Annotated in this window: 108 protein-coding genes and 3 pseudogenes (2 of these 111 running past the window's edge); 88 read left to right on the forward strand and 23 right to left on the reverse strand. The window is 33.6% G+C overall.

Going from position 1 to position 115,343, the window contains the following annotated elements; translation table 11 throughout:
* The 3 genes in view from queA to yajC are tightly spaced (at most 24 nt apart) and all read left to right on the forward strand, a layout consistent with a single transcriptional unit that may run on beyond the window.
* A protein-coding gene (gene queA, locus Q5Y73_RS01445; RefSeq protein ID WP_305990069.1) for a tRNA preQ1(34) S-adenosylmethionine ribosyltransferase-isomerase QueA crosses the window boundary here: on the forward strand, positions 1–765 show its 3' portion. The gene continues 276 nt to the left of window position 1, outside the view; 765 of the gene's 1,041 nt are visible here — the last part of the coding sequence; the start codon falls outside the window, past its left edge; its stop codon occupies positions 763–765.
* A 24-nt stretch (positions 766–789) separates the two neighbouring features.
* Positions 790–1,923 (forward strand): tRNA guanosine(34) transglycosylase Tgt, encoded by a 1,134-nt coding sequence (tgt, locus tag Q5Y73_RS01450; protein ID WP_371320155.1) that lies wholly within the window; start codon positions 790–792, stop codon positions 1,921–1,923.
* 14 nt (positions 1,924–1,937) lie between these two features.
* Positions 1,938–2,234 carry a preprotein translocase subunit YajC gene (gene yajC, locus Q5Y73_RS01455; RefSeq protein ID WP_305990071.1) on the forward strand — a complete coding sequence of 99 codons (297 nt, stop codon included), beginning with the start codon at positions 1,938–1,940 and terminating at the stop codon, positions 2,232–2,234.
* 161 nt (positions 2,235–2,395) lie between these two features.
* On the opposite strand, the gene Q5Y73_RS01460 is transcribed toward yajC, so the two are convergent.
* Together Q5Y73_RS01460 and Q5Y73_RS01465 are read right to left on the reverse strand one after the other, a co-directional pair.
* Complete coding sequence (locus Q5Y73_RS01460; protein WP_305990072.1) at positions 2,396–3,253, reverse strand: phosphatase PAP2 family protein; 858 nt, start codon at positions 3,251–3,253, stop codon at positions 2,396–2,398.
* An 81-nt stretch (positions 3,254–3,334) separates the two neighbouring features.
* Positions 3,335–3,718 carry a TIGR04086 family membrane protein gene (locus Q5Y73_RS01465; protein WP_305990073.1) on the reverse strand — a complete coding sequence of 128 codons (384 nt, stop codon included), beginning with the start codon at positions 3,716–3,718 and terminating at the stop codon, positions 3,335–3,337.
* Positions 3,719–3,989: 271 nt separating this feature from the next.
* Between Q5Y73_RS01465 and Q5Y73_RS01470 the strand changes: the two genes are divergently transcribed.
* Positions 3,990–4,673 carry a DUF421 domain-containing protein gene (locus Q5Y73_RS01470; RefSeq protein ID WP_305990074.1) on the forward strand — a complete coding sequence of 228 codons (684 nt, stop codon included), beginning with the start codon at positions 3,990–3,992 and terminating at the stop codon, positions 4,671–4,673.
* A 42-nt stretch (positions 4,674–4,715) separates the two neighbouring features.
* Here the strand turns inward: Q5Y73_RS01470 and spoVB are convergent, their stop codons facing one another.
* Positions 4,716–6,284, reverse strand: a complete 1,569-nt coding sequence (spoVB, locus tag Q5Y73_RS01475) for a stage V sporulation protein B (RefSeq protein ID WP_305990075.1) — start codon at positions 6,282–6,284, stop codon at positions 4,716–4,718.
* 199 nt (positions 6,285–6,483) lie between these two features.
* Between spoVB and Q5Y73_RS24755 the strand changes: the two genes are divergently transcribed.
* The 6 genes from Q5Y73_RS24755 to Q5Y73_RS01505 all read left to right on the forward strand — a co-directional run bounded on the left by Q5Y73_RS24755 (position 6,484) and on the right by Q5Y73_RS01505 (position 13,237).
* Complete coding sequence (locus tag Q5Y73_RS24755) at positions 6,484–6,888, forward strand: post-transcriptional regulator (RefSeq protein ID WP_371320122.1); 405 nt, start codon at positions 6,484–6,486, stop codon at positions 6,886–6,888.
* A 142-nt stretch (positions 6,889–7,030) separates the two neighbouring features.
* Positions 7,031–8,254 carry a protein translocase subunit SecD gene (gene secD / locus Q5Y73_RS01485; RefSeq protein ID WP_305990841.1) on the forward strand — a complete coding sequence of 408 codons (1,224 nt, stop codon included), beginning with the start codon at positions 7,031–7,033 and terminating at the stop codon, positions 8,252–8,254.
* Positions 8,244–9,158: a protein translocase subunit SecF gene (gene secF / locus Q5Y73_RS01490; RefSeq protein WP_305990076.1), complete on the forward strand. Its 915-nt coding sequence runs from the start codon at positions 8,244–8,246 to the stop codon at positions 9,156–9,158. The genes secD and secF overlap by 11 nt, the downstream gene beginning before the upstream one ends.
* A gap of 139 nt (positions 9,159–9,297) precedes the next feature.
* Positions 9,298–10,254, forward strand: a complete 957-nt coding sequence (locus tag Q5Y73_RS01495) for a cation diffusion facilitator family transporter (protein ID WP_305990077.1) — start codon at positions 9,298–9,300, stop codon at positions 10,252–10,254.
* A gap of 37 nt (positions 10,255–10,291) precedes the next feature.
* The gene (gene recJ / locus Q5Y73_RS01500) at positions 10,292–12,688 is read left to right on the forward strand and encodes a single-stranded-DNA-specific exonuclease RecJ (protein ID WP_305990078.1); all 2,397 of its coding nucleotides are present in this window, start codon (positions 10,292–10,294) and stop codon (positions 12,686–12,688) included.
* 36 nt (positions 12,689–12,724) lie between these two features.
* Positions 12,725–13,237 carry an adenine phosphoribosyltransferase gene (locus Q5Y73_RS01505; RefSeq protein ID WP_305990079.1) on the forward strand — a complete coding sequence of 171 codons (513 nt, stop codon included), beginning with the start codon at positions 12,725–12,727 and terminating at the stop codon, positions 13,235–13,237.
* A gap of 208 nt (positions 13,238–13,445) precedes the next feature.
* Here the strand turns inward: Q5Y73_RS01505 and Q5Y73_RS01510 are convergent, their stop codons facing one another.
* Positions 13,446–15,005, reverse strand: coding sequence for a Na+/H+ antiporter (locus tag Q5Y73_RS01510; RefSeq protein WP_305990080.1), 1,560 nt, complete (start codon positions 15,003–15,005; stop codon positions 13,446–13,448).
* 249 nt (positions 15,006–15,254) lie between these two features.
* On the opposite strand from Q5Y73_RS01510, the gene Q5Y73_RS01515 reads away from it, so the two are divergent.
* From Q5Y73_RS01515 to Q5Y73_RS01535, 5 genes are all read left to right on the forward strand, one after another.
* Complete coding sequence (locus Q5Y73_RS01515) at positions 15,255–17,423, forward strand: RelA/SpoT family protein (RefSeq protein WP_305990081.1); 2,169 nt, start codon at positions 15,255–15,257, stop codon at positions 17,421–17,423.
* 123 nt (positions 17,424–17,546) lie between these two features.
* Positions 17,547–17,993, forward strand: a complete 447-nt coding sequence (gene dtd / locus Q5Y73_RS01520) for a D-aminoacyl-tRNA deacylase (protein WP_305990082.1) — start codon at positions 17,547–17,549, stop codon at positions 17,991–17,993.
* 243 nt (positions 17,994–18,236) lie between these two features.
* Complete coding sequence (locus Q5Y73_RS01525) at positions 18,237–18,398, forward strand: hypothetical protein (protein ID WP_305990083.1); 162 nt, start codon at positions 18,237–18,239, stop codon at positions 18,396–18,398.
* A gap of 110 nt (positions 18,399–18,508) precedes the next feature.
* Positions 18,509–20,017 (forward strand): coproporphyrinogen III oxidase, encoded by a 1,509-nt coding sequence (locus Q5Y73_RS01530; RefSeq protein WP_305990084.1) that lies wholly within the window; start codon positions 18,509–18,511, stop codon positions 20,015–20,017.
* 258 nt (positions 20,018–20,275) lie between these two features.
* Entirely contained in the window at positions 20,276–21,334 is a 1,059-nt protein-coding gene (locus tag Q5Y73_RS01535) for an endonuclease/exonuclease/phosphatase family protein (protein ID WP_305990085.1), read from the forward strand.
* 16 nt (positions 21,335–21,350) lie between these two features.
* Here Q5Y73_RS01535 and Q5Y73_RS01540 read toward each other — a convergent pair whose 3' ends face one another.
* A complete protein-coding gene (locus Q5Y73_RS01540) occupies positions 21,351–22,016 on the reverse strand; it encodes a flavin reductase family protein (RefSeq protein ID WP_305990086.1) in 666 nt (221 codons plus the stop codon).
* Between the two features lie 367 nt (positions 22,017–22,383).
* Here Q5Y73_RS01540 and Q5Y73_RS01545 point away from each other — a divergent pair, with 367 nt between their 5' ends.
* From Q5Y73_RS01545 to Q5Y73_RS01560, 4 genes are all read left to right on the forward strand, one after another.
* Positions 22,384–23,577: a GNAT family N-acetyltransferase gene (locus Q5Y73_RS01545; protein WP_305990087.1), complete on the forward strand. Its 1,194-nt coding sequence runs from the start codon at positions 22,384–22,386 to the stop codon at positions 23,575–23,577.
* 542 nt (positions 23,578–24,119) lie between these two features.
* A complete protein-coding gene (gene hisS / locus Q5Y73_RS01550) occupies positions 24,120–25,388 on the forward strand; it encodes a histidine--tRNA ligase (protein ID WP_305990088.1) in 1,269 nt (422 codons plus the stop codon).
* 1 nt (position 25,389) lies between these two features.
* Positions 25,390–27,168 carry an aspartate--tRNA ligase gene (gene aspS / locus Q5Y73_RS01555; protein WP_305990089.1) on the forward strand — a complete coding sequence of 593 codons (1,779 nt, stop codon included), beginning with the start codon at positions 25,390–25,392 and terminating at the stop codon, positions 27,166–27,168.
* 41 nt (positions 27,169–27,209) lie between these two features.
* Positions 27,210–27,977 carry a tRNA threonylcarbamoyladenosine dehydratase gene (locus Q5Y73_RS01560; protein ID WP_305990090.1) on the forward strand — a complete coding sequence of 256 codons (768 nt, stop codon included), beginning with the start codon at positions 27,210–27,212 and terminating at the stop codon, positions 27,975–27,977.
* 346 nt (positions 27,978–28,323) lie between these two features.
* Here the strand turns inward: Q5Y73_RS01560 and Q5Y73_RS01565 are convergent, their stop codons facing one another.
* The 4 genes from Q5Y73_RS01565 to Q5Y73_RS01580 form a co-directional block, all read right to left on the reverse strand.
* Positions 28,324–29,751, reverse strand: a complete 1,428-nt coding sequence (locus Q5Y73_RS01565; protein ID WP_305990091.1) for a winged helix-turn-helix domain-containing protein — start codon at positions 29,749–29,751, stop codon at positions 28,324–28,326.
* Between the two features lie 35 nt (positions 29,752–29,786).
* Positions 29,787–31,196, reverse strand: coding sequence for a winged helix-turn-helix domain-containing protein (locus Q5Y73_RS01570; RefSeq protein WP_305990092.1), 1,410 nt, complete (start codon positions 31,194–31,196; stop codon positions 29,787–29,789).
* Between the two features lie 34 nt (positions 31,197–31,230).
* Complete coding sequence (locus Q5Y73_RS01575; RefSeq protein ID WP_305990093.1) at positions 31,231–32,643, reverse strand: winged helix-turn-helix domain-containing protein; 1,413 nt, start codon at positions 32,641–32,643, stop codon at positions 31,231–31,233.
* Positions 32,644–33,096: 453 nt separating this feature from the next.
* Positions 33,097–34,380: a helix-turn-helix domain-containing protein gene (locus Q5Y73_RS01580; RefSeq protein ID WP_305990094.1), complete on the reverse strand. Its 1,284-nt coding sequence runs from the start codon at positions 34,378–34,380 to the stop codon at positions 33,097–33,099.
* 249 nt (positions 34,381–34,629) lie between these two features.
* Here Q5Y73_RS01580 and Q5Y73_RS01585 point away from each other — a divergent pair, with 249 nt between their 5' ends.
* Entirely contained in the window at positions 34,630–36,570 is a 1,941-nt protein-coding gene (locus Q5Y73_RS01585; protein WP_305990095.1) for a stalk domain-containing protein, read from the forward strand.
* A 48-nt stretch (positions 36,571–36,618) separates the two neighbouring features.
* Here Q5Y73_RS01585 and Q5Y73_RS01590 read toward each other — a convergent pair whose 3' ends face one another.
* Positions 36,619–36,777, reverse strand: coding sequence for a hypothetical protein (locus tag Q5Y73_RS01590; protein WP_305990096.1), 159 nt, complete (start codon positions 36,775–36,777; stop codon positions 36,619–36,621).
* A gap of 273 nt (positions 36,778–37,050) precedes the next feature.
* Here Q5Y73_RS01590 and Q5Y73_RS01595 point away from each other — a divergent pair, with 273 nt between their 5' ends.
* Positions 37,051–38,361, forward strand: coding sequence for a replication-associated recombination protein A (locus Q5Y73_RS01595; RefSeq protein ID WP_305990097.1), 1,311 nt, complete (start codon positions 37,051–37,053; stop codon positions 38,359–38,361).
* 361 nt (positions 38,362–38,722) lie between these two features.
* On the opposite strand, the gene Q5Y73_RS01600 is transcribed toward Q5Y73_RS01595, so the two are convergent.
* Complete coding sequence (locus Q5Y73_RS01600) at positions 38,723–39,886, reverse strand: MFS transporter (protein WP_305990098.1); 1,164 nt, start codon at positions 39,884–39,886, stop codon at positions 38,723–38,725.
* Between the two features lie 703 nt (positions 39,887–40,589).
* Between Q5Y73_RS01600 and Q5Y73_RS01605 the strand changes: the two genes are divergently transcribed.
* The 5 genes from Q5Y73_RS01605 to Q5Y73_RS01625 all read left to right on the forward strand — a co-directional run bounded on the left by Q5Y73_RS01605 (position 40,590) and on the right by Q5Y73_RS01625 (position 43,607).
* Positions 40,590–40,973 carry an S-Ena type endospore appendage gene (locus tag Q5Y73_RS01605; RefSeq protein ID WP_305990099.1) on the forward strand — a complete coding sequence of 128 codons (384 nt, stop codon included), beginning with the start codon at positions 40,590–40,592 and terminating at the stop codon, positions 40,971–40,973.
* A gap of 54 nt (positions 40,974–41,027) precedes the next feature.
* Positions 41,028–41,450, forward strand: a complete 423-nt coding sequence (locus Q5Y73_RS01610) for an S-Ena type endospore appendage (RefSeq protein WP_305990100.1) — start codon at positions 41,028–41,030, stop codon at positions 41,448–41,450.
* A gap of 187 nt (positions 41,451–41,637) precedes the next feature.
* Complete coding sequence (locus Q5Y73_RS01615) at positions 41,638–42,051, forward strand: hypothetical protein (RefSeq protein ID WP_305990101.1); 414 nt, start codon at positions 41,638–41,640, stop codon at positions 42,049–42,051.
* 147 nt (positions 42,052–42,198) lie between these two features.
* Positions 42,199–42,822 carry a bifunctional 4-hydroxy-2-oxoglutarate aldolase/2-dehydro-3-deoxy-phosphogluconate aldolase gene (locus tag Q5Y73_RS01620; protein WP_305990102.1) on the forward strand — a complete coding sequence of 208 codons (624 nt, stop codon included), beginning with the start codon at positions 42,199–42,201 and terminating at the stop codon, positions 42,820–42,822.
* A 266-nt stretch (positions 42,823–43,088) separates the two neighbouring features.
* On the forward strand, positions 43,089–43,607 hold the full coding sequence (locus tag Q5Y73_RS01625) for a GNAT family N-acetyltransferase (RefSeq protein WP_371320156.1): 519 nt from the start codon (positions 43,089–43,091) through the stop codon (positions 43,605–43,607).
* 129 nt (positions 43,608–43,736) lie between these two features.
* On the opposite strand, the gene mnmA is transcribed toward Q5Y73_RS01625, so the two are convergent.
* Entirely contained in the window at positions 43,737–44,828 is a 1,092-nt protein-coding gene (gene mnmA, locus Q5Y73_RS01630) for a tRNA 2-thiouridine(34) synthase MnmA (protein WP_305990104.1), read from the reverse strand.
* Positions 44,829–45,169: 341 nt separating this feature from the next.
* On the opposite strand from mnmA, the gene cymR reads away from it, so the two are divergent.
* The 13 genes from cymR to Q5Y73_RS01695 all read left to right on the forward strand — a co-directional run bounded on the left by cymR (position 45,170) and on the right by Q5Y73_RS01695 (position 57,697).
* Positions 45,170–45,592: a cysteine metabolism transcriptional regulator CymR gene (gene cymR, locus Q5Y73_RS01635; RefSeq protein ID WP_305990105.1), complete on the forward strand. Its 423-nt coding sequence runs from the start codon at positions 45,170–45,172 to the stop codon at positions 45,590–45,592.
* A 13-nt stretch (positions 45,593–45,605) separates the two neighbouring features.
* A complete protein-coding gene (locus Q5Y73_RS01640) occupies positions 45,606–46,754 on the forward strand; it encodes a cysteine desulfurase family protein (protein WP_305990106.1) in 1,149 nt (382 codons plus the stop codon).
* A gap of 16 nt (positions 46,755–46,770) precedes the next feature.
* The gene (locus tag Q5Y73_RS01645) at positions 46,771–47,295 is read left to right on the forward strand and encodes a PRC-barrel domain-containing protein (RefSeq protein WP_305990107.1); all 525 of its coding nucleotides are present in this window, start codon (positions 46,771–46,773) and stop codon (positions 47,293–47,295) included.
* 11 nt (positions 47,296–47,306) lie between these two features.
* Positions 47,307–47,507, forward strand: a complete 201-nt coding sequence (locus Q5Y73_RS01650) for a YrzR-like zinc ribbon domain (RefSeq protein ID WP_305990108.1) — start codon at positions 47,307–47,309, stop codon at positions 47,505–47,507.
* 137 nt (positions 47,508–47,644) lie between these two features.
* Positions 47,645–48,715 (forward strand): AI-2E family transporter, encoded by a 1,071-nt coding sequence (locus tag Q5Y73_RS01655; RefSeq protein ID WP_305990109.1) that lies wholly within the window; start codon positions 47,645–47,647, stop codon positions 48,713–48,715.
* A 252-nt stretch (positions 48,716–48,967) separates the two neighbouring features.
* Positions 48,968–51,601 carry an alanine--tRNA ligase gene (gene alaS / locus Q5Y73_RS01660; protein ID WP_305990110.1) on the forward strand — a complete coding sequence of 878 codons (2,634 nt, stop codon included), beginning with the start codon at positions 48,968–48,970 and terminating at the stop codon, positions 51,599–51,601.
* Positions 51,602–51,710: 109 nt separating this feature from the next.
* Entirely contained in the window at positions 51,711–51,971 is a 261-nt protein-coding gene (locus tag Q5Y73_RS01665) for an IreB family regulatory phosphoprotein (protein WP_305990111.1), read from the forward strand.
* 121 nt (positions 51,972–52,092) lie between these two features.
* A complete protein-coding gene (gene ruvX / locus Q5Y73_RS01670) occupies positions 52,093–52,503 on the forward strand; it encodes a Holliday junction resolvase RuvX (RefSeq protein WP_305990112.1) in 411 nt (136 codons plus the stop codon).
* A gap of 22 nt (positions 52,504–52,525) precedes the next feature.
* Positions 52,526–52,846: a DUF1292 domain-containing protein gene (locus Q5Y73_RS01675; protein WP_305990113.1), complete on the forward strand. Its 321-nt coding sequence runs from the start codon at positions 52,526–52,528 to the stop codon at positions 52,844–52,846.
* 208 nt (positions 52,847–53,054) lie between these two features.
* Positions 53,055–54,164: an endolytic transglycosylase MltG gene (mltG, locus tag Q5Y73_RS01680; protein WP_371320123.1), complete on the forward strand. Its 1,110-nt coding sequence runs from the start codon at positions 53,055–53,057 to the stop codon at positions 54,162–54,164.
* 19 nt (positions 54,165–54,183) lie between these two features.
* The gene (locus Q5Y73_RS01685; RefSeq protein WP_305990114.1) at positions 54,184–54,858 is read left to right on the forward strand and encodes an O-methyltransferase; all 675 of its coding nucleotides are present in this window, start codon (positions 54,184–54,186) and stop codon (positions 54,856–54,858) included.
* Between the two features lie 318 nt (positions 54,859–55,176).
* Positions 55,177–56,106, forward strand: coding sequence for a peptidase U32 family protein (locus Q5Y73_RS01690; RefSeq protein ID WP_305990115.1), 930 nt, complete (start codon positions 55,177–55,179; stop codon positions 56,104–56,106).
* Positions 56,107–56,437: 331 nt separating this feature from the next.
* Positions 56,438–57,697, forward strand: coding sequence for a peptidase U32 family protein (locus Q5Y73_RS01695; protein WP_305990116.1), 1,260 nt, complete (start codon positions 56,438–56,440; stop codon positions 57,695–57,697).
* 304 nt (positions 57,698–58,001) lie between these two features.
* Here Q5Y73_RS01695 and Q5Y73_RS01700 read toward each other — a convergent pair whose 3' ends face one another.
* Positions 58,002–58,148 (reverse strand): hypothetical protein, encoded by a 147-nt coding sequence (locus Q5Y73_RS01700; protein ID WP_305990117.1) that lies wholly within the window; start codon positions 58,146–58,148, stop codon positions 58,002–58,004.
* Between the two features lie 188 nt (positions 58,149–58,336).
* Between Q5Y73_RS01700 and Q5Y73_RS01705 the strand changes: the two genes are divergently transcribed.
* Both Q5Y73_RS01705 and Q5Y73_RS01710 read left to right on the forward strand, forming a co-directional pair.
* Positions 58,337–58,657: a hypothetical protein gene (locus Q5Y73_RS01705; RefSeq protein ID WP_305990118.1), complete on the forward strand. Its 321-nt coding sequence runs from the start codon at positions 58,337–58,339 to the stop codon at positions 58,655–58,657.
* Between the two features lie 102 nt (positions 58,658–58,759).
* Entirely contained in the window at positions 58,760–59,152 is a 393-nt protein-coding gene (locus Q5Y73_RS01710) for a retropepsin-like aspartic protease (protein ID WP_305990119.1), read from the forward strand.
* A gap of 63 nt (positions 59,153–59,215) precedes the next feature.
* Here Q5Y73_RS01710 and Q5Y73_RS01715 read toward each other — a convergent pair whose 3' ends face one another.
* The 3 genes from Q5Y73_RS01715 to Q5Y73_RS01725 form a co-directional block, all read right to left on the reverse strand.
* Positions 59,216–59,695, reverse strand: coding sequence for a hypothetical protein (locus tag Q5Y73_RS01715; RefSeq protein WP_305990120.1), 480 nt, complete (start codon positions 59,693–59,695; stop codon positions 59,216–59,218).
* Positions 59,696–59,847: 152 nt separating this feature from the next.
* Complete coding sequence (locus tag Q5Y73_RS01720; protein ID WP_305990121.1) at positions 59,848–60,297, reverse strand: MarR family winged helix-turn-helix transcriptional regulator; 450 nt, start codon at positions 60,295–60,297, stop codon at positions 59,848–59,850.
* A gap of 261 nt (positions 60,298–60,558) precedes the next feature.
* Positions 60,559–61,323: a pirin family protein gene (locus tag Q5Y73_RS01725; RefSeq protein WP_371320124.1), complete on the reverse strand. Its 765-nt coding sequence runs from the start codon at positions 61,321–61,323 to the stop codon at positions 60,559–60,561.
* A 369-nt stretch (positions 61,324–61,692) separates the two neighbouring features.
* Here Q5Y73_RS01725 and Q5Y73_RS01730 point away from each other — a divergent pair, with 369 nt between their 5' ends.
* The 14 genes and pseudogenes from Q5Y73_RS01730 to Q5Y73_RS01795 all read left to right on the forward strand — a co-directional run bounded on the left by Q5Y73_RS01730 (position 61,693) and on the right by Q5Y73_RS01795 (position 77,732).
* Positions 61,693–63,153, forward strand: a complete 1,461-nt coding sequence (locus tag Q5Y73_RS01730) for a phospholipase D family protein (protein WP_305990122.1) — start codon at positions 61,693–61,695, stop codon at positions 63,151–63,153.
* 76 nt (positions 63,154–63,229) lie between these two features.
* The gene (locus tag Q5Y73_RS01735) at positions 63,230–64,597 is read left to right on the forward strand and encodes a sensor histidine kinase (protein WP_305990123.1); all 1,368 of its coding nucleotides are present in this window, start codon (positions 63,230–63,232) and stop codon (positions 64,595–64,597) included.
* Positions 64,584–65,237, forward strand: coding sequence for a response regulator transcription factor (locus Q5Y73_RS01740; protein ID WP_305990124.1), 654 nt, complete (start codon positions 64,584–64,586; stop codon positions 65,235–65,237). Before Q5Y73_RS01735 ends, Q5Y73_RS01740 begins: the two co-directional genes overlap by 14 nt.
* Positions 65,238–66,052: 815 nt before the next feature.
* Positions 66,053–67,243 (forward strand): LuxE/PaaK family acyltransferase, encoded by a 1,191-nt coding sequence (locus Q5Y73_RS01745; protein ID WP_305990125.1) that lies wholly within the window; start codon positions 66,053–66,055, stop codon positions 67,241–67,243.
* Between the two features lie 20 nt (positions 67,244–67,263).
* Positions 67,264–67,632: an iron-sulfur cluster assembly scaffold protein gene (locus Q5Y73_RS01750; protein WP_305990126.1), complete on the forward strand. Its 369-nt coding sequence runs from the start codon at positions 67,264–67,266 to the stop codon at positions 67,630–67,632.
* Positions 67,629–68,798, forward strand: a complete 1,170-nt coding sequence (locus Q5Y73_RS01755) for a cysteine desulfurase family protein (protein ID WP_305990127.1) — start codon at positions 67,629–67,631, stop codon at positions 68,796–68,798. The genes Q5Y73_RS01750 and Q5Y73_RS01755 overlap by 4 nt, the downstream gene beginning before the upstream one ends.
* 4 nt (positions 68,799–68,802) lie before the next feature.
* Positions 68,803–69,753, forward strand: coding sequence for a peptidase U32 family protein (locus tag Q5Y73_RS01760; protein WP_305990128.1), 951 nt, complete (start codon positions 68,803–68,805; stop codon positions 69,751–69,753).
* 17 nt (positions 69,754–69,770) lie between these two features.
* Positions 69,771–70,661, forward strand: a complete 891-nt coding sequence (locus tag Q5Y73_RS01765) for a hypothetical protein (protein ID WP_305990129.1) — start codon at positions 69,771–69,773, stop codon at positions 70,659–70,661.
* Positions 70,658–71,821: an acyl-CoA dehydrogenase family protein gene (locus Q5Y73_RS01770; RefSeq protein WP_305990130.1), complete on the forward strand. Its 1,164-nt coding sequence runs from the start codon at positions 70,658–70,660 to the stop codon at positions 71,819–71,821. The genes Q5Y73_RS01765 and Q5Y73_RS01770 overlap by 4 nt, the downstream gene beginning before the upstream one ends.
* A 21-nt stretch (positions 71,822–71,842) precedes the next feature.
* On the forward strand, positions 71,843–73,576 hold the full coding sequence (locus Q5Y73_RS01775; RefSeq protein WP_305990131.1) for an MFS transporter: 1,734 nt from the start codon (positions 71,843–71,845) through the stop codon (positions 73,574–73,576).
* 197 nt (positions 73,577–73,773) lie between these two features.
* Positions 73,774–75,359 (forward strand): annotated as a pseudogene (locus tag Q5Y73_RS01780) (IS1182 family transposase).
* Positions 75,360–75,574: 215 nt separating this feature from the next.
* Positions 75,575–76,003 (forward strand): hypothetical protein, encoded by a 429-nt coding sequence (locus Q5Y73_RS01785; protein ID WP_305990132.1) that lies wholly within the window; start codon positions 75,575–75,577, stop codon positions 76,001–76,003.
* Between the two features lie 21 nt (positions 76,004–76,024).
* Positions 76,025–77,212 carry a DUF2157 domain-containing protein gene (locus tag Q5Y73_RS01790; RefSeq protein WP_305990133.1) on the forward strand — a complete coding sequence of 396 codons (1,188 nt, stop codon included), beginning with the start codon at positions 76,025–76,027 and terminating at the stop codon, positions 77,210–77,212.
* Position 77,213: 1 nt separating this feature from the next.
* Positions 77,214–77,732: a GDYXXLXY domain-containing protein gene (locus Q5Y73_RS01795; RefSeq protein ID WP_305990134.1), complete on the forward strand. Its 519-nt coding sequence runs from the start codon at positions 77,214–77,216 to the stop codon at positions 77,730–77,732.
* A 247-nt stretch (positions 77,733–77,979) separates the two neighbouring features.
* Here Q5Y73_RS01795 and Q5Y73_RS01800 read toward each other — a convergent pair whose 3' ends face one another.
* The gene (locus Q5Y73_RS01800) at positions 77,980–78,309 is read right to left on the reverse strand and encodes a hypothetical protein (RefSeq protein WP_305990135.1); all 330 of its coding nucleotides are present in this window, start codon (positions 78,307–78,309) and stop codon (positions 77,980–77,982) included.
* Between the two features lie 222 nt (positions 78,310–78,531).
* On the opposite strand from Q5Y73_RS01800, the gene Q5Y73_RS01805 reads away from it, so the two are divergent.
* On the forward strand, positions 78,532–79,296 hold the full coding sequence (locus Q5Y73_RS01805; protein WP_305990136.1) for a transglutaminase-like domain-containing protein: 765 nt from the start codon (positions 78,532–78,534) through the stop codon (positions 79,294–79,296).
* A 39-nt stretch (positions 79,297–79,335) separates the two neighbouring features.
* Positions 79,336–80,094, forward strand: a complete 759-nt coding sequence (locus Q5Y73_RS01810; protein WP_305990137.1) for a class I SAM-dependent methyltransferase — start codon at positions 79,336–79,338, stop codon at positions 80,092–80,094.
* A gap of 135 nt (positions 80,095–80,229) precedes the next feature.
* Here the strand turns inward: Q5Y73_RS01810 and Q5Y73_RS01815 are convergent, their stop codons facing one another.
* Entirely contained in the window at positions 80,230–80,778 is a 549-nt protein-coding gene (locus Q5Y73_RS01815) for a GNAT family N-acetyltransferase (protein ID WP_305990138.1), read from the reverse strand.
* 283 nt (positions 80,779–81,061) lie between these two features.
* Here Q5Y73_RS01815 and Q5Y73_RS01820 point away from each other — a divergent pair, with 283 nt between their 5' ends.
* The 5 genes from Q5Y73_RS01820 (at position 81,062) to Q5Y73_RS01840 (ending at position 84,486) form a co-directional block, all read left to right on the forward strand.
* Positions 81,062–81,709 carry an HAD family hydrolase gene (locus Q5Y73_RS01820; protein WP_305990139.1) on the forward strand — a complete coding sequence of 216 codons (648 nt, stop codon included), beginning with the start codon at positions 81,062–81,064 and terminating at the stop codon, positions 81,707–81,709.
* A gap of 215 nt (positions 81,710–81,924) precedes the next feature.
* Positions 81,925–82,578 (forward strand): HAD family hydrolase, encoded by a 654-nt coding sequence (locus Q5Y73_RS01825; RefSeq protein WP_305990140.1) that lies wholly within the window; start codon positions 81,925–81,927, stop codon positions 82,576–82,578.
* Positions 82,579–82,654: 76 nt separating this feature from the next.
* Positions 82,655–83,119: a DinB family protein gene (locus Q5Y73_RS01830; protein WP_305990141.1), complete on the forward strand. Its 465-nt coding sequence runs from the start codon at positions 82,655–82,657 to the stop codon at positions 83,117–83,119.
* Positions 83,119–83,643 (forward strand): cysteine hydrolase family protein, encoded by a 525-nt coding sequence (locus tag Q5Y73_RS01835; protein ID WP_305990142.1) that lies wholly within the window; start codon positions 83,119–83,121, stop codon positions 83,641–83,643. The genes Q5Y73_RS01830 and Q5Y73_RS01835 overlap by 1 nt, the downstream gene beginning before the upstream one ends.
* A gap of 123 nt (positions 83,644–83,766) precedes the next feature.
* Positions 83,767–84,486, forward strand: a complete 720-nt coding sequence (locus tag Q5Y73_RS01840) for a YebC/PmpR family DNA-binding transcriptional regulator (RefSeq protein WP_305990143.1) — start codon at positions 83,767–83,769, stop codon at positions 84,484–84,486.
* Positions 84,487–84,686: 200 nt separating this feature from the next.
* Here the strand turns inward: Q5Y73_RS01840 and Q5Y73_RS01845 are convergent, their stop codons facing one another.
* On the reverse strand, positions 84,687–85,385 hold the full coding sequence (locus tag Q5Y73_RS01845; protein ID WP_305990144.1) for a hypothetical protein: 699 nt from the start codon (positions 85,383–85,385) through the stop codon (positions 84,687–84,689).
* 896 nt (positions 85,386–86,281) lie between these two features.
* Here Q5Y73_RS01845 and rpiA point away from each other — a divergent pair.
* The 17 genes and pseudogenes from rpiA to Q5Y73_RS01930 all read left to right on the forward strand — a co-directional run bounded on the left by rpiA (position 86,282) and on the right by Q5Y73_RS01930 (position 98,878).
* Complete coding sequence (rpiA, locus tag Q5Y73_RS01850; protein ID WP_305990145.1) at positions 86,282–86,953, forward strand: ribose-5-phosphate isomerase RpiA; 672 nt, start codon at positions 86,282–86,284, stop codon at positions 86,951–86,953.
* Between the two features lie 226 nt (positions 86,954–87,179).
* Positions 87,180–87,860, forward strand: coding sequence for a hypothetical protein (locus tag Q5Y73_RS01855; protein WP_305990146.1), 681 nt, complete (start codon positions 87,180–87,182; stop codon positions 87,858–87,860).
* A gap of 38 nt (positions 87,861–87,898) precedes the next feature.
* Complete coding sequence (locus Q5Y73_RS01860; RefSeq protein WP_305990147.1) at positions 87,899–88,435, forward strand: hypothetical protein; 537 nt, start codon at positions 87,899–87,901, stop codon at positions 88,433–88,435.
* A gap of 98 nt (positions 88,436–88,533) precedes the next feature.
* Positions 88,534–88,968, forward strand: coding sequence for a VanZ family protein (locus Q5Y73_RS01865; RefSeq protein ID WP_305990148.1), 435 nt, complete (start codon positions 88,534–88,536; stop codon positions 88,966–88,968).
* A 23-nt stretch (positions 88,969–88,991) separates the two neighbouring features.
* Positions 88,992–89,429, forward strand: a complete 438-nt coding sequence (locus Q5Y73_RS01870) for an NUDIX hydrolase (RefSeq protein ID WP_305990149.1) — start codon at positions 88,992–88,994, stop codon at positions 89,427–89,429.
* A gap of 41 nt (positions 89,430–89,470) precedes the next feature.
* Positions 89,471–90,025 (forward strand): histidine phosphatase family protein, encoded by a 555-nt coding sequence (locus tag Q5Y73_RS01875; RefSeq protein ID WP_305990150.1) that lies wholly within the window; start codon positions 89,471–89,473, stop codon positions 90,023–90,025.
* 6 nt (positions 90,026–90,031) lie between these two features.
* Positions 90,032–90,874, forward strand: coding sequence for a HEAT repeat domain-containing protein (locus Q5Y73_RS01880; RefSeq protein WP_305990151.1), 843 nt, complete (start codon positions 90,032–90,034; stop codon positions 90,872–90,874).
* Between the two features lie 124 nt (positions 90,875–90,998).
* Positions 90,999–91,985 carry a phosphotransferase enzyme family protein gene (locus tag Q5Y73_RS01885; RefSeq protein WP_305990152.1) on the forward strand — a complete coding sequence of 329 codons (987 nt, stop codon included), beginning with the start codon at positions 90,999–91,001 and terminating at the stop codon, positions 91,983–91,985.
* 143 nt (positions 91,986–92,128) lie between these two features.
* Entirely contained in the window at positions 92,129–92,941 is an 813-nt protein-coding gene (locus Q5Y73_RS01890; RefSeq protein WP_305990153.1) for a ZIP family metal transporter, read from the forward strand.
* Positions 92,942–92,979: 38 nt separating this feature from the next.
* On the forward strand, positions 92,980–93,669 hold the full coding sequence (locus Q5Y73_RS01895) for an HAD family hydrolase (RefSeq protein WP_305990154.1): 690 nt from the start codon (positions 92,980–92,982) through the stop codon (positions 93,667–93,669).
* A gap of 130 nt (positions 93,670–93,799) precedes the next feature.
* The gene (locus Q5Y73_RS01900; protein ID WP_305990155.1) at positions 93,800–94,357 is read left to right on the forward strand and encodes an AAA family ATPase; all 558 of its coding nucleotides are present in this window, start codon (positions 93,800–93,802) and stop codon (positions 94,355–94,357) included.
* Positions 94,358–95,003: 646 nt separating this feature from the next.
* The gene (locus tag Q5Y73_RS01905) at positions 95,004–95,789 is read left to right on the forward strand and encodes a stalk domain-containing protein (protein WP_305990156.1); all 786 of its coding nucleotides are present in this window, start codon (positions 95,004–95,006) and stop codon (positions 95,787–95,789) included.
* 87 nt (positions 95,790–95,876) lie between these two features.
* The gene (locus Q5Y73_RS01910) at positions 95,877–96,128 is read left to right on the forward strand and encodes a hypothetical protein (RefSeq protein WP_305990157.1); all 252 of its coding nucleotides are present in this window, start codon (positions 95,877–95,879) and stop codon (positions 96,126–96,128) included.
* Positions 96,128–96,328, forward strand: coding sequence for a hypothetical protein (locus Q5Y73_RS01915; RefSeq protein WP_305990158.1), 201 nt, complete (start codon positions 96,128–96,130; stop codon positions 96,326–96,328). The genes Q5Y73_RS01910 and Q5Y73_RS01915 overlap by 1 nt, the downstream gene beginning before the upstream one ends.
* A gap of 314 nt (positions 96,329–96,642) precedes the next feature.
* Entirely contained in the window at positions 96,643–97,443 is an 801-nt protein-coding gene (locus Q5Y73_RS01920; protein WP_305990159.1) for a GNAT family N-acetyltransferase, read from the forward strand.
* A 255-nt stretch (positions 97,444–97,698) separates the two neighbouring features.
* Positions 97,699–97,872 (forward strand): annotated as a pseudogene (locus Q5Y73_RS01925) (NUDIX domain-containing protein); the annotation flags it as partial.
* A 367-nt stretch (positions 97,873–98,239) separates the two neighbouring features.
* On the forward strand, positions 98,240–98,878 hold the full coding sequence (locus tag Q5Y73_RS01930) for a hypothetical protein (protein WP_305990160.1): 639 nt from the start codon (positions 98,240–98,242) through the stop codon (positions 98,876–98,878).
* Between the two features lie 207 nt (positions 98,879–99,085).
* On the opposite strand, the gene Q5Y73_RS01935 is transcribed toward Q5Y73_RS01930, so the two are convergent.
* Positions 99,086–99,697 (reverse strand): TetR/AcrR family transcriptional regulator, encoded by a 612-nt coding sequence (locus Q5Y73_RS01935; protein ID WP_305990161.1) that lies wholly within the window; start codon positions 99,695–99,697, stop codon positions 99,086–99,088.
* Between the two features lie 109 nt (positions 99,698–99,806).
* Positions 99,807–100,292, reverse strand: coding sequence for a pyridoxamine 5'-phosphate oxidase family protein (locus Q5Y73_RS01940; RefSeq protein WP_305990162.1), 486 nt, complete (start codon positions 100,290–100,292; stop codon positions 99,807–99,809).
* Positions 100,293–100,790: 498 nt separating this feature from the next.
* On the opposite strand from Q5Y73_RS01940, the pseudogene Q5Y73_RS01945 reads away from it, so the two are divergent.
* From Q5Y73_RS01945 to Q5Y73_RS01970, 6 genes and pseudogenes are all read left to right on the forward strand, one after another.
* Positions 100,791–101,094, forward strand: a pseudogene (locus Q5Y73_RS01945) (AraC family transcriptional regulator); the annotation flags it as partial.
* 289 nt (positions 101,095–101,383) lie between these two features.
* The gene (locus Q5Y73_RS01950) at positions 101,384–106,138 is read left to right on the forward strand and encodes a fibronectin type III domain-containing protein (RefSeq protein WP_305990163.1); all 4,755 of its coding nucleotides are present in this window, start codon (positions 101,384–101,386) and stop codon (positions 106,136–106,138) included.
* A 196-nt stretch (positions 106,139–106,334) separates the two neighbouring features.
* Positions 106,335–107,207 (forward strand): helix-turn-helix transcriptional regulator, encoded by an 873-nt coding sequence (locus Q5Y73_RS01955; protein WP_305990164.1) that lies wholly within the window; start codon positions 106,335–106,337, stop codon positions 107,205–107,207.
* A 142-nt stretch (positions 107,208–107,349) separates the two neighbouring features.
* Complete coding sequence (locus tag Q5Y73_RS01960; protein ID WP_305990165.1) at positions 107,350–108,312, forward strand: hypothetical protein; 963 nt, start codon at positions 107,350–107,352, stop codon at positions 108,310–108,312.
* A gap of 17 nt (positions 108,313–108,329) precedes the next feature.
* Entirely contained in the window at positions 108,330–109,271 is a 942-nt protein-coding gene (locus Q5Y73_RS01965) for a hypothetical protein (protein WP_305990166.1), read from the forward strand.
* Between the two features lie 147 nt (positions 109,272–109,418).
* The gene (locus tag Q5Y73_RS01970; RefSeq protein ID WP_305990167.1) at positions 109,419–110,348 is read left to right on the forward strand and encodes a GNAT family N-acetyltransferase; all 930 of its coding nucleotides are present in this window, start codon (positions 109,419–109,421) and stop codon (positions 110,346–110,348) included.
* A 106-nt stretch (positions 110,349–110,454) separates the two neighbouring features.
* On the opposite strand, the gene Q5Y73_RS01975 is transcribed toward Q5Y73_RS01970, so the two are convergent.
* Positions 110,455–111,882, reverse strand: a complete 1,428-nt coding sequence (locus Q5Y73_RS01975) for a tryptophanase (protein ID WP_305990168.1) — start codon at positions 111,880–111,882, stop codon at positions 110,455–110,457.
* Between the two features lie 231 nt (positions 111,883–112,113).
* Between Q5Y73_RS01975 and namA the strand changes: the two genes are divergently transcribed.
* Positions 112,114–113,130, forward strand: a complete 1,017-nt coding sequence (gene namA / locus Q5Y73_RS01980) for an NADPH dehydrogenase NamA (RefSeq protein ID WP_305990169.1) — start codon at positions 112,114–112,116, stop codon at positions 113,128–113,130.
* A 95-nt stretch (positions 113,131–113,225) separates the two neighbouring features.
* On the opposite strand, the gene Q5Y73_RS01985 is transcribed toward namA, so the two are convergent.
* Positions 113,226–113,954, reverse strand: a complete 729-nt coding sequence (locus Q5Y73_RS01985) for an MBL fold metallo-hydrolase (protein WP_371320125.1) — start codon at positions 113,952–113,954, stop codon at positions 113,226–113,228.
* Between the two features lie 303 nt (positions 113,955–114,257).
* Between Q5Y73_RS01985 and Q5Y73_RS01990 the strand changes: the two genes are divergently transcribed.
* Positions 114,258–114,782, forward strand: coding sequence for a GNAT family N-acetyltransferase (locus Q5Y73_RS01990; protein WP_305990171.1), 525 nt, complete (start codon positions 114,258–114,260; stop codon positions 114,780–114,782).
* 318 nt (positions 114,783–115,100) lie between these two features.
* Positions 115,101–115,343, forward strand: the 5' portion of a protein-coding gene (locus Q5Y73_RS01995) for a hypothetical protein (protein WP_305990172.1). The gene runs 105 nt beyond the window's last position; only the first 243 of its 348 coding nucleotides appear in the window; it begins with the start codon at positions 115,101–115,103; its stop codon lies off the right edge, out of view.

Genomic DNA, 115,343 nt, shown 5'->3' on the forward strand with positions numbered 1-115,343 from the left:
GAAGCGTTGGTGAAACCTGCTAAAAGGTTGAAAAAAGGATCAATGATTGAATTTGGTCCAAGTGATCAACCTCTTCTAACTGCAGAGGTAGTAGAAGAAAGCGAAATGGGTCAACGAGTATTGAAATTTACTTATGACGGTATTTTTCCTGAAATATTAGATCAATTAGGACATATGCCTCTACCGCCTTATATTAAAGAACAGTTAGAAGATAAGGAAAGATACCAAACCGTATTTGCAAAGGAAGAAGGTTCTGCAGCAGCCCCAACAGCAGGTTTGCATTTTACAGAATCCTATTTAAAGCAAATAAGGGATAAAGGTGTGACCATAACATATGTTACTCTGCATGTTGGACTTGGTACCTTTAGACCCGTTTCTGTAGAAGACATCAATGATCACAAGATGCATTCAGAATATTATGAAATGACAGAAGAATGCGCCACAACATTAAATGAAACGGTTAAAAGTGGAGGTAGAGTGATCGCTGTTGGAACTACGGTAGTTAGAACTTTGGAAACGATAGCAAATGAACAAAAAATTGGAGAACTTACGGCATGTAGTGGATGGACAGATATTTTTATCTACCCAGGTTACGAATTGAAATTAGTGAATGCACTATTGACTAACTTTCATTTGCCCAAATCCACATTGTTAATGTTGATCAGTGCCTTTGCTGGTAGAGAAAAAGTGTTAAATGCTTATGAAGAAGCGATTCAGAATGAATACCGCTTTTTTAGCTTTGGAGATGCAATGTTTATTTATTAACGCAAGAGAGGATTATAGTTGAAAATGCCATTAAAATATGAACTTATCAAAACATGTAAACAGTCTGGTGCAAGATTGGGAAAAATTCATACACCACACGGGACAATCGATACACCTATTTTTATGCCCGTTGGCACACTTGCGACTGTGAAAACGATGAGCCCAGAGGAACTTAAACAAATGGAGGCTCAAATCATATTAAGCAACACGTATCATTTGTTTTTAAGACCAGGTCACGAAATTGTGAAAGAAGCAGGCGGATTACATACATTTATGAATTGGGATCGTCCTATTTTAACAGATAGCGGTGGATTTCAAGTATTTAGCTTGAGTGAGATGCGTAAAATCACTGAAGAAGGTGTAGAGTTTCGTTCACATCTGAATGGGGACAGGTTGTTCATTTCACCTGAGAAATCGATTGAAATTCAAAATGCACTTGGAGCTGACATTATTATGGCTTTTGATGAATGTCCTCCTTACCCAGCAGATTATGAGTATGTAAAAAAATCTTTAGAACGTACAACTAGATGGGCAGAACGCTGCATTCAAGCTCATCAAAGAAAAGAAGATCAAGCTCTTTTTGGGATTGTTCAAGGGGGCATGTATGAAGACTTAAGAAAACAAAGTGCAGAACAGTTGACTTCCTTTGATTTTCTAGGTTATGCTATTGGTGGACTAAGTGTTGGTGAACCCAAACATTTAATGTATGAGGCTTTGGAATATACAATTCCACATCTTCCATCTCAGAAACCTCGCTACTTAATGGGAGTAGGGTCTCCAGACGCTTTATTAGAAGGGACAATTCGCGGTGTAGATATGTTTGATTGTGTATTACCGACAAGAATTGCTCGAAATGGCACTACAATGACTAGTGAAGGCCGGTTAGTTATTCGTAATGCTAAGTTTGAAAAGGACTTTGGACCTCTTGATCCAAATTGTTCCTGTTATACCTGCACTAATTATTCACGTGCATACATACGTCATTTGTTAAAAGCAAATGAAATTTTTGGAATTCGTTTAACGACTTATCATAATCTTCACTTTTTGATTGAGTTGATGAAAAACGTCAGACAAGCAATATCTGAGGATCGGTTGTTGGATTTCAAAGAAGAATTTTTTGATCAATATGGCCTACATAATAACGATAAAGGATTTTGAAAGGAGGGAATTGTATGTTGTTAGCAACAGAAGCAGCAGCGGGAACAGGGAGTATTTTCACAACGTTTGTGTTGCCATTAGTATTAATGTTTGCTGTATTTTATTTCTTATTGATTAGACCACAGCAGAAAAAACAAAAAGCTCGTAACCTCATGTTAGGAGATTTGAAAAAAGGCGATAAGGTTGTTTCCATTGGTGGTATTCACGGTACAATCTTTGAAATTACAGATGATACTGTAGTTCTTCAAATTAATGATGCTACTAAAATGACATTTGATCGTTCAGCTGTAAATAGTGTGAGAGCTGATTAATAGTTAGTAGTAACAGTTTAATAAAAGTGAAAAATAGCATCAGTTATAATACTGATGCTATTTTTTTAGGAACGAAAGTCCTTATATCTTCTTCATATTATATCAAAACATAGAAATGACGTGGAAGCTATCCCACGCCATCAATGTTTAAAAAAAGTGTATTATTTTTGAATGGTTTCATTTGCATCCGTATTTTGAGCATAATAATGGGTTTTTCTTTTACCAAATTTAAAGTCTCTGTCTGCTATTCGTTGAGCTGCATAGACTGCAAATACTGCAAGTAAAACTCCACCTATCATATCAATTACCCAATGAATGCCTAGATAAAATATGGAGAATATGATGATAGCAGCACTGATTAAAACAATTCTTTTCCACTTCATATTGCTTGATTTTAAAGCGATTAAAGAAAGTGTTACAGAGATAGAGGTGTGAAGACTAGGAAAACAATTGTTTAACCCAGAAAGAGCTCTGTATTCTGTTTCAAATGTTGGGAATACATCAAGCATTAAGAAACTTACTCCTGCTGGTTCATGTGCCCAAACCTCATTGATCGGGAAAAACAAATAGAATGGGATAGCTATCCCATAGTTAAGCATGATGGCATAACAAAAAGTATAAAATAACTTATGGTCCTTTTCGTTTAAATAGACCAAAAAGGAGGCTATGATTAAAGAAGTAAAAACTACAACATAAAAAAATACAAGAATGATAGTAAGAATGTCGTTTTGGAAAAAGTTCTGAATTGTATATACAATATTCCCTTCCCAACCGTAAAACAGAGGTGTTAGGTCATACTTTAAATTCATGGATTCTTCGATTGTTAATTCTATTTTATTTAAAAATAATATAAAAGCGATCGCAGCAAAGTGCAATATCATTTTCCATGAAGTAAAAAAGGTTTTTAAAGAGCTAATAGTTGGAGAAAGGGGATTTTTAGGATATAAATATATGAAAAGAACTATAAGAGTTATAAACATATAAATATATACTTCTGTCATGGACTCAATTGAAAACATAAGTCTCCCTCCTTAGAAGTTAACTGTACAACCAACAATTGATTATAACAAAAAATGCGGAGGAAGTAAAAAATGATAAGTTTACTTTTTAAAATTCACTCCAAAAATTCCACCTAAAGCACCAATGAAAAAGGATAGGGTTAAAAAGATGATAGATTGAGCAGTTAAAACTAAAGAATCAAACCCTAAAAAGCTAATCATTAATATCAAGATACCATAAATGATGCCTAACAAACCTCCATAATACCACCCGCGATTGCCTTTTCCTTTTCCAGATATAAAACCACCCACAAACAAAGATAAGCCATGAATAAAATAAACGTATGTATCTAGTGAGCTTTCTTTCATGCTGCTGAATTTAAGTATGATCGACGTTAATAATGTTAAAATCGCCAATGAAATAAATGCATAAAAAATCCCAGAAAGCATCGGGGAAAAAGTCTTTACTTGAGTTGCCTTATTCAATATATTCCACCTCCTGAATAGAACACTTAACACATTTTATGGTCAAGCATAAAAAAGTAGTACTGATTTGTAAGAGAATTTATGAATTTGCATCCATTTTAAAGACTGGGGAATGTTTTGGAATAACTGCCAACATTTAATGGAGGTTCATTTGAATGACAAGTTTAATAAGGGGCTACAATACCATTGAATTGAATGAACGCTAGTGGAAAACAGATATTATCTGCAACGCTTCACCTTACTTTTGTGGGTACCTATAGGGGGCGGTTCAATGGATGTTTGGGGAATTATAATAAGAACGATTTTAATTTATGTAGTTGTTATTATTGTCATGAGAATCATGGGGAAAAGGGAGATCGGTAAATTATCCGTGATTGATTTAGTTGTTTCAATCATGATTGCGGAGATTGCTGTTATAGTGATTGAAGATACTAGTAGACCAATGTTAGATGGGATTTTGCCCATGGTTATATTACTCCTGATTCAGATAATTACAGCGATGATAAGCTTAAAGAATGAAAAATTAAGAAAATGGTTGGATGGTGTACCAAGCATCATTATAAAAAATGGTAAATTAAACAGAGAAGAAATGAAAAAACAAAGATACAACCTGGATGATTTGTTATTACAGTTGCGACACAATAACATTTCAGATCTTAAGGATGTAGAGTTTGCGATTTTAGAGACAAATGGGAATCTAAGTGTTGTTGAAAAAAATGAAAAAAACAACTCTATGCCAAATGAATTAACAAACTTTCGATATGAAGGATTGCCTCTCCCATTGATTTTAGATGGAAAAGTACAGGATGATCATTTAGAAAAGATCAATAAAACAAGGTTTTGGTTTAAAAACCAATTACAGGAACATGGGGTATATGATTTTAAAGATGTCTTTTTTTGTTCCATAAATCATCGTGGTGAATTGTATATTGATCTAAAAGACAAAAAAAATTAAGTAAATAACATCTCAGCAAGGTTTAAAACGATATTGGATAATTTACTTTGTGAAGTATTTTCCGAACCAAGGGATTCTTACTAAATCATATCGATCAATGAGTTTCAACCATACAATGACCATCAAATAACTAATAACGCTTAGGATACAAGAGAGTAAGAATTTAGCTAAATTAGAATGAATCCAAGGCTGTAACATCATAATAAAGATGACAATTGTCATGACGATACCGCCAAATCCAACTTTAATAAAATCCATAAATTCCATATAAAAGTTCAAATAACTCATTACACTTCTTAAATGCAATAGTGTGACCAAAATGATATTGATACTAATGGCAATAATGGCACCTAAAATTCCCATTTCTAATTTGGCTGCAAGAACATATATAAGCGTAAGTTTTATAGATGCACCAATAAAGGTGTTTAGCAATGCAGTCCCTGCTTTATTTAAAGCCTGCAATGTAGCTTGTAACGGAGCCTGAAAATAGATAAATATGGCAGCAGGTGCCATCATCTTCAGCATTTTTCCTACCTCTGTATTTTCCCCATATAAAAATGTACATAATGGTTCTGCTAAAAAATACATGATCACGATAAATGGAGCCCCTGTAACTAAAGCGAGTCTTAAAGATTGGTGCAATCGTTTATGTATAGTTTTCATATCTTTTTTTACGGCTGCCTCTGAAAGTGAGGGCACAAGTGATACTGAAAGAGAATAAGTAAGTGCACTTGGGAGAAGCAGAATAGGAATGACCATGCCTTGAAGCATACCGTATTGGGCCGTGGCAACCTTAGTTGCAACTCCTGCAATGGCTAAACTTTGTACAATCATGATGGACTCTAAAAAGTAGGAGCCTGATCCTACAAGTTTACTTGCAGTGACTGGTATTGATATATTTAACATTCTTTTTAAATTTTGAATGTGATTTTCTTTGATTCTATTATATTTGCTTCGTTTTGAAATCAAATGTCTTCGCTCATCTGTGTTTTTATATTTAAAAAGCAAAATGCACATGCCAGCTAATTCTCCAAACACAACGCCAACCATAGCTGCCGCAGCTGCATATTCTACTCCGTATGGTAAAACAATATAGGAAAATAAAAGCATCGTAATGGAACGTACTATGGTCTCAGTAATGGATGAAACAGCTGTTGGAATCATATTTTGACGACCCTGGAAATACCCTCGAAATACAGCTGAGATACTAACAAAAATGATAATAGGACTCATAGATAAAAAAGTGTAATATACTCTCTCATCTGTTAAAAGATATTCAGTGATCCATGGAGCTGCCAAGAAACAAAATAAAGTAAACAATGTGCTTAAAGTGACAGTTAGAATTAAGGAAACAAACAAGATGCTTCTTGATCGTTCGCCTTCTCCTTTTGATTCTGATTCTGCCACTAGTTTGGCAATAGCTAACGGTATACCTCCAGTTACAATGGTAATAACCACAATGAGAAAAGGATATCCCATCTGATACAACCCAATTCCTTCTGCACCAATAATTCTCGGAAGCATAATTCTAGGGACAAATCCTAATATACGATTTATCATACCTGCGGCAAGCAGGATCATCGTTCCCTTAATAAATGATTGCTTAGTCACATTGGATACCTTCTTCCTAATTAATTATGCGATAATGGACAAAGTTATATATAATGGATATGCACACCATGTCCAAACTCATGACGAGAATATGTAATTAAGGGTAAAAAGTTTTAACTAGAAGGATTCATGCAGCGTATATCGAAATATTTTATATGATGAGTAAAGTGAAAGTGAACAACTTAGGAGGATGGAGTCAATGGATGAGAAATTGTGGGAAGCACAAGATGAAGAAAGTATTATTGAAAACAATAATAAAGAAGATGAAGATTCTGCTGATGATTATCATGAAGTTATGAATGACCTCCAGCTTGAAAATGAAGAAGATAAACGAAATGAAGAACAAATAATTGAGAATAAGCAAGATCATGAGTTAAATGAACAGGAATTAAGTCAGACGATTGAAGAGCTTTGTTTAAGTAAAGCTGAGGAATTTAGAATGCTGGGTTACGATAAAGTAACTGGACATGAAATATGGCAATGCATTAGTGAGAAGTACAGCAAAAATGGTGTCCCTCATTTACATAAAATTGTAAATGATATTTTGACCTTAAAAGTGACTGCTTTCATGAATTGGTTAACCATGAACGCATATAAAGAATAAATCTGTAGTAGGTTCTAGAATTGACTCGATAATTTTGGGTAGGTATAATAGGACTACTGTGTTTTTGAAGGGAGAATTGGTAGTGGTACATACGAAAAGATTGATTGCATTCCTTTTGATTGTGATCACCTCAATTGTGATTATGGTTTGGACTAGCCCTGGTATTATTAGCAATGTTAAGCTGGGTTTGGATTTAAAGGGCGGTTTTGAAATTTTATACACAGCGGTGCCTGTGGATGAAAATCAAGAAATGGATCAGGAATTATTACGTGAGGCAGCTAGAAGTCTTCAGATGCGTGCTGATGCAAAGGGGATTAGTGAGCCAGAGATTTATCCTGAAGGTGAAGATCGAATTAGAGTACGTTTAGCAGGCGTGGAAAATCAGGACGAAGTAAGACAAATTATGAAAAAACCTGCAGAATTAACATTCCGAAGCAACAATGGATGTGAAGATCCTAGTGAATTTTGTAAAATTGAGCTTAATGGTAGTGATTTTGTTGAAGGTGCGGCTGATGTAGTATTTAAAGAGAATACAAATGAACCATTAGTCAGCATCCAAGTTAAGGATAAGGACAAATTTAAAGAAGTTACACAAAGATTATTAAATAATGGATATAGGACACAAGAAAATATACTCGCCATCTATTTAGATAATGAAATTATTTCATTGCCTTTTGTAGGTTTTGTATCTACGGATGGAACTGCTACAATTACTGGTCAGGAAACATTTGAAGAAGCCGAAGAGTTAGCAGGAATTATCAATTTAGGTGCTTTACCAGTGGTATTAACTGAAAAATACACTCAAAGTGTAGGAGCTTCTTTAGGGGAGCTGTCCTTACAGCAAACCATTACAGCAGGCATCATTGGTTTCGTGCTTATATTGATTTTTATGTTAGGTTTTTATAGAGTACCAGGAATCATCGCATGTGTTACTTTGACAGTATATACATGGATGCTTTTACTTGTTTTTTACTGGATGAACGCAACATTAACCTTGCCTGGAATTGCCGCTTTCGTATTAGGGATCGGTATGGCAGTGGATGCAAATATCATTACTTATGAAAGAATCAGAGAAGAAATTCGCAGTGGAAAAAGCATCCTGTCCTCATTAAGAGCGGGGTCTAGAAATTCATTGCGTACAATTATGGATGCAAATATAACAACCATTTTAGCAGGACTTGTATTATATTATATTGGAACAGGATCTATTCAAGGGTTTGCGTTAACTTTGATCTTAAGTATTCTGGTTAGTATTATAACGAATGTATTTCTCTCAAGACTGCTTCTACATCTATTAATTCGTGCCAATATTGCTAAGAAGCCGGCGTATTACGGTGTGAAGGAGGCAGAGATTAGTGAACTTTAGAGAAATTGACTTTGTAAAAAATCGTAAAAAGTTTTTTAGTTTATCCATTGCTATTACTGTATTAGGTCTAATCGCTTTACTTATTTTCAATCTTAACTATGGTGTAGATTTTACGTCCGGTACAACTTTAGATGTGCTTATAGATGAAAATTCGACTACTAAAGAAAAAGCAGAGCAGATTTATCAAGAAACTGGGATAGAACCTTCAACCATAACAGTTGGTGGCGATAATAATAATCGGGTGAACGCCCGTTTTGAGAAGGTATTATCAGAAGATGAAAGAATTGGAATTATCTCTGCTTTTCAAAATGAGTTTGGTGCAGAACAAGTATCCTATGAAGAAAATACTGTCGATGCAGAAATCGCTAAAGAATTAGGATTAAAGGCGATTTATGCAGTGGCAATTGCAAGTATTGGGATTATTATTTATGTAAGCATTCGTTTTGAATGGAGATTTGCTTTAACGGCGGTCGTAGCATTGCTTCATGATGCGTTTATCGTAATTAGTTTATTTTCCATTTTTCAATTGGAAGTGAATTTGCCGTTTGTAGCAGCAGTTCTAACGATTATAGGTTATTCAATTAATGATACGATCGTTATATTTGACCGTATAAGAGAAAATTTACAGAAGTTCAAAATTAAGAACTTTGATGATTTGGCAAATATGGTGAATACTAGTATTAAACAAACACTAACAAGATCGATCAATACGGCTTTAACGGTTGTATTTGCAGCATTTTGTTTGTTTATATTCGGAAGTGAATCCATTAAGCTGTTTTCACTAGCGATGTTGATTGGTTTAATTAGTGGAGCTTATTCCTCCATTTTTATTGCGAGTCAGTTATGGTTGATTTTAAAAAGCAAGTCTCTAAATAAGAAAAAAACAGATGTAATAAATTCGTAAAGTAAATGATATTCAGTGAGGATTTTTATCCTTGCTGAATATTTGTATATGATTTTAACTGATAAGGTCGTCTAACTCTCAGCGGGAGACATAAACTGTGTAAAGTTAGATTCTCTTTATCAATCAAGGAGTGACCCATTTGTCTGAAGATCAAAGATTTAAAAAAGCAGAATTTGCAGCTTGGGTTGGAATTATAGGGAACTTGATCTTAGTTATTGTGAAAGGCTCTATTGGATTAATTTCAAACAGTAAAGCATTAATCGCAGACGCAGTACATTCTGCCTCAGATATCGCAGGTTCTTTTGCTGTGCTAATTGGTTTAAAAGCCGCAAAATTACCTCCTGATAAAGATCACCCTTATGGTCATGGGAAAGCAGAACCTATTGCTGCTATTATTGTATCTATATTATTAATTTTAGTAAGTATTGAAGTAGGAATTAGTGCGGTGAAGTCTATTTATTCTGGAGTTGAGAGTGCACCGAAATTTATGGCAATTTATGCAATTGTCTTTTCAATTGTGGTAAAGGAGGCAATGTTTCAATATAAATATAGGCTGGGTAAGAAGCTTTCTAGCCAAGCATTAATTGCCAATGCCTGGGAGCATCGATCTGATGTGTTTTCATCTTTAGCAGCGTTGATAGGAATTGGTGGCGCAGTTATTGGAGGACATTTCGAAATTCCTTGGATGTATTACCTAGATCCTATAGCAGGTATATTCGTAGCTGTTTTAGTATTTATCATGGGATATAGATTGATAAAAGAATCGATACATAATACAATGGATCATGTGCTTCATCAGGAGGATACGGAAGATTTGCACAAAACAATTGAATCTGTGCCTGGAGTCCTTGCTATTAATGAACTTAGAGCTAGAGAACATGGTCATTACGTCATTGTTGATGTGAAAATCAGTGTGAATCCAAAAATATCTGTACTTGATGGTCACAAAATAGGGAAAATGGTCAAAAAACGATTGATTAAACAACATACGAATGTTTCAGATGTATTTGTACATGTAAATCCATATGATCCAGGTTATCCATACAAAAACAATGTAGATTCTGATTCAAATGGATTCCCAAGTATATTACATTGATTTTGAAATATTTTAATATTATTTCTAGGAGATAAAAATGCTTCAATCTAAGTCTAAATGGAAGTTACCAGAAAACAATAATCAAGAATTAGCGGATCGATTAAGTTCAGACTTAGCGATTCCTTCATTACTTGCAAAATTGTTTATAGTGAGAGGGATTGAAAGTAAAGAGCAGGCAGAAGTTTTTTTGAAAACGGAGAATGAAATGTTTCATGATCCTTTTTTAATGCACGGAATGTCTGAAACGGTTTCGAGAATAAAAGAAGCGGTTGAAGTCGGTGAAAAGATAAGAATTTATGGGGATTATGATGCTGATGGAGTAAGCAGTACAACATTAATGTACTTTTTACTCTCAAAATTAGGAGCTGACTTTGATTATTATATACCGGATCGATTTAGTGAGGGGTATGGATTAAATCTACCTGCTATTCAAAAGGCGAAAGATGAAGGGATTTCTCTTATCATTACAGTGGATAACGGCATCAGTGCAGTAGAGCAAATTCAATATGCAAATGAGTTGGGTTTGACTGTACTTGTAACAGACCATCACGAACCACCTGATATTTTACCGAATGCTTTTGCAATCATTAATCCTAAAATTCCGCAATGTGATTATCCTTTTAAACAATTAGCTGGTGTTGGTGTAGCTTTAAAACTTGCACATGCATTACTTGGATATATTCCTGATGAATTTTTAGAAATCGCTTCAATAGGAACTGTAGCTGATCTGATGCCATTAACTGATGAAAACCGTTTGATTGTAAAACAAGGCATAGAAAAAATGAAAACCACCTCCTTTTTAGGTTTAAGAGCACTGCTGGATGTAGCAGAAGTAGATACATCAAATTTATCTAGTATGCATATTGGTTTTGCACTTGGACCTAGAATCAATGCTGGGGGAAGGCTTCTTCATGCAGAAAATGTAGTAAAACTTTTAACAGCAAGTAATGAGGAGGAAGCACAGTCCTTAGCCTATGAATTGGATGCTTTAAACAAAGAACGTCAGTCAATAGTAAATGATATTACAGCAGAAGCTTTTACTATGATTGAAGAGTCTAAAGGTGATTCTAACAACAATGTTATCGTAGTGGCGAACGAAGGGTGGAATGTAGGAGTCATTGGTATTGTAGCATCAAAAATTTTAGAAAAATACTACCGACCCGTTTTAGTCCTGAATATTGATAAAGGCACTGGTTTAGCAAAAGGCTCTGCACGATCAATCTCAGGTTTTAATATATTTAAAGCTTTATCGGATTGCAGCTCTTTATTGGATCATTTTGGTGGTCATGAGGCAGCAGCGGGATTAACGATGCAAGCAGCTCATATTTCTAAGCTAAGAGAACAATTAAATCAATTAGCTGGCAGCTGGTTGTCTGAAGATGACTTTGTTCCAGTCATTGAAGCGGATATCGAAAGCGATTTGCAAGACATTACGATTCCTATTATTGAGCAAATTGAGTCCACACTTGCTCCTTTTGGAGCGGGGAATCCATCTCCGAATTTGATTCTGAAAGATTTGCGAATTCTTAAAAAGAATAGATTGGGAAAAGAAAAGCAGCATTTAAAATTGGTTTTATCTCAAGGGATGAAAGAAGTAAGCTGCTCCATGGAAGCAATTGGTTTCGGAAAAGGGGATTTAGAGCAATTTATATCTGCTGATGCTAAAGTTGATGTTGTTGGAGAATTGTCGATCAATGAATGGAATGGAATGAGAAAGCCTCAATTATTCATAAAAGACATTCGAATTCCTAATCAACAAGTCTTTGATTGGAGAAACCTTCACATTAATAAAATGGTAGAGAACCTTCAACAAATTAAGGAACGAGGAGATCATCAGATAGCTATTATGCTGGAAGATGAAAACGGTTTGAAAGATTTTCCTGAGCAAATGTTAAATACAAAAGTCATGTTTTGTACTATGGATGCAAATGGAGAGCTAACTGATATCAATCATATAGCTTCAGGTATAAATGAGGTTGTTTCAGATCTTGTTTTATATTCAGTCCCAGCAGATATCCATAGACTTAAAGCATTATTTGCTCAAAATCAATCATTTCAGCGAATATATATTGTTCATAAAAAGAAAAAGAATTCTGCTTTAAAAGGGTTGCCTTCTAGGGATGCATTTAAAACGATTTATGCTTCGTTATTAAATAAAAAAAATTGGGATATAAATGATTCTTTATTTTTGGAAAAGTTATGTAAACGTTCAAGTTTGTCCAAGGATATGATACAATTTATGATTGGCGTATTTGAAGAATTAAATTTTATACAAAAGGATGGCAACTCTTTTCGTTGCATACAGTCACCTAAAAAAAACAGTCTTGATTCATCCAGCTTATACAAACAAAGATGGAATCAGACTGAAATTGAAAAAATATTTGAATATTCCACAACGAATGAAATGACACAATGGATTTTAAATCAAACGTAAAATCAAAGAGCACACATTTAGGAAGGAAGAAATGTAATGGATTTTAAAAAACATGTTCGAGTGATTGAGGATTTTCCACAGGAAGGCATACATTTTAAGGATATTACTACAATTTTAAAGAATGGACCTGTTTATCGCGAAGTCATTGAATCCATGAGACAGATGGTAAAACATCTAGATGTTGATTTAATTGCAGGTCCAGAGGCAAGAGGGTTTGTAGTAGGTGCTCCTCTTGCTTATGCTATGGGAGCAGGTTTTTTACCTATTCGTAAAAGTGGGAAATTACCTGGTGAAACGATTGAAGCTAGTTACAGCTTAGAATACGGAAAAGATAAATTGGCTATGCATAAGGATGCTATTCAGCCTGGTCAAAAGGTGTTGATTGCAGATGATTTATTAGCTACTGGCGGTACAATCGCAACTTCCATTGATTTGGTTAAGCAATTAGGTGGAGAAGTTGTTGGTGCGGCATTTATGATTGAATTGACTTATTTAAATGGTAAAGAGAAGTTGAATGGTATTGAGAACTTCTCTTTGATGAAGTATTAATCTTTTATGATCTTACCTTACTTTCAAAAGAAGGAATTTCATGATAAACTTTCTGTTCTATTAACAGAATCCTGTTTATAGGAATCAACATGATAATGAATAGCACCTCCAATTGTTGGACATAACCTTTCTAACAATTAGAGGTGCTGTTTTTACTTGGGTATATCCATTCACTGGCTTTGGAAAAAGACAGATCGGAATTGTATTCTTAATGAGAATCAGTATCCTCTTCTTTTTCAAGCAGATCAATAATCTTTTTATATTCCTCTTCTGCAATTTCACCAGAGATTAAATGTTGTTTTGCTAGTTCCTCTACTGCTTCATATTCAGCATATAATGATTTTTTTCTCGCACTTGTCATTTGATCCTCTTGTAGCTTCGGAAACTCTTTATACAGGTGTTCAAGCTTTTTATGTAGTGCATCTAGCTTACCTTGATACTCATTGTCTAATTTGGTGTAGATCACAGGAGAAATAGTAGCTTCACTCTTCATTTCTTCTATTGCATTTCTTCCTGCTGTTGCTTGATGTATTTCAGATAGTGTTCTTTCATAAGCCAAGCTGCTTTCCATTGTTTTCGTTACCCCTAAGAAGTTTACTAAAGGTTTAATTGTAAGACCTTGTATTACGAGTGAAAATAAAACTACACCAAAGGTTAGCACTAAAATGTCCTCACGTCCTGGAAAATCTGCATCTAAGCTTAATGCTAATGCTATGGACAATGAACCTTTCAGCCCTCCCCAGTTGAATACGTGCTTCCATGCCATAGGTATGTGTCGATTAAAAGCAAGACTTCCATAAATGGCTATGCTTCTTCCGACTAAAACGATGAGAATGGCTAATAAAATCATCATCCACTTACCAGACAAATCGATATTTGCAATTTCCAGTCCAACCATTAAAAATACAAATGAGTTTGCGATGAGGGCGAGCACATCCCAAAATGTTTTGATATTTAACTTCGTAGTTGGACTCATTCCAATTTTAGCTCCATAGTTACCAAAGACAAGACCTGCAGCAACTACAGAAATCACGCCGGAAAAATGGAAGATTTCTGCGATGAAAAATGCTCCGTAAAACAATAACATAGAAAATACAATTTCTAATGGATAATCATCGAAATGGCGAAGAATTTTTGAGAATAGATAGGCTAAAAGTAAACCAATGGCAAGCCCACCAAAAGATCCTTTGAAAAATTCCCACAATCCTTCACCGAATTCTGTGAATCCAGCAAATATAAAGGTAGTTAAGCTAATTTTGAATAATACATAAGCCACACCGTCATTAATCAAACTCTCACCTTCTATAATGGTTGAAAGTCGGTGATTTACACCCATGCTTTTAAAGATAGAAAGTACACTTACGGGGTCTGTAGCTGCCATTAAAGCCGCAAATACAAAAGCAACTTCGAGTGGTAAGTCAAGTAAATATACAGCTAAAAATCCGATAACAGTATAAGTAACCAATGTACCAAATAACGCCATAGCTAAAATAGGAGTTTTATTTTCTTTTAGATGTGAAAATGGCAATTTTAAAGTAGCTTCACCTAACAAGGTGGGTAAAAATATAGAAACGATAACAAATGTGAAGATTTCATCCTCTACGATAAAATGCTTAAGTTCTTCTAAGCCCGGTATATGTACTAAACCTAAAATAGCTCCAACAATAACTAATGCGATGGGATAGGGAGCGTTTAATTTTTTTGCTACAGCTGTGATACCAGCTGCAATAGCGAGTAATAATAAAACAAGTTCAAATTGATGTTCCATAAAGCACCTCATTTATTTTTTTCATATGAATTATATTTTACAAAATATTTTAGCCATTGCCTACTATTTCTATTTATAATAATCATTCACATATTTAATTTCTCACTTTTAGTGGTTAATTTCACATATTCATCTTTTATAAAAATTAGGTTATTGAGGATTTAAACCTAACAAATTGACGAATAGTTGACGTAAGATGAATTGAGAGGCATAATGATAGAAAATCCTTGAGAATAGGAAGGTAAAGTAATGGGCATCGAGCAACTCATTGAAAAGGCATCTGCATATTTAAAACAAGCGGATTTGGAACAGATTAGAAGAGCTTACAACCTTGCTGAAAAAGCTCATGAGGGCCAAGTTAGAAAGTCAGGAGAACCCTATATACTTCATCCTTTGGCTGTAGCAGATATTATTGTCAATATGCAGATGGATGTGATTTCGATTAGTGCTGCTCTTTTACATGATGTTGTAGAGGATACGGATGTAACGTTAGAGCAATTGCGCGAGGAGTTCGGTGAAACTTGTGCGATGTTAGTAGACGGTGTGACAAAACTTGAAAAAATTAAATTTAAGTCAAGAGAGGAACATCAGAACGAGAATTATCGAAAAATGTTTGTTGCAATGGCTCAGGATTTGCGTGTTATATTAATAAAATTAGCTGATAGATTGCATAATATGCGTACTTTGAAATTCCAGAAGGAAGAAAATCAAAGGAGAATTGCGCATGAGACATTAGAAATATTCTGCCCCATTGCACATAGACTAGGGATGTCTGCTATTAAATGGGAAATGGAAGACATCTCATTACGTTATTTAAATCCACAGCAATATTATCGCATTGTTAACTTAATGCAGAAAAAAAGAGCAGAACGCGAGAAATATATTGATGATGTAATACAAAATATTAAGTTAAAATTAAAAGACATGGGGATTGACGCTGATATTTCAGGTCGTCCTAAACATATATATAGCATTTATAAAAAAATGAAAACGCAAAGTAAGCAATTTAATGAAATATATGACTTACTTGCGATTCGTGTCATCGTCAATAACATTAAAGATTGTTATGCATCTTTAGGAATAATTCATACATTATGGAAACCGATGCCGGGAAGATTTAAAGATTATATCGCAATGCCAAAGCCAAATATGTATCAATCACTACACACTACCTTAATTGGGCCTAGTGGAGAACCTCTTGAGGTTCAAATTCGTACATGGGATATGCACAAAACTTCTGAATACGGGGTTGCTGCTCATTGGGCCTATAAAGAAGGAACGTTGGTTCCTAGTGGTACTTTTGAAGATAAAATGAATTGGTTCCGAGAAATTCTAGAACTGCAAAATGAAACAACAAATGCAGAGGAATTTATGGAATCTTTAAAAATGGACTTTTTCTCTGATCTTGTTTATGTATTTACACCGAAAGGTGAAGTCATCGAGCTGCCAAGCGGGTGTGTACCATTAGATTTTGCTTATCGCATTCATACTGAAGTAGGAAATCGTACCATTGGGGCAAAAGTGAACGGCAGAATCGTGCCTTTAGATCATCCTCTGAAAACGGGAGATATTGTTGAGATATTAACCTCGAAGCATTCGTATGGCCCAAGTCAAGATTGGATTAAGATCGTTAAATCATCGCAGGCTAAGACAAAAATCAAACAGTGGTTTAAAAAGGAAAAACGTGATGAAAGTATTGAAAAAGGCAAGGAAGGCATTGAACGTGAGATAAAACGATTAGGTTTTGATCCCGCAGAAGTAATGACAGATGAACAGCTCCAAGAAGTGATGTCTAAATTCAGCTTTAACAGTGTAGATGATATGTATTCCTCTGTTGGATTTGGGGGGATTACGGCTGCGCAAATTTGTACAAGGTTAACAGAAAAGCAACGTAAAGAGCTTGAAGAAGAAAAAGCAGTCAGTGAAATCCAAGAAACGAAGCCAAGCCCTGTACGTAAGAGCAGGCAAGCACATGGTGTGAGTGTAAAAGGAATCGATAATTTACTCATTCGTTTTGCAAGATGCTGTAATCCTGTTCCTGGAGATGAAATCATAGGTTATATTACGAGAGGTAGAGGTGTTTCTGTACATCGTGCGGATTGTAATAACATCCCGACTGGAAGTGATGAAGAATCTCATCGCTTAATTGAAGTGGACTGGGAATCTGAAGTAGAAGCAAATTATAATGTTGAAATTGAAATTACAGGTCATGATCGCAGAGGATTTTTAAATGAAGTATTACAGACGGTTTCTGAAACTAAAACGATTATTTCCGCTGTATCAGGAAGATCGGATAGAAACAAAGTGTCCATTATTCATATGACGATTTTAATTCGAAGTAAAGAGCACTTGCATAGTGTTGTTGAGAAGATAAAGAGAGTCAAGGATGTTTATTCTGTTCAAAGAATTATGCAGTAAACGCCTTTAAAATTGATTTGATACAATTTAAACCTAATCCGTTAACTCCTTTTTCAACTGAGTTGACGGATTTTTCATCTGTTTATTTTGAATGTTTAACTAGAATATAGGAGTGGGATAACAGTGAAAGTTGTTGTGCAACGAAGTAAAGAAGCAAAAGTAACGGTAGATGGGGAAGTTTGTGGCAAGATTGATAAAGGTTTAATGCTGCTGGTAGGTATCACCCATGATGATACGGAAGATGATGCTCGTTTTCTGGCAGATAAAATAAGTCATCTTAGAATTTTTGAGGATGAACATGGAAAGATGAATCTTTCGGTTAAGGATGTTTCAGGACAAATATTATCCGTTTCACAATTTACTTTATACGGAGATTGCAGAAAAGGAAGAAGACCTAATTTTATGAATGCAGCACGTCCTGAATTTGCCAATCCATTATACGAACGATTCAATGAGCTTTTAAGAGAACAAGGGTTAGTTGTAGAAACAGGGCGATTTGGAGAAATGATGGATGTATCTTTTACGAATTGGGGACCAGTTACTTTGATTGTGGAAAGTCCTACATCATAAATGAATAGGATAAAACCTATCCAATGAAATATATTCTCTTTAATTGAGCACTTTAATATGAGTGCTCTTTTTGTATTTATACGAAAAGAAGAATCACAATTAGATAAGAGTACAATAAGCCATAAGACTCTGCAATTAACTTTACAGTGTTAACAAACCTATATTTGGACAAAATAAAACATGATAACGTTAATTAGGATGGAATTGATTTATTTAATAATAGTATAAGGTGGTATGACTTGGATGCATCAGTCACAAAAGGAAAAAAACATGTTGAATGCCGCAAATCGTATGTTGCAAAATACAATTCACGAAACGAAATTAGATCAACTAACGGAAGGTTTTCATTCAAAAAGATCAACTAATTTAGTAGAAGGAGATCCTAAACAAACAATCCGTCCTTAATATAGGCTAACCTATATGCTCAGCATTGACCCCTTTGTATATGTTGGTTAAACTTGAATAGCGCATATGAACAAAAATATAAGAAATAACAAACTTAAAGGGGAAAAACAATGGTTATTTACGTAAACGGAGTTGAGTCAACATTCCATCGCTCTGTGCAAAATATTATTCATTTATTTTTTGAAGAGGTAAACGTTACCTTTATAGAATCATCAAAAACAGACCTGTTCGTTGACATAACAATGATAGATGAAATAGAAAGCACTTCTATAACTGTTAGATTAAAAGATCCTTTAGCTAACAAGAGCTATGAAGCATACATTACAAAGTCTCTAGACCCTACAGCGATAGAGTCTGATAGACGTAAAGCATTAAAGCATATAATGAATCAGCCAATATTACAGGTTTTTGAGCAATATTCGGGTCTTAAACAACCTTGGGGAGTACTTACTGGAATACGGCCAACTAAACTTCTCCATCAAAAACTGAAATCAGGAATAACCAAAGAAAGAGCTCATGCTGAGTTAAAGGAACAATACAAAATTCACGATGAGAAAATTAAACTAATGCAAACGATTGTAGATAGGCAAAAAACAATGGTACCGGATTTATACGATCTCAGATCAGAAGTGAGTATATATATTGGCATTCCTTTTTGCCCAACAAAATGTGCATATTGTACTTTCCCAGCTTATGCTATTAATGGAAAACAAGGTTCTGTTGATTCATTTTTAGGCGGTTTACATTATGAAATGAGGCAGGTAGGCAGCTGGTTGAAGAAAAATAACATGAAGATTACAACTGTATATTTTGGAGGTGGGACTCCTACTAGTATTACAGCAGAAGAAATGGACTTGCTTTACGAAGAAATGGTAAGCTCTTTCCCTCATGTGGATGAAATTAGAGAAATTACTGTGGAAGCGGGTCGTCCCGATACAATTACAGAAGAAAAGCTCGAAATATTAAAAAAATGGAACATAGATCGTATTAGTATTAATCCTCAATCTTATACTCAAGATACCTTAAAAGCGATTGGTCGCCACCATTCTGTGGAAGAAACGATTGATAAGTTTCATTTGGCTAGGAATATGGGGATGAACAACATTAATATGGATCTTATTATTGGGTTGCCTGGAGAAGGAATGAAGCACTTTAACCATACGTTAAATGAAACTGAGAAGCTAATACCGGAATCTTTGACGATTCACACTCTTTCATTTAAACGAGCATCAGAAATGACACAAAATAAAAATAAATACAAAGTTGCAGATCGTAAAGAAGTAACTGAAATGATGAAAAGAGGAGAGGAATGGACAAATAATCACGGTTATGTACCGTACTATTTATATCGTCAAAAAAATATTTTAGGTAATCTTGAAAATGTAGGTTATGCTCATCCTGGTCAAGAAAGCATTTATAACATTATGATTATGGAGGAACAGCAAACAATCATTGGTTTGGGGTGTGGTGCTTCAAGCAAATGGATAGATCCTGTAACAGGGAAGATTACAAGGTTTGCAAATCCCAAGGAACCTAAAGCATATAATGATCATTATAAAAAATATACGGAAGCAAAAATTAAAACATTAAATGAGTTATTCGCAAAGGAAATTACATAGAATTAAACCGCTTACATTTTTGTAACATAACTGTAATCAATTTTAAACTTTATTTTAACATTGTTTCTCTATAATAATTAGTGACCCCCTTTTTAATATATAAAATAAATGTTTTAGACCTGTAGTTTACGTAGCTACAGGTATTTTCTTTTTATTACGTTCTATATACTGTAAGTCTCCCACTGAAAGCAAAATTCCCAAATCCATATATTCCTTACCTCATCTGCAATTAATAATAAATAAGGGGGTAGCATCCATTTGAAAAAAATAATGAAATGGTTTGTAAGTTTAATCGTTATTGTAGTTCTTTCTTTTGCATTGTTTTTAACGTATATGACCATTACGGAGGAAGTCCCTGAAGATGTTATTCAGTTAGATGTTCAAAATAACAACCAAATGGTATTGAAGCAGGGAGAGACATTTAGTACGACTATTTTTAATATTGGATATGGTGGGTTAGATAAGGAGCAAGACTTTTTTATGGACGGGGGAAAGGGCTCACGTTCAAGTAGCGAAAAACAAACGTTAACCAATCTTGAAAATACGCTAAGTTTTTTGCAAAATACAAATTCTGATTTTATTCTTATACAAGAAATAGATGTTAAAGCAAGTAGATCCTATAATACAAACCAAGTAGACATGTTTAAAGAACATTTAAAAGGTTATGATTCAACCTTTGCATATAACTATAATACCCCATGGGTACCCGTTCCGTTATTGAATCCAATGGGTTATGTCAATAGTGGACTGCTTTCTTTTTCTAAGTATAAGATAGAAAAGTCTACAAGATATCAGCTTCCAGGTAGAGAAACATGGCCTGTTCAATTGTTTGAATTAGATCGAGCTATTATCGAAACCAAAATACCAGTTGATAATGGAAAATATTTAAGGATGGTAAACCTTCATTTATCTGCATACGATAAAGGTGGGAAAATAAGAGCTCAACAAGTCACTTTCTTAATAGAATATATGAATGGACATTACAAAAATGGTGATTATGTTGTTTTAGGTGGCGATTGGAATCATCTTCTTTCTGATGTTCAGTTTGAAGACCCAAATTTTCTGGAGGAATGGCCTGAATGGCTCGTACAATTGCCGGAGGATTTTACTGAGGGAGGATTTCAGTGGGCGGTCGATTCTACTGTTTATACTGTTCGGGATAACGTAAAACCCTATGTAGAGGGAGAAAACTTTGTAACCATCATTGATGGATTTTTAGTGTCACCAAATATTGAAATTGTAGATGTAACAGGATTTGATTTGGGGTTTGAAAATAGTGACCATAACCCTGTTACTACAATATTAAAGTTGAAATAATTAGGCTTCTGCCCAATTATTTCATTGTTTCTAATTCAGTTTTATCTCGAAGATTCTCTTTATTGTGTGGTAGTCCAAATGCAGGTACAAGTTTTGAAGGATGGAGCTTGCCACTAAGTCCAAAGAATTCACAGAAACTCATTATCAATGGATTCCATTTTTCCGGATCAATATAATTTTTTTCACCATCAATTAAGATGTTTTCATCCACATGAACACGTTTAATGCTAACTTCAATAGCTGCTAGAGAACTTTTAGGATCCTGCAGTGAGTTTATATTTTCTACAATCGCTTCTAATTGAACAGGGCACTCTGTGACTCGAGGTGCTTTTACTAATTCAGAAGGGGTTCCATTTAAATCTGCTATTTCAAATTTATTAGGTTCATAACGGTATCCCATTTTTTCCTTATACTTTGGTACGGGATTTTTTCCAGTTAGCAGTGCTAGTTTATCCACTATACTTACAAGATCTGCGGAAGGTATATTTAGAACACATTCTCGTTCTCGTTCTAAATTTTGTACAGTTTGAGAAAACCTGCTCATCCCCAGCATGCAAGATTGACCAAGCCACCAAGCAGATGACATAGGCGCTAAATTTGCTGTTCCGTTTTCGTTTAATGTGCTTATCAATACTACAGGTGTTCCAAAGTAAAGAATTTTAGGTTCAATTGTTTTATGCACGATTGATTTCTCCTCCGTTTATTTCTTTTGATTTTTTTAAAAGAATCTTGCTGTCACAGGACGTGACAGATTTTAGACTAGTGTCGGATGCACTGATCCTGCTATTTCCACATGGACGTGGTAGTTTTAGCAGGGATGTAAACGATATTCTTGGTGAGTGTCAGGCTGTTAACTCCTTCTTGGAGGGAATTTTACAGCATGTAAAAACGTGATAAATCCATCTTAGCTTAGGGAGGTTGTTATTTCTTTCAATTTTTTGCTGTGTAATTTTCATTTTCAATTCATTTCTTGTGATCTTGAATTTGAACGTATATGATATAAATTAGAAATAATGAATAATACCTATACATAAAAAAGAGGTGTGTTGATGGGGGAAATTAGAAAGTGTAAATATGAGGAATTAGACGATGTCATTGAGCTATCTTCGTTTGCATTTCAATACGAAGCAAACCCAGATATCATAGCTAACATTAGATCAAGACTAAAACCAGAGCATATATGGGGTTATTTTGACGAGGATAAGTTAGTTTCTATGGCAAGCTTACTGCCGCTTGAAGTGATGATACATAATCAAGTCTTTTCTATGGGTGGAGTAGCAGGTGTTGCTTCTTGGCCTGAACATCGTAGGAAAGGGATCGTAAAGCAATTATTAAAAAAAGCATTATCAGAGATGAAAGAGAAAGAAATGACAGTGTCCATGTTAGCGCCATTTTCTTTTGCTTTTTATAGAAAATATGGATGGGAGACCTTAAGCGAATATAAAAAATATACTATATCTAAATCTCATTTTCCTAAAATAAAAAGTGAAATAGGTACATTTATCAGATACAGAAAAATCCAGGATTGCTGGCAATTATTAAATGAGATCTACGAACAATATACAGCAAAATATAATGGATTGTTGAAAAGAGATGAAAATTGGTGGTTTCAAAGAGTTTTTCAGGAGCAGTATAATATCCAAGTATACTATAACGAATTAGGTTCTCCAGAGGGTTATTTGCTTTTTAAAGTGAAGGATCGTCAGATGAATGTAAAGGAAATGGTCTTTTTAAACGAAAAAGCTCGTACACAGCTTTGGAGATTAATTATTCAGCATGATTCTATGATTGAAAAGGTACAGCTTACTGCTCCAGTAGATGATCCTTTATCCTTTGTACTATCTGATCCGACTTTTGAGCAAGAGATGAATTCTTATTTTATGATGCGTATTGTAGATGTTGAACAATTTATTCGTGAATACCCGTTTTATGCTTCAGGTGTAAAACAGCAATTTATGATTACTGTGAAGGATGAATTTGCTGAATGGAATGATGGACTCTTTGACATACAAATTGATGAAAATGGAAAAGCTAGAGTACATAAGGTTTCATTTTGTGCTCAACATGAAATGGTAGACACCTCTATTCATTGCTCAATTCAATCCTTAAGCAGTTTACTTTCTGGTTTTCAAAGTGTGGAGACGTTATACCAGTTGGGTAAAATGGATGGACCAGAGGAACAAATACATCACTTTGGTTTTCTGATCCCGAAAAAAACCACATATTTTATGGATTTCTTCTAAAGTATTGTAAAGGCAATGTAAATTTTACGATCACATTCATGTTTTGCTTGACATTAAGAACCAACCATATTAAAATCAGTGTTAATTTAAAAATTCCAAAATTTTTAGTCTTGATTCTGTGACGGGACAAAGTAATTCAGAGATTCATATGTAGAGATGGATGCCAAGGGCTGGAAGCATCCTTGTGAAACCTGAATGAATAGACCTCCCTGAGAACTTGCAGCGAAGGGAATCATTTGATTCTTGGTAGCTGTACAGCGTTACGGGCGTTAACCGAAAAGTGTAGGATGCAAATCCTAAATGTGGGTGGTACCACGGGTGATTACAGTTGTTTCAATCTCTCGTCCCTGATAATTAATCAGGGGTGGGGGATTTTTTAATTTTATTTGAATTAATAAAAAAGAGTTACCGTAATTTGCTCTTAAACGTTCCACTTGCAAAACCCGCAAAAGTCACTTATTAAGAGCAAATCACTATTGAATTTTTTATTAATCAGTATTGTGTAGGGGTTAGTTGTTAATTGAAGTAAGGAGGGAACAAGAATGAGGTATCAAAAACCAAAAGGCACACAAGATTTTCTACCTGGTGTTGTAGAAAAGTGGCAATACGTTGAGAAAAAAGCACGGGATTGGTGTCACCGTTTTAATTATAAAGAAATTCGAACACCTATTTTTGAACAAACGGAGCTGTTTATTCGTAGTGTCGGAGAAACGACAGACGTTGTTGAAAAGGAAATGTACACGTTTAAAGATAAAGGCGATCGCAATATGACCTTAAGACCAGAAGGGACAGCAGGGGTGGTTCGAGCTTATATAGAGAATAAGCTTTATGGTGAACCAGATATTCAAAAGCTTTATTATATTGGACCTAAGTTTCGTTATGAACAGCCGCAAAGTGGACGGTTTAGACAATTTCATCAGTTTGGAGTAGAGGTATTTGGTTCTACAGCCCCAAGTATAGATGCTGAAGTGATTTCACTTGGATATAGTCTCTTTAAGGATCTTGGACTGCAGGGTGTAAAAGTAGAAATAAATTCAATTGGAAATAAAGAAAGTAGAGCTGCTTACCGAGGCAAGTTGCAAGAGTTCCTAACTCCAGTGAAAGAAAAGCTTTGTAGCGATTGTCAGTCTAGATTTGACAGAAACCCGCTGCGCATTCTTGATTGTAAGAAGGATCAACAGTATTTTGATGGAGCTCCATCTATTATAGACAGCTTGGATGAGGAAAGCATCGTTCATTTTGAAAAAGTGCAAAAGTACCTTTCAGAAATGGATGTAAAGTTTGAAATTAATCCAAAAATGGTACGAGGATTAGATTATTACACAGATACTGTTTTCGAATTTAAAGCAGAAGGCATTGGAGCAATAGATACAATTGCTGCTGGTGGTCGCTACAATGGTCTTGTTGAACAAATTGGCGGGCAGGATCAACCTGGTGTTGGCTTTGGTATCGGATTGGAAAGAGTATTACTTATATTAGATCATCAAGACATTCAAATTCCAGAGGAAAATCTGTTGGATATATACTTAGTTGCTCTAGGAGAACTGGCTGAAGAAAAAAGTGTAAAGATTTTAAATGAATTAAGGCAAGCAGGGATCAGAGCTGAGAAGGACTATCTTGGGAAAAAAATGAAGGCTCAATTAAAATCAGCTGATCGTCAAAAAGTGAAATATGCAGCTATTCTAGGCGAAGATGAATTAGAACGTGGTGAGATCGTACTGAAAACATTAGAATCACGTGAGCAAAGTGTAATTCCATTGCAAAATTTTGTAGAAGAGATGATAAAAAAAACTAAAGGGGGAAACATGTAAAATGATGCTAAAAACACATCAATGTGGAACATTGACGAAAGCAAACGTAGGTGAAACTGTTGTTTTAAATGGATGGGTGCAAAGAAGAAGAGATTTAGGGGGCGTTTTATTCATCGATCTTCGTGACCGTTCAGGAATTATGCAGATCGTATTTAACCCTGATTTTTCTGGAGAAGCCCTTCAAACAGGTGATAAAGCAAGAAACGAGTTTGTATTAGCTGTTAAAGGTAAAGTGGTAGAAAGAGACGAAGAAACATTAAACCCAAACCTTCCAACAGGTGAAATTGAAGTTCAAGTCTCAGAAATTGAAATTTTAAATGAAGCAAAAAACCCGCCATTTTTTATAGAAGATGGAATTGATGTTGATGAAGCGATCCGTTTGAAATATCGTTATTTGGACTTACGTAGACCAGAAATGCAGCAGACATTAAAGCTTCGCTCTAAAGCGGCAAAGATTTTCCGTGACTATTTAGATGAGAATGACTTTTTAGAAATTGAAACACCGATTTTGACAAAGAGTACACCTGAAGGAGCACGTGATTATTTAGTACCAAGTCGTGTGCAGGAAGGAAAATTTTTCGCATTACCTCAATCTCCACAGTTGTTTAAACAAATGTTAATGGTTGGAGGTATGGAACGTTATTATCAGATTGCTCGCTGTTTCCGTGATGAAGATTTAAGAGCAGATAGACAACCAGAATTTACGCAAGTAGATATTGAAACTTCCTTCCTTTCTGAAGAGCAGCTTCAAGAAATGATGGAAGAGCTAATGGTTCGTTTATTTAAAGAGTTAAAAGGTGTTGATATTCCACGCCCATTCCAACGTTTGACTTATGCAGAGGCAATGGATAAATACGGTTCAGATAAACCAGATCTTCGATTCGGATTGGAATTAGTGGATTTATCTGATGTAGTGGCTAATTCAGGTGTCAAAGTATTTGCAAGTGTTGTTGCAAAAGGCGGACAGGTAAAAGCACTGAATGCTAAAGGTTGCGGAACTTGGAGCCGTAAAGAAATTGACGACTTAGGACCTTACGCTGCTCGTTATGGAGCAAAAGGTTTAGCTTGGATTCAAGTGAAAAATGGAGAACTGAAGGGACCTATCGTTAAATTCTTCAATGAAGAGGAACTAGCTGCAATTAAAGAAAAATTGCAAGCTGAAGATGGAGACTTGCTTCTTTTCTCAGCAGATACTAAAAAAGTAGTTGCAGATGTGTTAGGAAATTTACGTTTAAAAATAGGAAAAGACTTAGGATTAATTGATGAGTCAGAGTATAAATTTGCTTGGGTTGTTGATTTCCCTCTAGTTGAATATGTTGAAGAAGAAAAGCGTCATGTTGCATTACATCATCCGTTTACTCGTCCAAAAGAAGAGGATTTACATCTCTTTGATACTGAACCGACTGAGATTCGCGCACAAGCCTATGACCTTGTTTTAAATGGTTATGAAGTAGGTGGGGGCTCCATGCGTATTTATCAGAAAGACATACAAGAAAAGATGTTTAGTGCACTAGGATTCTCTCAAGAAGAAGCTTACGAGCAATTTGGTTTCTTATTAGATGCCTTTGAATATGGTACACCTCCACATGGTGGAATTGCCTTCGGATTTGATCGTTTAGTGATGCTTCTAGCTGGAAGTACAAACTTGCGTGAAACGATTGCATTCCCTAAAACAGCAAGTTCAGCTGATTTATTAAGTGATGCACCTTCTGGAGTTGGTGAGCATCAATTGGATGATTTATCTATTCGCCTTGCAATTAAGCAAGAAGCTAGCAAATAAATATGGTTAACAAGGTTGATTTTTAGAAAGGAAAGATAGATATGCTTCACCAGTTTTCAAGAAATGAGTTGGCGATCGGTAAAAGAGGCCTAGAAATTATGAAAAACAGCACGGTCGCTGTTCTCGGGATCGGCGGAGTCGGTTCCTTTGCAGCAGAAGCACTGGCACGTTCAGGTGTAGGCCGCATTATACTGGTTGACAAAGACGTTGTAGATATTACAAATGTGAATCGACAAATTCATGCTCTGACAACAACAGTAGGTCAGCCCAAAGCTGAGTTGATGAAAGATCGCATCAAATTGATCAACCCAGAGTGCGATGTGATTGCTTTACAAATGTTTTATACAGAGGAAACGTACGAAACGTTTTTTGAAACTCCATTAGATTTTGTTGTGGATGCTTCTGATACAATCTGTTATAAAATACACTTAATTAAACAGTGCTTAGAGAGAAAAATAAAGATCATCTCAAGCATGGGTGCTGCTAATAAAATGGACCCAACTCAATTTGAAGTAGCAGATATCTCTAAAACTTCAATGGATCCGATTGCACGAGTGATTCGTCAAAAATTAAGAAAAGATCGAATTCACAAAGGTGTAAAGGTTGTGTTTTCCAAGGAGCCGCCTATTGTACCTCTAGATGAAGTGACGGAGGAAATCGTTCCAGAAAATGCACCGGAAATTAGAAAGGCACAACATCCACCTTCAAGTAATGCCTTTGTGCCTTCTGTTTCAGGTTTGATTATGGCTAGTGAGGTTGTTAAGGATTTGCTTGAGGTTAATGATTTGAAGGTACAACGGAAATACTGATTCCTTTTTAAAAAAAGAGCTTAATGCTCTTTTTTTTTACGTTTTGACATTGATTCAAGGTGCTGTAGTCATATTGTAGTCACTTTGTAGTCACATTGGTGGTGAATTGTTATTAATTTTTAGGTAGATAATGAGATAAAATGAATTGGAATTGACAAAACAAAATAGTTTTACTGGGAAAATTGAAGAGAAGAGGGAACTCTTCAATTTTCTTGTGTAGAAAATGGGAGGATGGATTGCTGACAACAAAGGGAACACTATTTAAGATCTGATTTTTCGATAAAAAGTTAGATTAAGTAGAAACCTGTTTAGATAATAAAGGAATTCATGCATCTCGGTCTATGTATCAAATTGTTTCATTAGGAACTTCAATTCTTTTAAAAATATATCCACCTTGTTTTCTACCTTGAATTGTTTTTGCTGCTTTACCTAGTTTTTTTCTTAAACGTGTCATTAAAACACTTACACTTCCTTCATCTGCTGTATCATTCCATATGGAAGAAATAATCTGTGATTTGTGAATAATATGCCCCTCATGTTTAATTAAAAGATTTAAAAGTTCATATTCTCGATTGGATAAGTTTCTTGTGGATTTTTCATCCTGAATGTAAAGTTCAAGTGTGTGGAGATAAGTCTCATGTCCTAAATATATGCAGTGATTTGAATCACTGTTTAGATTTTGTTGATGTTGATTTGTATTATCATATGATGAAGTATAATTTGTAAGAGGTGAGATGAGGTTATGGGTATAGGAATCTTTGAGAAATGTACTATTCTGACCTCTTAACTTGCAAATGGCTTCTGTTCCTCGAATAAGTCTAAAACATTCGCTTTCTTTTTCAATAAGGTCAACCTTAGCGTATCCTGTTGCTGCTTCCAAATAATATTTCATTCCATCTTCTATTTTTTCAATATGAATGAAGTAATCTCCTTTGAGCCTGAAATAGTGGGCTAACCTAGCTTTTTTAAAAGGTGTATCTTTTGGAATCGATAATAGTTTTTCATCTTTTTGGATAATCTCTTCAATGGCTGATAGATTTTCCGTTTGTAAATATAGAGTGATTAAATGGTTTACAACATGCAGTAAGGTATAATCTCCACACTGTTGCAGGTTTTTTTGAAGCATTGAAATTGCAAGTTGGTAATTCCCATTTGCTGAGTGCAACATTGCTTCTGTTAAATTTACATTGTCATTTACTTCAGGAAGTGAGAAGGCTCTATACTGAACCAAGTATTCTACTGTTTGTTCATAATCACCTAATTGGTAGTAACTATTACATAGAAGATAAATGGTATTTGCCTGCATTCTAGCATCAGTGATAGATGCATCTAATGCTTTTTCACCCAACTTTATACTTTCTTCAAATAAACACAAATAGTAAGCATGAACTCCTAATTTATAATACACTAAACCTTTTTCTTCACTAGTAAGGAAATCCTCAAAAAACAATATTCCTTTACCAGATGCATATGTCGAGTGAAATTTGGTAAAATCATCTCGTTCGATAAGATATTTTTGCAATAGGCCTTTGGCGATGTAGGGTATGATTCCATGCGTTCTTGAGTAGTCAATGATGACTTGATACAGAGCGAGCTGAATAGTTGTTTCTTTTATAGTTGCTATCAGGTCATAAAGCCTCTTTACTAATTGTATGGGAACTTCTTCATATGAATAAAGGGTTTCATTGATAATTTTGATGACTTCAGGTAGGTTATTTTCATCTATTAGCTCTTTTTGAATAGGGAATAAACTATCTAGCTTATCTTCAACCATATATAATATCATCTCCTTGTCCCAATTTTGAGTTTCTATGAAAATTTTTTAAAAATATATCCACCTTGTTTTCTACCTTGAATTGTTTTTGCTGCTTTGCCTAGTTTTTTTCTTAAACGTGTCATCAAAACACTTACACTTCCCTCGTCTGCTGCATCATTCCAAATAGAAGAGATAATTTGCGTTTTTTGAATGATTTTCCCCTCATTTTCTAATAAAAGATTTAACAGCTCACATTCTCTGTTGGAAAGATTTCTTCTAGAGTGTTCGTCTTGAATGTAAAGTTCATGTAAATGAAGATAAGTATTGTGTCCTAGATAAATTAAGTCTTTTGAATCACCCTTTAGATGATGTTGGTGTTGATTTGTATTATCATATGTCGAAGTATAATTTGTAAGAGGTGAGATGAGGTTATGGGTATAGGAATCTTTGAGAAATGTACTATTCTGGCCTCTTAACTTGCAAATGGCTTCTGTTCCTCGAATAAGTCTAAAACATTCGCTTTCTTTTGAAGTGAGGTCAACCTTAGCGTATCCTGTTGCTGCATCCAAATAATATTTCATTCCATCTTCTATTTGCTCAATATGGATATAGTAATCACCTTTTAGTTTGATGAAATGGGCTAATTCAGCTTTTTTGAATGGTGTAGTATATGTAATTGAGAATAGTCTCTTTTCCATTTGGAGAAGTTTTTGTATAACTGAAAGATATTTAGATTGTAAGTATAAAGTGATTAAGTGGTTCACTGTGTGGAGCAGTGTAAAATCTCCACATTGCGGAAGATTGTCTTGAAGTATAGAAATTGCTACATAATTGTTTCCTTTTGCAGAATGTAACATTGCTTCGATTCCTATTGCATTGTCTTTCACTTCTGGGAATGAAAACTCTTTATATCGAGTTAAATATTGTTCTGTCAGCTCATATTGACCTAATTGGTAGTAACTATTACTTAGACCACATATTGTGTTTGCTGTCATTCTAGTATTACATGCAGTTGCTTCTAAAGCTTTTTCACCCAACTCTATACTTTCTTCAAATAAATATAAGTTATATGCATGAGTTGCCAATTTGTAATAAATCATGCCTAACTCTTCATTTGTAAGGAATTCCTCAAAAAATAAAACTCTTTTTCCTGATTCATATGTTGATCTAAGTTTTGTGAAATCATCTCGTTCAATAAGATAGGTTTGTAATAAACCTTTGGCAATGTAGAGAATGATCCCATGCGTTCTTGAGTAGTCAATGATGGATTGATAGAGAGCTAGCTGAATAGTTGTTTCTTTTATGGTTGCTATCAGGTCATAAAGCCTCTTTACTAATTGTAAGGGAACTTCTTCATATGAATAAAGGGTTTCATTGATAACTTTGATGACTTCAGGTAGGTTATTTTCATCTATTAGCTCTTTTTGAATAGGGAATAAACTATCTATCTTATCTTCAACCATATATAATATCAACTCCTTGTCCCAATTTTAGTTTCTATGAAAGTTTTTTAAAAATATATCCACCTTGTTTTCTACCTTGAATTGTTTTGGATGCTTTACCTAGTTTTTTTCTTAAACGTGTCATCAAAACACTTACACTTCCCTCGTCTGCTGCATCATTCCAAATAGAAGAGATAATTTGCGTTTTTTGAATGATTTTCCCCTCATTTTCTAGTAAAAGATTTAACAGCTCACATTCTCTGTTGGAAAGATTTCTTGTAGAGTGTTCGTCTTGAATGTAAAGTTCATGTAAATGAAGATAAGTATTGTGTCCTAGATAAATTAAGTCTTTTGAATCACCCTTTAGATGATGTTGATGTTGATGTTGATTTGAATTATCATATGTCGAAGTATAATTTGTAAGAGGTGAGATGAGGTTAAGGGTATAGGAATCTTTGAGAAATGTACTATTCTGGCCTCTTAACTTGCAAATGGCTTCTGTTCCTCGAATAAGTCTAAAACATTCGCTTTCTTTTTCAATAAGGTCAACCTTAGCGTATCCTGTTGCTGCTTCCAAATAATATTTCATTCCATCTTCTATTTTTTCAGTATGAATATAATAATCTCCTTTGAGCCTGGAATAGAGGGCTAACCTAGCTTTTTCAAATGGTGTATCATATGGTATAGATAATAGTTTTTCTTCTTTTTGGATAAGTTCTTCAATTGCTGATAGATTTTCTGTTTGTGAGTATAAAGTGATTAAACGGTTCACAACATGTAATAAGGTATAATCTCCACACTGTTGCAGGTTTTTTTGAAGCATTGAAATTGCTATCTGATAATTCCCATTTGCTGAATGTAACATTGCTTCTGTTAAATTTACATTGTCTTTCACTTCTGGAAGTGAGAAGGCCCTATACTGAGCCAAGTATTCTGCAGCTTGTTCATAATCACCTAATTGGTAGTAACTATTACATACAAGATAAATGGTATTTGCCTGAATTCTAGCCTCAGTGATAGTTGCATCTAATGCTTTTTGACCCAACTTTATACTTTCTTCAAATAAACACAAATAGTAAGCATGAACTCCTAATTTATAATACACTAAACCTTTTTCTTCACTAGTAAGGAAATCCTCAAAAAACAATATTCCTTTACCAGATGCATATGTCGAGTGAAATTTGGTAAAATCATCTCGTTCGATAAGATATTTTTGCAATAGGCCTTTGGCGATGTAGGGTATGATTCCGTGAGCTCGTGAAAAATCAGTCACAACTTGATATAGGGCAAACTTGATTGATGGTTCCTTAATAGTTGCTATAGAATTATACAGATTCTTTATCAAATCTGTAATTTCTTCTTCTGGAGATTGAAGGGTCTTCCTAACAATTTTTATAAGTTTAGGAATATCATTCTTTACCAACTCATCACTATTAGAAAATATAGTATCGTATTTTTGTTCAACCATAATGCAATCATCTCCTAATTATGACTTTCGATCACTTTTAAAAGTCATTTATACATATACATTATTTAGGATCTTTTATCACAGAAATTGAAAGGGACTGATTTTTTATGTTGGTACTATTTTAATATAATTTGTTATATTCAAAATAAATGTTTTTTTAAAACAATTATTTGCTAAAAGAAAAAACACCTTATAAGGTGTTTAAGAATTTATTTAGATCCTTGAAAAAATTGAAACATGAACTAAAAGTTACATGTTTCTCGAATTTAGTTATTAGAATTTGTACACTATTTTTAGTAGGACTTTACTTCACTACCAACCGCCATCGCCTACTGTTAATTTAGCAAATTTTGAAACTTCAATAGGAATAATTGTTGATACAAGAAAAGCATAGATGAGTATAGATTTGATAAATCCTCTTTTTTTCATATTAATATCCTCCTCCAATTTTTTTTAATTTGAGGTTTTCGATTTGCAATTAAGGTAGTTTTCTAGTTTCTCTATAGTTAAAATATTCATCTTCTCTTTGTTATTAGTATGTATATTCATAATTAGTCTCAAGCATTCACTTTCTTTAGCAATAAGGTCAACATTGGAGTAACGTGTTGCCGCTTCTAAATAATAATTTATGCCATCTTCTGTTCTATTAGTTAGGATAAAGTAATCTCCTTTGAGTTTGAAATAGTGACCTAACTCTGCCTTTTTAAACGGGGTAACATATGTATTAGCAAGAATCTTTTCTTCTAGTTGAAGAAGTTCCTCAATTTCAGATATTCTATTCTCTTGTAAGTACAGATTTATTAAAAGGTTCACAACATGAGGCAAGGTATAATTTCCGCAAATTGGTAAGTTTTCTTGAAGTATTGAAATAGCTGATTGATGACTTCCGCTTGCTGAATATAGTACTGCTTCTATTAAATATGTATTGTCTTTTACTTCTGGGAGTGAAAATTCCTTGTATAGATCTAAGTATTTTTTTGTTTGTACATAATCGCCTAAATAGTAATAACAATTACATATGATATAAATAGTGTTTGCTTGCATTCTAATATCAGATATCGTTGAATCCAATGCTTTTTTACCCATCTCAATACTTTCTTCAAATAAATACAAGTTGTAAGCATGAACTTCTAATTTATAATAAATCACCCCACGCTCTTCACTAGATAGAAAATCCTCAAAAAACAAAATACCTTTCCCCGATACATATGTCGACCGAAGCTTAGTAAAATCATCCCGCTCAATCAGATAAGTCTGCAACAAGCCTTTAGCGATATAAGGCATGATTCCATGTGCTCGTGAGTAATTAATGATGACTTGATAGAGTGCTAATCTAATAGTAGAATCTTCGATATTTCCTGTTTTTGTATAAAGTTCTCCTACTAATTCTAAACTATCCTCTGTAGAATATTCAAGGGTTTTTCTAGCAACTTTGGTAATTACATCAATATTTTTGCCTACTTGCACCAATTTATTAAATATAGAGAATAAAATATTCGTTCTCTCTTCAACCTCGATATATTGTTCGATCAATTCTTCAAAAGGAATATGTAGTACAGAACCAATTTTTTGAATATTAGCAAGGGATGGGCGTTTAATTTGTCCAGATTCAATTCGAGACAAATTTGCTTTATCCACTTCAGATAATGTTTCTAATTGTACTAATGTCATTTTTGCTTGTTTTCTATAATATTGAATGAGTTCCCCCAATGATGAAGGTTTATAGGTGGTTATCATTCTTGCTCCACTCCTTTTACATATATATTGACTATACATAAATATTTGTTATTACATATATATTTGAAAATTAATCAATTAATAACTTATTTTACCATTATATTTTATGAAAATAAAGTCTATCTCATCTAATTATAATGGCAACTGTGAAGTTTTTTCTATTAAATTCAAAAATATTGAATACTTTTGCTTAAGTAATGATAATTTGCAGCCTTTTAAAATAGAAATAATATGAGAGGATGTGATAGGATGAAATTGCATCATCGATGGATGATATTAATATTAATAATTTTGTGTATATTTTTCATAAGCATGACTTCACTTGCAAGTGAAAAGTCGATTAAGGTTTATTATGATGGTGAGGAAGTTTTATTTGATGAAAAACCTGTTGTGGTAAATGGGGTAACGTTAGTTCAGTTTAGACCTATATTTGAAAAGATGGGAATGCAAATATCCTGGGATCAAACGACAGGAGAAATTACTGCTTTTAATCTGATGCTTTATATGAAATTAACATTAGATAAAGAAATGGCCGCGGTTAATGATGAAGAGATCGTTTTACAAACGGCACCTACAAATATCAATGGTCACACATTTGTCCCTTTAAGATTCATAGCAGAACAAGGAGACAAAGAGATCATTTGGAATCAACAAGAACGTACAATACATATCAAATCAGATTCGCATAAATTATTAATAGATGCTCTGGTAGATAAAAATTTTCCTCAAATAAAATATTTGTTTAGTACTTATGATTATTCTAGCTTTACTAAGTTTTCTAGTCAATTATTAGAAAAAGATATAAACCCCAATTTGAAAGATGTAAACGGCAACTCCCTATTACATCTTTCCATTACTTATTCACAACCAACTATTGTGCAGGGTTTAATTCAATCTAAAGCAGATTTAACTTCCATGAATAATGAAGGTGAAAATCCATTAGAATTAGTTCAATCTCATTACTTGCTCAGCATAGAACAGTCATTGGAACATAAGGAAACATTAAGAGAAATTATGAGACTAATTATTGATCAAATGGCTGTAAACGAGACGATTGATTATGAAGAAGGGGATCAATATATTGGGCAAATTGTAAATGAATTTAGAAATGGGTATGGAACATATATTTGGGCAGATGGCGATATGTATGCAGGTGAATGGATAGATGGGTATTACAGCGGTTATGGAACTTACACTTTTCAACACGGTGATGTGTATGAGGGTGATTTTCTGTATGAGGAGAGCCATGGACAAGGAACGTATACTTGGTCTAATGGGGATCAATATATTGGGGAATGGAAGAATGATTTATATAACGGAAATGGAAAATTTATCTATGCAAATGGGGATATATATGAAGGAGAATTTCTAAATGAAAAGAAACACGGGTATGGCAGGATAACTTATTATGAAGGTACGGTGTATGAAGGGTATTGGGATAATGATGTACAACACGGATATGGAAAAATTTATAAATTATATGAGGAAGGTTATGTTGAAGGTCATTTTGTTAATGGAATTCTAGAAGGAAATGTGATCGTAACCATGCCTGATGGCAGTAGTTATGAGGTACTCTACACTAATAATGAAGTCGTGGAGGTATTAAAGCAATTTCGATATAAATTCAAAATGAAGGAAGCAGATACCGAATATGATGTTGTGATTTACTCAGAGGATGAAACGATTCGAAGCGGAATCGGTAGACAATGGGCATGTACGAATGCAGATGATGTCATTTATAACGGAACTTATCAAATGGAGATTTTATTAAATGGGCAGCTAATTGACAGTATGAATTTAGGAGACGTAACATTTAAAGATAATGGTCTAAAAGATTTTTCTTTTATTATTCAAGGCGAACCAGACTTATTGGCTATCTCACAATGTGAAGGAAGTGATTTCAACTTATTAAAGTTTTATATGATCAAAGATGGTAAAATAACGCTGATTAAAAATGAAAGCGAAGATCTGAATCTTTATTTATCCTCTGGTTTATCTATGAAATATGTTTCACCTCAACATTATCAATCTATGGTTTATTCAAATGAAAAAGGATACGTGTTTTCAAATTGGGAGTTGGATATTGAGAACGAAATGTTTATTCATAAGAAGGATTTCTCATTTGATGATTGGGGAAGTGATTATGGAACGAAGTGGATGGAAGATGAAACATATATTTATATAGATTAATCATTTAGAGGGTGTAGCAGCACCCTCCTTATAACCATTTTTTATTTTTTACCATTTTTTATTTTTTCTTCTTACACAAACCTTTACTTTACGAGTTTTTCTTACTTTTTTAGTTAATGTAATTTTTGTAGTGTTGGTTACTCTTCTAGTAATGATTTTTCTTTTTACTCTCACTCTTGTTCTCTTTTTAGTTTTACAATGTGCCATCACTATCACCTCCTATATAATTATTTATATGGAAATAGAAATGATTGGCTTGTGTATTTAACTCAGAGTAAACGTACAAATTGTGAAAACTATACTTTTTGCCTATCTTCAAAATTAAATAAATTGAATTCACGTTTTGATTTTTGATATAGTCTAAAGAAGTAGTACGTTCAAAAAGTTGCGTCTTCTGAAATAAGAAGGTTGAACAAGAACAACCTTTATAATATGAATAGAATAAAAAAATGAATGAATACTTGAAGGTAGTGAAAAATAATGGACTTGTTTTCATATGATGAATCACAGCAGACGAATCATCAGTTATTGGCAGATCGAATGCGGCCGCAAACTTTAGATGAATATATTGGACAAAAACATATCGTGGGAGAAGGGAAGCTGCTTCGAAGAGCTATAGAAGCGGATCAACTGACGTCGATTATTTTGTATGGACCCCCTGGGGTTGGGAAAACAACATTAGCAAACATCATTTCTAATCAAACCAATGGGAGCTTTGTGCAGTTAAATGCTGTTGATGCTTCCGTTAAAGATGTGCGCGAAGTGATTGAAAATGCAAAAATGAGTAAAAGGATGTACGATAATAAAACAATCCTTTTTTTAGATGAAGTACATCGGTTTAATAAATCTAGACAGGATGCTCTATTACCAGCAGTAGAGCAAGGTATTATTATATTGATTGGAGCGACAACAGAAAATCCTTTCCATCATGTAAATGGTGCTTTGCTTTCCAGATCAACTTTATTTGAATTACAGGCTTTAACATACAAACACTCTCTAGAAGCCATGAAAAGAGCATTAGGAGATGAAGGTAAAGGGTTAGGGACTCTTCAAGTCCAAGTGGATGAAGAGGCTTTGCTGCATGTTGCACAAATGGCAAATGGTGATATACGAAGATCTTTAAATGCCTTAGAATTAGCGGTCATGACAACTCATCCAAATCAAGAAGGAACAATTCATGTCACATTGGAAGTAGCAGAGGAATCCATTCGTCGTCCAACGATTAAAGCGGATGAGTCCACCCAATATGATATTTTATCTGCGTTTCATAAAAGTATTCGAGGATCAAGTGATGCAGCGTTGTTTTGGTTTATATATGCGGTTGAAAAACTAGGTATGGACCCTATGACTTTCATTAGAAGGTTGATTGTAGCTAGTAGTGAAGATATAGGGCTTGCAAATCCGCAGGCGATGGTGCAATCCGTTACAGCTATGGAAGCCTATCAAAAAATTGGCTGGCCCGAAGCAAAATATATCATTTCCCAGGCAATTTTATTTGCAGTGGAAAGTCCTAAATCGAATGCGATACCTACTGCTTTATCAAAAGTAGCACACATATTGGAAAACTTGAAATCGGCAGAAGTTCCTTTCCATTTAAGAGATACACACTACAAAGGAGCCGAAGAACTAGGGCATAAAGGATATCAATATCCACATGATTACCCTGGTCATTATGTGAAGCAGCAATATTTACCTGATAAAATTAAAAATCAAACCATCTATGAAGCTACAGAACAGGGGATGGAAGAAAAGATTAAAATCAACCAAAGCCGAAGAAGGAAACAGCAATAGTAGATGTTGGTTTAAAATAAAGTTTGATCAAAAATTTCATGCAAATCCTTATTCTATGGCAAACAAAAAGAATCCATTTTAAAAAAAGATTGATCAAAATGAATTCCTAATTTGAAATTGACTACTTTATTTTTATAAAAAAGTTTGATCATTCTATTGTCTACCTTCTTTTACAATTATTTTTTAACCTGTTATATAATCTTTAATGAATTTTGCCAATAGTAACGTAATACATTCTTTGAAAAACAACTCAATATCCCAGAGGCATCATCATCTGTTAACTCTCCTAACTAATTGATGGTTTCTTGTGGGGTGTAGGCAGCTGAGATGGTTTTGGCTTAATAGTTACATTGATTTTAGATTATGATACTACTTGTGATACTTTTTTTGATTTTTTAAAAATGTTTGTAAAAAAGCTACTTAACGCAAATATAAGTATAGTAACACTTAAAAAAAGATAAGGAAAACGAATATTTCCATTTCCAAAGAATTCACTAATAAAGTCAAGGAAAATAGGAGAAAAAAATTGTCCTAAAAACATGGTACTTGATACAATTGACATTGCAGTTACAGTATTTTTCTTATCTACTGAATTGGAAACAGCTAAGAACAAATCAGGAATATATAACCCCATCCCTGTCCCCATAATAAGAACCCCAGCGCAAATCATAAATAAATTAGTACCTGTACCTATTAGATAAAAACCAATTGACATTAACAAAAATAAGGTAGGTACGAACATTTTGATTAAAAACACCTTTATCTTTCTATATAAAAAACCAGCTATAAATCCTGAGATTGATATAAATGAGATGACAACACCTGCAATTGTAGAATCTCCCAAACTTAATTCATTTACATAAATCGCAATATTTGCGGGAATTGAGTAAAATGCAATTATTATTAAAAACATTGAAATACTTATTACATACACTCTTTTTGGTAACTTACTTTTTCCAGTATTTATTGTATCAGTTTTTTTCTGCTCATTAGGTAAAAACAACCACACTAATAATAAAACAATGAGTCCAATTAAATATACCGAGAAAGAGTATCTCCAACTTATTGCAGCTAACCATCCAGATAATAATAAAGAAATAATTCCTCCAAAATTATTCGATGCACTAGCTCTACCCATCATTGTTGCTCTTTTTTCACCTTCAAAATAGTCAGAAATCAAACTTGTTGTAAGAGGCATTATAAAACCTACACCTATTCCCAACACTGCTCGGAAAAACAATAAAATAGAAATATTATTTACGAATGCTCCCCCTACACCACCTACCAAATATAAAGATAAACCTAACATTATTAGTGATTTTTTACTATATTTGTGACTTAGTTTACTCACTACAATTGTTGATGGAATGATGAATAAAGAGGGGATTGTAACTATTAATTTTATAAGTGTAATATTAGCTTCATTGAAATATTCCTCTAAATTACTCAATGCTGGAGCAATTGCAGCTCCTACCATGACAGTTAATAATGATAAAGATAGTATGGTGATGGATACTTCTCTCATATGCCTCTCTCCTTTATTAATATAATTAAAAATACTATTTTTTATAACACCCTCCAGTATACAAAATATAACAAAAATATCATAGCATGATTAAATCCCATAAAGGTAGGATGTAACTTTAATCCACAAGACGCTTCTCTGTTAGAGAAACGCACCTTATTGTTGAGAATTAGTATGTTCCTTAAATTCAAGTAATTTAACTTTATATTGTATTTCAATAAATTGCGTTTGTCTTTAAATTAGAAGATTTACTTTGTCTCATTATTTGATTGTGTTACTGACATCCTATAACCCATTTATATTCACTATCAAATCTTAAACAATCTGGCCCCGATTGTGTAATAAGTAGTTAAAAAACTCATGATTCACATTCAATTCATGAGTTTTGATCAATCTTTTTTACATGTGATCAAACTTTATTTCAAACCTATAGTAGAAAAGATAGATATAAAAATGAACCTTTAAAAATCACTATTAGATAGTGCTTTAGAAGGTTCTTTTTTTAGTCTCATAATTTAAGATTTGATGATGATATGATTTTCCATCCGATTGAAAATCTCAGTCTATAAAAGGTTTCGCTATAAAAATGTACAGAACAACCAGTAGATTGGCACAATCAGCAAGTACAATTACTACATATATTAAATCATGAGGTTGATAAAGCCATATAAACAACTGAATGAAAGAAAGGAGATTATAATCTATGAGTTATTCCTCTCAAAATGATGCATGCTGTCCGATCTCCTGTGCGGGAATGGATTTGATTCCAAGGGATTTGTTTTTAGTAAAGAGATGTGTTCCTATTCAAGCTTTATGTAATTCTTTAAACTTCGATTTGTTTGTAGATAATGGCAATCTACAACCTAGTGGAGTAATTACTTTTGTGAATAAGACTACATGTCCTGATTGTCAAATGACTGCTGATATTACTGACAATGGCGTAATAACCTCTTATTCGATTGGAATAGAAAGTTCAGTAACCATTGAAGTAAGCAATTTAGAAATGATTGTAATTGAATGTAATTCTACTGTACAAGCAAATATTTGTACAGGGACTTTAGAAATGGACTTGCAATACAAGCTTTGAAGGATTGTTATGTAAATTCATAAAAAAACCTTAGAAAAGAGAGGTGAGGGGACTATGGATTCATATACTGCTAAAAGTGATACTTGCTGTCCCATATCATGCGCAGGTCTTGAACTATTTGCTAAAGAACGCATATTAATAAAAAGATGCCTTCCAATTAGAGGATTATGTAATGATCCAGATATTCCTAACCCACCAATTATTACATTGTTTGATTCAAACTTATCACCAGATTCTACTCAGTTACCTTCAGGGGTTATTACAGTAGTGAACACAACAGAAAATTCTAGCTGTAGTATGGTTTTATTTGTGACTGATGTTTTAGGAGCAGTGAGTACAGAAGTGGAAAATAATAGTTCATTTACTGTGACAGTAAATAGATTATCAATTGTTTTTATAGTATGTGTAGGACCCGATCAAACTGAATTTTGCACAGGAACATATGAAATGGATTTATCATATGACATTAATAAATAGATGGAGAATAATTATTTTTCTATTGAGTGGGTGTATGGTGTTTTCATAGTTTGAGAAAAGGTAAGATATGCTTAAAATGAGTTTTACTACTAGTAGATGCGCACATACGATGAATACACCTCTAACATATATTAGAATATATCTTATTGTTTAGAGTTGATATGAATGGGAAAGGAAATGGTTGACCATGGAACACTATCGATCTCAAAATAATGTATGCTGCCCAATCTCGTGTGCCGGAATACAATTAATTCCTAAGGAATTAATTTCTATTAAGAGATGTGTACCTATTCGTGATTTATGTGATGGTTTTAACAGCTTCGCTATTTTATTCATTGCTCAGAATATACCTATCAATTCACCTCAGTTGCCAAAAGGGATCATTACTTTAGTAAATACAAGTTCAGATCCTGAGTGTACAATGGCACTTTTACTTTTAGATTCAAATGCTCTCATTTTCCAAGCTGTTTCAGCTCAATCCTCTATAAATGTAGAAGTGGACAGACTTTTTATTGCAATAGCAGTATGTTTTGGACCTGATCCGACTCAATTTTGTACTGGTACTTTTGAAGCAGACTTACAATACGAAGTTATAAAGTAGTTGTTTGCAAAATAGGAAAGTCACATAATCTACTTAACCCAGATTTGGATTTGATTAAAGAATAAGACTTGGATTAATAACATATACAATTCACTGCTAATTCGTTATACTATATAAACTCATTGAACACCAAAAGGAGATATATAAATGGCATTATTCACAAAATTAAAAGAAGAGAAAATGATAGCCATTCTAAGAGGTTATACATTTGATGAAGCAACACATACAGTGGATGCTTTAATAGAGGGTGGCATTCGTTTTTTAGAAGTAACAATGAATACAGACGGAGCTTTACACATGGTAAATCAGTGGAGAGAAACATATGATCAAAGAGCATATATTGGTGTCGGTACCGTATTAGATGAGGATATGGCTTGGGATGCCATACAAGCAGGTGCACAATTTATAATAACACCTAATTTAGATGAAAGAGTTGTTAAAGTTGCTTTAGATAATGAGGTTGATATTTGGCCAGGAACCTTTACACCTTCTGAGATTGTACGAGCTACAAATCTAGGAGTGGATGCAGTTAAGATATTTCCGCTAGCGAGTCTTGGAATTTCATATTTAAAAGAGATTCGTGCGCCTCTTGATCATATTCCAATGATCGCAACGGGTGGGGTTACATTAGAAAATATGCATGAATATTTCAATGCAGGAGCTTCAGCTGTTGGAATCGGGAGCAGTCTTGTAAACAAGAAATTAATACAATCAGGTCATTTTGAAGAGTTGACAGTTCTAGCCAAACAATTCGTTGACAAAGTTAAATGAAAAACAATCCCTAATAAGTAGACAAGCTACTGTTCAATATTCATATCATTTGGACAATGAAATATGTTGTTTGCAAGTTCGATAATATCTTCTGGTTTATTTATTGAATTCTAGAAAGATTAATGCTTTATCAGAGTTTCTTAGCAGTGCTTTGGTTCCATCTTCTTAATATACATAATTCCCCATTACAAATAGATAGCAAAAACAATACATGAGGTGTTGTAATATTGAATAAATTTGACTATATTTCAGAAACAGAAAGATTAATGATTAGACCTTTAATAGAAGAAGACTATCAAAATTGGTTAAATGAATTTAATAATAGACTTCCTTCTCAGCATAAGTATGATAAAGGGAAAATGGACATGAGCGAATGTACTCAAGAATGGTTTCATCAATTAGTGGAAAATCATCAACAATTAGCGATAAATGATACTGCTCATGTATTTGGTATCTTTAGGAAAGAAGATGGCAAACACATAGGGATGATTGACTTCTCCACTTTAGCTAGAAATGATTTTCAATGGGCTAGATTGGGGTATACCATACACAATCAGTACTGGCGAAATGGATATGGTAAAGAGGCAGTCGGCGCAGCACTTCAAATTGCCTTTTCTGAATTGAAATTTCATAGAGTTGAGGTCCATATCAATATGGGTAATGTACCTTCTGTACGATTAGCAGAGAGTGTAGGTATGAAGTTTGAATGTATACGAGAAGGTTTTATTTTTGAAAATGGAGAGTGGACGGATCATCGTGTGTATTGTATAAATAATAAAAATTAAGGATGAAAATGAAAATCGGACCTCCAGTATTGCTCGAAGGTCCGATCGTAAGATGCTCACCTCAATAGGAAGTATCTTTCTTCTAATCAGGTGGAGTAGAGTCTCGATCTGATTTGTGCTAAATCGAGTTTACTTCAAAACCTGATCAATGGTTGCTCCACCTAAACAAACTTCAACCTGATAAAATACTACCGCTTGTCCAGGAGTCACTGCTTTTTGTGGTTCGTCAAATTGTACATGAACTTGTCCATTTTTGATCGCAGTAATCGTTACGCCTTGATCTTTTTGTCTATAACGAAATTTAGCTGTACATTTTATAGGAGTTTCAGGTGATGCATCACTGATCCAAACTGCATCAGAGGCAATAAGGCCTTTGGAATATAAACTTGGATGCAGCTCTCCTTGTACTACATAAAGAACATTGTTTTCTAAATCTTTATCGGCTACAAACCAAGGTTCACCAGAACCTTTTCCACCAATACCTAACCCTTTACGTTGACCTAATGTGTAGTACATCAATCCATCATGGCGTCCGACTACATCCCCTTCAAATGTTTTCATATCACCAGGTTGAGCTGGGAGGTATTCACTTAAAAACTCTTTGAAATTTCGCTCACCTATGAAACAAACACCAGTACTGTCTTTCTTCTTCGCTGTTGCAAGCCCTGCTTCTTCTGCAATTTTACGAACTTCTTGTTTAGGAAGATGTCCAATAGGGAACATTGCTTTAGAAAGTTGATTTTGATTTAATTTACTCAAAAAATAACTTTGATCTTTATTGTTGTCAACACCACGTAAAAGGGTATGTTGTCCATTTTCTCTTTCTAGGCGAGCGTAATGTCCTGTAGCAATATAATCTGCTCCTAGTTCGAGGGCTTTATTTAAAAAGTCTCCAAATTTAATTTCTCGATTACACATTACATCAGGATTTGGAGTGCGCCCTTTTTTGTATTCATCTAAGAAATAAGAAAAAACCTTATCGCTGTATTCTTTTTCAAAATTCACAGTATAAAAAGGGATGTCAATTTGTGCGCACACTCTTCTTACATCTTCTGCATCCTCTTCAGCTGTACAATGGCCAAATTCATCTGTGTCATCCCAATTTTTCATAAACACTCCGATGACATCGTAACCTTGCTGTTTTAACAATAATGCAGTAACAGAAGAATCAACACCTCCTGACATGCCCACAATAATACGAGTTGATGAGTTGTTAGACATGAAAAAAACCTCACTTATCATAAATATACCTACAAAAGTGGGACCCGGAATATATAGTGAAAACTTAGTTATAGCAACTTCTGTAGGTCTAATTGATTAAACATATATTTCAATAGTAACGAGTTTAACATATTTTAATAAAATTTAATAAAACAGTTAAAAATTTTTTACTATTGCAAGCTCTTATATGATAACATATAATTATCTTTTCAATAACTAACTTTTTATAACTTACTTTTCCTTATATAGATAGATTGAAATGAACATACAGCATTATAAATGGATGGTTGCTGTTTGCATTGAACTAAAAACTAATATTTTGAAGTATATGGGGTGTTACCTTGAAAATTTCTACTAAAGGTCGTTATGGACTTACCATCATGATGGAATTGGCTTCTAATTATGGAGAAGGTCCAATTTCACTAAAAAGTATAGCTGAAAAACACCAATTATCTGAACATTATTTAGAGCAATTGGTTGCTCCTTTAAGGAATTCCGGATTAGTAAAAAGCATTCGCGGAGCTTATGGAGGTTATCAGTGTTCTAAACCACCAGAGGAAATTACTGCAGGTGATGTCATTCGCGTTTTAGAAGGTCCTATAAGTCCAGTCGACTTTACTGAAGAAGATGATCCAGCTAAGAGAGACCTCTGGATTAAAATTCGCGATAGTATTGCAAAGGTATTAGATTCAACAACTTTGGCAAATCTAATTCATTATCAAGATGAAGGAGAAGAGCATGAAAACAACATGTTCTATATTTAATAGGTGATGAACAATGCATAATATTTATTTGGATCATGCTGCTGCCACTCCGTTACATCCAGATGTTTTTGAGGCGATGGTGCCCCATTTAAAGGAGCAGTACGGAAATCCTTCTAGCCTTCATTCATATGGAAGAGCTGCAAAAATAGCATTGGATTCTGCTCGTGATTTGGTTGCAGCACAACTGTACTGCAGTCCAAACGAAATTATTTTTACAAGTGGCGGAACTGAAAGTGATAATCTAGCTATTATGGGGATCGTAGCAGCAAGTAAAAGGCAACCTGCGCATGTGATCACAACACAAATTGAACATCGTGCTGTTTTAAGTACATGTCAACATCTTGAGGAATTAGGGCATTCTGTGACTTATTTACCTGTTGACAAGTCAGGTTTAGTATCAATAGATGATGTGAGAAAAGCAATTAAACCTGAAACCGTGTTAATCAGTATCAACTATGGTAATAATGAAGTAGGTACGCTGCAACCGATCGAAGAGATCGGGTTATTGTTGCGTGAAAAAGGAATTTATTTTCATGTAGATGCTGTACAGGCATTGGGTAAAATAAACATTAACCTCTTGGAACTTCCCGTAGATCTTATGAGTTTGTCGGGACATAAAATCAATGGTCCGAAAGGCATTGGTTTGTTGTATGTGAATAAAAATGTTCATTTAAAACCTAACATATTCGGTGGGAATCAGGAACGGAAGCGACGTGGAGGAACTGAAAACCTTGCCTCTGCTATAGGTTTTTCAAAGGCGTTGGAAATGGCCGTTTTTAATGTAAATAAAAATCAGAAAATTCTAAATGATTTAAGATCACAGATGATTGAAGGGCTGAAAAAAGAATTAGGTGATCATGGTTTCGTGATTAATGGTCATCCTAATCAAAGGTTGCCTCACATTTTAAATGTAAGTTTTAAACAAATGAATAAGGAAACGTTATTGATGAATTTTGATATTGAAGGGATAGCGGCTGCAAGTGGGTCTGCATGTACATCAGGTTCTATAAAGGATTCACATGTATTGGATGCAATGCATCTTTCTCCTGAACTAAAAAAAGGAGCTATTCGTTTTAGTTTCGGGTTAAACAATACAAAAAAAGAAATTGAAATTGCAGCAAAAAAAGTTGGAACCATTGTTAATCGTTTACGTAATAAGTAGGAGGGGGAATCATATTTTGCAAAAAGCCAAGGATATTATTGGATTACCCGTTATTGAGATTGAAAAGGGTGAGCAAACAGGTTCTGTTAAAGATTTTCTACTTAATGATAATTGGGAAATTCAAGCGATTGTATTAGAAGGAAAACACTGGTTTTCTTCAACTAGAATTGTGGAATGGGAAGAAATTATTTCTTTTGGAAAAGATGCCGTAACCATAGAAAACGAGAAGGTTATAGAGCATCTCGATGATGTATATAATCAGTTTCATCCTTTATACAATGGAGAGAAAAAAATACTGGGTCTTCCAATTTTAACGGTGAATGGACATGAATTAGGAATGGTTGATGATGTTTATTTTGGTGGGAAAATGGGAAGAAAAATAATAGGATATGAATTAACAGATGGTTTAATCTCAGACATACAGGATGGGAGGAAATGGCTGCGTGCCCCTAAACAGATAACTGTGGGAAAGGACGCAATCATCGTTCCTGTCCAGAGTGAACAAGATCTGGAGAATTCATGGATTAATTCGAAGGGATAGGGTGAATAAAGGTGTTACGTTGTCCAAATTGTAATTCTAAAGATATTGGAAAAATTGGATCGCATCAATTTTACTGTTGGGGTTGTTTTATTGAACTTACAGTGAATGGAGAAAAAATGTCAGTATATCAAGTAGAAGAAGATGGTTCCCTCAGTTCATTGGATGATTTGTTTTTTGAAGAAGAAATGTCCGAGGAAATTCATGTAACTTAATTAATTTAAGATAATAACACTTAGAGAATTTACTTTCTCTAGGTGTTTTTTTTTGAACATTATATTTTTCCCAGGTTGTACATATACTTTTATTACATTAACTTGTACGACAAATAGATAGGTGTTGAGGAGAAATTATGGACCGTTTTGTGAACAATCGTTTTTTTATCATCTTAATTTATGTTTTATTGATAATGGCTGCTTTGTTTATGCTGCTGCAAATTAAACCTATGATCATTGGAATTTATAATTTTTTAAGTGCAGTATTGGCACCTTTTATAATTGCCATGATTATATCCTATGTGTTGAATCCTATCGTAAAACTACTTAGTGTGCGAAAGGTACCAAGAACCTTGGCTGTATTACTTATTTATGCAGTGTTTGTAACTTCAATTACAATCATTCTTATGAACTTGATTCCAATGTTTATGAAGCAATTAAAGGAATTGAATGAGCATTTACCTGAATTAACGGCTACACTACAGAAATGGCTTGACTATATATATGAAAATCGGTTTCTTCCTGACTCTGTGCGGATGGGGGTAACCAACTCGTTAATGAATTTTGAGAATAACATTGGAAAAGAAGTCTCCCAAATCATCAGTGAAATTGGAAGTTACATTAATATGATGTTTTTAGCTTTTATCGTGCCATTTTTAGCTTTTTATATGTTGAAGGATTTTAAGTTAATTGAGAAAGGTTCTTTAGCTATTATCCCAAGCAAACACCGCAAACAAACGGTTCGGTTGTTAGTCAATATTGATGAGGCATTAGGGAATTATATTCGAGGACAGTTTTTAGTCTGTGTGATCATTGGTATCTTAGCTTATATTGGTTATTGGGTAATTGGAATGCCGTATGCTTTATTATTGGCATGTGTTGTAGCTGTTTTTAATATCATTCCGTACTTAGGACCATTTTTTGGTGCAACCCCCGCAATCATTATGGCAGCCACCATTTCATTTAAGATGGTATTATTTGTAGCAATGGTTAATATTATTGTTCAAATATTAGAGGGGAATGTGATTTCTCCACAAATTGTAGGAAGAACGTTGCATTTACATCCCATGTCGATCATTTTTGCATTGTTAGTTGGGGGAGAGTTGGCTGGTGTAGTTGGTTTGATATTGGCAGTACCTATTTTCGCAGCTATGAAAGTCATCGTACAACATGTGTTTGATTATTATGTTCAGCGTAAAAAAACGTGAGAGAAAAAAATTTGAAAAAAATCAATACCAATGTTAATCTTAAATTTTTTTCATATTTCTTCTGATAGTGCCTGTAATACGCCCTATAGTTTGACATTAAAGGTGGATAAGTTTATAATTTTTGAATGAATTCATATAGGGAGATTCATTGATTTACATAATAAACACTATATATTCGTCCCTGTGAAGGGACGTTTTTGCGTGAAGTAATTTATTTTAATATACATAAAGGTTCTTGAGGAGGTAACAAGAGTGAAGTCAGGAGAAATTCGTCAGAAGTGGTTAGACTTTTTTGCAACAAAAGGACATAAAATAGAAGAAAGTGCCTCTTTAGTTCCACATAATGATCCTTCATTGTTATGGATTAATGCAGGTATGGCACCATTAAAACGTTATTTTGATGGAACAATGAAACCGGACAACCCTCGCATTGCAAATGCTCAAAAGTGTATTCGAACAAATGATATTGAGAATGTGGGTAAGACCAAACGTCATCACACGATGTTTGAAATGTTAGGTAATTTTTCAATTGGTGATTATTTTAAAGAGGAAACGATCACTTGGGCATGGGAATTTTTAACGGATAAGAAGTGGATCGGTTTTGACCCAGAACGTTTATCTGTCACAGTCCATTTTGAAGATGAAGAAGCTTATAAAATATGGAATGATAAAATCGGTGTACCTGAAGAGCGCATTTATAAATTAGATAAGGACAATTTTTGGGATATTGGTGAAGGTCCATGTGGTCCATGTACAGAAATTTTTTATGACCGTGGGGATGTATATGGGGATTTATCTGACCCAGAGGTGAACCCTGCAGGTGAGAATGAGCGATTTTTAGAAGTGTGGAATCTTGTGTTTTCTCAGTTTAACCACAATAAAGATGGTTCCTATACACCATTGCCAAATAAAAATATTGATACAGGTGCTGGATTAGAGAGATTTGCAACCTTGCTTCAGGATGTTGACTCCACTTTTGATACTGATTTGTTTTTACCAACTATTCTAGAAACAGCTAATATTGCGAATGTAAAGTACAAAGAAAATGCAGAGCATGATATTGCTCTTAAAGTGATTGCAGATCACATTCGTACGGTTGCTTTTGCTATTGGTGATGGTGTGCTCCCTTCTAATGAAGGTCGAGGATATGTTATTCGACGTTTGCTTAGAAGAGCGGTTAGATACGGAAAAGTTCTCGGAGTGAATGAACCATTTTTATATCGCCTAGTTCCAGTGGTTGGGAGCATTATGGGGCACTATTACAAAGCAGTTGTCGAAAAACAACAATTCATTGAGAAAATTATTCGTGTTGAAGAAGAACGATTCCATGAAACGTTATCTGACGGATTGCATATTTTATCTGAGATGATTCAAGAAGCGAATAAAAATGGGATTTCTAAAATTACAGGAGATCAAGCATTTAAGTTGTATGATACATATGGATTTCCACTAGATTTAACAGAGGACTTTGCTCAGGAGAATGGATTCACAGTTGATCAGGATGGATTTGAACAGGCAATGCAGGAGCAGCGTGAAAGAGCAAGAGCTGCTAGACAAGAAGTAGATAGCATGAAAGTGCAAGGTGGACCACTAACTGACCTAGAGGTTAAAAGTGAATTTGTTGGATATAATAACTTGGAGATCCAAGCAAAAATTGAAGCTATCATCTTGGATGATCAGCTCGTTGATTTGGTAAGTGAAAACAACAGCTGTTTAGTTGTGTTAGATCAAACACCATTTTATGCAGAAAGTGGAGGACAAGTAAGTGACCATGGTTTCATTGAAACTGATTCTTTTAAAGGGATCGTTCAAGATGTTTTCAAAGCGCCAAATGGTCAACACGTTCATACAGTTCAGGTAGAGTCTGGTACTATGAAGGTTGGCGATCAAGTAAAAGCTTCAGTAGCCAGAGAAATGAGAGAAGATATTATAAAAAATCATACAGCTACACATCTGTTACATAAAGCGCTGAAGGAAGTCCTAGGTGATCATGTAAATCAAGCAGGATCTTTAGTAGCTCCGGAGAGAATGAGATTTGACTTTTCTCACTTTGGTAGTATTAGTGAAGAAGAATTGACACAAATTGAACAAAAAGTAAATGCGCAAATTTGGAAAAATACAAGTTTGAATATCGAGCAGAAGTCATTAACTGAAGCTAAAGCAATGGGAGCTATGGCGTTATTTGGAGAAAAATATGGCGATACTGTTAGAGTAGTTCAAGTTGGAGATTACAGCATAGAATTATGTGGAGGTTGTCATGTAAATCAAACCTCACAAATCGGATTGTTTAAAATTGTTAGTGAGAATGGGATAGGATCAGGAATAAGACGTATTGAAGCTGTAACGGGTCAACATGCTTATCAATTTTTATCAAGTCAGCTTGAATTATTAGATCAAAGCGCTCAACTGTTAAAATCAAAAATTGATGATGTACCAAAAAGGCTTGAATTGTTATTAACACAAAACAAAGAGCTTGCTCGAGAGAATGAATCATTGCGAGGAAAGCTGAACACAATTGAAGCAGGTTCATTAACAGATCAAGTGAAACAAATTGGAAATGTTCCAGTATTAGTTGCACAATTAAAACAAGTGAATATAGATACAATGCGTTCAATGATTGATGAACTGAAAGAGAAATTGAAATCTGTAGTCATCGTTTTCGGAACTGCAAATGATGGAAAAGTGCAACTTGCTTCCGCAGTAACACCAGATTTAGTAAAACAAGGTTACCATGCAGGTAAGATTATTAAAGAGGTAGCAGCAATATGCGGTGGCGGTGGCGGTGGTCGTCCTGATATGGCACAAGCTGGAGGTAAGGATCCATCAAAATTGAATCAAGCACTAGATAGTGTAGAAAGTTATATCGAACAGTTTCAAAATAAATAAACATAATTAACGTCTTTTCAAATCTATTTTGTGATATGATGAAAATACAATTTAGTTGAAATAGAATCTTTTATTATTTTTCTGATATATTAATCGGGAGGTGCTGGTGATGAAGAACAACATGGATAGAACTATGCATTTTAATGTGAGCAAAGACGGAGATGAAACATCACATGATATTATATTGGCCGTATATGACGCTTTAAAAGAAAAGGGGTATAACCCAATCAATCAAATTGTTGGATATTTGTTGTCTGGAGACCCTGCATATATTCCCCGACATAATAATGCTAGAACGATGATTGGCAAACAAGAGCGTGACGAGCTTATAGAGGAATTAGTTCGATCATATTTAAATCAGCATCGTTAAAATCTAAAGGCCGATGGTTTTCCATCGGGCTTTTTAGAATGAAAAAAAATGAACAACATATCAATCTAATTAATATGTTTGTAGACCCAATATTCGAAGAAAAGGTTGAGGAGAAATTTGCATGCGAAAAGTGGGTTTAGACTACGGTGATAAAACAATTGGTGTTGCTGTGAGTGATGAAATGGGATGGACAGCACAAGGTGTTGAAGTCATCAGAAGAAAAAGTAAAAAAGACGATATATCCAGATTGAGAGAGATTGTTAAAGAATATGAAGTTACTGAAGTTGTTTTGGGATTGCCTAAAAACATGGATGGTAGTATAGGGGATCGTGGTCAGCTCAGTATTCAATTTGGTGAGCTTCTTAAAGAAAAGTTGGCGCTGCCTGTACACTTGTGGGACGAGAGACTGACAACTGTATCAGCTGAACGCACATTGCTTGAAGCGAATATGAGTAGAAAAAAAAGAAAACAAGTGATCGATAAAATGGCAGCAGTTTTTATTTTACAAAGTTACTTAGATGCAAAAAAATAGTTCGAATGAGGAGGGTTTTATAATGAGTGAAAATAATAATGAAACAGAAACAATACTAGAGGATGATTTGGGAACCATTTTTATTAAAAATGAAGAAGGTGAAGATGAGCCTTTTGAAATCATTATGCAATTTGAGGTTCATGAAACAGGAGCAAAATATATGATGGTTGTTCCAGAAAAAGCTGAAGCGAATGAAGAGGAAGAGATTGATGAGGTATACCCATTCCGTTATGAAGAAGATGGAGACGATCTGAAGCTTTTCACAATTGATGATGAAGAAGAATGGAACTTGGTGGAGGAAACATTTAATACCTTGTTAACCGAGTCTGACTTACAAGAATAATAATGTTATAATGAAATGGAGCGGCCTAGTCCGCTTTTTTCTACGTATTAGAGGTTGTTTAAAAAGTACCCTTTTGATTATGAAGTAACGTATAGAAATATTTTCGACATTTGAATCTTACATTTATCTTTGTAGTTCGGTGCTGAAAAGGAACTTTTTAAACTTTGATTATGTTGTTTAAAAAGTTGTTTATTAGGAGGGAAATACCTTGGAAAATCAAGAAGAGATTATGGAAGAAACTAGGACACGCAGTGGTTGGAAAAAAGTGAAAATTGTAATGTCCATTTTATCAATACTTATGTTTTTAATCGTAGGTTTTATAGCAGGTGTAGTTTATTATGGGTATAGCTCTCTGCAACCAGTTGAAGCACAGGACGAATCTATTCGTTTTACAGTTGAAACAGGCATGAATTCAAAACAGATTGCTAATCGACTGGAAGAAGAAGGACTCATTCGAAACCAAACATCTTTTACTTATTATTTAAAGTATAAAAAAGAAGGTCAAAGATTCCAAGCAGGTGATTATGAAATGCAGCCTGGAATTACAATCGATGAAATTATTCAAAAATTAAATGCTGGTGAAACAGTTGTGAATACGATTCAATTTACAATTCCAGAAGGGTATACTTTAGAGCAAATCACGGATAAGTTAGCTGGAGAGCAACTAATAAATTCAGATGTATTTAGCGAGCTGTTATTGCAACCTGAATTGTTTTCTAGCGCATCCATTAAAAATATCCCTGACGATGGAAATATGAAGTATATTTTAGAAGGATACCTTTTTCCTGAAACTTACGAGATGAAGGAAGAAAGTAATGAACAAGATATTATTGAACGTATGTTGCTCGAGCTTGATAAAAAGTTAACATCTTTGCCTGAAAATTGGCAAGAACAGCTTGATGTTTTAGGTATTACTTTTCATGAAATGATGACCATTGCTTCACTTATTGAAAGGGAAGTGGTTGTGGATGAAGAAAGAAAGACTGTATCTGGTGTTATTTTTAATCGGATAAGAGATAATGGTTTACTTCAAATTGATGCTACTGTACAATATGCTCTGGATGAACCTAAGGAACGTTTGTTATATGAAGATTTAGAAATAGAAAGTCCTTATAATACGTATATCGTGGAAGGGCTGCCTCCTGGTCCAATTGCAAGTCCAAGTATATTATCGATTGAAGCGGCATTGTATCCAGAAGAAACAAGCTATTATTTTTATGTAACTAAAAAAGATGGAACCCAGGAACATCTATTTGCTGAGACTTATTCAGAACATTTAAGTAATATTGAAAAAAGTAAACAAATGGTACAAAATTAAGAATTTTAGGTGAAATAATATGGTTGATCTCAAAATAAATGATTATATTCTAAAGCTAATTCCTGAAAGAAATGAAGTGTTGCAAAGACTTGAAAAAGAAGCGAAAGAAGATGGAATTCCAAACATTCAACTTGAAAGTATTCAGTTTATAAAGGTGTTGCTGCAAAGTATTCAACCTGAACAAATATTAGAGGTTGGTTCCGCAATTGGGTATTCAGGAATCCACATGGCACAAGCTGCACCTATGGCACACATAACCACTTTAGAAATGGATGAACAACGTGCATCTAGAGCTAAACAAAACTTCCATGAAGCGGGTGTTTCAGGTAGAGTGAAACTTGTTTTGGGTAATGCGCTTGAGACGATACCTGCTTTAGAAGACACTTTTGATTTTATTTTTATTGATGCTGCCAAAGGACAATATACTAAATTTTTAGAGTTGTCTTTAGAGCATAGTAAGCAAGGAACAGTTATTGTTTCAGATAATGTATTTTTTCAAGGTAACGTTGCAAAGAAACGAGATGAAATACAGCCAAGATATCGAAATATGATCGATAAACTTAATAAATATAACCAAATGCTTGCAAACCATCCAGAGTTGGAAACGAGCTTTATTTCAATTGGTGATGGATTGGCTTTATCTATATACAGTCCAATTAGTGATGCCAACTTATCCCGTATCAACACTCCGTAACACTACCTCTTCTCAAAGAGAGAGATAACGGACTGTAAAAAAAGGGTAACTTTTCAGAGGGAGATATAAGAACTCCCATTGAAAACAAGATTCTCTTTATATTTTCTAGAGTAAGAACATTACATTAAAAAAACAGCAGGTAAGTCAGCACTGAAAGTGCTGACCCTACAGACAGTACACAAATACTGATGCCGAAGTTAATTGTCATAAATGGGCAGAAGTAAGTCGGGAGTCATGCAGAGTATGGCACATAAACAGTCGACAGAACGTACAAGGCAAGTAGGGAATGCTTGAACATTCTTTTACGAGGTGAAATCAATGAGACAAAAACCAGAACTTTTAGTTACAGCTGGTTCAATTGAGGAGTTAGAACGATTAATTCAGGCAGGTGCCGATGCAGTGAATATCGGACATAATGAATATGGAGTAAGAATGCCTGGTAATTTTAGTATAGAGGAAATAAAGGAAGCGGTGAGAATCGCTCACGGCCAAGATGTAAAGGTTTATGTGTCTTTGAATAATATTTTTAATAATGCGCAGTTAGAGTCATTGCCATCTTATTTGAAAGAACTTCATGATTGCAAAGTGGATGCAATTACGTTTGGAGACCCTGCCGTCGTTTCTATTTTAAATCAAGTTAATATTAAAATGAATTTACATTGGAATACTGAAATGACTTCAACTAATTATGTAACCGCCAATTATTGGGGAACTAAGGGTGCAACAAGAATGATATTAGCTAGAGAATTAAACTTGGAAGAAATTCAGGATGTCAGTGAAAAATTAAATCTAGAATCTCAAATTCAGATTCATGGAATTACGAATATTTATCATTCAAAACGTGAATTAGTGAAAAGTTACATGGGTCACATTCGAAAAGAAGATATAGAAAACTTTGATCAAAATCGTAATTTGTATTTAGTAGAACATGAAAGACAGGATTTAAAACTTCCTATTTATGAAGATGAGAATGGTACACATATTATGAGTGCTGATGATATTTGTACGATTGACGTTTTGGATGAAGTGTTGGCAGAACCAATTGATAGTGTTAAAATTGAAGGATTATTGAAATCCATTGAGTACAATGAAACAGTTGTACGTTGTTATCGTGAAGCGATTGATTCTTATTTTAAGAACCCTGAATCTTACGAATTTAATCCAGAATGGTTGGAACAAATTAAACAAGTACAGGATCCCGATCGTGAATTGTCCTATGGGTTTTTCTTTAAAGAGCAAGTATATTAAGAATACCCACAAAAGTGAAGTGAAGCTAAGTAGCATAATCCTATTACTTTTGCGGGGCCCGAAACAATAAATAGCAACGTTTTACAACCATTTTCAACAAAATCTTCCTTTAATGAAGTATTCGACAACTTCTTTGAAGTAACATCAATTAGAGATTTTGTTAATATTTTTCGTGGAGCCCAGAGCCAAATAGAACATTGTTCAGGGATTTCACTTAATGTTGTTTATATATCTTATGTAACCTAAACTAATTTACAATTTTAACAGGACCATAAGCAACTATTTCTGCAAAGAGACTAGATTTTCATAAAAAAACAGGAGGTGTTGAGCGATGACGGTACTTACTAAAAAGTCACCGGGTTCAACCAGAAGAAAATTAGATAAACCCGAGCTGTTAGCACCTGCGGGTAATTTAGAAAAATTAAAGTTTGCTATTCATTACGGAGCGGACGCTGTATATATAGGGGGACAGAGGTTTGGACTTCGTTCCAATGCGGATAACTTTAGCATAGAGGAAATGAGGCAAGGGGTTGAATTTGCCAATAAGTATGGAGCAAAAGTATTTGTAGCTACAAATATTTATGCTCATAATGAAGATTTTGACGGATTAGAGGAGTATTTAAAACAATTAGAAGAAGTCGGGATATCAGCGATTATTGCTGCTGATCCTGCTATCGTAAATACAGCGCTTAAAGTAGCTCCGAAGTTAGAGGTTCACTTAAGTACACAGCAATCTACAATGAACTGGCAAGCGGTACAATTTTGGAAAGATGAAGGATTGCCAAGAGTTGTATTAGCTCGTGAAGCAAACATGGAAGAGATAATCGAAATTAAAGATAAGGTTGATATTGAAATTGAAGCCTTTATTCATGGAGCGATGTGTTCTTCTTATTCTGGACGCTGTGTATTGTCAAATCATTTTACAGATCGTGATTCAAATCGTGGAGGTTGTTCTCAATCTTGCCGTTGGTATTATGATTTGTATGAAGGTGATGAGAAGCATCCGATGTTTACAGTAGATGAAGATGACCCATTTACTATGGGATCAAAGGATCTGGGTATGATTGAACATATCCCTCAGCTTATTGAATCTGGTATCGATAGCTTTAAAATCGAAGGACGTATGAAGAGTATTCATTATGTTGCAACGGTAGTGAATGCATATCGTCAAGCGATTGATGCGTACATGGACAATCCTGAGCATTATGAATTGAAGAGAGAATGGATTGATGAGATTCATAAAGCAGCAAATCGCCCCTTGAATTCTGGCTTTTTCTATAAAGCACCAGGAGCTGGCGAACATATCTATGAAGCTGAGGAAAAATTAGTTAACTTTGATTTTGCTGGTCTTGTAATAGACTATAATGAGGAGTCAGGTATGGCGACCATTCAACAAAGGAATCATTTTAAAGTTGGGCAAGAGGTCGAATTCTTTGGTCCAAATGGAACCTTCTTCAAACAAATTGTAGAGAGAATTTGGGACGATAAAGGCAATGAGATAGATGCTGCAAGACATCCTTTGATGACTTTGAGATTGAAGGTAGATCAGCCTGTTCATGCTTTAGATATGATGCGTAAGAAAAATATTTAATTTAATATGAATACCTCTAAGAACGACCACCCCCATGTGGTCAATGATGCATGAAATCATCCTGATTTATATAAAGGAAAAAAGTATCTTATTTTAGGTGTTTTGTGAATTTCTATCAAAATAGAGGAAAATGAAGGTCTTATTTCATTGGTTTTACTTATTTCACACAAGAATTAAAGAAATAAGGCTAAAAATTTCCTCTATTTTTGCTGATTTTGCTAAGTTGAATAAAATAAGGCTAATAAAGCTCCTTATTCTATTTTACTCAACCCAATCAGAATGAGATTAGCAAATTCTAATGAAATTATATATGATAACAATCTGATTTCACAAAGAACATGGCACATGGATAACCATCCCTGCTAAAACTACCTCGTCCATCTGGTAATAACAGGATCAGTGCATCCTGCACTAGTCTAAAATCAATCACATCGTGTGCGCCGCCAATCATGAGTAATCACTTCCATTAATCATTCTGACACCAGTTCATCACAAATTGGAAATTCCATAATAGCTCATTTATGACCTAGGTACTAAGCATCAGTACTTCCTTTACTAGTCTAACTTTCAGTGGTGAAAAATAGAAGAACGCCCTACTGAAGCAAGATTCTTTTTAAACGAAAAATGTGAAGGTTTCTTTTGAATACGGAAATGATATCTCTAAAATCAGTTCTTTCGAATATAGTATACAATGGAGAAGATTTAAAACAGATAGCTCTTTTTATAAAAGACATAGATTTTAAAAACACAACAGAACAAGCAGAACTTATCGATTTTCTTCAATATCTTGAAAAATATCCAGATGGTATTCAATTAGATGACAAAAATAAATCCTTGATAGAATCTAGTTACAATATACTTAAAAAGTATAAATCTGAGATACAAAGATTCAATAGTAATGATTTCAACATCAATGACGAAATTTGGATCGAATTATTACAACTAATGTATATTGATTAGAAACAAGTACAGCAAGGGGAGGCAATTAGAATTGCTGATCAAGATTCATGAATTTAGCTTTTTGGAAAATGAATACCTAAAACTATGCATGGAGAAAAGGTTATGAGAGATATTATACCGATTAAAATGGAAAATGGATTGCCATTTATTAAACTGGAATTAATAAATAATAATAAAAAAATAGTCTTAAATCATGTATTGATTGATACTGGCTCTGCTAGCACTATTTTTAAATTAGATTCTGTCAAAGCAATTGGATTAGGTGCTGAACAAGATGATGTTATCGGTAAAATGTTAGGTGTAGGTGGATCCGAATACGTCATTTATAAAACTGTTGACACAATCATTATAGGGAATTATACAGTACATAATTATCAAATAAATATTGGAAGCATGAACTATGGAATTAATATAGATGGCATGTTAGGGATAGATTTGTTGCAGGAGATAAAAGGTATTATACATTTAGATAAATTATTTATAGAGGTGAATTAGATGGAAATGAGCACCTAATATTAGAAAAATCACTTTAGCCCTAGCTAAAGTGATTGATTTCGGTTAAGATTGATTTTGAATTACTGTTGCATTTAATGCACCTGATAAAACTGCGATTTGATTTACGTCTACTTCAAATTCTGATTCTCGCTCTAAGCGGATTTGATAAGTGTTTGTTCCACTGGCGGGAGATGAGTCAATAAATGTTAGGTTAGGAAAGCTTTTATGAATAACTAGCTGACCTGCTACTCCAAACTCTGTTTCGGGCAACATTCTTCTGATAGGTACATCATTTTTTAATAATTCATAACTTACTACGAAGATTTTTTCAGAGAGATCTTCACTAAATTGTACAAATAGTTCTATCATTGAATCTAGTTTAATTGTTGTGTTGTGTGGATGTTTTACGCAAACTTCCACAGTAAGAATAATAGTTGGATCATCTTGTTCTAATAAAATAGCATCAGCTGGAACTGTATCAAATGATGCTTGTGGAGTATTAAAATCATCAGATTCCATAAAGGTTTCTTTAAACAACCCCATATTTTACCTCCTTCTCTTTCCATATAGTAAATAGAAGTCGTCTATATAATATATGGGAAAAAGTAAAGGGTTGTCATAGGTGATGATATAGTTAAATAAAAATACGCAAGTGTCCAAAAGAGTTCATTTAATAAGGCTTTTTTTAAGTGTAGCTATTTCAAACCTTCGGCACCCAATCCAATTTTTTTAAGTAATTCACATAATACTAATTTTTCTTCGTTGCTAATAAATGATAAATTATTGGATATCGTTTCAACGTGTTTTGGAAATATTTCGTTAAAAAGTGATTCGCCTTTTTCAGTAAGTACAACATTTGAAGCCCTGCGATCAGTAGGACAAGCTTGTCTTTTAACATAGTTTATTTTTTCAAGTTTATCAACAACATAAGTTATACTTCCGCTAGGTATAGAGAATATCTCACTAATCCGTTGAACAGGATGAGGTCCTTTATTGTATAAGAGTTCCAATATCATAAATTGATCTGGGGCAATACCACTTTCTATTATGTCTTTTTTAGCATTTTCAAAAACAGCTTTATGGGCTTTGCTCCAGATTCTAAAAAGTCTAAGATCTAGTTCGCTTTGTTCATTTCCACGGTACATAATTCAGCTCTCCTTCAAGCTATAAATCAATTCCATATTAAAAAAACATCTATAAATGAGAAATATGATTCTTAATCGTAATAAATGAAATGAAATAACATAAATCATTGATGTGATAGGTATTATATCACTTTTACATATTAAGAATATTGTATCATATACGAATAAACATGCATACGGAATTAAAATAAAGCAGGATATTTAGATACAGACACAAGTCATAATGTATGACAAATGTCTGCATAAAAGTGGTTTGAATTTTTAATGACGTTTTTTGTATAAAGGATAGTCCACTTTAGAAGGAATCTCAATGAGAATAATTCTTACTTCTTCATCCTCAGATTTAAACGATACGTTTCCATCTTCTGATGAATGAACGTTTACAAAGTCTTTATGTTTAAATTGAAAAGTTTCCTCACTTGTTACGGAACCATCACCTTGAATGACCAACCCAGCTAATGTACGATTTGACGAAAGTGAATGTTGATAAGAGGATCCACTTGAAACTGTAACATCATACATTTTAGCATCTGTCACCAGTTCAATCGGTGAATTTTCTCCAATGATTGTTTTTATTTTCACACCATTTTTTTTTGTAATTCCAAAATCTTCATGAACATAATTCGTATAAGTTGGTTCACGATGAATAGCTTCGTTTAAATATGGCTCAAACCAGATTTGCAATATTTCTGAAGGTTCTTTGTGAGATTCTGCATGAGAGATGCCTGATCCTGCCTTCATCAGCTGGGCACCTCCAACATTGACAATACTTTCAGTATTGAGTGAATCACGATGATAACCTCTCCCTTTAAGTACATAGGTTAAAATTTCAAATCCTTGATGTGGATGTAATCCTAGACCACCTTCACCTTCAGTTTTCCCCCATGAGAAATAAAATAGAGGCCCAAGACGATTGATAACTGATCCTTCTCCAGGGAAACCAATTGGTTTTTGAAGTTTTATTTTTCCACCATCAAACTCGCCTTTTCCCTGATCTGCTGGTTTATAAATTCTAATATCCATCATAATATTCATTCTCCTTTTTATTTAAAAATATAAATTTAAATGTGTTTGATATTTTTTAAGAGTCCACCTTCATTGGATGTTATCTCATTAAATCTCTTAAAAGGTGCATTAGTATCGCTTATTTTACCCTAAAATTATTTATCCTAACATTAGGTTATATATTTATCCTAACATTAGGATAAATAATTGTCAATACCAGTTGTAAGGGGTACTACAAAATGATAGTACTATTTATTTACTTTTATCGGCATTACACTAATGGTGAGGATTTAAATTCTAATTAATGGTTGGTTTGAGGATTGAGGATATAAATTTAATATAAAGTTAGGAGTTGAAAAATACGATAATTGTTTTATTATCGTTCAGCTAATGAAAAAGTTAAAGGTTTTATTATTATTCGTTATCGTGATCTCTATGCTTACTTCTATTTATAACGTTTATAAACCACTGCCAGATGGAATCTCGGTGAATGGAAATTATCATAATGTAACAAATGTTGAGTTTTTAAATGATTTAACTTATCAAAAAGATGGAGAAATCGTGTATGAGCAGGTGATATTTGATCGCATTTATCAAATGATAGATGAAGCTGAGGAGTTTATTTTAGTGGATGCTTTTTTGTTTAATGATGAATACGAAAGGCAAGAGCTTAATTCAAATACAGGTGAATTCTCAAACGATATAGAATCTGTGAACTATCCAAACATAACAGAACAATTAACAAATCACTTAATATTAAAGAAACAGCAGAATCCACATATTGAGATTGTTTTTATCACTGATGAAATCAATACATTCTACGGTTCTTATTCTTCGCATTTTATTGAGAAATTAAAAGAAAATGATGTGGAAGTGGTTTTTACGGATATGACGAAATTACGCGACTCGAACCCTATTTACTCTGGTTTTTGGAGGTCATTTGTAAAGTGGTTTGGAACATCTGATCGAGGATGGATAACAAACCCTTTTAGTTTAGATTCGCCTGATGTATCACTTCGCTCTTATTTAAAGTTAGTTAACTTTAGAGCAAATCACAGAAAGGTGTTTCTTACTGAAAAAGAAGCAATTGTCAGCTCTGCTAATCCTCATGATCCGAGTGGATACCACTCCAATATTGCATTTTTACTGGAAGGTGGAATTTTACAGGATATTTTCGAAGCAGAACGAGCAGTCGCAAAATTATCAGGTGTAGAAATAGAAAAACGGGAATTTTCAGGCAGTACAGGAGAAGCGAAAGGTGATCTCAAAGCCAAGGTAATAACAGAAGGAGAGATAGGAAAAGAGATCCAACAAAATATCCTAGAAACCTCTATTGGTGACGAAATAAAAATCGGTGTCTTTTATTTATCTGAAAGAAATGTAATTAAATCTTTAATAGATGCTGCTGAAAAAGGGGTTAAAATACAAATCATTTTAGATCCTAATAAAGATGCTTTTGGTATGGAAAAGAACGGAATTCCAAATCGTCAAGTTTCCAGTGAGCTAATAAATGAAGGGAATGGGAATATTGAAGTAAGATGGTATGATACGCAAGGTGAACAGTTTCATTCAAAGTTTTTAATGATCAACAAAAAACATGAAACGATAGTTACGGGTGGTTCGGCTAATTTCACAAGAAGAAACATAGGTGATTATAATTTGGAAATGAATATTCAATTCATTATCCCAGAAGGACATCCACTTGAAATTGAGATGAATGCTTACTTTGTGAAATTATGGAACAATGAAGAAGGTCAGTATACCATTGATTATAATAAATACCAGGATGATTCAATATGGAAAAAAGTACTTTATCGGATTCAAGAATTTTCTGGATTATCTACATTTTAAAAGGTGGAAAAAGTTGGTTTGTTGTTGTAAAATCACAAAGGTATAGGAAATTGAGCTCAGAAAGTAGGAAGATTTGATGTTATATGTTTTGTTTGCTCTATGGGGCATTGCCATTATTTTATTAAGATTCGATTACAAAAATAGATCCATTCGCTGGTTAAGTGGACTTTTATTTTGTGGCGGGTGCGGTGCTATTGCAATATTAATAGGAGAACATCTTCTTCCTTTTATGAAGGAGCACTCGTATTCATTTGTTTTACAATCTATTCTCTATAGAATTCAAGTAACTTGCTCAGGTTTTTCTTATTATGGGATTCCTTATTGTTATATTCTTTTTTCTTTATATTATCATCCGAAATTTATAAATAAACGCTGGTTCAAATTTGTTCCTTACGTGTTATCCTTGCCAATTGTACTTATGTTGTTGTTTACCCCGGTATATCCTGTTACAGATGTAGAGTTATATCCAGTGTTAGCATCTTGGTCTGTAGTATATGTCATTTTAGGCAGCATTTTGATTTTAACCAAAAGAGAAGAGCTTCCAAATTTAAAAAGGAATCATATTCTGACAAGTTTATCGATTGTTCCAACGGTTTTATTTGTATTAGTTATGAATTATGTTCTCCCAAGTTTTGAGATCTATAGAATGTGGAAGTATAATACTTGGATTGTCATATACGGTAGTCTTGTTTTTATGTTGGCTATTTTCAATTATGGATTTTTAGGAATGCAGCTGTTGATTGAACGAAAAAAATTAGATATTACACTTCAAGCGATTACTTCAGGTACGGCCATATTAAATCATGCCATAAAAAATGATGCTGGAAAGATGAGGTTATTTGGACATAAAATTAAATCTTACGCTCAGAGTACGGAACAAAAGGAGCTTGAAGAAGATATTGAGGTTATTCTAAAAGCAACTTCTCATATCCAACAAATGATTCAAAAAGTACAGCATCAAACACACGATATTATTTTGAAAAAAGGAAATCATAACTTAAAGGAAATGGTAGAGGAGTCAATAAAGCATGCACAACCTTACTTAAAACACATAAGAGTTATACATTCGGTAGACGAAAGTATAAATATGATCTGTGATAAAACACATGTAATGGAGTCTATATATAATGTAGTGATGAACGCAATAGAAGCAATGCCAGAAGATGGAGAACTTGAACTGATAGGATACGAAACAAACCAGCATCATATATTAGAAATAATAGATACGGGTTATGGAATTAACAGTAACCATCTGAAGAAGGTCATGGACCCATTTTTCACGACGAAAACGAAGGATACGATGAATTTTGGTTTAGGATTAGCGTACGTATATAATGTAATGAATAGACATGGAGGTTCATTGGATATCAAAAGTAAAAGGGATGAGGGCACAACTGTAATATTGAAATTCCCTAAAGTGAAGGTGAAAAATGAGTCATATTAAAATTTTAATTGTTGAAGACGATAAGGATTGGAGGAGAGGGCTGGCAGCTTTTTTGTCTGCAGAACCTGATCTTCAAATTGTAGCCCAGGCGGAGAATAGGGAAGAAGCAATGCAGGCTATTGAATCTGTAAATATTGATGTTGTACTCATGGATATCTTACTAGCAAACAGCGTAGAAGGGATCGAAATCACTGCAGAGATGAGTCGAAAATATGGAGCCAAAATCATTATGCTGACTTCACTTGAAGAAAAAGAAATGATGTTTAGTGCTTTTCGTGCAGGTGCATTGGATTATATGATCAAATCAGACTTTGAAAAAATTCCTGACTCCATTCGGTCAGCATATGAAAATCAATCCCCAATCAATCCTCAAGCAGCACAGCAGATTAGAGAAGAATTTAAGCGGTTAAAGAAATTAGAACAAGAGTTCAAAGTAAAAGAAATGAGAGCGTTGATTACTCCTACAGAGTTAGAGATTTTGAAGTTAATTTATCAAGGAAAAACACAAACTCAAATATCAGATACTTTAGTAGTATCTATACGTACGGTGAAAAATCATGTAAGCAACATCTTGAAAAAATTAGAGTTGACCAGCAGTAAGGAAGCAGCTGAACAAGCGAAAGATATGGGACTGTTTTAACAAAAAAGGATCAAGATAGTTAGCTGATCCTTTTTTTCATTCAAAAAAACAACACTCACTCCCTCATCAATGTACCCCAAAAAAGTGACACTAAGCTAAAGTTGATTCGAATAAGTTACCCTAGAATCATCTTTCCGCCAACACATACATTACCACGTTAATGTATTATAATTATTTAAAAAAATAAATAAATATCCTTTTTATAAATATTATTGAAATTATATCCAAAATTTCATATAATAACATTTGTGATTGATAACTAACTGTAATTTTAAACCTTATTATGAAAATAAAACAATCGATTTTCCATATACACGTAATTGATAAGATGATGATTATTTTATAAATTACTAGTTTGTATTTCAACTTTTACCTACACTTTTTAACTTCTACAACCCTTCAACTCAAATTATAAAAAATCTGCTATATTCATTCCTTTTGTCAGGAGATTTATAAACAAGAAGATGGTATTACAATCACTTTTACAAGTAAATGCTTATGGTGGAGTAGAGTCTCTGTTTATTTCCTCATGACTACACATTTAATAGAGTTCATTCGTTTATTTTTGTGTTCAATATTGTGATTTGGTATTGAATCATATTTAGTAATTAATTTTTTCTATGACTTCACAGAAAATTCACAAAGGTAAATTAATATAATTTTGATATATTTTAACTTTGATACTAAAAAAAGGAGGTGAAAGTTTCGATATGAAAAGTACTTGAAAATAGACTGTTATATTGAAATTCTTTCATTTATGCCAGTCTTGTGTTTTTTAATTAAGTAAATCTATTTAAAAGGAGTTGTACAAAAAATTGAAAAACTCAAATGTAAAAAATGCGTTTGAACAACTGAATGGAGTAGGACTTAATCCCCTGGGGACCGCAATCACTTCCCTCAAAGAAATATTTACTTGGGAGGAAGCCCAGCAAAATGAATTAAAAGGATACCTTATTTCTCAAAACTTTAAACACCACTATGAAAATAATGTTTTTTATCAAAAAGTCTGCAAAGAATCGAATGTATCTCCTGAAGATATTAAGACCTTTGATGACCTGCACAAAATCCCTGTGATTCCTGTAAATATGTTTAAACAGACAGATTCACATATGCTGTTATCAAAACCACTGAATGAAATTGAATTTGAGATGAGAAGTACAGGAACAAGCGGTATTCCAAGTTTATCCCGTAGAGATTCAGATACAGTTGATCAATGTTTGTTTGGCATTTACGCCATGTATCGAAATATTTTTAAGTTTTCTAAAGGGGCAGGATTATTTTTGTTCCCATCTCCAGAGGAAGTGCCTGAGATGGGTATGGTTAAGGCATTAAATATGTTTTCGGGACTATTTGATGCTACCAAATGTTTGGTTAAACGTGCGTCGTTTAAACCAGAGGAAGCTATCGAAGTTTTAGAGAATTGGGAAGGACGCCATACAAGGCATATTATTGGTCCACCATTTTTAGTATATAAATTAGTCAAATACTTGAAGAAAAACAACATTCGATTGAATTTGGATAAAAACAGCAAAGTGATTAACTTAGGAGGGTGGAAAAGGTTTACTGGAATGGAGATTTCGAGGAGTGAATTTAATCAAGAGTGTTCTGAGTATTTGAACATTCCAGAATCTGCTGTTAGAGATATGTATGGACTAGTAGAAACCAATGGTCTTTCCATTGAATGTGAGTTTCAAAATAAACACGTTTCACCATGGACTCATTTTTCCATCCGCGATCATAAGGATATCAATAAAGAAGTACGTCCAGGACGTAGAGGTGTCCTATTCATTTATGATCCTACCTCTCTTTCTTATCCAGCTTTCATACAAACAGAGGATCTAGTGTATTTGAAAGAAAATCATCAGTGTGAATGCGGTCGCAATAGCCAACAAGTCGTTTACTTATCTAGAATCAAAGGTGCAGAAATCGGTTGTTGTGCTATTAATTTAGAGAAGCATATGGATGAAGTTGAACAGAAAAAGAAATCTGAAAAAGTTGAACTATGACAATAGGTAGGTGAGATGAAATGTATAATTCAGTTATCGTTGATCATTTTACAAATCCATCGAATACTGGGGAAATTACGGATAAAGATATACAAATTAAGATAGGAAATTCTGTTTGTGGAGATACGATATTTATAGATATAAAGTTAGATAGAGATCACATCATAAATGCTAAATTCAAGGCTTATGGTTGTGCTACTTCCATTGCAACAGCTGATATTTTTAGTGAGTATATAATTGGAAAAAGTTTTAAAGAAATTCAAGATATTTCTGTTACTGAACGAAAGGAAATGTTAGGAGAGCTCGATCCTTCCCAAATGCACTGTCTTCATATTTTAGAAGAATTATTTACAAAACTGGATGAACATCAAGGTGATACAGCATGTTGAGCCAATACTTTGATTACAATGCAACAACTCCATTGGATAAACAAGTTGCACAGGAAATATCTGAACATCTTTTTTCATTCGGCAATCCTTCCAGCACCCATCATTTTGGAAAAATGGCTAAGGAGAAAATGGATCATGCAAGGAAGCAAGCAGCAGATTTAATCGGAGCTTCTTCTACTAATATCTTTTTTACATCAGGTGGGACTGAAGGCAATAATATGATTCTTAAAGGTTGGTTGCAATCTTTCTCTGCTTCTCCAGGGCACATCATTACATCATGTATTGAACATCCTTCAATATTAAATGTATGTAATTATTTCGAGGAGAATGGTTTTGAAGTCACTTATTTACCAGTAAATGAACTAGGTTATGTTGAACCGAAACATGTTGAATTGGCTATACAGGAAAATACACAGTTAATCTCTATCATGTCCGCCAATAATGAGATAGGCACCATTCAAGCTATATCTGAAATTTCTAGTATTGCGAATCAAAGAGATATCTTTTTCCATACTGACGCTGTTCAAGCCATTGGTAAATTTCCGTTAGATGTAAAGGAACTAAATGTTCATGCACTTACTTTTTCAGCCCACAAATTTAATGGACCAAAAGGAATTGGTGCTGTATACCTGAAGAACCCCAGTGATATTTTCCCTCTTATCATTGGGGGAGGACAGGAACAGGAATTGAGAAATGGTACAGAAAACATGATTGGAATTATAGGCTTAGGGAAGGCATGTGAAGTCACCAAGAATGAATTAGAGTGGCAAAGAGAGCATTGCCAGATTTTAAAACAATCATTGATTGAAAAACTGAAAGAAATTCCAGATTGTTTTGTTAATGGAGATGTTGATTCACAGAGAACCTTACCTAACACTTTGAATATTAGATTAAACAATATACGGGGGGAAGCTATAGCTGCTATTCTTAACGAACAATATCGTATAGCTGTATCGCTAGGGTCTGCATGCAGTGCTACAAAGAAAAACTTATCCCATGTATTGCTATCAATAGGGTTGAATGAAGACGAGATTAGGAGCTCAATTCGAATTAGCTTTGGAAAATATACAACTGAAGAAGATATCCATTTTTTTGTGAATGCTTTAACAAATACGGTTTCCAATTTAAGAAGGTTCCTTCCAACAGAAGTACAAGGAGTGAATTAACTGAATGAAAATTATTGCTCCAGCAAGATCAAAGTATATGATAAAACAAATGATAGAAGCAGGTGCGGAAGAAATTTATTTAGGTTTGAATGAACAACAATTTCAACAATTGTCTTTTGATGATCGTTTCAAAACCATTGCAGGTTATCCTGCTCATGTAAAGAATATGGATGAACTGCTCAATATGGTTGAGATTGCTAAACAGAACAAAGTAAAAATAAATTTTATGGCCAATGCTCCTTATATTCCGAAAATTTATGAAGATGATTATATTCAATTTGTAAAGAAAGCTTTGGAAGTTGGAGTTGACTATCTTACCATTTCTTCAATACAAGCATTAAAATTATTAAAACGTTCTAACTTACCACTGCCACATATAACAGCTGGATCGGCTCTAGCTCCTACGAATATTCACATGGTTCGAATGTTAAGAGAGATGGGATTCAGTCGTGTCACGATTCCACATACAGTGACATTAGAAGAATTGAAAAGCTGGAGAGCAATAGGCTTAGAAATGATTACGATTGGAAATTTTGAGAAGGGAAGCATTCCAGGAAGCAGCCGCTTGTGGGAAAGTCCGATTCACAAAGAGATTGGTGAAGGGGAACGAACGGCATATACTGTCAAAACAACTTCAGGAAAAACAATTCGCAGTATTCCATTCATTGATTCTTCTACTGATTGTAATTTATGCAGTTTAGGAGATTTAATGGGAGAAGGGATCACCAGCATTAAACTTATCGGAAGAGAAGCCCCCAACCCTTCAACACTTGCATCAGTTGTTGAATTATATCGACAGTGGATTGACCTTGAAAAAGAAGGTCATAGTGTAGCTGAAAAAATAGAAATTATGGAACAAGAGCATATGATGTGGATTATGAGGTGGACTCCAAGGTTCTGTGATAAAAAAAGATGTACATATTTATATACACCTACACTGCAATCATACATTTAAACAAATGGAGGATGATGATGACTGATCTAAGCAAAGAAATTCGCATTCACCATGATTCAATCGATGGATTAAATGAAGACTTGATCCAATCATTTCATACTTTATCTATTGGGCATACAGGTTGTATGTATAAGATGATTTCATTAAGCGATCAATCACTAATTCGTATATCTGAGATTGGGAAACGTGTGAAAATTGAGATCCCTGTTTTATTTGACGCTCATTTTGATTGGTTTCAACGAAATTTGGATCGATGGCTCAAGTATTCTGATCACCTTGTTGTGAATGACTGGGGAACATTAAGTTATTTGCATGAAAAAGGAATTTCATCTGAGGTTGAATTATCTCTCGGAAGAAAACTAGCTCATTCTTATTTTCATTCGCCTTGGTCTGTTTATATTTTTCAAGAAGAAGAGGCAGCTGATACGGAAAGCTGGTCAGAATTAAATCTAGCTAACAATGAAATGGTAGAGTGGTTAAAAGAGTCGAGAATCAATGAAATTGAAATCGATCCCCTTCCACAGTTGATACCATCTATACAATACTTAAGATCAAGCGGTTTTAAAATAAATGGTTTTCATGGATATCCTCTTGTATCCATGTCAAGATCTTGTCATACCCTTCGTTATTTTGACGAGAAAAAAGGAAATTGCCAGCACCTATGCAATACAGCCATACAATTAGGTGCAAAAGAAAGATGGAATCGTTTTGAAGATGTAATGGAACATATCTCTAAGCCAATTAGAGAAGAGTTAGGTCAATTTCTCGTATATGGCAACATTGTAGTACAAAACAAACAAATTGAAATAGAGAACATTGAGAAAGAAATGGATTCATGGATTTTTGATTCCCGATTTTCCCCTAAAATTGAATTGAAAAAATATAAAAATGAGGTGACGATTTTATGACAAAGACGGCAATAGATATAGAAGAGATGATGTATACATTGGATGATATCATTGTAGATTATATCTCTCCAAATGCAGCGAATATCGATAGAACAGGAATATTTCCACGTCAAAATATATCATTATTAGCAGAAGAAGGGTTTCTTGGTCTTCTAATTCCGAAAGAGTTAGGAGGTTGTGGAGCAACACCATCTATTTACAAAGAAGTAGTGATAAAGCTGGCTAAAGCATGTGCATCAACAGCTATGGTGTTTGTGCAGCATGTATCAGCAACATCCATTATGTTACATGGAGCACATCAACCTTTTATACAACAACAGCTTCGAAGTATGGCGAGCGGACAGAGTTTAGCAACGATTGCTCTTAGTGAACCTGGCTCTGGTGTCTATTTCTTTATGCCTGTTAGTCAAATGATAGATGGAGAACATGAGGATTTCATTTTTTCTGCAAAAAAAAGTATGGTGACAAGTGCAGGAGAAGCGGATATTTATGTTTCTAATTCTCGCTCCACTTCTTCTACAAGTGCGCTACAAAGTAATTATTTTATTTTTAGGAAAGATCAAGAAGGTGTAGAGATAGGCGGGATATGGGAAGGAATGGGGCTGCGTGGAAATAATAGCGCACCGATGATGATTCAAAATTGTTTAATTCCAAAAAAAGCAATGATAGGTAAAGAAGGAGATGGATTTAAGATCTCAAGAGAAAGACTACTCCCTATGGGTCAGATTGGAATATCTTCTATTCATGTTGGCATCACAAAAGCAATGTATGAGGAATGTGTGAAATATGTAAAAAAACGTTATTACGAGCATAGTGATACACATTTATCCTCCTTTCAGAGCATACAGCAGATGATGGCAGAAATGCGTATTGAGTGTGATCGCGCTGAAGGTGCATTGAAGGATATGGTTACTAAATTGGAGAGTGGAGATATTGATATGGTAACGATCCTTGAAATTAAAGTCATAGCTTGTGAAGCAGCGGGTCGAGTTGCTAATCTGTGTTTAAGAGTGGCCGGCGGGCATGCTTATTCCTCACATTTGCCATTAGAGAGATATATTCGGGATAGTAAGGCTGGTACGGTACTTGGTCCTACTCCAGATGTTCTAAAGGAACTAATAGGAAAAATCATTTTAGATGTACCAAAAACACTTATATAATATTTAAAGGAGTCCGATTGTATGGCGTCGAAAAATTCACAAGAATCACAGTACTTAGGCTTAAAACAAGTATTCGCAGTAAGTATTGGTTTGTTCTTAGTTTTTTTGGATAGTACGGTTGTTAATATAGCACTTCCGACTATTATTGATGAGTATAGTATCCAACTTAGTACTGCTTCATGGATCATCAACTCCTTCGTATTAACTTTGGCAGTAACATTGGTAACATTAGGGAAGCTGGCTGACCTAACAGGTCGTGTGAATATGTTTTTGAGCGGTTTAATTTTATTTATGATTAGTTCATTTCTATGCGGGATATCTCCTTCAGCAGAATACCTCATCCTATTTAGAATATTACAAGGAATTGGTGGAGCTATGGTTATACCTACAAGCATGATGTTGGTTCGTACAGCTGTTCCACCAGAAAAAATGGGTTTGGCTATGGGAATATGGGGTGCTGTCGGTGCTTTAGCAGTAGCTTTGGGACCAAGTTTAGGCGGTGTAATTACGGAATACATTAATTGGAGATGGGTTTTTTATATTAACGTGCCCATTGTCATTGTCACTTTTCCTTTTATTTATTTAATAATCCGTCAGCAAAAGGAGCAAAGGAAACCATTTAAATTAGATTTATTTGGAATATTAACGTTAAGTATTGGTTTGTTTTTCTTAACTTATGCTATTTTACAGGGTGAAGAGATGGGTTGGTTATCTACTGAAATTATTGTTTATTTTACCATTAGTGTACTCACAGGTGTTGCTTTTTTCCTTATAGAAAGAAAAGTTCAATCTCCTTTACTAGATCGATCTTTATTACAAAACAGATTATATGTAGGAGGATTGATTTCCAATTTTCTTGGTGGAATTTTGTTAATGGGTACGTTAATTTTACTTCCGCTCTTTTTAATCCGTGTCAAAGATTTTACAACGTTAGATGCATCACTGGCAATAACTCCTCTGTCTGCAGTTATGCTTATCATTGCTCCTCTTATAGGTCGATTGATTGATAGGATAGGTTACTTTATTCCTACATTATTTGGTTACATTGCATGTATGGTTGGGTTTGGGTTCCTCTCGACGATCGATGCTTTTGTTAGTATGACTACATTTATTATGATATTAACCATTTTAGGGATGGGGCTAGGGGTTATTATGGTAACGAGTGTTACTGTATGTACAGCTTCCGTATCTAATGAACAAGTTTCCACTAGTTCTGGCATTTTTGCAATGATAAGGAATACAGGAGCCGCAGTAGGAGTAGCTTTGTTTATCTCTATTACATTAAGCTTTTTAAATCAATACTCTTCTGATATCGTAGATGAGGGGATCCAACTGATAAAAGATCAAAATTTTGCTCCAGCAGTAGAGAATGGATTTATTACTGCACTGGAGGAAAGGCAAGGTGATTTTTTTGAAGGGGATACGAACACGTTAAGTTTGGATGAGGAATCAAAGCAACAGTTAGTGGAAGAGATGAAATCTGTTTCCGTTTCTGCTTTACCTGAAGGAGTAGAGATGACAGCAGAAGTTGAACGAAAAGTTGAAAGTGAGATTAACGAGCAGCTGAAAAATATAGAACAGAATTTAGAAGTAGTTCAAAACAGTTTGATACAATCAGGTAAAGAATACGTTGCTCAGGCAATGACTAAATCGTTTATCTCCGGGATCATATTATGTTTTATTTTTAGCTTGTCATTGCCAATGTTAATGAAAACTCCTCCTTTTAAACGTAATAGAAACAAACAAACAATATAAGCTACTGAAAGTATACGTTAAGAAATATAGTTAGAGGCTGGGACAAAACCCGGTAATTTAAACTAAAGATGCCCTCATAAACAAAAATCTGTTTGCGGGGGCATCTGCTATTATTAAATTTTTCAATTGATAAAGAAAAAAAGAACAACCTCTGTTAAAATTAAAGTTCCTACACAATAATCAAAAGAGGTGTTCTTATGTTTAAAAATTATAACATGAATCAAGTAGTTTTGCCCCTAGATTTAGAAATTAAACTTCAGGAAAATGATATAGCCTATTCCATTCACGATCTTGTGGAACAAATCCCAGATCAAGCCTTCGATCAGTTCACACAACATACTGGCTGTCCTGCCTACCACCCACGAATGATGATGAAAGTTATTTTATGTGCCTATACCCAATCCGTTTTCTCAGGCAGAAAAATTGAAGGGCTCTTAAAGGACAGTATACGTATGATGTGGTTGGCTCAAGGATATGAACCAAGCTATCGGACAATCAACCGATTTCGTGTTCATCCCAAGGTGAAGTTGCTTCTTCGAGAGTGCTTTGTTCAGTTTCGATGTCACCTTGTTCAAGAAGGACAGATTGAAAATGAAGCCATTTTTATTGATGGAACTAAAGTAGAAGCGAATGCGAATAAGTTTACCTTCGTGTGGCGCAAAGCAGTTGAAAAGTATCACGCACAACTCATTGAGAAGTCAAATCAAATCTATGATGAACTCGTAGAAAACGAAATTATACCTGAAATCAAACGTGAAACTCCAGAGGAACTTTCTACAGAAGAACTTTCAGATGTTGCGGAAAAGATGGAAGAAAAAATAGAAGAATTAAACCAAAACATAGAAGCTAGTGCGGACGTAAATGAACGAAAACATCTTCGAACGAAACGGAAAGAACAAAAGCAACTTCATAAACAGTTTAGAAATTTTTCGGAACGCAAACAAAAGTATGAACAGGACATGAATACCTTCGGTAACCGGAATAGTTACTCCAAGACGGATACGGATGCTACATTTATGCGAATGAAAGATGATTATATGAAAAATGGACAATTGAAAGCTGGTTATAATCTACAGATTGCGACGGAAGGTCAATATGCACTTGCATACGATATATTCCCCAATCCAACTGACACACGAACGTTCTTACCATTCCTAGATTACATTGAAGAGCATTTTAAGAGCATTTTTTTAAGCTTCCGACCTACATCGTTGCAGATGCTGGTTACGGAAGTGAGGAAAATTATCATGATGTCTTGGAAAAGCGTAATCGTACACCACTTATGACGTTTAACACATATCGGAAAGAGAAAAAAAGAAGTTACAAAAAAAATGCCTTCAACATTACTAACTGGAAATATGACAAAGAGGGCGATTACTTTACATGTCCAAATGAAAAACAATTGACGTTCCGTTGCAGATCAGAGAAGAAGGATCGAAACGGTTTCACAAGAAGGTTTAAGGTTTATGAATGTGAGGACTGTACCGGATGCCCTTTCCGTTCCCAATGTACGAAAGCAAAAGAAGGAAACAATCGAAAAATCATGTATAACGAAAAATGGGAACAACAAAAAGAAATGACTAGAGCGCTGCTTTCAGAAGAGAAAACAGGGGAAATTTACGGAAGACGAAAAACGGATGTGGAACCAGTTTTTGGATTTTTGAAGGCTAATTTACGTTTCACTCGAATGTCAGTCAGGAGCAAAGAAAAAGTGGAAAATGAATTAGGGTTTGCGCTCATGGCAGTGAACTTAAGAAAGTTCAGCGCCATGAGCGCAAATTAACGAATATTTCCGAAGGGATTATTATAAAGAAAAAGTTCTGATCATTAAAAACCAATGATTAGAACCTTTTCTCCATTAATTTAGACTAGTTTTGTCCCAGCCTCTTGATTTTTTTGGGATGGTACTAGAAAAAGATAGTACTATTTTTTTTGCTTAGTTTTCTTAAAATTAAATGTATATAGAGAGAATGGATCGTTATTTAAGGAGGAAGTGAATTGACTAAATCTGAATCACTAACTCAATTGGGGTTTAACTTTTTAAAAAGAAAATGTTTTGTCAGCACCACAACTATAATTTTCATTGTTATGATAGAGCTTGTTTTATACACACTTTTTCTCGATAAAGATATTGAATCCTTAATGGAACACTTTTCTATGGTGCTGGGTGTTCATATGGTTTCCCTAATTATTCCGTTGTTTGTTATTGCCATACCGATTTCTATTTTATCAGATATCGTGACTGAAGAAATATACAAAGATAGTCGAATGTTTATAGCATTCTTTTTACACGTCACGTTGTTTATGATTTTTAGCTTAGTTTTTACAAGTGGTTTTCCTTTGGCTGTGTTAGTTGTTGGATTAACTGGTTTGTTGTATTGGCTAATAGATGAAGGGATTAGAATTTGGTTGCGTAAGGAAAAATAAATGATCTTGGGAAGTGTTGTTATGAAAAATGTTTTAACAAAAGAAGGTTTGAAATGGGTCGACAAACAAATCATTTCAAAAGAGCAATACGATCAGATTTTGGATTTATATCAAGAGTCAGAAAAACGTTCTTTTAAAATACTCCCTATTTTAGCTAGTTTATTGGTTGGTCTAGGCATACTTACTTTCATTGCTTCAAATTGGTCTTTGATTTCAAATCCGATGAAGATGTTGATTATCATTGCTATCATGTTAGGTTTTTATGGCTATGGTGACAGAATGATTCACAAGGGCTCACATGTTATGGGTCACTGTTTTATGTCATTAGGGGTTGTCACCTTTGGAGCAGGTATTATTTTAACAGGACAAATGTTCCATTTAAGTACGAATGATGTTACTTCGTTTATTGTTTGGGGATTGGCAGGATCGGCATTAACTTATATATATCGCAGTTCACTTTTGTTTTATTTAACGCTTGTTATATTAAATGTAACACAAGGAATTAGCTTGATTTCATATGGTCAATTTAGTTTTGTTGCTTATGTATTGCTAACGCTAGGTTTAGGATTTTTTGCATACAAGTATAGAAATGAAATCGTCGTTATTTTATTATCTATTTCAATATTCATTCAATCACTATATGTGTTCATAGATTTTGAAATTTCTTGGATTTGGATTTTTGTCCCTGTTTATTTGTTATATATTTTGTCAGATATCTGGCCGAAAGATTTCTTTTTCTTCATCTACCGTAAGTTAAGCTTAGTATTTGTGTATTTATTTGCTTTTTTTATGGTATTATTTCATGATTTTGAGCCATTTTCGATCTTTCACTTTATGATTTTTATGATCTTTGCATTAATATCATTAGCTTTGAAAAGAAAGCAGAACCGGTTAATTACAGGGTTTGAATGGCTCATGATGTTCCCATTTTATTATTTGGTTCCATCTGGAGATATCCTGTATATTTTTATGATGTTTTTCTTCTCGGTATATATGTTGTGGAACGGATTTAAATATAAAAATAGATTAACTGTTAATCTAGGAAGTTTCTCATTTTTATTCAGTTCACTTGTAGCATATTTGAACTTAACATGGAGTTTTATGCCAAAATCCATTTTATTTATACTTGGTGGCGGACTTTTATTCGGAATTTATTTTATATTGCAAAAACAGAAGAAAATATGGCTTGCCAATAACGGAGGTGAGTGATTTGAAATCATCCAAGAGGGTTTGGCTGTCTATAGTTGTGCTCCTTCAAGTTTGTTTTATATTATCCATAGCATTAAGCAATTATTCTGTTGAATGGTTTGGAAAGGAATTACGATTAAAAACAGTGCCTGTTGACCCGAGAAATCTATTTTATGGTGATTATGTCGTACTGAATTATGAAATTAATAACATTCCTAAAACGTTGTGGGAAGGTAATGATGATCCTGATGAAGGAGATAAACTTATTGTTGGATTAGAAGAACAAGAAGGGTATTTTACTGTTGTATCCATTGGTTATAACAAGCCAAAGGACGAAGATAGTGACTATATATATGTTGATGCGGAAGTAACCAAAAATAGAGGAAACAGTATTTTCGTTAAGTACGGGATAGAAAAATATTATATTCCTGAAGGAAGTGGAAGAGAGATCGAACAGCAAAGAGGAGAATTTGATGTCCTTGTAAAATATGCATCTTGGGGAAGTATGAAAATATCTCGTCTTGAATTTAGTGAAAGTTAAAAAATATAAAATAACGATGGAATAACTTCATTTGAAGTAATCCATCGTTATTTATTTATATAAAAAATGATTACACCTTGCTTATCGAATCCAATATATATAGAAATAAGGTGACTGAATTTAATGTTAAAGCTTTAAACTATATATATATTATCCATGAGAAGTGTGAAATTAGTGTGATTGGGAACAATAAGCAAGTCACATCATTTTTTTATAAACATTTATATAATGATATGTTTATTTAGGATTATTCAGTAGCTTCTTCATCAGCAGCTTCTTCTTCTGCTCCTTCTTCCATATCAGTATCTTCATCAGCTTCGACTTCTGCTTCTTCTTCTGTGTCAACGTCTTCATCAGTAGCTTCGCCTTCAGTTATTTCATCTTCAGTTGTTCCTTCTTCAATTGTTTCGTCTTCTGTCATTTCTTCATCAGTAGTTGTGTCATCCATTTCTTCGTTTTGCTCAACTTGTTCTTCTTGTTGATCCTGTGGTTCCATTTCCGGATCCTCGGAAGTACATGCTGCTGCAAATACAGTTATAGCTCCTAAAATCGCAAAAATTTGTAATGCCTTTTTCATTTTGATTTCCCCCTGGTTTTTTTTGTTTTTTATTTTTGTTTACATGATACATTTTAGTTAATCAACCTTAAAATTACATTAATACTGAATTAAAATCATATAAAGAATCATTTTTTACTGAATTAAGCGATTTACATTCATTTATATCAGTATGGAACATGCTATAATTATTAGGGAAATTATGGATGTTGAAAAAGAGTGACAGAAATTGAGGTGGTTCTAATGATTCAAAAACTTGATTTTAACCAAGAAAGGAATACGGATAAAAACATCAAATTGATTTGGAATCAATTTGATGATCTTTATTTACAAAGGTTGAGGAAAGTAAGTAATTTAGAAGATTTAATAAGTTTACGAATGAGTGAAATTGAAAGAGTTAGAGAAGTTACTAGTTTTGTACATAATCTATGGGATCATAATGGTGATAATGAACCTCAAAAAAATGATCCAATTTCAATCATACAAGAAGCGTTAAATGGGAAAAATTTTCGTTGTGTTGAATACTCGAGTGTACTTAGTAGTTGTTTAAATGCTATTGATATACCTTCTAGGTTAGTAGCTCTTAAGACAAAAGATTGTGAAACTAGAGCATATGGCGCAGGGCATGTTGTTGTTGAAGCTTATCTCAAGGGGAAGGAAAAATGGGTAATGATTGATCCTCAATGGAATATTATTACGATGATGAATGGAATCCCTCTTAATGCCGTAGAATTTCAAGAAAGTATATATCAGCAGAAGGAGATTACTGAGTTTTCAAACATTAAAACAGAGTACTTTAATTGGATTCATCCATACTTATATTATTTTACTGTAGATATTGACAACAGGGTTGGTGTTCATAAAGAAGAAACCCATAATGAATACAAACAAATCATGTTAGTCCCAAATGGTGCTAAAGAGCCGAAGCTATTTCAGAGAAGATTTCCTATAAAAAATGTGTATTATACAAATCATATTCACTTATTTTATCAACAACCTATATTATAAATTTCATTACAGAAAGATAAAAAGGAGATATAAAAATATATGCTTAGCTCATACAGTTCATTAGCTACTGAAGTATACGATATTACTAAACCCATAGGACATTCCTTTGGTGATATAGAGTTTTATTTAGAGAGATTGAAAGGTTGTACCGGTTCTATACTTGAACCAGCCGTTGGCTCTGGCCGCATGTTAATTCCACTATTAGAAGCTGGATTTTTAGTAGATGGGATTGATAACTCGCCTGAAATGCTAACATCTTGCAGTGATCGATGTAAAGAAAGAGGATTTACCCCTAATCTTTATGAAGGGAAAATGCAGGATTTTAAATTAGAGAACAAATACGAAGCAGTAATAGTTCCTACCGGTTCTATTTTGCTGCTTGAAAATCGTGAGGAATCATTACAAGCTTTGCAGACATTTTATGAACATCTCTTACCAGGAGGGCGTCTGATTATAGATATATTTTTACAGACCGATTTTAATTTAAATCAAGTTTCAACTAGTACTTGGACAACTCCCGATCATAATGTCATTACATTAGAATCTAAAATAGTAGAAGTAGATTTTCTCAATCAATACACGATTAAATATTTAAAATATGAAAAATGGAGTAATGGAAAGTTAATAGAAACTGAGTTGCAAAGGTTTCCTCTTAGATGGTATGGGGTTGAAGAATTCAAGGGGATATTAGAGAAGATAGGTTTTACAAACATTGTGATTTCATCTAACTATAAATATGGAGAATTGCCTAAAGATGCAAATCAATCTATTACGTTTGAAGCGATTAGACCTAATTAATTCATCTTCGTATACAGTGAATAAAAATTAAAACGTTTGAACTGGTTTAGGTCTTATTAACAATGAACTTGTTATCTTCCTACTTTTAACAGAGGGGACTATGGTCCCCTTTGTTAAGTCAAAGTTCTTTACCTATTAAGAAAATACATCAAAAGCTGGAGGGTATTTAATGACTCCAGATATTCCTTTTAATGAACCCTTCTGAAGTTCTAATCCCATAAAAACCTCCATTGGAACAGGAAAAGGAGATTTGATTCCCATTGGTTCTGTGGGAGCGAAACCAAATCGAGGATAATACTTAGGGTGACCTAAAACAAACATATGTTTAAAACTCATTCTTTTACTTAATTCTAGTCCGTACTCGATAAGCCTTGAACCTATTCCTAGATTTTGAAATTGAGGTTTTACTGATAATGGTGCCAAGCCTAAAGTGGATAAGGTTTCACTTTCTTTTGTAATGATTTCTATTTTGCTAATTAAAATATGTCCTACGATTTCTTGTTCATTTTTCTCACAAACAATAGATAATTCAGGAACAAAAAAGTCTGATTTACGAATTTCTTCAACTAGCTTTGCTTCTTGAATTTGTTTAAAGGCATCTAGATTGACTTGGCGAATACCATCAACATCCTTTTTTTGTTCACAACGTAAATGATAATTATTTTCTTTTATATTAAATTTCATATTAATCCTCCAGTTGAATTAGAATTAACCTCAAAATTGTATTAAGTTCGTTAGAAATAACACAGATACAGGAGTGATTTAGATTAACAGTGTTTTTATTTTTTTCTAAACCTACCTGCATCTGAATTACGAATGTAAACACTCACACAAATCAACACCCTTCAATAATGATTATTTTGATATTACTACATTGAATTTTTAATGTATAGATGAAAAATAACATTGTAATCTTTTATGAGGAGAAATATACTAACATGAGACTATGAAAAGCAGGTGTATATGAATGGAATTTAACACAATATTATTTGATTTAGACGGAACATTAACAGATCCCAAGATTGGGATTACGAAATCAATTCAATATGCTTTAGCTAAATTTGATATTGAAGTGAAGGATTTAGATGAACTAGAACCCTTTATTGGACCACCGCTCAACCAGAGTTTTAAGGAGTTTTATTCATTCGATGAAGTTCAGACTAAGGAAGCAGTATCATTTTATAGAGAATACTTTTCAGAAAAGGGTTTATATGAAAATCAACTGTATGATGGAATTGTAGACTTATTGGAGGAGTTAACGAAACAAAATAAACAATTGTATGTAGCCACTTCAAAACCAACCTTTTTCGCGGAAAAAATACTTGAGCATTTTGAAATGAAAAAATACTTTCATTATATAGGTGGTAGCAATCTTGATGGAACAAGACAAGATAAAGCCGAGGTTATTCAACATGTAATTGAACAAGAAAACTTGGATATAGATGATATCGTAATGATTGGAGATCGAAAACATGACCTGATCGGGGCAGAGAAAAATGGAGTTGCCTCTATTGGGGTGGGGTATGGTTATGGAAGCAAACAAGAATTAACGGATTGCAAACCTACTTATTATGTTGAGACGGTGAAAGAGCTTTTGGAGGTTTTGGCTAGCTAACAGAGTTAATCTTTTCGGTGGAAGTTCAAACCTTCTTAAACTATCTACTATTTATTTTGTAGTTTAATTAACTGGTTCTGATTGACTTCGCACTCTCAGGACGTGAAAATATAAATTTGATATAAGAAATAAGTGCACATATTATTTACGAATGACTTATAGTAAAAAATTAAGATTTGAAGATGGCATTCTAAATGACTGTAGAGGGGATTTGAATGGAAGCTGTAATTTTCGACATGGATGGTGTCATTATCGATTCACATACTGTGACTTATCAACTTCTTTCAGATACAGCAAATCAGTATGGATGTAATTTGACTCCAGATAAGATTAAAGGTTGGGGTAGTTTGAGTGCAAGACAGTTTTGGAAACGTATCAAAGATGAGTATCACTTAGAACAAAGTCTCTCAGAATTAATTGAAAGTTATGATGTAGAAAAAGAGATTCAGTATTACGAGCATATCGGATTGATTCCTGGGTTTAAGGAAGTTTTGGAACAATTAAATAAGAGTAATATTAAAACAGCCATTGCCACAAGTGCGAACAAAAGAAGGATGAATGCCGTTGTTGACATATTTGAACTGCGGACTTTATTTGATGCATTTGTGTGTGATGATGAAGTAATAAACTCAAAACCAGATCCCTCTATATTTATTAGAGTAGCACAAAAATTAAAAGTTGCTCCTGAAAAATGTTTAGTAGTGGAAGATTCTGAAAACGGAAAAATAGCAGCTCAAAAAGCAGGGATGAAATGTCTTGGATTCAAAGGATTACCCCATGTAAATGAAAACATGGAAGGTTCAGACCTCATGATAAGAGATTTTAAAGAATTAAATATAGATGTACTGTATGTATTATTTGATTCATAAATATATAGAACATACGTTTGATTTTTGATGTGTCCCATGTTAATATATTCATATTAATCTAAGGGAGATTCTTGCGATGAATTATATAGAAACTATAAAACAATATTATCGTTTTACTGACTTTGTACGTTCTTTAAACATGCTGCCTGATGAACTATGGTTGGAGCCTATTGCGATGGGAAAAGCTTCTATTGGTGAGATTATTGGACACTTGTTAAATTGGGATACATACATCATAGGACATACAATTCCTGCTGTTAATAACGGGGGGAATATGGAGTTTCCAGACTTCGATTCTTTTAATCAGCTTGGATATGAACTAGCTAGAAAAACATATACAAAGGTTGAACTAATTAATATGTTTGTTGAAACAAGAAGTAAACTATGTGATTTGTTGTTGGAGATGCCATTTGAAGATATTACTAGGAAATTAAACCCCAATTCTCTACTTTATCTTATAGAAGAATTAAATGAACATGACGAACACCATTTAAGTCAAATCATGAATAAATTAAATCATGAGAAAAGGATGATGGGATAATGGATAACAAAACAGCTTTATTAATTATTGATGTGCAGGTGATTATGTTTACATATGGTGGGGGAAAATTACATAACGGAGAAAAAGTATTACATAACATTAAAGAATTATTGAAAAAGGCTCGCTCCTCTAACACTACTGTCGTTTTTATTCAACATACGGAGGCACCTAATTTAATTGAAGGAAAAGAAGGCTGGCCAATCCATCCTGAGCTAGGTCCATTTGATAATGAAGTCGTGATTCAAAAAAATTATGTTGATTCATTCTACAAAACGGCTTTGCATGAAAAGTTGCAAGAACATGGAATAGAAAATTTAGTTATAGTTGGAATGCAAACAGATTTTTGTGTGGATACGACTTGTCGTCGTGCTTTCAGTATGGGGTATAAAAGTGTATTAGTAGAGGATGGACATTCTACATTTGATACAGAAGTGTTAAAAGCAGAGCAAATCATTGCACATCACAACAACACTTTAGGTGGCAGGTTTGTTGAATTAAAATCAACGAATGAAATTGAATTTTAAACATGGTCGGCATATCGTTTTCGTTTTTATATTAAAGTTTTGACAATCATTATTCATTTTAATAATTGAATCAATTGAGGTATAATATATTTGATTTAAAGAATGAAAGAGAGTGAAACATTTATGGGTCGTAAATGGAATAATATTAAAGAAAAAAAAGCATCAAAAGATGCAAAAACAAGTCAAATATATGCTAAATTTGGACGTGAAATTTATGTAGTAGCCAAACAAGGCGAACCTGATCCAGAGTCAAATCAAGCTTTAAAATTCGTTCTTGAACGGGCTAAAACGTATAATGTACCTAAAGCAATTATAGATCGTGCAATAGAAAAAGCAAAAGGTGGCTCAGACGAAAACTTTGATAAGCTTCGTTATGAGGGATTCGGACCAAATGGATCTATGATTATCGTAGATGCACTAACGAATAACGTGAATCGTACTGCGCCAGAAGTACGTTCTGCATTTAATAAAAATGGTGGAAATATGGGAGTGAGTGGATCTGTCGCTTACATGTTTGATGAAACAGCTGTTATTGGTATAGAAGGAAAAACAGAAGAAGAAGTGCTTGAATTATTAATGGAAGCAGATCTTGACGTTCGAGATATTTTGGGTGAAGACAATGCAGTGATTGTTTATGCTGAACCTGACCAATTCCATACCGTTCAAGAAGCGTTCAGAAGTGCAGGTATTTCTGAATTCACAGTAGCTGAAATAACAATGATCGCCCAAAGCGATGTAACTCTTCCAGAAGACGTTATGGCTCAATTTGAGAAAATGATTGATGCATTAGAGGACTTGGAAGATGTTCAGCAAGTGTATCATAATGTAGATCTTGGGGAGTAGGTAGAAGCGGATCAAAAAATATTAAAATCACTAAAGCTATGATAAACGTCCAATATCTATTTTAATGAACGAATATTTAAAAAACTCATTTCTTGTATGAAGTAATTTTCATATAAGAGGTGAGTTTTTTTGATATTAGTGGATGTTTATAAGTAGTTTCTATTTGATTTAAAAATGAACTGTCATTAATTAATAATTTCTTAATGGCTTTGGTTCTGTACCTGTACCTGTTCCTCTTTGTATCTTTTCTCTAACTCTTTCTCTTTTTTATTTCCTTTTTCAATCTCTTCTTTAGTCATAGGGTTTGTCTCTAGTGGAACATAAGGGGCATCAGCCAAAACTTCGTCAAGTGTTTCTAGGCTCAGACTGTTTATATCTTTTATTCGATGTTCTTTTTTATTCCCCACTACAATAATATCTCCATCTTTATTAATTCTAAAGTGCCCTTGATATGAACCTAAAGTTCTATAGGCATCTTCTATCACTGGACCTGTATATTTCTTTAAAAATAGAAGAACTTTTTCATTTTTTTCAACTAGTGGGTCGACTGATACAATATCATTTTGTAAAAGGGTAATAGTATCACCCTTTTTCAGATTTTTTTCAGTATCACGATAAATCTCTTTTATTTCTACTTCAGCTTTAAAAAAGGTAGCTTGACTATAATCAAATGATTCAGGTACCGATTTCACTTGACCTACAATTACAGTAGGTGTAAGTGTAGCTATGTCCTTTACATCAGTGAAAATTTCTTTTGAGTTGATATCTAGAGACCCAATCGACCCTTGTGATAAAGAAACAACACCAGTGTCAATAGTATTATTTTCTGTGAAGTCTGATGTAGTATTACAACCAACTAAACTTACTATTGCAAAAATTGCAATTATTATTTTCTTCATAATTAGCTCCGCCTCTATTTAGTATATGTCTCTTATTCCACTTACATCGACATCTCCTAGCCAATCCTGCTTCTCAATATAACAAATTGAAAGAGAATCATTTTCAAGTTAAGAAAATAAAAAAATGATAATAAATTTTAATAATATAGTATAATTAACTAGTTAAATTATACTATAAAGGATGGAGTTTTATTTTTATGCAGGGTCCTTCAGATAAAATTATGATGATAATTTTATGCTTCATTGTTTTTCCCTTAGCATATGTTAGTATAACTATTAATCTAAATAATGAAAGATTGGTTAATCAAATTAACTTTGCTGCAATTTTAGGGATTCTTATATTTAGTGTATTAAATAATAATAAGAATTAGTAGATAATATTGCTTCTGGACCATAACCTATAAGCGAGTCTATGGAGAGAAGATTATGTTCGATATCAAGAAATTTTCATCATCATTAGGAATGGCCACATTTCAACATAAAATATTGAGAAATAGAGGACATGAAGGGTCTTATTTTTGAATTTTATAACATTTAAGATAAAATAGAGGAAATTAATAGCCTTATTTCAGAATTTTTTTAGTAAATGTAAAAAAATGATGCGAATAAGGCCAAAAATTCCCTCTATTTTTGTTTTATTTGATTAAATTAATGAAATAAGGGAAAGAATTTCCCTTATTGTTTGTTTGCAAGGCATGCTCCCGAACCAATGGCTTTAAAGAAAAACTATTACCTAAATAGTGGGAAGATAATCTATAAACAGGGGCGTTTTTGGTAACAAAGAGGTTCTAAAGGAAACTAATGGTGGTTATTGGAGCGGCTAAGCCTTATTCATAATCAAGCAAGTGATTTTCTAGTGAAGACTAATAATAACAGGATTCCTAATGGAGGTTAATATGAACGCAAAAAAGTTGGCTGGAGAAAAAGCAGTTGAACAAGTAAAAGAAGGGATGGTTGTTGGTCTAGGGACTGGTTCTACAGCGTATTGGGCAGTTCAAAAGCTTGGAGAATTAGTAAAAGACGGTTTGCACATAAAGGCAATCCCTACTTCAAAAAGTACTGAAAAACTGGCAATAGAATTAAATATCCCACTTGTTTCATTTTCAGAAATAAATGAAATTGATCTTACGATAGATGGAGCAGACGAAATAAATCCAACATTGGATTTAATTAAAGGTGGTGGAGGGGCACTACTAAGGGAAAAAATAGTCGCACATTCCTCAAAGAAATTTGTTGTTATAGCTGATGAATCCAAACTAGTGAATCATTTAGGTTCATTCCCTTTACCTGTAGAAGTGACTCCATTTGGGTTAGATGTTACAAAAAGAGAAATACAAAATTTAAGATGCAACACAATATTAAGACAATCTGATGCCAGTAATATCTTTATCACGGACAATGGTAACTATATTTTGGATTGTTATTTTGAATCAATTATAGATCCATCCATCATACATACTCAATTAAATATGATACCAGGAGTTGTAGAGAATGGTTTGTTTGTAAATATGGCTGAACAGGTAATCATTGGATACAATGATGGACGATTAAAGGTACTTGAAAAATAATAAATAATATACTGCTTAAAAATTGATAAAAATGCATCGACAAGATTCCCAAAAAAGCAAAATGAAAGCTCCTAAAGTTCAATCCGTTTTCAGCAAAAAGTAAAACTTTTTAAAAAACCAGTGGTATAAATAAACATAAAATATTACCAAAGTGACTTTTAAAACTACTTTTCCATTATAGCTTTAAGAAAGTAGTTCAGCTTTAATGTTACTAAGAGAGGGAACTATGACGAAAAATAAAAACCTAAAATATATATTTTTAATTTTATTAAGCATTTTATTAATGGGAAATACAAATAATCATCCAACTCCGTTCCATGAAAGAATATTTCCACCTATACATACAAGCGATTCCTCTACTTTTTACTATTCGGGGATAATGTTATTGGTTTTAATGTATTATGGTTATAAAGGACTTTTGTCCGTAAAAAAAGATAGGACTAATATTGGATTGAAAGCAATCATTTTTACAATTTTAACACCACTTTTAATGAGTAATTTGTGGGAAGATGGAATTAAATTATATAAAAGCTACTTTGATAATTTAAATGCTGTTTACAGTTATCATGAGGAAAAAAGTATTTCATATAGAACTGAAGGTAGTGAGGCAATCATTAATGGGAAGATTCATTTAGAAAATTTAAGTGATATTCAACAAGAATTTTTCATTAAAATTACATTCTCTTCATATTGGGGTGATAATGTCGAAGAGAAGGAACTTTTTGCATTAGAGGAAGATCTAAATAGTAGAAAGTCATTCATTCTATACGCTAATGAGAATAAGATGATAGAATTTGTTTTAGATGGAACTTCAATAAATCCAAATTCTCAAGGATCTGGTTTTACTAATGTATTTGACTATGTATTAATTCAAGGTAGTGAAGAAGTTAGTTTTACAAGTGATTAAAAGAATATTAGTATCATTTTAAAGAAAAGGAGATCACCATGAAAACCAAGAAAATACCTTGGTACACTGGAATCATTGTAGCTGTCATCGTGTTCATTGTTGGCTGTGTATATACGATATTAAATTTGCTATCGCCATTTTTAGATAGTTATCCTTATGTTTTAGTTCCAGGTGAAAAAGATATAGAATTATTAGAAGCAGGTGAATACACTGTTTTTTATGAATATGACTCCAATCAACAAAAGTATAATCACGTAATAGACAAAATTCAGATATCAATAGTAGATGTTGAAACACAGAGTGATTTATTATTAACTCGTTATCAAAATGCATTTTATAGTTTAAACAATTTCGAAGGTGAATCGATGTATAAATTTACTATCAATGAAAGTGGTGAATTTCGAGTAGTCACCGACACAGAAATATTACCACATGATGAGATTAAATTAACATTTGTTCAAGATTTTTTAGGGGAATTTACAACTATTTTTATATCTTTCTCGTTAACATTATTCCTAACACTAGTATTTATTATTATATCCATTTATATGAAGTGGAAAGAAGGAAAAAAATAGTATTTTTGATGTATAGCTATAGTCAAAGTAAAAATGTTAATCTATTATTAGCATAACATTGAACTGATAATGATTGATTTTATATAGGAGATGCAAAAGTGAAAACGATACTTCGAGGAATCATAGCCATAATGATGCTGTTTTATTTATTTGTGTTAATTTACTGGATGTTTATAGGCTTTGGAAGAACAGGGGTTAGTGGGGGTTTTAGCTACAACTTAACCCCGTTTAGCACTATCAAGCAATATTTTTATTATTACGACCATTTTAATCGTGAAATTTGGATTATTAATATATTAGGAAACATTGGTGTATTTATACCATTTGGTATATTTGTCCCGTTCGTATTGAAGTATAATCTGATTAGATTTATGTATAATTTCATAATAAGCATTACATGTTTAGAACTTCTCCAGCTAGTGTTGAAAAGAGGCAGCTTTGATATTGATGATATTATATTAAATTCTTTTGGAGCATTGATAGGGTTTATAATATATAAAGTTTTAAGTGTATTTGCATTTAAGAATATTTAGAAAGATTGAAGTAAGGAGTCAATATGATCAAGCCAATATTTTATGGTACTGTGCATATATTGTTTTATAGAAATGATAACGAGGTTTTATTACTCAAAAGAAAGAATACGGGGTTTGAAGATGGTAAATGGGGTATTGTGGCAGGAAAAATAGAAGGTGGAGAGGAAGTAGTGTCAGCTGCAATTAGAGAAGCCAAAGAGGAAGCAGGAGTAATCATAGATTCAACAGAAGTTAAAGTGGTTGGTGTAATGCATAGGAATAATATAAAGAACGAATGGATCGATTTTTATGTTAAAGTTGATTCATGGCAAGGTGAGATCGTAAATGTTGAAGTAGATAAATGTGAAGAACTCAAATGGTTTGAAGTTGACAAGCTTCCAACTGATATGGTTTCTTTCATTAGAAAAGCGATTGAAAAAAACCATAAACAAATGTGGTTCGAGAGTTTTGGCTGGGAATAGAACTAAATGATTTCATTTTTTAATAGATAGAGGGATGTTCATTGACTACTTTTTACTTATTAAGACATGGTGAACCTGATTGGGATTTCAAAGAAGAACGTCAGCTTAATGCTGCAATGAGAGATTTTGTTCCTCTAACTGCTAACGGTGTGAAACAAGCAGAACAAGTCATGGAAGTACATCCATATTTATCTGAATGTGAAATTATCATCTCATCCCCATATACCAGATCCCTTCAAACAGCATCGTTAATAAATAGATTTCTAGGGAAACCATTACAAGTAGAATTTGATTTACATGAGTGGATACCTGATCGTTGGCAAGCACAAAATGTACAAGAAATAAAAGAATTATGGAATGATTATAAGAAACATGATGGTTGCTATCCAATAGGAGAAACAAGGCTTTGGGAAACTAAAGAAAATATACATAATAGAACCAGAGGTGTCTTGAAAAAATATACGAATTACTCAAAAGTAATAGTAGTTTGTCATGCAGTGGTCATTTCAGCTTTATTAAATATATCTAAAGACATCAACTTATGTGGAGTACATGAATTTCATTTAACAATCAATAAAAATGAGTTAGGGAAGTGATTATAAATGGAGCTTGAAAAGCTTGAACAATCTATTCTTAGTAATAATGTCGAATCTCTTCTAAATAATCTTAAATCACAAGCTACTAACCATGCCGAAACTCCAAAACAAGCTGTGAAAAACAAGACTCTGAAAATGATTAAAAGATTGTTAGTAACTAAAAAATCCATATATGACTTTGGTATACAATTAACCAATTCAAATGATATTATAGGAGAAGAAATGGGTTCGATATTAATAGCTGAGCATTTTGAATTGAATCCAGAGGAAGTAAATGATACTTTGCTCAGATTAGCTGATAGTGATCATTGGGAGGTTAGAGAGTGGGTGGCTAGTGCTTGTTCCATTATATTAGTCCATCACTTTCAGGAGTACTATCCACGGTTCTATCTTTGGACAAAAGATGAATCACCCAATGTTAGAAGAGCTGTAGCTGTTGCAGTTAAATATGTAAGTAGATCGAAGAATCAAGAGATTGCTGATTCGTTAATTGATCTGGTAGAGCCCCTCTTAAGTGACCAAGATTCTTATGTAAAAAAGAACCTTGGTGCCTTTGCGATTGGGGATGGTTTATTAAAATACTATCCGCATCAAGTAATGGATAGAATTCGCAATTGGATTAGTATAGATGATGAAAATGTGAGATGGAATATTGCAAAAATATTTTCTTCAGCAGAAGGAATGAAATATATTGAAGATTCGATTGAACAATTTAATATTTTAATGAATGATTCAAGACCAACTGTAAAAAAAGCAGTGAATAGCACAGTTAATAAGTTAAAGAAAAGAGATCCAGAGTTATACAATAAGTGTTTGGTTGCTGGGTTAACTGAAATAAACCAGAGTTGATGAAATAGAACTTATAAGGAGGTGAGGGTGTGAAAAAAATAAAAAATCATTTTCTTTTTGTCCTTCACACTGTAAGATTAAGAATCTCTCCTATAACTTAGATTAAATTTATAGGAGGATCACAATGGAAAAAAGAATCGTTTCACTGTTCAATGATCATATTCTAATGGAAGCAGCCGAAAAATTTGCTATTCCATATCATACAATAAAATTAATAGGAAAACATCAAAGTTTTGTTTTTGAATACTCGTTAAAAGGCAAGCCATACATTTTACGTATTACACATGAATCACATCGGTCAGTTGATATGATCATGGCTGAATTAGATTGGATTATATATTTGTCTGAAAATGGGGTATCAGTGTCCAAACCAATACCTTCCGTACACAATCAATTCGTTGAAGTTTTAGCGTGTTCTAATGCAACCTTTATTGCAACTTCTTTTGAAAAATCGCCGGGACATCGACCAGGTCCTAGTGATTGGAATCCAGAAGCCTTGAAAGCTCAGGGTGAAATAACGGGGTATATGCACAAACTTGCAAAAGGATTTAGACCCAAAAATAAACGTTATGAATGGGATGATAATGACTTTATATCTAATGCAGATTTGTATATTCCAAAATCACAAGAAAAAGTGTTATTTAACTATAAAGAGTTAATAGAAGATTTGCATGAACTACCAAAAGGCAGTGATGTTTACGGGATCATTCATGGAGATATTTTAGGAAGTAATTTTTTTATAGAAAATGGGAAAATCACTTTATTTGATTTTGATGAAAGTTCATATAGCTGGTTTATGAATGACATTGCTATACAAATCTTTTATTGTTCAATTAATATGAACGGACATGTCGATGAAGAAAGTAGTCATTACTTCACAAAGCATTTTTTTGAGGGATATTTTAAACAAAACCATTTAGACGAGAATTGGTTTGAACAAATCCCGTTTTTTTTAAAATTGAGAGAATTTATTCTTTATACTGCAATATATAAAAGTCATGATTTAAGTAAATTAGATGATTGGACACAAGGTTTTATGAATGAAAGGCAAGTTAGACTTGAAAACAAAGCTCCATTTATTTCGATTGATTTCACAAAATATGCTATTTAATGGTTATATGTAAGGAAAACTCGCCTAATTTGCGAGTTTTCCTTTTTTTACTACTCAATCTGGTTTCAATCTGTTATAATCCTTCTAATTAGTTAACAATAGTATATTATTATTAAATTGCAGAGTGAAAGGGTGTTCGTTTCATGTTGGTATGGTTCAGTGCATTAAATCCAACAGTACAAGCTTTAATTGGAGGGCTCTTTACATGGGGGCTAACAGCATTGGGGGCTGCAACTGTATTTTTCTTTAAAAAAATAGATAAACACGTATTAAATATGATGTTGGGATTTGCAGCAGGAGTGATGATCGCAGCTTCATTCTGGTCATTATTAGCACCTTCGATTGAGTTTAGCGAACAAAATGGTCAGATTCCTTGGCTTGCTCCAGCGGTTGGTTTTTTACTTGGCGGTTTATTCATACGTTTATTGGACTTTGTTGTCCCACATCTTCATTTAAATGAAAAACATGAAAAAGCAGAAGGTCCTGAAACCCAATTTCAAAAATCAACGTTGTTGTTCTTAGCAATTACTTTACATAACATTCCTGAGGGATTAGCTATTGGGGTTGCATTTGGAGCAGCTTCTTTGGGGTTAGGAGAAGCATCATTAATAGGTGCTGTAGGTCTTGCTATTGGAATTGGGATTCAGAACATGCCAGAAGGAGCAGCGTTATCTGTTCCTTTACGTGGAGAAGGGATGTCAAGGTCGAGAGCTTTTCATTATGGACAGCTGTCAGCGATTGTTGAACCCCTTGCAGCAGTGATTGGAGCAGGTGCTGTTTTAATGATTCAACCTATTCTTCCATATGCACTTGCATTTGCGGCTGGGGCAATGATTTTTGTAGTCGTAGAGGAGCTAATTCCTACTTCACAGTCATCAGGAAGTACGGATCTTGCAACTTTAGGACTTATGATCGGATTTGTTGTGATGATGATTTTAGATGTAGCTCTGGGATAATGAAAGAAGTATATAAATAGGTGAGGGGAGAATGCAATTTGCATAAAGGGATTATTTTTGATCTTGATGATACGTTGTTGGACAGAAGTAAAACATTTGAGAAATTTTTAGAATTATTTATAGGACGATATTTTGAATCACTGCCTCAATCTGAGAAGAATAGTTTCATGCAAATGATAAAAAAGATCGATAATTATGGATACACAAAAAAAGAAGATACATTTAATCAATTGCGTGAAGTATTGCCTTGGGAGTATAAACCTGAGCTTCAAGAATTAATGGAATTCTTTTTCTCAAACTATGTACAATGTGCAGTTCTGATGGAGCATACTACTGAATTACTCGAAGTTTGTAAAGAAAATAATTATAAACTAGGTTTAGTGACTAATGGGAGAAATCAAATACAATACGGAAAAATAGACCTTCTTAGTATAAGAGATTATTTTGATGTCATTGTCGTATCAGAGGAGGCAGGAGTAAAAAAACCAAGTCAACAAATTTTCCAAATAGCGTTGCAACGGTTAGATTTATTGCCACATGAAGCTATTTTTGTTGGTGATCACCCTAAAAATGATGTATTTGGATCTTCACAGGCAGGGATGAAAGCAATTTGGGTTGATAAAAATCAAAAATGGGATGAATCTTTGAAAGTGACACCAATGAAAACTGTAAAAAAGTTAAACGAACTAATTGAGTATATAAAGGATGAGTTGAACGCTGGATCATAATCTATTAAATGAGATTGGACATTGTATTTATACTTTTAAAATAGAGCAAGAAGATGAGAAGGATTGGACAAATACACATAACAAGGAATTATAAAAAAGTCAGAAGTAGTGAAAGGTAAAGGTGGAGTATATGAAATTAGTGATATTATTTGGTCCTCAAGCTGTAGGTAAGATGACTATAGGATATGAGTTGGAAAAAATAACAGATCTTAAATTGTTCCATAATCATATGACAATTGATCTTGTTCAACCTTTTTTTGATTTTGGAACGGAAGGATTTAATAAACTAGTAAATCTGTTTCGAAATGAAATGTTTAATGAATTTGCAAAAAGTGACCAAGATGGCATGATATTTACGTATGTTTGGGCTTTTAATTCACAAAATGATTGGGATTTTATCAACCAGGTTTGTTCTATTTTCGAATCAAATGGAGCTGAGATTTATTTTGTTGAGCTAGAAGCGGATATTGAAGAGAGACTAATTAGAAATACAACCCCATATCGACTTGAGAAAAAGCCAACAAAGAGAAATGTTGAACAGTCTGAAAATAATTTAAAAGTTACATATGAGAAGCATAGGTTGAATTCTAACGATGGTGAAATTACTAGGGAAAATTATATTAGAATTAACAATACGAATTTAAGTGCTCAAGAGGTGGCCTACATAATAAAAGAAAAGTTATTGTAATCACGATAAGGAGAGTGGAGATTCATTTATATAATATTGGAAATATAGTGTTGTCACTATAGACTTAATGTATATTTTCACCAAATGAACAACACCACTTTTAACCAAACCTAGTCCTTTGATTCAAAATAAGATAACTGAAAATTTTACATTTATGCATTGAGCTTAATTAAATATACAGATATAATTGTGCATTACTCCATTACAGTGCTCTTTAATGGGTTAATAAAAGCAGCCATTTCATATTGGAATGGCTGCTTTTACATCCAGCAAAAATTCTACATGTGGTGATTCCATGAACAAAAATTACATACTCAAAACCGATGCTGATTTTGATAATGGTATACATATAACAAAACATAATGTTAGCTGTAACAAGCACTAGACATTATTCTAAGCATTATATTTTATGGAGTGTACCTATTAATAAGTTTAAGAGCTTTTCATTCTATCGATCAATATCAAGCTAATAGAATTTCAACTGATCTTCAACATTTTGGCGCATTTCTCTAAAGAGAAGCGCCGATATCTTTATGATTTGGGTCATATTAAAATCCCCAAATAAGACCAATTCACACAACTTTTAAGGAATAATTTAGTATAAAAAGTAAAAACTTATATTTTTTAGAATGGAGTGGTGAATTTAATGAAAAGAAAGATAAGTTTTATTCTTAGTTTTTTATTACTTAGCATCTTTTGTATTAGTATAGGGATTCATGCAGAAACACAATATGAAAAGATTGAAGCTTACTTGAACAAATCAATTACCTTTGTAATCGATGAAAAAACTTGGGTACCAATCTTTGATGGGAAAGAAGTTTATCCTATTACTTATAATAATACAACTTATTTACCTTTACGATCAGTTAGTGAAGAACTAGATGTTAACATACGTTGGGTAAATGAAACCGATGAAATTCAACTTAACACTACTAGAGAAAGGCCAGATAAAATTCTTACAAAAGAGGAAGTAGAAATTCTTCTTAATTCAGTTGAAAAGCCTGAATTACTGTCTTTGGAATTATTACATAGTGAAGAGAAAGATCGTATCATCAAATGGTTTGCTAAATTGGATCGTTGGAAGTTTGAAATTTTTAAACCATTACATCCAATTGATTATTCTAATATTGATTTGGATGCTAAAGATTCAATTATTAGTGTTTTAAATCAGTATTACACCAAAAAAATAGCAGAAGAAATATTTAATAGCAGATATAAAAGAGAGGATAATTATTATTGGGCACCTCCTTCGCATACTATAATTGAGCTTGAACTTTTAACAACTAATCTAGAAGTTGAACTTCTTAGTGGGACTTATTACTATGATTTGTTTATTAGTGGAATATCAACTGAACCTGATTATGAGTTTAGTGAAAAAAGATCTTATACTATAGATAAAAACTTCTTAATTCATGATGTTATTAGATTCTAAATCATTGCTATTAAATTAAAGGGTAATGAATATTCGTCGTTAATCTTGTGAAAAGATATCCTTCAAATAACGAGTAGAGGATTAAGTATGAGAAAATTAACTATTGTAATTACTATCTTAGCTTTATTAATTGGATGTAATCATAAAGAATCTATTGAATCAACTGAGTCAGTTAATGCAAACAAAAAAGATGATATATATATGTCTATAAAGGAAAACGAAATTGTAGTTGATAAACAAATTGATAAAGATGTTATTCAATTAATAGATGAATATATAAATGCAATTAATCAAAAAGATTTAGAAGTGTTAAAAAAATGTATGTTGATGTTAATCTAATGAATTATGATAATACTGGAATGTTAATTAAACAGAATGATTCATATGTTTTTGTAGGAGCTATCAATCCACATTTAGATCCAAATGACCTTTTACTAGTTAATGTATTTATGAAAAACATTGAAAAGCAAGAAATTGAAACGATAGGAATTTATTTCGACCAATCAACTCCTGAATGGAAAATACATTTAGTTGATTAGAGTTCAAAATTATAACTTCTAAATTCACAAACTTTTTGAATCTCCACACTCTGGCGCTTTTCTCTAATAAGAGAAGCGCCTTTTGATAAGTATCCAAACCATATTTACTTATGGTAATAGGTATCCTATTATTTAAATTAAAAAGTAATACAGTTGTGTAAAAAAGTTGAAATTACGATCGATATACATTTTGTTTCAATGAACATTGGAATCTGAATGATAAAAATCAATCTTCCAAAAACATACTATTTAAAGTAAAATATAGGAATATTCTTTTTGGTTAGAATCTTCTAACCTTACTGGGGGAGAGCATAATGATTAGAAGATTAACAGTTAAAGACCATGGTCAGTGTTTCAAACTCCTAAAGGAACAACCAGCTGAAAACTTATTTATTCTCGGTGATATTGAGGCCTATGGATATGAAGAGGATTTTCAAAAGCTTTGGGGTGATTTTAGCGATAATGGAGAGTTAATTGCTGTTCTATTAAAATACCAAGAAAACTATATTCCTTATGCCAAAGGGGATTTTAATGCTAAAGGTTTTGCTGAAATTATGTTGAGTGACCCAGATTTTTCTATGTTGTCTGGTTTAATAGACGTGACAGAAAAGCTAGAACCTTACTTGAGTCATCGTTTAAAAAGAAAAAGAGAGACATATTATGCTAAATGTACAAAAATGATTCCAGTTACAACTGATGTAGATACTTCTATAGTAGAACAAGCAGTTCCTGAGGATGCAGAAGAGCTTATTCAATTACTAAATTCTATTCCTGAATTTAGTGAATCTACCATTACTGTTGAACGTAAGCGTCGTGGATTAGAAGAAGGTGTTTCCCGTTCGTTCTTTATCAAGGAAGATGGACGAATGGTATCCACGGCATCCACAGCAGCAGAAAACTCTCTGTCAGCAATGGTAGTAGGTGTAGCAACCTTAGCTGCATATAAGAAAAAAGGATACGCAACACAGTGCATGGTAAAGCTTTGCAATCAATTGCTAGAGGAAGAGAAAGAATTATGCTTGTTTTATGATAATCCGAGTGCGGGAGTTCTTTATAAGCGAATTGGATTTGAAGATATTGGGTTTTGGATGATGTATTCATTTAGTAAGAATTAATGTGCAAACACTTTAGCTGAAAAGGGAAAAAGTAGAATTTGTTATTCCATTAAAAGTTTTTTGAATTATTGAGGATTTGGATTACTTCTAAATTAAGCTTTCAACAAAATGGCGCAATCCTTGAAGAAGGGCGGCTTTTCAATTTAAGGGCTTCATGGAATAAGTGATTGTCTTATTTGTTTAAGTTCGAATAATTAGCTAAGTAAAAGGGCGTTTTAGTTTGGTCAGTTATAAATAACATTGGGAGAATTACATATGAGAAATAGAGGTTCAGTAGTTTTGATTGAAGATAATAAAGTTGGACTTATTAAAAGAGTTCGAGAAGATTCAGTTTATTATGTATTTCCTGGTGGTGGAATAGAAGAAGGAGAGACACCTGAAGAAGGAGCCAAAAGGGAAGTATTAGAGGAATTAGGTGTTCATATTAAATTCGCATTTTCGAGGTGTGCCCCTAGTCTACTTTATAACACTACCAACTATATTAATTTTAGTTTATATTCTCAATAAAAGGCAATAAATTCCATTCTATAGTTTATTGCAACAATTCCAACTAGTATCCCGTTTCGTATATATTGGGAAAATAGTTATTACAACCATTATGTTACTACGTTATACGCTGCCTATGACTCAATATATATTGAGCCAGGCACACCAGCCAAAACATTTTTATATCAAAATGATGGGCGTAATGCCCCCCCCCTGAAGAGGTTGCGTGGGGTCTTGAAAACTACGCTTTTCCGATATACCCAGGATATTTGGATAAAACTCAAATAGGAGAGAAATGAGGATGGTAACTATGAATAAAAAAACAATATTATCTGGTGTTGCCGCTTTGAGTATTGTTATATCAGGATATATTTATGCAGAAAACAATGTAATTCAAGCTTCAAAGGAAACTAATAGTATTACAACGGATCAAACTGCTACAAAATCAGAAGATTATGATTATACAACAGCTGAATTTATACGAGAAGGAAGAGGCTATAATATATCTTGGAGTTTTGATCAGCTCTCTGAAAACGTTGATTTAATCGTTGAAGTAATTCCAACTGGAGACAGAAATCACATTTATGATACTGACGTATTTGGTGGTGTAGGTATAGGAATAACTGAAACGAATGTTAATGTATCAAACGTGATAAAAGGAGACGAATCACTAGAAAACACAAAAATTACTGTAAATGAAAATTATTATTCTCGAGATAACGGTAAAACATTTACAACTAGTGATGATTATACACCTCTTAGAAATGGCGGGAAATATATCTTATTCTTAGTAAAAGAAGCATCAAATGAAACGTATAGTATTTGGGCATTACAACAAGGGAAATATAATATGGATAATACAGACCCATCAGAAGAAGAAGTAGAAAAAAGGAATCAACATTATAAAGAACTTAAAGATCAAGTGAAAAACAAATACAAAGAAAGCTAAGGGAATTTATATTGAAATTTCTATTAAAGTTTATTATTTAAGGACTCCCCTGATTTTATAGAAGTCCTTTTTTTATACAACCTGATCTTTTCAAAATATATAATCCCTTTCCACTTCTAAATACACATAAAATTTTCCCTAGAAAAGAAGGGGATGTCAAAGATACATGTCTGTGTCAAACATCCCTTTTTATGCTTCATATCATTACTATTTATACAGTCCACCAGTATAGATGGATGCTATATTATGTACTATTTCTCTGATTGAAGGGGGGTTATTGTCCTTCACAATTTCCCACAAATACACTTCATTTGCATGGAACCAAGCACGAGCAACGATAGAGCAATTAACATCATTTCGAGCGAGCTCGTTTTTCTGTGCATAAGCTATGTCTTCTCCGATACGGTTAATAAACTGCTCACGAATTTCAGTCCATTTTGTTCTTACGTTGTCTGATAATCGTATCGCTTCTTCGATCACCTGCATCATTAATTTCTCTTTGATAGCCATATCCAAAAAAAGAATGCTTTGCTGTTCAATTAGAGTGTAAGCTTCCTCTTTAGATTTTGGTTCATAGGTCATATTGGCTATTTCATAAAATTTCGCCATAACATCTTCCATTAGTTCAATTAAAATATCATCTTTATTTTTAAAGTACACATAAGCTGTACCATAACCTGTTTCTGCTTTTTTTATAATTTGTGATATGGTCGTTTTTTGAAAACCGTACTCGATAAATGTTTCTCTTCCTGCATTTAATAATTTTTCTCTAGTTTGAGCAGATTGTATTTTCCTTTTAGATAATTTTTTCGTTTCCATTTGAATTCATCCTTTAAAGTAATGTATGAGGCATATAACATAAACTCCAACTAGAGGAGTCGACGACGAATCCTTTATGTAAATCTGGAGGTCTATTTGTTAGACAGAATCAAACTTGGTATTTTGCTTTGGAAAGATCATCTAATTGGTTTCGATCCTTTACATATTCCATGAATGGCACACCCCAACCACAGCTAGATTGCACAGATTTAATATTTATTAAAAACAACTGTCTGACAATTCGTAAATCATATGTTGGAAAATGTTTGCTTAGTAATAATTTGAAGTCCTCTGATTCTTTTCCTATTACTACTCCCCGTCCATATACCCTTAATATTAAAGGTTTTTTCTCAAAACTGCACCACATCACAGTAATTTTTTCATTTTGATTAATATGTATTGCCGTTTCATTCCCACTTCCATTATAGTCCAAATAGATCAAAGAATTAGAATCTAATATTTTAATTGTATCATAACCCTTTGGAGACACATTAATTTCACCCTCTTGTGATGGAGCTGTTCCTACAAAAAACATGTTTTGATTTTGAATAAAATCAATATGATGACTATTTAATTCATCAAAAAAACTTCCCATCAAAAATCCTCTCCTTTGTGAACTTGTTGTTTATTGACGAGCTCTTCTAACATAAATATAGAATACAAATGCAACAATAATCTCAATGACAACCATAAATTGGGACATTCAAGTAAAAAAACTCTTGAGTATGTATATGTTACAGAAAAAAGTTAAGTCAATATGATCAGTACTTCTTAAATTATGCTAAGGCTTTAGACAGTTGTGATTGATCTAATACCCTTAATAAAATTATAAAAGATAAATGATTATATTGTCTAACACAACGTTATTTTTCATGAAAGTTCTGATCATCAATAGTAAGGTGCACTTCTTGGAGTGTGTTTTTTATTACATCGCCTTAAGCACGCTAATCGGCGAATTTTATTTACGACCATTTAAAGGAATAAGCTATTGTACACTACGAGTAAATTTGAATTAATCTGTGATAAAATAAAGAGTAATTTCCTTGAAATTGTTTCCATTTAATACAAGGAGATACCGAAATGGATTACAGAAGTAAAAACAAGCAGGGCATTTAAAAAAATTCCAACGCTTTGGAACAATGCGAAAAAATGAAGGGTTTATGCAAGAACTAATTAATATGTCTTGGGAAAATCCAAAATGCACACTTGAAGGACTTTTGGGTGTTTCTGGAAAATAAGCTGACATAACAGAAGAAGAATTCGCTTATTTTATGGGGATGCGATATGATGATAATCCTCTAAGTGATATGGAAACTCTAATTATTCCTCCATTCTCAAATCTAGAAACCATTTTGATCAACCTTTATTTCAAAATGGTTTCTTTTTGTTCGCAATGAATTACTACAAATGTTCTCAAAAAACTCCGATAACTATTGTAAAATATTACAAAACGAAGTATAATATTGTTATTGGTAACTAACTATAATACGAGATTTAGTTGTTATAATCCCCTCATGATTAAATAGGTTTGCAAAGTTCTTCATAGATTCAAAGTTTAATCATTTTATAACAACGAATCTCTTAACATACATATTTTTTTAATGTGAGGTGGTATATAAATAAATATATGAAAACGCATACAAAAATAAAATAGATTTAACAATGATCTAATTGGGAGGTTATATCATGCATAAATTTTTAAAAGTAGCAAACATGAATAGAAAAAGATTAATAAGTGTATTTAGTATATTTGCAATATTATTTAGTATTTTTCCCTTTTATACTAATGGAAATGAAATTATTCAATATGATGATTATACTCAGGTTATTATTTTTGAACCAGCACCAGTTGATGCAGCAAGGTTAGAGGAGCTTATTCCTTTAGATGCTTATGAATCTGGTTTACCTCCAATAGTATCAGATAATAGGATTGTGGAAGGAGATTTACCCGATTATTTACCTTTAGAAATCCCCAATGTTCAGCTCAATTTTTCAATCATGAGTAATATTTTTTTAAATACAGAAGAACAATTAGGTGGAAGTGAAAATCCTGTATTGGCTTATATAGTGGATGATTTCATATATTCACCAGATACAAGTTATATTATTCAAGGGGAAGACTCTGAACTTCCCAACTATGAAAAACCTGGCGATGATGATTTTACATATTATGATGATGCAAATATGCCGAAAGCAGCAGTAAATAGCAACGGGACTGTAGTTGAGATTCATAGAGCAAAAAACAAAGACGACTTATATTGGAATTTAGGAAAAATACAGGGTGATACAGTAGATTGGTATACTTGGAACGGAGATAAAGGTAGGGCCCAAGGGGTGAAATATGATACAGGCTCAAGACCAGATGTAGTGTTTCTTAATGATGATACTTTCCTAGAAGTCCATCACGATTATGTTTTTGGAGCAGGGAATAAACTGTACTATAGCATAGGAAAGGTAGACGGTGAGGATATTGATTGGATTTTAAAAGGAAAAAAACTGAATGTTGAAGGAGAAAGACCTTCTATAGCCGTTGATGACTCAGGAAAAATTGTAGTGTTTTTTTCGGATGAAAATACGTTTGGTAGAGATGTTATCAAATATAATGTTGGGAAATTGAACAATGCGGGCAACGATATAAATTGGCTTCAAAAGAATAAATCAACGAATCAGCAGGGGAAAAATGTCTCCGTTACAATGACTCCAGACGGCACGATCATTGAAGCACATAACGATCTGTCTGAAACCGATTTACATTATAGTATAGGTTACCTCACCGATGATAACCTCATGTATTGGGATTTAAAAGGAAAAAAATATGATACTGGAAAGTATCCCTCAGTTGCAGTTACTAGCGACGGGACAGTCATTGAAACTCATAGAGGAAAAAATGATAAAGATGTATATACGAAAGTAGGAAAGTTAAAAGGTTCAAAAATTGAAGGATTTACAAATGGAAGTAAATTTTATAGATCAGGTCGACAACCATTCATCACATTAATAGACGATGGACGTATGCTTCAATTACATAAGCATGCTAGTAAAAACAAAGCCTATTATGCGATTAATAGTTTAACTACGGATACAGGAAGTGTAACCGTATTGATTGATGCAGAATCAAAAATAGCAGAAGGTTCTAAGCTACAATTAAATTCACAGTGGAGGTTAATAAGTGATCAGCTTTATAGTGACGGTGAGGGAACAACGATTGGTTGGTCAGAAGCGGTTTGGCAAGGTATTGAAGAACAAGAGTCGTATCAATTTGCTAAATCTACAGGTGTGACTTGGACGGTTGGGGGCGAAATTAGTTTTGGGAAAAAGTTAGCAGATGTGTTCGGATTAGGTTCATTAAGTGCTTCATTTAGTCGTGCTTGGAGTGATGAGCTTACAGAAACTTTTGGGAATTCGATTACAATATCTGAAAGATACATTAAAAACCATGACTATAAACCTGAACCTGGTATACCAAGTGTTGGAGGTGTGTATCAATTAAATAGAAAGTTCACCATTATTCCTGAGCAAAATTTACAATTGCTTATTGATGCTCTAGAAAGTAATGCAGGTGTCGATCTAAGTAATGACGCTGCTTATGTGAATCCAACATTTACATACGTAGACTCAGCATTGAAAGGGATCGTAAGAAGAATGCCAGACCCTTTTAGACCCGCTGGAACTGATTATGAATTGTTTGTACCATGGGGTGTCACATTAACGCCTATGCCAGAGGAGAGTTTAATGGAAATCTCTTGGGAACCGATTGAAGATGAGAATGTGATTGGATACGCTGTTTATCGAGATGGGAAATATATCGGTATGACAAGTAATGTTGAAGATACAACATTTATTGATGGAAGTATTGTGCCGGGAAGAGAATATACGTATTCTGTTGTATCATATACTTCAAAACTATTGTATCCAGGCTCACCAGAACAAGGGGTATATGTATCTCAACCATCCCAAGCTATAACAGGAGTCATTCCAGTTAATCCTGTGGATTTAGAAATGATTTCATCATCACCTCATACTTTCTCCATTGTAGATGAGGGTCAATATCACATAAATACTTATTACAAGGTCTATTTTGAAGATGGGAAGGAAAATCAAGAAACTTTTGAAGTATATGACAATGAATTTGAAGATACAAGGGCTCTAACAGGAACAGGTACCTATAGTGTATCCAAGGTGGCGATAGATGGAGAGCATGAATATGAATCAGAGCCTAGCAGTAATTATTCCGTCCCAAGAGAGAATGGAGTTTATCTATTCGAGGATACGGATTATGGAGGAGAATGGGTTAGGTTAGATGAAGGGGAGTACCCGTACCTTCCTGATGTAGGATTTGAAGATGATGTTTTATCTTCAGTAAAGGTGATCGGTGACTATAGGGTAAGATTATATCCTGATCGAGATTTTGGAGATGTTGATCATGCTAGAATGCTCTTTGGAAACGATAAGAACCTTGGCAATGATATGGGGGATAATGTAGTTTCATCTGTAAAAGTGGACAGAGCCGATGAAGGCGTATATTTTTTCAGAGAAGAACAGTATATGGGGAAATATAAATTTTACGCAGAAGGGGAATATCAAGACCTTCCTACTTCTACCTATTCTTCTATTAGGGTGATGGGAGACTATGCAGCAGAAGTGTTTGAAAATACGAATTTTGAAGGTCAAAGTACGACCATTTTCTATAGAGATCAGACTTTAAGTGATGAACAATTTGATGGAGGTGCTTCATTAGATAACACGATTGATTCATTAAAGGTAAGAAAACTCGAAGAAGGTGTATATCTTTTTGAAGAGCCTGATTATAAGGGAGATTGGATTAAGTTAGACATAGGAGATTATAGATCGCTAGATTCAATCGGGATCACATACAGAGCTTTAACTTCTATTAAAATTGTCGGTGATTATGAAGTCTCCCTATATAAGTATGAAAATTTCAATCATGATATTGGTCAAACGTATTTAACAAGTAATCCACATCTAGGAGAAGAAAATAAAGTGATCAGGGAGGATGGCAGTTTAGTAAACGAGCTTGATAGTACATTTAACTCAGCTAAGATAAAACCATTAGATGAGGGCGTTTATCTATTTAGATATAGTAATTCGCAATCTGGTGAATGGGTTGAATTAGGAGAAGGGGAATATCCAGTTCTATCAGATATCACTTTAACGAATGGATTTCACTATGAGGCTTTTAACAATATATCAGATTCAGATGCAGAAGAGATAGGACTATATACAACAATAGATGGAGATAACAGGTTATCTTCTATAAAAATTGTTGGAGATTACACAGCTACATTATATGAACATGACAACTTTGAAGGTGTATCACAAACATTTACTGAAAATGATACTTATTTTACGGATGATCTAATTTCTAACGATACAACATCATCTGTTTTAATCATCCAAGGAGAAGATGAACAACAAAACGAGAACCCAGTTGTAGAAGAGGATAATCAACCAGCTATAGAAGAAGAGGTTGTAGATGAGTCTTCTGATGAAGAAAACAGTATGCCAGATACAGAAGAGGTTGTTGATAACTCAGATGATTCAAACTTAGAGTCTGATTTAAATCTGATTCAATCACCTAATGACTTTTTAAATTGGAATGTGCAGAATGGATTAATTGTTGAAGAAACACAAATAAGTAATCCTTTTGGAGAAGGCACTGTTCAAAATTTAATACCTCAAGAAGTCAATAAAGGTGTACAGCAAACGATGGATGTGAATCCTGAAGGGAAATTATTTTCCTTTGGAATATGGTTAAAAGCAGATCAGGATCATGAAGCCCAGCTAAAAATACAAAATAGAGATAATAGTGACTCCAGAGCTACAAAAGTGGAGGTAACAACAAACTGGCAGTATTATAAAATCACATTGGATGAACCATTAGATCTAAGTCAAGATGGGGATGAAGGTGTTACTGTAGTGTTATGGCCAGGTGCTTACAATGGAACAACGGATAGTGTTTATGCTTGGGGTGCTAGTTTATCAGAAATGAACTTGATACAATCACCTAATGACTTTTTGGATTGGAAGGTCAACAATGGTTTAGTTGTTGAAGAAACTGATGTAAATGCACCATTTGGGGAAGAAACGGTACAGAAATTAATACAACACGAGCTTAATAAAGCAGTACAACAAACGGTAGAAGTAAGTCCAGAAGGTAAAATATACACTTTTGGGGTCTGGTTGAAAGCAGATCAAAACCATGAAGCCCAAATCAAAATACAGAATAGAGATAATAGTGATTCCATAGCTGAAAAAGTAGATATAACAACGGAATGGCAGTATTATAAAATCACATTGGATGAACCATTAGATCTAAGTCAAAATGGTGATCAAGGTGTGACCGTCGTATTATGGCCCGGTACTTACAATGGAACGATAGAAAGTGTATATGCATGGGGTGCGGTCCTTGTAGAAATGTAACATAAGAACTCACACATAAAAGCAACATTCTCATCGTTACTATATAATAAAAGAGGCGTTCATTAGTTCTTTTCGGGAACTTGAACTGCCTCTTTTACATTTTGTACATGAAGTATAATAGAATGAAAAAGAGTATGAAGGAGATGATTTTCTGAGCAATCACCATCGGATCATCTGGTTTGATCAACGAGTCAGGTTGAACAAATATCCGAACAGCAAGTCTTTAGCAGAAAAGTTTGAGATTTCTACTAGACAAGCACACAGAGATATTGAATATATGACTTCATCTATGAGAGCGCCTTTGAGATATGTAGCAAAACATAGAGGATACGAATATACAGATGATACATATATTTTACCAAATATTTATTTAACAGAAGAGGAGCGGGAAGTACTCCAATTTCTATCTTATAGATATGAGCAGGTAAATATAAGTAATACAGGGAAAAATGTAAGCAGACTATCTCATCTTTTCAGACAATTAAGTGGTATCCAAAGTGAACCCGAGCAATCAATTGAACGACTGCCAATGTTTGAATATAACTCTGTGCTTCTTCAAATGTTAAGCATTCTTACAACTGCTATAAAAGAGAAGAAGATGGTTGAACTGATCCTTCAAGATGGGAATAGAATTGAAACTGTTGTTGGTTATCCAACTCGTCTTATGTATCGGTATGGTGAAGACTATCTTTTCATGAATGTTTCAGTTGAAAAGGAAAAACAATTCCCTTTAAAAAACATTAGTAAGGTTCATGTTAGACAAGAAAATGAACAAGATATACCTGGTTTAACGGGAGAAATTCAGAATCGAGTTATAGGTAATAATCATTCTATTCAACGTAAACCATTCCTAGCACGGATCAAACTAAAAGAACAATTAAAGGAAGAGTCATGGTATGGATTTCATGCAAAGAAAGTGGATGAAAATCATGTTTATGAGATTCAATTTTTTGATCATGATGCATTCCTATCTTTGTTATTTGAAAAAGAATGGAAATCTATTGAATCCCCAAGATGGTTGAAGGAGCAGCTTCAACAAAGGTGCAGCAATATCTTAAAAAAATTATAAAAAGAATCTTGCTTTCGGTTAGAGTTTTTAGTGGTATGACATTTTGTGTCATACCACTAATTGTATGATAAAGAGAATCTTGCTTTCAGTGGGGATTTTTATAATTTCAACTGAAAGTTAAATAAAAAGGAGGGGGGTTGAAATGAAAAAAGCTGTTTCCAACATAAAGTTGATACGGGAATCTAAATCCTTTATCGACTGTTTACATGCGGTGCTCTTAGCAGCAAATTTATATAAGGAACCCAAATATATGTTATCTGGTAAATCAGGCATGGCTTTTAAATTTTGCGTTCATCGTGAATTATTGCCCTTATCTGTTACATCCTATGGGCAATGGGAAGCAGAACATCATGAGGGCATGGAGAATGTGGGCATTCTATCTAATTCATTTGCTGGGTATACTAGACATCCTACATTTCCTTTGTACCAAGAAGCTGCTATTTTTAAAATCAAACAATCAATAGATAAGGGCATTGCGGTTATTTTTTGGGAGCCGGAATTTTGTGTGATCCACGGTTATGATGATGAGGAACAAATCTTCTTTTATACAAATGGATTGGATGAAGAGGAAAAGGTTGTTCTTTATGATAACTTCGGTTTGAATATTACACCATTTTGGTATGTACATATCGTTACGGGGAAAGCAGATGTGAGCGATAGAGAAGCTATCCAAATGTCACTTCAAACAGCAATTATGGAGTGGGAAACTTCTCATAAAACACCTCCTGATACTAGTATAGCTTCTGGAAGACTAGGTATTCAATATTGGATTAATGCACTTGAATGTGGAAAGTTTGATCAAAGGGGAGCTGCATATATTCTTTCGGCTGCCATACAGTCTAAGTGTGAGATTACTTCCTATATGAACGAAGTTCAAGGGATGATACCTCAAGTATCTTCTGCATGTAAAATATACTTGAAATTAAGCTCTTTGTATGAGGAATTTAGAAGATTGAAGCATGATGATACCTTTGAATTAATTAGAGGTCTTAAAGAAGCGATGAATATGGAGGAGAAAGCGATTAAAGAACTAAAAAAGGTGACCTCTACTTTTCCAAATTCATATCCTTGGGTCCCAAGGTGGGGAACAGGTCCGACAAGATGAGAGAGGATGAGAATAACATGATCTTGAAATCACAATATGTGGACGCTTTATATGAATCTTTGACAAAATCGAACTTATTCTCAGGTTCAAAATCTCTGCTTGCTGGAATGACTACTAATTCCTTTCGCTTTCAAGTAGATCAGAGAATTTCTTCAGAAGGTATATTTGTATACAATTGGAGTTCTGAGCATTGGCTTTCTTGTGATTTTTTAGGCATATATAATCGAGTTGGATGCTGGTATGCAGATCAGCCATTATTTCCACATTATAGAGATTATATGTGCCAGTTAATACTAGACTCATTAGAAAAAGGATATTACCCTGTGATATGGAATGGGGAGTTTGTTTCTGTTGTAGCTTACGACAAACTATCTCAAACGTTTATATGTAAGTGGCATGAAGATAAAATTTATATTAAAAAAAATGATTTTGGGTTAAAGGGTTATCCTTATTGGTTTGTTCAATTTTTTGGTAAGAGGTTAGAGATGGTGTCCTCAGATATTTATAAAGAATCACTTGTTCAAGCTACGTATAAGTGGGAATCGCACGAAAGTATTCTTCCGTATAATGAATATGGATGTGGGAAGAGAGCTTATGATTTTCTTGCAAATGCTTTTATAAATAAGGATTATGACTTTGAAGGCGCTGCAGAGGTACTATTTTGGTTATCAAGGATTAAAAAAGAGATCTTACAATACTTAATTGAACTACAAGTAGATTGGAATGAACTACAAAACATAGTGAAATTATATGAGCAAATAACAAATATATTAAATGGTGCGACTAAAAATTATATAGTAAATGTAGATAAGACAGTTCTGATACCTGAAGATAATGCTTCTGAAATGGCTGGAATGATGATGGGGATTAAGGAGTTAGAGCAAACAGCAATGGATGAAATGAAAATGATACTTCGTGAAGTGTTTCATTATAGAAACGATCAAATAGGACTGCGTTAGGAGGAAAGTCAATTGTCAAAAAAGAATTCAATTACTTTATTCTGCTGTGAAAAACGGCGATACCTTGACGGTATGTAAAAAATGTAAAAATACATGATAAGAAAAAGTTGAAAGTAGAATATAATTTGAAAAGGGGTTAATTAAATAGTGCTAGTGACAGAAAAATATGAAATTAGAAATTATACACATGAAGATGCAGAACAAATTGGACATTTTAATAAAATTTTAGAGTTATCATATCTTTATAATAAAGACTTTACAGTAGATAATATATATTGTGTAGTAAACGAAATTAATGAAATTTGTGGTGTTGGCCATTTAGAAGCAGATCAATCATGGGGGTTAATAGATAAAGTAGAAAATAACTTCACTGAGGATACTCGTGTTTATTCTTTGATATTAAACATGTCATTCAATGACACCCTCACTTATCCACTTGAATTAAAAGACAGACTTATAAAAACATTGATAGAAAGAGCGTATGTTTTAAGAAAACAATATCCTAATAGAAAAGTTTCTCTTAAACATTATATTTCATCGGATAATAGTGAAGAAATGGATTATTATCTGTCAAAAGGTTTTGTTTCCGAAAAGAATCATATGATTATGGAACGAGATCTTAATGAAAAGATCCCTTATTTCCCTTTGCCCGATCAAATTAAAATAAAGAATTGGGAAATGGAAACAATTGCTGAACAACAGCAGTATCTTAAAGCAGAAGCTGAAGGAGATTTGGATGGGTTAGCATGGAGTATTCACCGTTTGCAATGGTTCAAAGGGGGACCAGAATGGGATACTTTTACTGCTTTTGATGGGGATAAGGTAGTAGGAAGTGTAATGACTTGGGGTATAGGAGAAAACGGTGCGGCTACAGAAAGCATTTTTGTGCTCCCTAGTTGGAGAAGGAGGGGAATTGCAAAAGCTGTAGTTACACAGGCGCTAAAATTCCTTAAAGAAAAAGGAAAAGAAACGGCTACGCTTTGTGTATTAGGTCACAATAAGAATGCAATTGCTTTATATCAATCATTAGGTTACAAAGTGAAATATATTAATGTGGAATTTGAACTCCAAATATAACAATATTTTATGTATAATTTAATGAGTTGCTTGGACTCTTATCTATGAGGTGGAATGTAAAAAAGAATAAAAAAGAGCGCTTGTGACGCTTTGCGCTCTTTATACCTTAAACCTGTGTAGTTGGAGATTGATTAACATGTTTCAAGGATGTCGTTTCTATTAGTTTAAAACGAGAGGTGAAATGTCTTAAAATTTTTGCTTCATAAGTAAAAGCGACACCCTGAATTTGCTCTCTGTTTTGAAACAAATCTATTAATCCGTCAGCAATATATCTAATATGGTTATCTGTATATACCCTTCTAGGAATGGTTAATCTTAACAATTCAAGTGGCGATAAGCCATCTTCATTTGTTTTCGCATCTCTTCCGAATAAAAGAGAACCGATTTCAACACTTCGTATTCCACTTTCAATATAGAGCTGGACTGCAAGTGCATGAGCTGGATATTGATGTTTTGGAATGTGCGGCAAAAACTTTTGTGCATCTATAAATACAGCGTGACCTCCGATAGGTTCCTGTGTTGGGATACCTTTATTTTTTAGTAAGTTTCCAAGCATTTGAACTTGGTGAATACGATGCTCAAGGTAATCGAGCTCTACTACTTCATGTAAACCTATAGAAAGGGCTTCCATGTCTCTTCCAGCCAATCCTCCATAGGTTGGAAATCCCTCAAGAGGTACAATTAGAGACCTGCACTGTTCAAATAATTCCTTATCTTTATGAATGGCAAGTAGGCCTCCAATATTCACAAGCCCATCTTTTTTTGCACTCATCGTTAGTCCATCTCCGTAAGAGAACATCTCACGTATGATCTCATGAATGGATTTATGTTCATATCCTGGTTCTCGTTTTTTTATAAAATAAGCATTTTCTGCAAATCTTGCTGCATCAAAAAAGACAGGGATATTGTTGGCTTTTCCAATCTTAGAAACTTCCCTTATGTTGTGCATAGAAACAGGCTGACCACCGGCACTATTACAAGTCACAGTGATTAAAATAAACGCTATCTCTTCTTTTCCATGTTTTTTAATATAAAATTCTAATTTGTCTAGATCAAAATTTCCTTTAAATGGGTGGTAGAGCGAAGTATCATATGCTTCATCTATAACTAGATTTACTGCTTTTGCATGATTAAGCTCGATGTGTGCTTTTGTTGTGTCAAAGTGCATATTGCCTAGCACTGCCTGCCCTTTTTTTTGAACCAATTGCGGAAAAAGCACTTGCTCAGCTCCCCGCCCTTGATGAGTAGGTATTACAAATTGATAACCAGTAAGCTCTTGTACGGTTTGTTCAAGATGATAGAAGTTTTTGCTGCCAGCGTAGGATTCATCGCCTAACATTAGACCTGCCCACTGTCTATCACTCATTGCACCTGTACCGCTGTCCGTCAACAGATCAATGTACACATCTTCACTTCTTAATAAAAAAGGATTATATCCTGCTTGCTCCATTTTTTTGATTCGTTCTTCTTTAGAAATAAGGCGGATCGGCTCCACCATTTTGATTTTATAAGGCTCAGGAGAATAACTACTCATAATATTAATCCCTCCCAATATAGTTGGAAATGAATGACTATATTTTAAATGATATAATGTCAATGACATAGTGTCAATCAATTTATTAAAGGATATGTTATGAAACGATGCTTATGATTGTTATTTCATTTGAATGGTAAGAGGAGATTGCAAAATGCTAAAATGAGGGTAATAATATCAGTATGATGAGTGAATTATATTTTGAAAGATCAAATACAGGAGATGTTAATCATGACAAAGAAATTATTTTCTAATTACACTATAAAAAATGTAACTTTAAAAAATCGCATTGTAATGTCACCAATGTGTATGTATTCGTGTGTAAATGAAGATGGGAAAGTGATGGATTGGCACCTTACCCACTATACTAGCCGTGCGGTTGGACAGGTTGGTTTAATTATCGTAGAAGCTACAGCTATAGATCCTCAAGGTAGGATCTCGCCATATGATTTAGGAATATGGAATGATGAACAAATTGAAGGATTAAAACAACTAACTGAGATGACTCATGTACATGGAAGTAAGATTGGCATTCAATTAGCACATGCTGGACGCAAAGCGGAAGTAGAGGGCAACATCATTGCACCTTCATCTATCCCATTTAATGATGAAATGAGAACACCTCAAACGATGTCTCTTAATCAAATACAAGAAACGATTCAAGCTTTTCAAGAAGGTGCTCGAAGAGCTGAGGAAGCAGGGTTTGATGTAATTGAAATTCATGGTGCTCATGGTTATTTAATAAGTAGTTTTTTATCTCCATTAACTAATCAGAGGACTGACGAATATGGAGGGAGTAAAGAAAATCGTTATCGATTTTTATCTCAGGTGATAGAAGTAATAAAAGAAGAATGGGAAGGACCGCTTATCGTTCGTATTTCTGCGAATGATTATACAGCAGGTGGCAATACGCCAAGTGATTTTATTTATTATGCTAAAGAAATGAAAGAGCAGGGCGTGGATTTAGTGGATTGCAGTTCTGGAGGTATTGTTCCTGCTTCCATCGATGCTTATCCTGGGTATCAGGTGAAATATGCTGATCAAATTAGAAATGAAGGAAAGATGGCTACAGGTGCGGTAGGTTTGATCGTAAATGGATTGCAAGCTGAGGAGATTCTTAAGAATGAAAGAGCAGATCTTATATTTATAGGTCGAGAATTATTAAGAGATCCTTATTGGGCTAAAACAGCAGCGAAACAATTACGTGTTGAGATCGATAGTCCTGTGCAATATAGTAGAGCTTGGTAGGAGAATGAATGCAGCCACATGGATGATGACGGAAAGATACTTTAACTGAATTGAAAAGACAGTCACTTCCATGTGGCAATTGCAAAGTCAACTTGCTACGATAAGGTTAATTCAGTAATACGTTTATTCACATTTACATTATACAGCCCACCGTGATAACAAATCACAGTTTCAATATCAAATGTTGTAAATTTTTTTAATGATTGCAGTGCTAAATCCATATTCATTGTGTGTTCTGGATCAGGTCCCAACAACTGACCATTTTCAACAATTAAAGCATCTCCGGCAATAAGGGTTTTGCTTTGTTTATGATACAAACTAATATGTCCGGGAGTATGTCCAGGTGTATTGATCACGATTATGCCTCCGCAATAAGGCAATTCTTCTTCGTCAGTTACTATTTTGTCAACTTTTTCATTAGGTGGATTTAAGAGAATAGGTTTAAGGGAATTTCGCCATTGTTCTGGCAGCATATCTATTTTAGCCAATGCTTCTTCTGTAAGTTTTAACAACCCTTTTTCACCTTGTATGTGTGGTTTTTCCAATGCGTTTGCCAAAACTTCAATTTTTTGTGGGGACTCACTTACAAATGCAGGTAAACTTCCGATATGATCTATATCATGGTGAGTGATGATGATCTTTCTAAGAAACTCAGGTGGGATATTGTATGGATCAAATGACTTCAAAAACTGCTCTCTTTGACCAGGATACCCAGTGTCTACAAGAACAGCCATCTCTTGATCCCAAATAAGTGTAGGATGTATGAAGATAGCTTGCCCCATGATATTTGATTCGATCTCTAACATTTTAATATTACTGCTCATATGCATCAATTCCCTCCAAAAATCAATTCTATTACGTGTGCAAAAAAAGATAATGAAGTAAATAGAAAGCTTATGTATGTTCTACAGTAAGTTTACACTTTGAAATAACAATAAGTCAATAAATATTTTATTATAACATATTTTATAATAAAAGTCAATAGATTTCTCGAGACTAGTGATGGGAATATATCAATAATTTACTGATATAGTAAACTCTACTATATTTTGATGTATTTCTAGACTTTTGTGGGTGTTTGTATATAATTGGAATAATTGTGTCGTATTGAACAGGAGGGTGAATTAATGAATCAAATATATGAAAAATCAAATAAGGTTGCTTTAAGACTTACTGAAGAGAAAGATTTAGACTTTGTTGTTGAGACTGAACACAATATAGAAAATTGTTTATTCGTAAGAGCTTGGGAAAAAAGTGATCATTTAAATTTATTGTCTAACAATAATAGATTGCATTTAATTGTAGAGGAAGTAGAGGCTCATCAACCTGTAGGCCATGTAATACTTTCAGGTCATAAAGGACAAGACCATAATATTGAATTTAGAAGAATTGTCATTTCTGAAAAAGGCAAGGGATATGGAAGAGAAACTGTGAATCTAGTGAAAAAATTTGCGTTTGAAAGATTAAATGCACACAGACTTTGGTTGGATGTTAAGGAGCATAATCAACGTGCGTTTTATCTATATAAATCATTAGGATTTAAAAAAGAAGGATTGTTAAGGGAAGCGTTTTTATATGAGGGTAAATATGAGTCATTGATTATCATGTCTATTCTTGAAAACGAATATTTCTACATAAAAAAAGATATGTAAGGGATGGATGTTAGTAAAATTAGACCGATCAGCGTTTGAAGAATTAAGTAATAAGCAGTTAAGGAAAAAATGACATGGAAACCATAGTTGAAAAAACTCGATGGTGAATGCTCTACATCAGCAATATTTGTCAGCTGCTCAGAATCTATTGAATTGATTTGTAACTATATTAGAGAGAACCCAACAGAGTTTATCACGTTCAACATGCAGTAAGGCTCCCTATTTTTCAAGAGGGAGATAAAAAAACTCCCAGAAAGCAAGGTCCTCTTTATTGAATTTCATTCTTTTAAGTAATTAAATCAAGATTAGGAGGCAATTTTGAAAAAGTTAACTATACTCGTTTTTTCTATGTTGGCTATTATTATTGGAATATTAGTATATAACCCATTAGACACAGAAGTTGGAGATTATATCATTGATAAAAATGATGACAGACAACAAATTTTAGTAGCAAATGATATTGCTATAAAAGATATCGAATCTGTTTCAATTTTAGATGAGAGTTTTGATTTAATTTATTACGATATTGAGGATGAAGAATTATATAAAAATCTTCAAGTT

The sequence above is a fragment of the Chengkuizengella axinellae genome (assembly GCF_030730905.1).
In the GTDB taxonomy this organism is placed as follows: Bacteria; Bacillota; Bacilli; order Paenibacillales; family KCTC-33759; genus Chengkuizengella; species Chengkuizengella axinellae.

Excerpts from the sequence above, each read along its gene's own strand:
- tgt (WP_371320155.1), top strand. The coding sequence starts at position 790 with ATGCCATTAAAATATGAACTTATCAAAACATGTAAACAGTCTGGTGCA.
- yajC (WP_305990071.1), top strand. The coding sequence starts at position 1,938 with ATGTTGTTAGCAACAGAAGCAGCAGCGGGAACAGGGAGTATTTTCACA.
- Q5Y73_RS01460 (WP_305990072.1), bottom strand. The coding sequence starts at position 3,253 with ATGTTTTCAATTGAGTCCATGACAGAAGTATATATTTATATGTTTATA.
- Q5Y73_RS01470 (WP_305990074.1), top strand. The coding sequence starts at position 3,990 with ATGGATGTTTGGGGAATTATAATAAGAACGATTTTAATTTATGTAGTT.
- Q5Y73_RS24755 (WP_371320122.1), top strand. The coding sequence starts at position 6,484 with ATGGATGAGAAATTGTGGGAAGCACAAGATGAAGAAAGTATTATTGAA.
- secD (WP_305990841.1), top strand. The coding sequence starts at position 7,031 with ATGGTTTGGACTAGCCCTGGTATTATTAGCAATGTTAAGCTGGGTTTG.
- recJ (WP_305990078.1), top strand. The coding sequence starts at position 10,292 with ATGCTTCAATCTAAGTCTAAATGGAAGTTACCAGAAAACAATAATCAA.
- Q5Y73_RS01505 (WP_305990079.1), top strand. The coding sequence starts at position 12,725 with ATGGATTTTAAAAAACATGTTCGAGTGATTGAGGATTTTCCACAGGAA.
- Q5Y73_RS01510 (WP_305990080.1), bottom strand. The coding sequence starts at position 15,005 with ATGGAACATCAATTTGAACTTGTTTTATTATTACTCGCTATTGCAGCT.
- Q5Y73_RS01515 (WP_305990081.1), top strand. The coding sequence starts at position 15,255 with ATGGGCATCGAGCAACTCATTGAAAAGGCATCTGCATATTTAAAACAA.
- Q5Y73_RS01525 (WP_305990083.1), top strand. The coding sequence starts at position 18,237 with ATGCATCAGTCACAAAAGGAAAAAAACATGTTGAATGCCGCAAATCGT.
- Q5Y73_RS01530 (WP_305990084.1), top strand. The coding sequence starts at position 18,509 with ATGGTTATTTACGTAAACGGAGTTGAGTCAACATTCCATCGCTCTGTG.
- Q5Y73_RS01545 (WP_305990087.1), top strand. The coding sequence starts at position 22,384 with ATGGGGGAAATTAGAAAGTGTAAATATGAGGAATTAGACGATGTCATT.
- hisS (WP_305990088.1), top strand. The coding sequence starts at position 24,120 with ATGAGGTATCAAAAACCAAAAGGCACACAAGATTTTCTACCTGGTGTT.
- aspS (WP_305990089.1), top strand. The coding sequence starts at position 25,390 with ATGATGCTAAAAACACATCAATGTGGAACATTGACGAAAGCAAACGTA.
- Q5Y73_RS01560 (WP_305990090.1), top strand. The coding sequence starts at position 27,210 with ATGCTTCACCAGTTTTCAAGAAATGAGTTGGCGATCGGTAAAAGAGGC.
- Q5Y73_RS01565 (WP_305990091.1), bottom strand. The coding sequence starts at position 29,751 with ATGGTTGAAGATAAGCTAGATAGTTTATTCCCTATTCAAAAAGAGCTA.
- Q5Y73_RS01570 (WP_305990092.1), bottom strand. The coding sequence starts at position 31,196 with ATGGTTGAAGATAAGATAGATAGTTTATTCCCTATTCAAAAAGAGCTA.
- Q5Y73_RS01575 (WP_305990093.1), bottom strand. The coding sequence starts at position 32,643 with ATGGTTGAACAAAAATACGATACTATATTTTCTAATAGTGATGAGTTG.
- Q5Y73_RS01580 (WP_305990094.1), bottom strand. The coding sequence starts at position 34,380 with ATGATAACCACCTATAAACCTTCATCATTGGGGGAACTCATTCAATAT.
- Q5Y73_RS01585 (WP_305990095.1), top strand. The coding sequence starts at position 34,630 with ATGAAATTGCATCATCGATGGATGATATTAATATTAATAATTTTGTGT.
- Q5Y73_RS01590 (WP_305990096.1), bottom strand. The coding sequence starts at position 36,777 with ATGGCACATTGTAAAACTAAAAAGAGAACAAGAGTGAGAGTAAAAAGA.
- Q5Y73_RS01595 (WP_305990097.1), top strand. The coding sequence starts at position 37,051 with ATGGACTTGTTTTCATATGATGAATCACAGCAGACGAATCATCAGTTA.
- Q5Y73_RS01600 (WP_305990098.1), bottom strand. The coding sequence starts at position 39,886 with ATGAGAGAAGTATCCATCACCATACTATCTTTATCATTATTAACTGTC.
- Q5Y73_RS01605 (WP_305990099.1), top strand. The coding sequence starts at position 40,590 with ATGAGTTATTCCTCTCAAAATGATGCATGCTGTCCGATCTCCTGTGCG.
- Q5Y73_RS01610 (WP_305990100.1), top strand. The coding sequence starts at position 41,028 with ATGGATTCATATACTGCTAAAAGTGATACTTGCTGTCCCATATCATGC.
- Q5Y73_RS01615 (WP_305990101.1), top strand. The coding sequence starts at position 41,638 with ATGGAACACTATCGATCTCAAAATAATGTATGCTGCCCAATCTCGTGT.
- Q5Y73_RS01620 (WP_305990102.1), top strand. The coding sequence starts at position 42,199 with ATGGCATTATTCACAAAATTAAAAGAAGAGAAAATGATAGCCATTCTA.
- Q5Y73_RS01625 (WP_371320156.1), top strand. The coding sequence starts at position 43,089 with ATGATTAGACCTTTAATAGAAGAAGACTATCAAAATTGGTTAAATGAA.
- mnmA (WP_305990104.1), bottom strand. The coding sequence starts at position 44,828 with ATGTCTAACAACTCATCAACTCGTATTATTGTGGGCATGTCAGGAGGT.
- Q5Y73_RS01640 (WP_305990106.1), top strand. The coding sequence starts at position 45,606 with ATGCATAATATTTATTTGGATCATGCTGCTGCCACTCCGTTACATCCA.
- Q5Y73_RS01655 (WP_305990109.1), top strand. The coding sequence starts at position 47,645 with ATGGACCGTTTTGTGAACAATCGTTTTTTTATCATCTTAATTTATGTT.
- Q5Y73_RS01665 (WP_305990111.1), top strand. The coding sequence starts at position 51,711 with ATGAAGAACAACATGGATAGAACTATGCATTTTAATGTGAGCAAAGAC.
- ruvX (WP_305990112.1), top strand. The coding sequence starts at position 52,093 with ATGCGAAAAGTGGGTTTAGACTACGGTGATAAAACAATTGGTGTTGCT.
- Q5Y73_RS01675 (WP_305990113.1), top strand. The coding sequence starts at position 52,526 with ATGAGTGAAAATAATAATGAAACAGAAACAATACTAGAGGATGATTTG.
- Q5Y73_RS01685 (WP_305990114.1), top strand. The coding sequence starts at position 54,184 with ATGGTTGATCTCAAAATAAATGATTATATTCTAAAGCTAATTCCTGAA.
- Q5Y73_RS01690 (WP_305990115.1), top strand. The coding sequence starts at position 55,177 with ATGAGACAAAAACCAGAACTTTTAGTTACAGCTGGTTCAATTGAGGAG.
- Q5Y73_RS01695 (WP_305990116.1), top strand. The coding sequence starts at position 56,438 with ATGACGGTACTTACTAAAAAGTCACCGGGTTCAACCAGAAGAAAATTA.
- Q5Y73_RS01700 (WP_305990117.1), bottom strand. The coding sequence starts at position 58,148 with ATGATTGGCGGCGCACACGATGTGATTGATTTTAGACTAGTGCAGGAT.
- Q5Y73_RS01710 (WP_305990119.1), top strand. The coding sequence starts at position 58,760 with ATGAGAGATATTATACCGATTAAAATGGAAAATGGATTGCCATTTATT.
- Q5Y73_RS01715 (WP_305990120.1), bottom strand. The coding sequence starts at position 59,695 with ATGGGGTTGTTTAAAGAAACCTTTATGGAATCTGATGATTTTAATACT.
- Q5Y73_RS01720 (WP_305990121.1), bottom strand. The coding sequence starts at position 60,297 with ATGTACCGTGGAAATGAACAAAGCGAACTAGATCTTAGACTTTTTAGA.
- Q5Y73_RS01725 (WP_371320124.1), bottom strand. The coding sequence starts at position 61,323 with ATGATGGATATTAGAATTTATAAACCAGCAGATCAGGGAAAAGGCGAG.
- Q5Y73_RS01730 (WP_305990122.1), top strand. The coding sequence starts at position 61,693 with ATGAAAAAGTTAAAGGTTTTATTATTATTCGTTATCGTGATCTCTATG.
- Q5Y73_RS01735 (WP_305990123.1), top strand. The coding sequence starts at position 63,230 with ATGTTATATGTTTTGTTTGCTCTATGGGGCATTGCCATTATTTTATTA.
- Q5Y73_RS01740 (WP_305990124.1), top strand. The coding sequence starts at position 64,584 with ATGAGTCATATTAAAATTTTAATTGTTGAAGACGATAAGGATTGGAGG.
- Q5Y73_RS01750 (WP_305990126.1), top strand. The coding sequence starts at position 67,264 with ATGTATAATTCAGTTATCGTTGATCATTTTACAAATCCATCGAATACT.
- Q5Y73_RS01760 (WP_305990128.1), top strand. The coding sequence starts at position 68,803 with ATGAAAATTATTGCTCCAGCAAGATCAAAGTATATGATAAAACAAATG.
- Q5Y73_RS01765 (WP_305990129.1), top strand. The coding sequence starts at position 69,771 with ATGACTGATCTAAGCAAAGAAATTCGCATTCACCATGATTCAATCGAT.
- Q5Y73_RS01770 (WP_305990130.1), top strand. The coding sequence starts at position 70,658 with ATGACAAAGACGGCAATAGATATAGAAGAGATGATGTATACATTGGAT.
- Q5Y73_RS01775 (WP_305990131.1), top strand. The coding sequence starts at position 71,843 with ATGGCGTCGAAAAATTCACAAGAATCACAGTACTTAGGCTTAAAACAA.
- Q5Y73_RS01790 (WP_305990133.1), top strand. The coding sequence starts at position 76,025 with ATGAAAAATGTTTTAACAAAAGAAGGTTTGAAATGGGTCGACAAACAA.
- Q5Y73_RS01800 (WP_305990135.1), bottom strand. The coding sequence starts at position 78,309 with ATGAAAAAGGCATTACAAATTTTTGCGATTTTAGGAGCTATAACTGTA.
- Q5Y73_RS01805 (WP_305990136.1), top strand. The coding sequence starts at position 78,532 with ATGATTCAAAAACTTGATTTTAACCAAGAAAGGAATACGGATAAAAAC.
- Q5Y73_RS01810 (WP_305990137.1), top strand. The coding sequence starts at position 79,336 with ATGCTTAGCTCATACAGTTCATTAGCTACTGAAGTATACGATATTACT.
- Q5Y73_RS01815 (WP_305990138.1), bottom strand. The coding sequence starts at position 80,778 with ATGAAATTTAATATAAAAGAAAATAATTATCATTTACGTTGTGAACAA.
- Q5Y73_RS01820 (WP_305990139.1), top strand. The coding sequence starts at position 81,062 with ATGGAATTTAACACAATATTATTTGATTTAGACGGAACATTAACAGAT.
- Q5Y73_RS01825 (WP_305990140.1), top strand. The coding sequence starts at position 81,925 with ATGGAAGCTGTAATTTTCGACATGGATGGTGTCATTATCGATTCACAT.
- Q5Y73_RS01830 (WP_305990141.1), top strand. The coding sequence starts at position 82,655 with ATGAATTATATAGAAACTATAAAACAATATTATCGTTTTACTGACTTT.
- Q5Y73_RS01835 (WP_305990142.1), top strand. The coding sequence starts at position 83,119 with ATGGATAACAAAACAGCTTTATTAATTATTGATGTGCAGGTGATTATG.
- Q5Y73_RS01840 (WP_305990143.1), top strand. The coding sequence starts at position 83,767 with ATGGGTCGTAAATGGAATAATATTAAAGAAAAAAAAGCATCAAAAGAT.
- Q5Y73_RS01845 (WP_305990144.1), bottom strand. The coding sequence starts at position 85,385 with ATGAAGAAAATAATAATTGCAATTTTTGCAATAGTAAGTTTAGTTGGT.
- rpiA (WP_305990145.1), top strand. The coding sequence starts at position 86,282 with ATGAACGCAAAAAAGTTGGCTGGAGAAAAAGCAGTTGAACAAGTAAAA.
- Q5Y73_RS01855 (WP_305990146.1), top strand. The coding sequence starts at position 87,180 with ATGACGAAAAATAAAAACCTAAAATATATATTTTTAATTTTATTAAGC.
- Q5Y73_RS01860 (WP_305990147.1), top strand. The coding sequence starts at position 87,899 with ATGAAAACCAAGAAAATACCTTGGTACACTGGAATCATTGTAGCTGTC.
- Q5Y73_RS01870 (WP_305990149.1), top strand. The coding sequence starts at position 88,992 with ATGATCAAGCCAATATTTTATGGTACTGTGCATATATTGTTTTATAGA.
- Q5Y73_RS01880 (WP_305990151.1), top strand. The coding sequence starts at position 90,032 with ATGGAGCTTGAAAAGCTTGAACAATCTATTCTTAGTAATAATGTCGAA.
- Q5Y73_RS01885 (WP_305990152.1), top strand. The coding sequence starts at position 90,999 with ATGGAAAAAAGAATCGTTTCACTGTTCAATGATCATATTCTAATGGAA.
- Q5Y73_RS01890 (WP_305990153.1), top strand. The coding sequence starts at position 92,129 with ATGTTGGTATGGTTCAGTGCATTAAATCCAACAGTACAAGCTTTAATT.
- Q5Y73_RS01900 (WP_305990155.1), top strand. The coding sequence starts at position 93,800 with ATGAAATTAGTGATATTATTTGGTCCTCAAGCTGTAGGTAAGATGACT.
- Q5Y73_RS01905 (WP_305990156.1), top strand. The coding sequence starts at position 95,004 with ATGAAAAGAAAGATAAGTTTTATTCTTAGTTTTTTATTACTTAGCATC.
- Q5Y73_RS01910 (WP_305990157.1), top strand. The coding sequence starts at position 95,877 with ATGAGAAAATTAACTATTGTAATTACTATCTTAGCTTTATTAATTGGA.
- Q5Y73_RS01915 (WP_305990158.1), top strand. The coding sequence starts at position 96,128 with ATGAATTATGATAATACTGGAATGTTAATTAAACAGAATGATTCATAT.
- Q5Y73_RS01920 (WP_305990159.1), top strand. The coding sequence starts at position 96,643 with ATGATTAGAAGATTAACAGTTAAAGACCATGGTCAGTGTTTCAAACTC.
- Q5Y73_RS01930 (WP_305990160.1), top strand. The coding sequence starts at position 98,240 with ATGAATAAAAAAACAATATTATCTGGTGTTGCCGCTTTGAGTATTGTT.
- Q5Y73_RS01935 (WP_305990161.1), bottom strand. The coding sequence starts at position 99,697 with ATGGAAACGAAAAAATTATCTAAAAGGAAAATACAATCTGCTCAAACT.
- Q5Y73_RS01940 (WP_305990162.1), bottom strand. The coding sequence starts at position 100,292 with ATGGGAAGTTTTTTTGATGAATTAAATAGTCATCATATTGATTTTATT.
- Q5Y73_RS01950 (WP_305990163.1), top strand. The coding sequence starts at position 101,384 with ATGCATAAATTTTTAAAAGTAGCAAACATGAATAGAAAAAGATTAATA.
- Q5Y73_RS01960 (WP_305990165.1), top strand. The coding sequence starts at position 107,350 with ATGAAAAAAGCTGTTTCCAACATAAAGTTGATACGGGAATCTAAATCC.
- Q5Y73_RS01965 (WP_305990166.1), top strand. The coding sequence starts at position 108,330 with ATGATCTTGAAATCACAATATGTGGACGCTTTATATGAATCTTTGACA.
- Q5Y73_RS01975 (WP_305990168.1), bottom strand. The coding sequence starts at position 111,882 with ATGAGTAGTTATTCTCCTGAGCCTTATAAAATCAAAATGGTGGAGCCG.
- namA (WP_305990169.1), top strand. The coding sequence starts at position 112,114 with ATGACAAAGAAATTATTTTCTAATTACACTATAAAAAATGTAACTTTA.
- Q5Y73_RS01985 (WP_371320125.1), bottom strand. The coding sequence starts at position 113,954 with ATGAGCAGTAATATTAAAATGTTAGAGATCGAATCAAATATCATGGGG.
- Q5Y73_RS01990 (WP_305990171.1), top strand. The coding sequence starts at position 114,258 with ATGAATCAAATATATGAAAAATCAAATAAGGTTGCTTTAAGACTTACT.